Annotated in this window: 103 protein-coding genes (2 of these 103 running past the window's edge); 55 read left to right on the top strand and 48 right to left on the bottom strand. The window is 35.0% G+C overall.

The features are described 5' to 3' along the window. The 17 genes from EV197_RS13330 to EV197_RS13250 all read left to right on the top strand — a co-directional run. Positions 1-494, top strand: the 3' portion of a protein-coding gene (locus EV197_RS13330; protein ID WP_130287288.1) for a lysoplasmalogenase family protein. It extends 205 nt beyond the left edge of the window; 494 of the gene's 699 nt are visible here — the last part of the coding sequence; the start codon falls outside the window, past its left edge; it ends in the stop codon at positions 492-494. A 925-nt stretch (positions 495-1419) separates the two neighbouring features. Continuing rightward, a complete protein-coding gene (locus EV197_RS13325) occupies positions 1420-2058 on the top strand; it encodes a hypothetical protein (RefSeq protein WP_130287287.1) in 639 nt (212 codons plus the stop codon). 21 nt (positions 2059-2079) lie between these two features. After that, complete coding sequence (locus EV197_RS13320) at positions 2080-4794, top strand: DEAD/DEAH box helicase (RefSeq protein WP_130287286.1); 2715 nt, start codon at positions 2080-2082, stop codon at positions 4792-4794. Positions 4795-4861: 67 nt separating this feature from the next. Further along, positions 4862-5386, top strand: a complete 525-nt coding sequence (locus EV197_RS13315) for a DUF6913 domain-containing protein (RefSeq protein WP_242610738.1) — start codon at positions 4862-4864, stop codon at positions 5384-5386. A gap of 4 nt (positions 5387-5390) precedes the next feature. After that, the gene (dapA, locus tag EV197_RS13310) at positions 5391-6272 is read left to right on the top strand and encodes a 4-hydroxy-tetrahydrodipicolinate synthase (protein ID WP_130287285.1); all 882 of its coding nucleotides are present in this window, start codon (positions 5391-5393) and stop codon (positions 6270-6272) included. Positions 6273-6276: 4 nt separating this feature from the next. Beyond that, the gene (locus EV197_RS13305) at positions 6277-7197 is read left to right on the top strand and encodes an ion channel (protein ID WP_130287284.1); all 921 of its coding nucleotides are present in this window, start codon (positions 6277-6279) and stop codon (positions 7195-7197) included. A 134-nt stretch (positions 7198-7331) separates the two neighbouring features. Further along, positions 7332-8123, top strand: coding sequence for an outer membrane protein assembly factor BamD (locus EV197_RS13300; RefSeq protein WP_130287283.1), 792 nt, complete (start codon positions 7332-7334; stop codon positions 8121-8123). 23 nt (positions 8124-8146) lie between these two features. After that, on the top strand, positions 8147-8479 hold the full coding sequence (locus EV197_RS13295) for a DNA-directed RNA polymerase subunit omega (protein WP_130287282.1): 333 nt from the start codon (positions 8147-8149) through the stop codon (positions 8477-8479). Between the two features lie 2 nt (positions 8480-8481). Then, positions 8482-9690, top strand: coding sequence for a bifunctional phosphopantothenoylcysteine decarboxylase/phosphopantothenate--cysteine ligase CoaBC (gene coaBC, locus EV197_RS13290; RefSeq protein WP_130287281.1), 1209 nt, complete (start codon positions 8482-8484; stop codon positions 9688-9690). Further along, on the top strand, positions 9683-10570 hold the full coding sequence (porD, locus tag EV197_RS13285) for a type IX secretion system protein PorD (RefSeq protein ID WP_130287280.1): 888 nt from the start codon (positions 9683-9685) through the stop codon (positions 10568-10570). Before coaBC ends, porD begins: the two co-directional genes overlap by 8 nt. Positions 10571-10640: 70 nt before the next feature. Continuing rightward, entirely contained in the window at positions 10641-12296 is a 1656-nt protein-coding gene (gene recN / locus EV197_RS13280) for a DNA repair protein RecN (RefSeq protein WP_130287279.1), read from the top strand. A 71-nt stretch (positions 12297-12367) separates the two neighbouring features. Continuing rightward, positions 12368-13186 (top strand): enoyl-ACP reductase FabI, encoded by an 819-nt coding sequence (locus EV197_RS13275; RefSeq protein ID WP_130287278.1) that lies wholly within the window; start codon positions 12368-12370, stop codon positions 13184-13186. Positions 13187-13265: 79 nt separating this feature from the next. Next, positions 13266-14264, top strand: coding sequence for a glycosyltransferase family 2 protein (locus tag EV197_RS13270; RefSeq protein ID WP_130287277.1), 999 nt, complete (start codon positions 13266-13268; stop codon positions 14262-14264). A gap of 10 nt (positions 14265-14274) precedes the next feature. Next, positions 14275-15231, top strand: coding sequence for a CdaR family protein (locus tag EV197_RS13265; protein WP_130287276.1), 957 nt, complete (start codon positions 14275-14277; stop codon positions 15229-15231). Positions 15232-15237: 6 nt separating this feature from the next. After that, on the top strand, positions 15238-15828 hold the full coding sequence (gene coaE / locus EV197_RS13260; protein WP_130287275.1) for a dephospho-CoA kinase: 591 nt from the start codon (positions 15238-15240) through the stop codon (positions 15826-15828). 78 nt (positions 15829-15906) lie between these two features. After that, positions 15907-17460 carry a sensor histidine kinase gene (locus EV197_RS13255; RefSeq protein WP_130287274.1) on the top strand — a complete coding sequence of 518 codons (1554 nt, stop codon included), beginning with the start codon at positions 15907-15909 and terminating at the stop codon, positions 17458-17460. 4 nt (positions 17461-17464) lie between these two features. Beyond that, the gene (locus EV197_RS13250) at positions 17465-18178 is read left to right on the top strand and encodes a response regulator transcription factor (RefSeq protein ID WP_130287273.1); all 714 of its coding nucleotides are present in this window, start codon (positions 17465-17467) and stop codon (positions 18176-18178) included. 51 nt (positions 18179-18229) lie between these two features. On the opposite strand, the gene miaA is transcribed toward EV197_RS13250, so the two are convergent. The 9 genes from miaA to EV197_RS13205 form a co-directional block, all read right to left on the bottom strand. Continuing rightward, positions 18230-19135, bottom strand: a complete 906-nt coding sequence (miaA, locus tag EV197_RS13245; RefSeq protein ID WP_130287272.1) for a tRNA (adenosine(37)-N6)-dimethylallyltransferase MiaA — start codon at positions 19133-19135, stop codon at positions 18230-18232. Continuing rightward, entirely contained in the window at positions 19128-19961 is an 834-nt protein-coding gene (locus EV197_RS13240; protein ID WP_130287271.1) for an ion transporter, read from the bottom strand. The genes miaA and EV197_RS13240 overlap by 8 nt, the downstream gene beginning before the upstream one ends. Positions 19962-19994: 33 nt before the next feature. Then, positions 19995-21362 carry an exonuclease domain-containing protein gene (locus tag EV197_RS13235; protein WP_130287326.1) on the bottom strand — a complete coding sequence of 456 codons (1368 nt, stop codon included), beginning with the start codon at positions 21360-21362 and terminating at the stop codon, positions 19995-19997. A gap of 21 nt (positions 21363-21383) precedes the next feature. Continuing rightward, positions 21384-22046 carry a YggS family pyridoxal phosphate-dependent enzyme gene (locus tag EV197_RS13230; protein WP_130287270.1) on the bottom strand — a complete coding sequence of 221 codons (663 nt, stop codon included), beginning with the start codon at positions 22044-22046 and terminating at the stop codon, positions 21384-21386. 76 nt (positions 22047-22122) lie between these two features. Beyond that, positions 22123-23361 (bottom strand): DUF1015 domain-containing protein, encoded by a 1239-nt coding sequence (locus EV197_RS13225; RefSeq protein WP_130287269.1) that lies wholly within the window; start codon positions 23359-23361, stop codon positions 22123-22125. Between the two features lie 15 nt (positions 23362-23376). After that, positions 23377-24504: a TlpA disulfide reductase family protein gene (locus EV197_RS13220; RefSeq protein WP_130287268.1), complete on the bottom strand. Its 1128-nt coding sequence runs from the start codon at positions 24502-24504 to the stop codon at positions 23377-23379. 75 nt (positions 24505-24579) lie between these two features. Further along, positions 24580-25467: a 3-hydroxyacyl-CoA dehydrogenase family protein gene (locus tag EV197_RS13215; RefSeq protein WP_130287267.1), complete on the bottom strand. Its 888-nt coding sequence runs from the start codon at positions 25465-25467 to the stop codon at positions 24580-24582. Between the two features lie 48 nt (positions 25468-25515). Beyond that, on the bottom strand, positions 25516-25887 hold the full coding sequence (locus EV197_RS13210; protein WP_130287266.1) for a four helix bundle protein: 372 nt from the start codon (positions 25885-25887) through the stop codon (positions 25516-25518). Between the two features lie 39 nt (positions 25888-25926). Beyond that, positions 25927-26886, bottom strand: coding sequence for a Gfo/Idh/MocA family protein (locus EV197_RS13205; protein ID WP_130287265.1), 960 nt, complete (start codon positions 26884-26886; stop codon positions 25927-25929). A gap of 152 nt (positions 26887-27038) precedes the next feature. Here EV197_RS13205 and EV197_RS13200 point away from each other — a divergent pair, with 152 nt between their 5' ends. Beyond that, on the top strand, positions 27039-27680 hold the full coding sequence (locus EV197_RS13200; protein WP_130287264.1) for a protein-L-isoaspartate(D-aspartate) O-methyltransferase: 642 nt from the start codon (positions 27039-27041) through the stop codon (positions 27678-27680). Between the two features lie 7 nt (positions 27681-27687). Here EV197_RS13200 and smpB read toward each other — a convergent pair whose 3' ends face one another. Both smpB and EV197_RS13190 read right to left on the bottom strand, forming a co-directional pair. Further along, positions 27688-28149 (bottom strand): SsrA-binding protein SmpB, encoded by a 462-nt coding sequence (gene smpB, locus EV197_RS13195; RefSeq protein WP_130287263.1) that lies wholly within the window; start codon positions 28147-28149, stop codon positions 27688-27690. Between the two features lie 183 nt (positions 28150-28332). Further along, entirely contained in the window at positions 28333-28689 is a 357-nt protein-coding gene (locus EV197_RS13190; RefSeq protein WP_130287262.1) for a DUF3887 domain-containing protein, read from the bottom strand. 119 nt (positions 28690-28808) lie between these two features. Between EV197_RS13190 and EV197_RS13185 the strand changes: the two genes are divergently transcribed. Further along, entirely contained in the window at positions 28809-29573 is a 765-nt protein-coding gene (locus EV197_RS13185; RefSeq protein WP_130287261.1) for a DUF6503 family protein, read from the top strand. On the opposite strand, the gene EV197_RS13180 is transcribed toward EV197_RS13185, so the two are convergent. From EV197_RS13180 to clpB, 4 genes are all read right to left on the bottom strand, one after another. Continuing rightward, a complete protein-coding gene (locus tag EV197_RS13180; RefSeq protein ID WP_130287260.1) occupies positions 29570-30076 on the bottom strand; it encodes a SixA phosphatase family protein in 507 nt (168 codons plus the stop codon). The genes EV197_RS13185 and EV197_RS13180 overlap by 4 nt on opposite strands. 252 nt (positions 30077-30328) lie before the next feature. After that, positions 30329-30811: an acyl-CoA thioesterase gene (locus EV197_RS13175; RefSeq protein WP_130287259.1), complete on the bottom strand. Its 483-nt coding sequence runs from the start codon at positions 30809-30811 to the stop codon at positions 30329-30331. A gap of 46 nt (positions 30812-30857) precedes the next feature. Further along, positions 30858-31418 (bottom strand): TetR/AcrR family transcriptional regulator, encoded by a 561-nt coding sequence (locus EV197_RS13170; protein WP_242610737.1) that lies wholly within the window; start codon positions 31416-31418, stop codon positions 30858-30860. Between the two features lie 174 nt (positions 31419-31592). Beyond that, a complete protein-coding gene (clpB, locus tag EV197_RS13165) occupies positions 31593-34193 on the bottom strand; it encodes an ATP-dependent chaperone ClpB (protein ID WP_130287257.1) in 2601 nt (866 codons plus the stop codon). A gap of 195 nt (positions 34194-34388) precedes the next feature. Between clpB and ytxJ the strand changes: the two genes are divergently transcribed. Continuing rightward, a complete protein-coding gene (ytxJ, locus tag EV197_RS13160; RefSeq protein WP_130287256.1) occupies positions 34389-34787 on the top strand; it encodes a bacillithiol system redox-active protein YtxJ in 399 nt (132 codons plus the stop codon). A gap of 55 nt (positions 34788-34842) precedes the next feature. Here the strand turns inward: ytxJ and EV197_RS13155 are convergent, their stop codons facing one another. Beyond that, a complete protein-coding gene (locus EV197_RS13155) occupies positions 34843-36027 on the bottom strand; it encodes a hypothetical protein (RefSeq protein WP_130287255.1) in 1185 nt (394 codons plus the stop codon). Between the two features lie 103 nt (positions 36028-36130). Next, complete coding sequence (gene fahA, locus EV197_RS13150) at positions 36131-37411, bottom strand: fumarylacetoacetase (RefSeq protein WP_130287254.1); 1281 nt, start codon at positions 37409-37411, stop codon at positions 36131-36133. Between the two features lie 440 nt (positions 37412-37851). Here fahA and EV197_RS13145 point away from each other — a divergent pair, with 440 nt between their 5' ends. Further along, the gene (locus EV197_RS13145) at positions 37852-39126 is read left to right on the top strand and encodes a serine hydroxymethyltransferase (protein ID WP_130287253.1); all 1275 of its coding nucleotides are present in this window, start codon (positions 37852-37854) and stop codon (positions 39124-39126) included. Between the two features lie 110 nt (positions 39127-39236). Here EV197_RS13145 and EV197_RS13140 read toward each other — a convergent pair whose 3' ends face one another. Then, positions 39237-40799 (bottom strand): hypothetical protein, encoded by a 1563-nt coding sequence (locus tag EV197_RS13140; RefSeq protein ID WP_130287252.1) that lies wholly within the window; start codon positions 40797-40799, stop codon positions 39237-39239. A gap of 194 nt (positions 40800-40993) precedes the next feature. On the opposite strand from EV197_RS13140, the gene lpdA reads away from it, so the two are divergent. Beyond that, complete coding sequence (gene lpdA / locus EV197_RS13135) at positions 40994-42400, top strand: dihydrolipoyl dehydrogenase (RefSeq protein ID WP_130287251.1); 1407 nt, start codon at positions 40994-40996, stop codon at positions 42398-42400. Positions 42401-42479: 79 nt separating this feature from the next. Here lpdA and EV197_RS13130 read toward each other — a convergent pair whose 3' ends face one another. From EV197_RS13130 to EV197_RS13120, 3 genes are all read right to left on the bottom strand, one after another. After that, positions 42480-42929 (bottom strand): CHRD domain-containing protein, encoded by a 450-nt coding sequence (locus tag EV197_RS13130; protein ID WP_130287250.1) that lies wholly within the window; start codon positions 42927-42929, stop codon positions 42480-42482. 108 nt (positions 42930-43037) lie between these two features. Continuing rightward, the gene (locus tag EV197_RS13125) at positions 43038-43751 is read right to left on the bottom strand and encodes a LytR/AlgR family response regulator transcription factor (RefSeq protein ID WP_130287249.1); all 714 of its coding nucleotides are present in this window, start codon (positions 43749-43751) and stop codon (positions 43038-43040) included. A gap of 6 nt (positions 43752-43757) precedes the next feature. Further along, positions 43758-44663, bottom strand: a complete 906-nt coding sequence (locus EV197_RS13120; RefSeq protein ID WP_242610736.1) for a sensor histidine kinase — start codon at positions 44661-44663, stop codon at positions 43758-43760. 361 nt (positions 44664-45024) lie between these two features. On the opposite strand from EV197_RS13120, the gene EV197_RS13115 reads away from it, so the two are divergent. Next, positions 45025-45444 (top strand): MotA/TolQ/ExbB proton channel family protein, encoded by a 420-nt coding sequence (locus EV197_RS13115; RefSeq protein ID WP_130287247.1) that lies wholly within the window; start codon positions 45025-45027, stop codon positions 45442-45444. 61 nt (positions 45445-45505) lie between these two features. On the opposite strand, the gene EV197_RS13110 is transcribed toward EV197_RS13115, so the two are convergent. The 6 genes from EV197_RS13110 to EV197_RS13085 all read right to left on the bottom strand — a co-directional run bounded on the left by EV197_RS13110 (position 45506) and on the right by EV197_RS13085 (position 51027). After that, complete coding sequence (locus tag EV197_RS13110; RefSeq protein WP_130287246.1) at positions 45506-45742, bottom strand: CDGSH iron-sulfur domain-containing protein; 237 nt, start codon at positions 45740-45742, stop codon at positions 45506-45508. A gap of 68 nt (positions 45743-45810) precedes the next feature. Then, positions 45811-47565, bottom strand: coding sequence for an ABC transporter ATP-binding protein (locus EV197_RS13105; RefSeq protein ID WP_130287245.1), 1755 nt, complete (start codon positions 47563-47565; stop codon positions 45811-45813). Next, entirely contained in the window at positions 47555-48313 is a 759-nt protein-coding gene (gene bla, locus EV197_RS13100) for a subclass B1 metallo-beta-lactamase (protein WP_130287244.1), read from the bottom strand. Before bla ends, EV197_RS13105 begins: the two co-directional genes overlap by 11 nt. Then, a complete protein-coding gene (locus EV197_RS13095; protein ID WP_130287243.1) occupies positions 48313-48858 on the bottom strand; it encodes a metal-dependent hydrolase in 546 nt (181 codons plus the stop codon). Before EV197_RS13095 ends, bla begins: the two co-directional genes overlap by 1 nt. An 11-nt stretch (positions 48859-48869) precedes the next feature. Next, positions 48870-49646 carry an NYN domain-containing protein gene (locus EV197_RS13090; protein ID WP_130287242.1) on the bottom strand — a complete coding sequence of 259 codons (777 nt, stop codon included), beginning with the start codon at positions 49644-49646 and terminating at the stop codon, positions 48870-48872. Positions 49647-49677: 31 nt separating this feature from the next. Then, positions 49678-51027 carry a DEAD/DEAH box helicase gene (locus EV197_RS13085; protein ID WP_130287241.1) on the bottom strand — a complete coding sequence of 450 codons (1350 nt, stop codon included), beginning with the start codon at positions 51025-51027 and terminating at the stop codon, positions 49678-49680. A 90-nt stretch (positions 51028-51117) separates the two neighbouring features. On the opposite strand from EV197_RS13085, the gene EV197_RS13080 reads away from it, so the two are divergent. After that, positions 51118-51657: an NADPH-dependent FMN reductase gene (locus EV197_RS13080; protein WP_130287240.1), complete on the top strand. Its 540-nt coding sequence runs from the start codon at positions 51118-51120 to the stop codon at positions 51655-51657. Further along, a complete protein-coding gene (pabB, locus tag EV197_RS13075) occupies positions 51657-52961 on the top strand; it encodes an aminodeoxychorismate synthase component I (protein WP_130287239.1) in 1305 nt (434 codons plus the stop codon). Before EV197_RS13080 ends, pabB begins: the two co-directional genes overlap by 1 nt. A gap of 11 nt (positions 52962-52972) precedes the next feature. Here the strand turns inward: pabB and EV197_RS13070 are convergent, their stop codons facing one another. Next, complete coding sequence (locus tag EV197_RS13070) at positions 52973-53671, bottom strand: hypothetical protein (protein ID WP_130287238.1); 699 nt, start codon at positions 53669-53671, stop codon at positions 52973-52975. Between the two features lie 150 nt (positions 53672-53821). Here EV197_RS13070 and tilS point away from each other — a divergent pair, with 150 nt between their 5' ends. The 6 genes from tilS (at position 53822) to EV197_RS13040 (ending at position 64119) form a co-directional block, all read left to right on the top strand. Beyond that, complete coding sequence (gene tilS / locus EV197_RS13065; RefSeq protein WP_130287237.1) at positions 53822-55144, top strand: tRNA lysidine(34) synthetase TilS; 1323 nt, start codon at positions 53822-53824, stop codon at positions 55142-55144. Then, positions 55141-57162 (top strand): protein-disulfide reductase DsbD family protein, encoded by a 2022-nt coding sequence (locus EV197_RS13060; protein WP_130287236.1) that lies wholly within the window; start codon positions 55141-55143, stop codon positions 57160-57162. The genes tilS and EV197_RS13060 overlap by 4 nt, the downstream gene beginning before the upstream one ends. Further along, on the top strand, positions 57162-57935 hold the full coding sequence (locus EV197_RS13055; protein WP_130287235.1) for an SDR family NAD(P)-dependent oxidoreductase: 774 nt from the start codon (positions 57162-57164) through the stop codon (positions 57933-57935). The genes EV197_RS13060 and EV197_RS13055 overlap by 1 nt, the downstream gene beginning before the upstream one ends. A 98-nt stretch (positions 57936-58033) precedes the next feature. Then, on the top strand, positions 58034-59884 hold the full coding sequence (locus EV197_RS13050) for a CocE/NonD family hydrolase (RefSeq protein ID WP_130287234.1): 1851 nt from the start codon (positions 58034-58036) through the stop codon (positions 59882-59884). Between the two features lie 249 nt (positions 59885-60133). Further along, positions 60134-62104, top strand: a complete 1971-nt coding sequence (locus EV197_RS13045) for a tetratricopeptide repeat-containing sensor histidine kinase (protein ID WP_130287233.1) — start codon at positions 60134-60136, stop codon at positions 62102-62104. A 35-nt stretch (positions 62105-62139) separates the two neighbouring features. After that, positions 62140-64119, top strand: coding sequence for a tetratricopeptide repeat-containing sensor histidine kinase (locus tag EV197_RS13040; protein WP_130287232.1), 1980 nt, complete (start codon positions 62140-62142; stop codon positions 64117-64119). Between the two features lie 33 nt (positions 64120-64152). Here EV197_RS13040 and EV197_RS13035 read toward each other — a convergent pair whose 3' ends face one another. From EV197_RS13035 to EV197_RS13010, 6 genes are all read right to left on the bottom strand, one after another. Then, complete coding sequence (locus EV197_RS13035) at positions 64153-65451, bottom strand: HlyD family secretion protein (RefSeq protein ID WP_130287231.1); 1299 nt, start codon at positions 65449-65451, stop codon at positions 64153-64155. A gap of 42 nt (positions 65452-65493) precedes the next feature. Next, on the bottom strand, positions 65494-67698 hold the full coding sequence (locus tag EV197_RS13030) for a peptidase domain-containing ABC transporter (protein WP_130287230.1): 2205 nt from the start codon (positions 67696-67698) through the stop codon (positions 65494-65496). A 186-nt stretch (positions 67699-67884) separates the two neighbouring features. Further along, on the bottom strand, positions 67885-69309 hold the full coding sequence (locus tag EV197_RS13025; RefSeq protein WP_130287229.1) for an alpha-amylase: 1425 nt from the start codon (positions 69307-69309) through the stop codon (positions 67885-67887). Between the two features lie 22 nt (positions 69310-69331). Further along, a complete protein-coding gene (locus EV197_RS13020; RefSeq protein ID WP_130287228.1) occupies positions 69332-70441 on the bottom strand; it encodes a SusE domain-containing protein in 1110 nt (369 codons plus the stop codon). Positions 70442-70462: 21 nt separating this feature from the next. After that, positions 70463-72139 (bottom strand): RagB/SusD family nutrient uptake outer membrane protein, encoded by a 1677-nt coding sequence (locus EV197_RS13015; RefSeq protein ID WP_130287227.1) that lies wholly within the window; start codon positions 72137-72139, stop codon positions 70463-70465. An 11-nt stretch (positions 72140-72150) separates the two neighbouring features. Next, on the bottom strand, positions 72151-75078 hold the full coding sequence (locus tag EV197_RS13010; RefSeq protein ID WP_130287226.1) for a SusC/RagA family TonB-linked outer membrane protein: 2928 nt from the start codon (positions 75076-75078) through the stop codon (positions 72151-72153). Positions 75079-75395: 317 nt separating this feature from the next. On the opposite strand from EV197_RS13010, the gene EV197_RS13005 reads away from it, so the two are divergent. The 9 genes from EV197_RS13005 to EV197_RS12965 all read left to right on the top strand — a co-directional run bounded on the left by EV197_RS13005 (position 75396) and on the right by EV197_RS12965 (position 87701). Further along, the gene (locus EV197_RS13005; RefSeq protein WP_130287225.1) at positions 75396-76418 is read left to right on the top strand and encodes a LacI family DNA-binding transcriptional regulator; all 1023 of its coding nucleotides are present in this window, start codon (positions 75396-75398) and stop codon (positions 76416-76418) included. A gap of 131 nt (positions 76419-76549) precedes the next feature. Next, a complete protein-coding gene (locus EV197_RS13000; protein WP_130287224.1) occupies positions 76550-78064 on the top strand; it encodes an MFS transporter in 1515 nt (504 codons plus the stop codon). Beyond that, entirely contained in the window at positions 78064-78720 is a 657-nt protein-coding gene (gene pgmB, locus EV197_RS12995) for a beta-phosphoglucomutase (RefSeq protein WP_130287223.1), read from the top strand. Before EV197_RS13000 ends, pgmB begins: the two co-directional genes overlap by 1 nt. Positions 78721-78790: 70 nt before the next feature. Next, a complete protein-coding gene (locus EV197_RS12990; protein ID WP_130287222.1) occupies positions 78791-81097 on the top strand; it encodes a glycoside hydrolase family 65 protein in 2307 nt (768 codons plus the stop codon). Between the two features lie 126 nt (positions 81098-81223). Continuing rightward, positions 81224-83086, top strand: coding sequence for a glycoside hydrolase family 13 protein (locus EV197_RS12985; RefSeq protein WP_130287221.1), 1863 nt, complete (start codon positions 81224-81226; stop codon positions 83084-83086). A gap of 26 nt (positions 83087-83112) precedes the next feature. After that, complete coding sequence (locus EV197_RS12980; RefSeq protein ID WP_130287220.1) at positions 83113-84495, top strand: alpha-amylase family glycosyl hydrolase; 1383 nt, start codon at positions 83113-83115, stop codon at positions 84493-84495. Positions 84496-84750: 255 nt separating this feature from the next. Then, complete coding sequence (gene pfkA / locus EV197_RS12975; protein ID WP_130287219.1) at positions 84751-85737, top strand: 6-phosphofructokinase; 987 nt, start codon at positions 84751-84753, stop codon at positions 85735-85737. 33 nt (positions 85738-85770) lie between these two features. Next, positions 85771-86772: a type I glyceraldehyde-3-phosphate dehydrogenase gene (gene gap / locus EV197_RS12970; RefSeq protein ID WP_130287218.1), complete on the top strand. Its 1002-nt coding sequence runs from the start codon at positions 85771-85773 to the stop codon at positions 86770-86772. A 62-nt stretch (positions 86773-86834) separates the two neighbouring features. Further along, positions 86835-87701 carry a BadF/BadG/BcrA/BcrD ATPase family protein gene (locus tag EV197_RS12965; RefSeq protein WP_130287217.1) on the top strand — a complete coding sequence of 289 codons (867 nt, stop codon included), beginning with the start codon at positions 86835-86837 and terminating at the stop codon, positions 87699-87701. Positions 87702-87708: 7 nt separating this feature from the next. Here the strand turns inward: EV197_RS12965 and EV197_RS12960 are convergent, their stop codons facing one another. Further along, positions 87709-88554 carry a type IV pili methyl-accepting chemotaxis transducer N-terminal domain-containing protein gene (locus EV197_RS12960; protein WP_130287216.1) on the bottom strand — a complete coding sequence of 282 codons (846 nt, stop codon included), beginning with the start codon at positions 88552-88554 and terminating at the stop codon, positions 87709-87711. A 124-nt stretch (positions 88555-88678) separates the two neighbouring features. Beyond that, positions 88679-89272, bottom strand: coding sequence for a DUF4202 domain-containing protein (locus EV197_RS12955; RefSeq protein WP_130287215.1), 594 nt, complete (start codon positions 89270-89272; stop codon positions 88679-88681). A 450-nt stretch (positions 89273-89722) separates the two neighbouring features. Between EV197_RS12955 and EV197_RS12950 the strand changes: the two genes are divergently transcribed. Beyond that, positions 89723-90055 carry a hypothetical protein gene (locus EV197_RS12950; RefSeq protein ID WP_130287214.1) on the top strand — a complete coding sequence of 111 codons (333 nt, stop codon included), beginning with the start codon at positions 89723-89725 and terminating at the stop codon, positions 90053-90055. 215 nt (positions 90056-90270) lie between these two features. Then, positions 90271-90489: a hypothetical protein gene (locus EV197_RS12945; protein ID WP_242610735.1), complete on the top strand. Its 219-nt coding sequence runs from the start codon at positions 90271-90273 to the stop codon at positions 90487-90489. On the opposite strand, the gene EV197_RS12940 is transcribed toward EV197_RS12945, so the two are convergent. The 11 genes from EV197_RS12940 to EV197_RS12890 form a co-directional block, all read right to left on the bottom strand. Beyond that, entirely contained in the window at positions 90486-91961 is a 1476-nt protein-coding gene (locus EV197_RS12940) for a S41 family peptidase (RefSeq protein ID WP_130287213.1), read from the bottom strand. The two genes, EV197_RS12945 and EV197_RS12940, sit on opposite strands and share 4 nt — an antisense overlap. Positions 91962-92096: 135 nt before the next feature. After that, on the bottom strand, positions 92097-93371 hold the full coding sequence (locus EV197_RS12935; RefSeq protein WP_130287212.1) for a carboxypeptidase-like regulatory domain-containing protein: 1275 nt from the start codon (positions 93369-93371) through the stop codon (positions 92097-92099). A gap of 81 nt (positions 93372-93452) precedes the next feature. Next, positions 93453-94856: an ATP-binding protein gene (locus EV197_RS12930; RefSeq protein WP_130287211.1), complete on the bottom strand. Its 1404-nt coding sequence runs from the start codon at positions 94854-94856 to the stop codon at positions 93453-93455. Between the two features lie 102 nt (positions 94857-94958). Further along, on the bottom strand, positions 94959-95963 hold the full coding sequence (moaA, locus tag EV197_RS12925; protein ID WP_242610734.1) for a GTP 3',8-cyclase MoaA: 1005 nt from the start codon (positions 95961-95963) through the stop codon (positions 94959-94961). Between the two features lie 7 nt (positions 95964-95970). After that, a complete protein-coding gene (gene moaCB, locus EV197_RS12920) occupies positions 95971-96888 on the bottom strand; it encodes a bifunctional molybdenum cofactor biosynthesis protein MoaC/MoaB (protein WP_130287209.1) in 918 nt (305 codons plus the stop codon). Next, a complete protein-coding gene (locus tag EV197_RS12915) occupies positions 96889-97326 on the bottom strand; it encodes a molybdenum cofactor biosynthesis protein MoaE (RefSeq protein ID WP_207224214.1) in 438 nt (145 codons plus the stop codon). A 44-nt stretch (positions 97327-97370) separates the two neighbouring features. After that, positions 97371-97622 (bottom strand): MoaD/ThiS family protein, encoded by a 252-nt coding sequence (locus EV197_RS12910; protein WP_130287208.1) that lies wholly within the window; start codon positions 97620-97622, stop codon positions 97371-97373. Next, the gene (gene mobA, locus EV197_RS12905) at positions 97603-98169 is read right to left on the bottom strand and encodes a molybdenum cofactor guanylyltransferase (protein ID WP_130287207.1); all 567 of its coding nucleotides are present in this window, start codon (positions 98167-98169) and stop codon (positions 97603-97605) included. Before mobA ends, EV197_RS12910 begins: the two co-directional genes overlap by 20 nt. Then, positions 98159-98503, bottom strand: coding sequence for a winged helix-turn-helix domain-containing protein (locus EV197_RS12900; RefSeq protein ID WP_130287206.1), 345 nt, complete (start codon positions 98501-98503; stop codon positions 98159-98161). Before EV197_RS12900 ends, mobA begins: the two co-directional genes overlap by 11 nt. A gap of 108 nt (positions 98504-98611) precedes the next feature. Further along, a complete protein-coding gene (locus EV197_RS12895; protein ID WP_130287205.1) occupies positions 98612-99784 on the bottom strand; it encodes a molybdopterin molybdotransferase MoeA in 1173 nt (390 codons plus the stop codon). Positions 99785-99864: 80 nt separating this feature from the next. Beyond that, positions 99865-100398 carry a hypothetical protein gene (locus tag EV197_RS12890; protein WP_130287204.1) on the bottom strand — a complete coding sequence of 178 codons (534 nt, stop codon included), beginning with the start codon at positions 100396-100398 and terminating at the stop codon, positions 99865-99867. 339 nt (positions 100399-100737) lie between these two features. Between EV197_RS12890 and parS the strand changes: the two genes are divergently transcribed. The 3 genes from parS to EV197_RS12875 all read left to right on the top strand — a co-directional run bounded on the left by parS (position 100738) and on the right by EV197_RS12875 (position 103838). Continuing rightward, positions 100738-101190: a type II RES/Xre toxin-antitoxin system antitoxin gene (gene parS, locus EV197_RS12885; protein WP_130287203.1), complete on the top strand. Its 453-nt coding sequence runs from the start codon at positions 100738-100740 to the stop codon at positions 101188-101190. Beyond that, complete coding sequence (locus tag EV197_RS12880) at positions 101190-101645, top strand: RES family NAD+ phosphorylase (RefSeq protein ID WP_130287202.1); 456 nt, start codon at positions 101190-101192, stop codon at positions 101643-101645. Before parS ends, EV197_RS12880 begins: the two co-directional genes overlap by 1 nt. A 123-nt stretch (positions 101646-101768) precedes the next feature. Beyond that, positions 101769-103838, top strand: a complete 2070-nt coding sequence (locus tag EV197_RS12875; protein WP_130287201.1) for a M13 family metallopeptidase — start codon at positions 101769-101771, stop codon at positions 103836-103838. 69 nt (positions 103839-103907) lie between these two features. Here EV197_RS12875 and EV197_RS12870 read toward each other — a convergent pair whose 3' ends face one another. Next, positions 103908-104552 (bottom strand): hypothetical protein, encoded by a 645-nt coding sequence (locus EV197_RS12870; RefSeq protein ID WP_130287200.1) that lies wholly within the window; start codon positions 104550-104552, stop codon positions 103908-103910. Between the two features lie 107 nt (positions 104553-104659). Here EV197_RS12870 and EV197_RS12865 point away from each other — a divergent pair, with 107 nt between their 5' ends. The 10 genes from EV197_RS12865 to vgrG form a co-directional block, all read left to right on the top strand. Beyond that, positions 104660-105988 carry an aspartate kinase gene (locus EV197_RS12865; protein WP_130287199.1) on the top strand — a complete coding sequence of 443 codons (1329 nt, stop codon included), beginning with the start codon at positions 104660-104662 and terminating at the stop codon, positions 105986-105988. Between the two features lie 190 nt (positions 105989-106178). Further along, positions 106179-107717, top strand: a complete 1539-nt coding sequence (locus EV197_RS12860) for a YifB family Mg chelatase-like AAA ATPase (RefSeq protein ID WP_130287198.1) — start codon at positions 106179-106181, stop codon at positions 107715-107717. A 478-nt stretch (positions 107718-108195) separates the two neighbouring features. Then, on the top strand, positions 108196-108783 hold the full coding sequence (locus tag EV197_RS12855) for a Pvc16 family protein (protein WP_130287197.1): 588 nt from the start codon (positions 108196-108198) through the stop codon (positions 108781-108783). Next, positions 108783-109793, top strand: a complete 1011-nt coding sequence (locus EV197_RS12850; protein ID WP_130287196.1) for a hypothetical protein — start codon at positions 108783-108785, stop codon at positions 109791-109793. The genes EV197_RS12855 and EV197_RS12850 overlap by 1 nt, the downstream gene beginning before the upstream one ends. A gap of 15 nt (positions 109794-109808) precedes the next feature. Then, the gene (locus tag EV197_RS12845) at positions 109809-111740 is read left to right on the top strand and encodes a phage tail sheath family protein (protein ID WP_130287195.1); all 1932 of its coding nucleotides are present in this window, start codon (positions 109809-109811) and stop codon (positions 111738-111740) included. Between the two features lie 99 nt (positions 111741-111839). Continuing rightward, positions 111840-112286, top strand: a complete 447-nt coding sequence (locus EV197_RS12840; RefSeq protein WP_130287194.1) for a phage tail protein — start codon at positions 111840-111842, stop codon at positions 112284-112286. After that, entirely contained in the window at positions 112286-112729 is a 444-nt protein-coding gene (locus EV197_RS12835; RefSeq protein ID WP_130287193.1) for a phage tail protein, read from the top strand. The genes EV197_RS12840 and EV197_RS12835 overlap by 1 nt, the downstream gene beginning before the upstream one ends. A 3-nt stretch (positions 112730-112732) precedes the next feature. Then, a complete protein-coding gene (locus EV197_RS17100) occupies positions 112733-112894 on the top strand; it encodes a DUF5908 family protein (protein WP_165389060.1) in 162 nt (53 codons plus the stop codon). A gap of 4 nt (positions 112895-112898) precedes the next feature. Continuing rightward, entirely contained in the window at positions 112899-113624 is a 726-nt protein-coding gene (locus EV197_RS12830) for a CIS tube protein (protein ID WP_130287192.1), read from the top strand. 2 nt (positions 113625-113626) lie between these two features. Continuing rightward, positions 113627-115343, top strand: partial view of a type VI secretion system tip protein VgrG gene (gene vgrG / locus EV197_RS12825; RefSeq protein WP_130287191.1) — the 5' portion only. 29 nt of this gene lie beyond the right edge of the window; only the first 1717 of its 1746 coding nucleotides appear in the window; it begins with the start codon at positions 113627-113629; its stop codon lies off the right edge, out of view.

Genomic DNA, 115343 nt, shown 5'->3' with positions numbered 1-115343 from the left:
TTGTGCTCTTGGAGATCGAAAAAAGTTTTGTTTACGTTCTGCTGAGTTATACCATAGCTTATATCTTACTGTATTTCTATGTATTTGTATTTATAAAAAACCTAAGGCTGAGTAAAACAAAAATGGTGTTGTTTTTTGTTTTTTTAGCAGTATGGACATATATAATTTTAGAGGTATATTATGCGATTGAGGGGAATATTGGTGATCTAAAAAACTTTTCAATTATTTATTGTTTAAACGTTTACATTCTTTTTGCTGTTGCTGTTTTACAATATTTAATAACTAGCAATACCTTTTCACGATGGTTTTTCTTTTCCATTTTGGCCTTTGTATTATGCGATATCGCTACAGCCTTACATAAATTTCATCATCCACGGATATATTGGGAGTTAATGAATGCCATATTTCAATTATTGGCGGTTTATTGTTTGGTTAGATTTAGATTAGCACTGAATCGTAGCAGTAGCGTGTATCAAGAATTTAAATTAAAATAAGAACCATTACGGTTTAATTATTATCTTAGTTTTAAGCTATGCGAACGCTTAGCTTACTGCAAAAGATCAAGGCGTACTACTAAAGGGAAAACAGCATGCCAACATTTTAAATTAGTTGTAAAATTCTAATGTTCTAATGAATAGAGAAAAAATAGTTCTTTATATATTTTACTTGTTCAGTTTTCTGACAATTATATTGGCTGTTGTAGACCAGTTTCTAGTGATTTTTGTAAAACCAGTTGTGCTTGTCGCTCTTTGCTTTTTTTACCTCATCAGAAAAGAAAGCATAAATTATCTTGTTCCTCTTGTTTTATTAATAATGGGAGTTGCTGAAGTGTTATCAGCAACCAATTTCGAAAAATTTTTTAAATTTTCTACACTATTACTTTCCATTAATTATCTTATAAATTTAGTTTTACTTCGAAAGAGTTTATTGAAGATAAAAATACAGTTAAAGAAAGTGTTTACCGGGCAATTGGTAATCACCATGATCTTAATTATTTATGTGCTCTATGCAGTTACTAGCCTTATCCTTCCATTAGATTCGCAGCTTTCCAGGATTTTCTTATACCTATTGCTGTTTTGTTTTACAATTTTTCTAGGAGCCTGTTTTTATATTTATTTAAATAGTAAAACAGTGGTAAGTTCTTCATTAATGGTAGCAGCATCGTGTTTCTTAATAGTTAATATTACGATGGCACTTAATGAAATGTATATTTATCTTAGAATTTTTCCGTTTATTATTAATTCATTACAAATTGTTGGTCAATTTTTCTTGATTAAGTTTTATATTGACCAGCATAAGTTGAAGCCAAATAGTGACTTTTTTCTGTATTAGAATTATAATAACTTTATGAGCATAGATCGATTAGTATCTACTTTACTTTACCTAGCAATTACGATTTTGGCTATAACAATTCTGTTTATGGATCGAAAGCTTATTATTTATCCTAAACTAATTGCTTTGCTTCTCATATTAGGTGTTTACTTTGTCAAAGTAAAAAACAGAAAACTTAACTATTATTATATAGTTAGTATGTTAATAATGGTTGCTAATGACGCTTTGATTTTGACAGGTTTTGATACTTATTTTACCATAATTACTTTACTTGGATCTGCTTATTTCATATTAAGTACGTTTGCCATCTCAAATTATATTAAAAAAGAAGATGTGAAAATTTCTAAATTTTATAGTTTTCCGATCTTAATAGGGATAATTTTATTGGGGTATCTAATCTATGCGATAACTGATCTGGTGTTACCTTATGTGTTAGGATCATTATGGAGTTTATCTATTTTTGTTGTTTCTATGGTCGCTTTTACAATTTGTTGTTTTTTTATTTTTGTGGGAGATCGTTATACAGGCACTTTTAAATTGTTTATAGCAGCGAGCTGTTGCCTGGTCGTTAATGCATTAATACCTGTTAATTATTTTGTATACTATACTAAAGTATTTACGTTATTAATCAACCTATTTGAACTTGTAGGGTTCTTTTTGTTTACTTTGTTTTTAGTCTCTGCCACCGCTAAATTGCCTTCTAAAACAACAAATCAATTTATTTGATTAATCATAAGTGTTATAAATTTGAAATTAAAACGACTTCTTCATTACCTTTCGGATTGCTATGAATCAGATAATAGAGAGTTTAAAATAGAAAATTTTTTCTCTACTAAATTTGAAAACCAGTACTTGCAACCCTTGCAAGAAGACTTAATTACTGGAGCTTATAATGAACAATATATAACTGATAAGGAAGGTAATGATATACTTACTAATTTAAATCTTTATGAGAAGGATAAGGAGCTTTTCTATTGCTCTTTATTTTTTGTTGGAAAACGAAAACTATTTACAACTAGGGCAACTAAAATATGTGCACCCTTACTATTTTATCCAGCTGAGATCGTAGAACTGGATCAAGAATATTATATCCGTATTAACCGATCAGAACAACGGATTAACCAAGGTTTTCTGAGAGGACTGGAATATAAAACTTCATTTGAACTTTTTTATCAAGAGCTTGAAAAGAAACTAAACGTTACCAATATTGATTATTCGTTTGTCGCTGGGTTAAGTACGTTGGTAGAAAAGCATATGCATCAGGTTACTATTGCTGATGAAATGTTGTTTTTTCCTAAGTTGTGTGACCCAGCTAAGTTTAAAAACTATTTCAAACAACATAAACAAATTGATAGCTTTGTGTTATATCCAGTTAGTGGATTAATAGTTTCAAGTAAAGCAAATAATATTCAAAATGTTGTTGTAGAGTTAAATCGACTCAAGAAAGTTGATGAATTCTCTGAGGCATTATGTGCGTATTTAGGTCAGGTAGAAAAAAAAGAAATAAAAAACTATGTACCTAAACTTGCTCCTTTCATACTCAATGCTGCACAAGAAAAGAGTGTGGTCGCGGCTAATCAATATGCAGAATCTGTAATTATTGGTCCTCCCGGAACCGGAAAATCATATACGGTATCAGCTATAGCAATAGATCATCTAAGTCAAGGAAAAAGTGTTTTAATCGCTACAAGAACAGATGAAGCTTTACAAGTTATCAGTGATAAGATTGCTTCATTTCCTGTAGGTCGCTATAGTGTTAAAGCCGGTGGGCCACGTTACTTAATTTCCCTTATCGCTATACTAGAGCGCATCTTATATAGATTTGATAACCTTCCATTTCAAAAAGAAATGTATGGCAGTTGGGAGTATTTGAACAAAATCCAAAAACGAGTTCAAGCTATTGAAGCGGATTTTGCAACGATTGATACCGAAAGTTCAAAGCTTACCAGAACTTTGCTTTATGATACGGGTGTTTTAAAGTCGCTCAAGCTAGGGTTTGTTAAACTTTTCAGGTCTTGGGAAAAGAAAGAATGGAAATTAATTGAAGAATATAAATTCAGAATTCAAGAGGAGATTGATGAGTGCAATAAGAGACTTATGGGACAAGTGCTCTTAAACATTAAAAAGAGTAGAGAAAAGCATTTTAAAGAATTACAAGGATTAATAAATACCTTGAAAAATGATAATCTGTCCAAAAAAGCAGAACAATTATCTGCTGTAAATTTTTCGGCTGTTACGGAAACCCTTCCTTTATGGCTTACAAAGATAGAATCCGTTTCTGAGGTAATCCCGCTTAAAAAGGAATTGTTTGATTTATTGATCATCGATGAGGCGACTCAATGTGACATTGCCAGTATTTTACCGCTCTTGCAAAGAGCAAAAAAAGTTGTGATTACTGGAGATACCAAACAATTAAGACACCTAAGCTTTTTGTCCAAGGATAAAATGAAAGCTTTGGCGCTGGATAATGGAATTCAATATGAAGAAAAATACAACTACAGAAAGAAAAGTGTACTGGATTTTGTTTTAGAAAGCGTTGATAATTCTAATCAGATCAGTGTTTTGAATGAACACTACAGGTCGCTGCCTGAAATCATAAAATTTAGCAATCAGGAGTTTTATGATAATGATTTACTTATTATGAATGACTTGCCTAAATATAGAGATCAGTCTTCAGTTTTTCTTACTCAGTTAGCAGGCAAAAGAAATAAAAAGGGAGCCAATGAAGTGGAGGCAGAAACTATAGTAGCGCAGGTATTAGAGGTTATTTATAATGAACGAGAGATTAGGAGAAAAGAATGCTCAAGTTTAGGAATCATATCGCCATTTAAGGATCAAGTAACCCATATCGGTAAATTATTAAAATCCAAAGTTGATCTTTCGGATATCAAAAAACATAATATAAGAATTGGGACTCCATATTCTTTTCAAGGAGATGAAAAGGATATCGTATTTCTTTCCTTTGTAGTGGATGATCAGACACATCATAGTGCCTTTAATCATATGAATAAGGATGATGTTTTTAATGTGATGATAACACGAGCACGAATTGAGCAACGGGTTTTCTATTCTTGTGATCCTAAAAAGTTAAAGACAGATTCATTATTACGATTGTATTTAGAAAAAGCTTTAAACAAGAAGGTAGCTGCTCAAAACACTTATTTCGATAAATTCACTGAAGAAGTCTGTGCATTTATTAATGGGTTAGGTCAAAATGACATACAATGTCGTGTAGGGTATAAGCTTTCTGGACTGACTATAGATATTTTAATTGACAAGAAAGATCGGTACTTGGGAATTGATCTCATTGGTTATCCAGGGGATTATGAGTCTTCTTTTTCATTAGAAAGGTACAGAGTCCTTTACAGGGTTGGTATTTCTATTATTCCACTAAGTTATTTAACGTGGTATTTTGACGAGAATATCAAAAATAGAATAGCTGAAAAAATACAATTATTATGATATTCTTAAAACCGCTGAATATAAAACACAAAATAGTTACATTTGTTTCCAAATCTCTAACTCTTTAATGATTTTTAAAAGTCTTAAACGAAGCGCCATCAAAAAAAGGATAGAAGCTCATTTACAGAAAAGGGTTTCTAATCCTGGAGCGGTATCAAAGTTAACGGATATTGCAGTATTAATAGATGCATCGGAGACTATTGATATTATATCTATTCTTAAATTGGCTGGTGAGCTTGGTGTAAATCCAGATCGGGTGAAAGTGATGGGATTTGTTGAAGAGAAAAAAGAATTAGAAGATAAACCAGAAGCTTCTTATTACAATAACAAGTCTTTTTCCCTTAATGGATCTGTTAAGAGAGATTCATTACAACATTTCATAGATAAAGACTTTGATATTCTTATCAATTTCTATTCAGAAAATAAATTGGAATTAAACTATGTCGCAACCCTATCCAAGGCAAAGCTTAAAGTTGGTTTTGCTGAAGTTGATCATAGAATAAATGATTTAATCATTGGTGGGTCTAGCGAACAACAAGGTTTGTTTATTTCAGAATTAAAAAAATATTTAAAAATTTTACAGATTATTTAATACCATGAGTAATTTTCTTAAAGGTACCGGAGTTGCCTTAGCCACTCCATTTTCAGCTGACAATTCAATAGATTTTAATGGTCTTACTAATTTAATCGAACATTGTATAAATGGAGGTGTGGAGTATTTGGTAGTACTTGGTACTACTGCTGAATCTGCAACGCTATCTAAAGAAGAAAAAATACAATTGATCGCACACGTAATTAAGGTTAATAATGATAGATTACCTTTGGTTTTAGGTATTGGTGGTAATAATACTGCAGCTGTGATTGAAGAAATGCAAAATACGGACTTGTCTTCGTTCTCTGCTATATTGTCCGTAGTTCCAATGTATAACCGTCCTACTCAAGAGGGGATTTTAGCTCACTACAAAGAGATAAATGCTGCTACTTCATTACCTATATTGTTATACAATGTTCCATCGCGTACTGGAGTGAATATGACAGCAGAAACTACCTTAAAATTGGCAAACCTTGATAATATTATTGGGATAAAAGAGGCGGTTGGTGATTTTACACAAGTATTAAAAATTATAAAGGATAAACCAAAAGACTTTTTAGTTATTTCTGGAGATGATACGCTTGCCTTACCTGCCGTTGCTGCTGGTGGAGCCGGTGTAATTAGTGTTGTAGGGCAAGGTATACCCAAAGAATTCTCTAATACGATCCGTCTTGGGTTAGCTGGTAAAACAGATCAAGCCTTCTCGGAGCTTTATAAAATCATGCCATTGATTGACTACGCCTTTGCAGAAGGAAATCCTGCTGGTATTAAGAGTATCTTAAAACAACAAGGGGTATGTGACGATCATGTAAGGTTACCCTTAGTAGCTGCATCTGATAAGCTATCCAAGACTATACAGAATTTTATGACTACTTTATCCATTTAATTGCATGGCAGTGGAGGTTAAAGATCCAGGTATAGGGAAATCATCCAACAAGAAAGCAAAACGCTTTATCAATCCAAATGGGTCCTTTAATGTCAAACACATTAATAGAAAAGAATCTTTTGCTAACAGTTATGATTATCTTATTCATATCAGTTGGACAAAGTTTTTTTTGTGGGTTTTATTAGGCTATATCATTGTTAATTCCTTTTTCGCTATAATTTATATTTTGTTTGGAATAGCAGAAATTACTAATCCTTCAGGCAATGTTTTCGAGGACTTTTTAAATGCATTTTTCTTTTCAGCACAGACTATTACTACTGTGGGTTATGGAGCAATGGCACCAAAAGGAATTTTGTTTGGTATTATCTCATCTATTGAAGCTTTAATAGGACTATTAAGCTTTTCATTTATTACGGGGCTGTTGTATGGGCGTTTCTCAAAGCCTAGAGCTAATATTAAATTTAGTACCTATTTGATTTCCAAAGAGCACAACGGAAAAAATAGCCTAATGTTTCGTTTGATGAGTAAAAACGGAAATGTGATGATCAAACCCAAGATTGAGGCGACCCTGGCGCTCTCATTACCTGATCAACAAGGTGGCTACAGCAATAACTTTTATAAATTAAAATTAGAAAGAAGTGCTATTACCTACCTGCCAACTACCTGGACTGTAGTGCACGCTATTGATGATTTAAGCCCACTAGCGGCCTACTCACTAAAGGATATTAAGAAGGTTCACGGCGAGATATTGATTTTGGCAAGTTATTATGATGAGTCTTTTGCTCAGGAGGTGCATCAAGCACACTCATTTATTTTAAAAGATATTAAAACAGCGCATCAATTTAAACCAGCTTTCTTTTATGATGAAGAAGGTTACACAGTATTAGATCACGATCGCCTGGATGATATAGAGCAGATAAATTAGTGCTGTTTGTTTGTGAAATTTGAAACTTCCCAAAAATACTTGTAACATCAGCAAATTCTATGCGTATTTATGTATGGAATAAAGTTTTTGTAATACAATAGAATTATCTATTTTTGCCTGATGTTTTTTAAACTATGAAGAGAATATTTTTAGTACTTAGTGCCGTTTTAATTTTTGGATCTTGTAGCGAATATCAAAAAGTCTTAAAAGACGAGGAGGTCGCACCAAAATATAAGATGGCTGAGGAACTATATAAAGCTGGTAAATATAAAAAGGCATTGCGGTTATTTGAACAAATAGTACCTCAATACCGTGGTAAACCTCAAGCAGAACGTGTAATGTATTATTATGCGGATACCTACTATAATTTGGAAGATTACTACTTGTCTGGCTATCAATTTGAAAGATTTGCCAAGTCTTACCCAACCAGCGAAAAGAGAGAAGAAGCTTTTTACAAAGGGGCTAAGAGCTACTATTACTTATCTCCTCGCTTTAGCTTGGATCAAACGGATACGGAAAAAGCAATTGGTAAATTACAAGAGTATATCAATACCTATCCTGAAAGTGAAAATCTTAAAGAAGCCAATGCGCTGGTTGCAGAATTAAGAACAAAACGAGAGAAGAAGGCTTTTGAAATTGCTAAGCAATATCATCACCGCGAAGATTATAAGGTGGCTATAGAGTCTTTCGATAATTTTTTAGTAGATTATCCAGGGTCCACATTTAGAGAAAAAGCCCTATATTACAGGTTCGAATCACAATATCTATTAGCTGTTGGTAGTTATGAAGTATTAGTAGAAGAGCGACTTAATTTAGCGCTGGACTATTATAAAGATTACATTCGATATTATAATAATGGTGAATTAAGTGCGCAAGCTAAAGAGCTTTTAGCGGACATTAATAATAGACTTGAACAATACAATTAGAAACAATTTAAGGAGAAGAAGCGATGGATTTGAAAAAAAGCGATGCGCCGGTAAATACGGTAACGTACAATAGAAATGAGATAGATGAAAGAACTGGAAATATTTATGAAGCTATTTCTATTATTTCAAAAAGAGCCACACAGATTAATACTGACATAAAAAAGGAATTAATCGAAAAACTAGACGAATTTGCAACTTATAATGATAGTCTAGAGGAGATTTTTGAAAATAAAGAACAGATAGAAGTTTCTAAATTCTATGAAAGATTACCGAAGCCACATGCACTTGCTGTGCAAGAATGGTTAGAGGATAAGATTTACCACAGAAATACAAAAACTGACTCTGATTCTCTATAAATATGTCAGTTCTAAGCGGTAAAAAAATCTTGTTAGGTGTAACCGCTGGTATTGCTGCATATAAATCAGCCTATCTTATCAGGCTTTTTGTTAAAGCAGGAGCAGAAGTTAAAGTAATAATGACAGAGGCGGCAAAGGAATTTGTTACGCCTCTTACACTTTCTACCTTATCCAAAAACCCTGTAGTTTCCTCTTTTACAAAAGAAGAAGATCAGGGCTTATGGAATAATCACGTGGAGCTAGGACTATGGGCGGATCTTTTCATAATCGCACCGGCAACGGCGAATACCTTGTCCAAAATGGCTTCAGGAGAGAGTGACAATTTATTATTGGCAACTTACCTCTCTGCAAAGTGCCCGGTATACTTTGCGCCAGCAATGGATTTGGATATGTATAAACATCCAAGTTCTTCCCATACGTTTACTACATTACAAGGTTTTGGAAATATTATGATCCCGGCAGAATCCGGGGAGTTAGCAAGTGGTTTGGAAGGACAAGGAAGATTGGCAGAACCAGAGCATATAGTCGCCTTTATAGAGCAGGATATATTGGGTAAGCTTCCGTTAAAAGGAAAAGAAGTACTCATAACAGCTGGTCCAACCTATGAAGCTATTGATCCAGTGCGGTTTATCGGTAATCATTCTACAGGTCTTATGGGGATCGAATTGGCTAAGTGTGCTGCAGCGTTAGGAGCAAAAGTTAATTTAATACTAGGCCCTACTTCATTGCAAGTATCACATAGCCTAATTACGGTACATCGAGTATTTAGCGCTAAAGATATGTTTCAAAAAGTAGAAGAGCTTTTTCCTACCTGTAATATTGGTATTGCCTCAGCTGCGGTTGCTGACTACAGACCCAAAACTATAGCCACTCAAAAATTGAAGAAATCCGAAGCTGATTTTACCATTGAACTTGAGCGCACTACCGATATCCTAAAATGGATGGGTGAGCAAAAGAAGGATCAGGTGTTGGTAGGTTTTGCCTTAGAAACGCAAAACGAAGAAGAGAATGCCAAACAAAAACTAATCAAAAAGAATTTAGACCTTATTGTACTTAATTCCCTTAATGACCCGGGAGCTGGTTTTAAGAGTAAAACAAATAAAGTATCTTTAATCAATCATAAATTAGAGATAAAATCGTTTGAATTAAAGTCCAAAACCGAAGTGGCACAAGATATTTTTGATGCTATTAACTTGATAAAACATGATTAGGAGCTTAATATTAATATTCAGTTTTTCTTTTTTAGCCATTCAAGGTCAAGAGTTTAATGCAAAAGTAGTTGTTAGTGCTGAGCAAACCGGTAACCCAAATCTTCAGGTCTTTAAGACTTTAGAGCGCTCGCTAACGGAGTTTATCAATAATACGAAATGGACCGACGTAGATTATAGAACTGAAGAACGTATTGATTGTAGCTTTTTTATTAATGTTTTAGGATTGAATAATGATTCTTTTACGGCCAATATTCAAGTTCAGGCATCAAGACCGGTTTTTGGATCAAGTTATACTACAACAACTTTCAATGTTAACGACAAACAATTTAATTTTAACTATTTGGAGTTTCAGCCGTTGAATTACAACCCAAATAATTTTGAATCTAATCTGATTTCTGTACTTGCTTTTTATGTGTATACCATTTTAGGTGTAGATTCAGATACGTTTGAGCTTAACGGAGGAACCAAATACTATCAAGAAGCCAGAAACATTATAGGGAATGCACAGAGTAGTGGAGCTGTAGGATGGAGCGCTCAAGATGGTACTCAATCTCGATTTAGATTAAACGATGATATCTTGTCAGGAACTTTTGATGGCTACCGTACAGCATTGTATCAGTATCATCGAGAAGGTCTCGATGTAATGCATAATAATGTGAAACAAGGGAAAGAAACAATAGTAGAAACCTTAGCGGTTTTAAAAACTATGCACAACACCCGGCCTAACTCTTATATTATGCGGGTATTTTTTGATGCGAAAGCTGATGAGGTGGCTAGTATTCTTTCTGGTGGACCTCCGGTAAATCTTGCTGCCGCTGTTCAGACACTCAACACCATAGCTCCTACCTATTCAGAAAATTGGAAAGCTATTAAGTTTTAATACTCTTTTTGAAATCTGAAGGGAAGAATAGTATCTTTACGCATCAAAAACAAAATTTAATTTTTATCTATTGCTAAAAGGACTATCCATACAGAATTTTGCACTTATCGATAACCTGAAGGTTAGTTTCGATACAGGCTTGATTACCATAACAGGAGAAACAGGAGCGGGTAAATCTTTACTGTTAGGAGCGTTAGGTTTATTGTTAGGGAAAAGAGCGGACCCTAGTAGCGTAAAAGACAGTTCAAAAAAATGTATAATTGAGGGTAGTTTTGATGTCCAGTACTATGAACTACAAAGTTTTTTTGAAGATGAAGATTTAGATTATGAATCACAAACCATTATTAGAAGGGAAATATTACCGTCTGGTAAGTCAAGAGCTTTTATTAATGATACACCGGTAACCCTGCAGTCGCTTTCTGCCCTGGGCGATAAATTGATTGATATTCATAGTCAACACCAAACTTTACAAGTGGCTTCTACTGAATTTCAATTTGAAGTCTTGGATGCATTATCTGCTACAGAACGCGAAATACAATCCTACAAAAGAGGATTGTCTCTTTTAAAGCGCAAAGAAAAAGAGTTAGCGACTTTACAGCATAATAAAGAACAGTTCAAGAAAGAATACGATTATAATTTTCATTTACTGCAAGAGCTTCAAGAAGCTAAACTCAAAGAAGGTGAATTAGAAGAACTAGAAGAGACCTTTGAACAATTAAATAATGTGGAAGAGATTCAGGAAAAATTATCTGAAGCGTTGGCTGTTATTACCGCAGAACAATTAGGAGCCTTGGAACAGCTTAATATATCAAAGTTGAATTTAGCGAAAATAAGTGGTTTTTCTTCTACCATTAGTGCATTGTCAGAAAGGATGCATAGTGTTTATATTGAGTTAGATGATATTTCTACCTCTTTGCAAAATGAATTAGAAAATGTAGAAGCAGATCCAGAATTACTACAAAAAACAGAAGACCGCTTAAATTTATTGAATAACCTATTGGCTAAGCATAGTGCAGCAACAATAGCAGAGCTTATACCAATTAGGGAGGAACTCCAAGACAAAGTCGCTAAAACGGAATCCGTTTCTGAGGATATTGAACAACTAGTAAATGAGGTTAATGAAATTAAATCTCAACTGGATGCCCTGTCATTAAAAATTCACGAAAAAAGGAAAACAGCTTTGCCTAAACTAACTAAGGAGTTGGAAGAAATTTTAGGTTCTTTAGGGATGGTCAATGCTACTTTCAAAGCCGATTTATATTTAAAAGAACAGTACTTATCCAATGGAAAGGATGAACTGGAGTTTTTATTTTCTGCCAATAAAGGTACTGCCTATGGTCCTTTGAAAAAGGTAGCTTCAGGAGGTGAGTTGTCTAGAATTATGTTAGGTATTAAAGCGATCCTTAGTGATTATGCCAAATTGCCAACTTTGATTTTTGATGAAATTGATACAGGTGTTTCTGGAGAAATAGCCCAGAAAATGGCAGATTTAATGAAACGGATGAGTAAAAACTTACAGGTAGTAAGTATTACACACCTACCACAGATTGCAGCCAATGGCGAAAGCCATTTTAAGGTGTATAAAGAGGATGTTGATAATCAAACTACCACCAGATTACGGCTTTTAAATAACGAAGAGCGCATACGCGAAATTGCAGAAATGATTGATGGTAAAAATGTTTCGGATTCTGCTTTAGTGCACGCCAGATCACTTTTGCATATTTAATATAAAAAGTAGGTGAGGTTAAAAGTTTTTTTATCTTTACCTGCTGTATAACATACTTTAAGATACAACGAATGTCACACAATTTATTAAAAGGTAAAAAAGGAATTATTTTTGGAGCTCTTGATGAAAATTCAATAGCTTGGAAAACCGCCGAGCGTGTATTTGAAGAAGGCGGAAGTTTTGTACTTACCAATGCACCAGTTGCTATGCGCATGGGAGCAATTAATACACTTGCCGAAAAAACAAACTCTCAAGTGATACCAGCAGATGCTACATCTCTTGAAGATCTTGAAAATTTAGTGGATAAAGCTCAGGAAATTTTAGGAGGTAAATTAGACTTTGTATTGCATTCTATTGGGATGTCGGTAAACGTTCGAAAAGGAAGACATTACACTGATTTGAATTATGACTGGAGTCAAAAGGGTTGGGATGTTTCGGCACTTTCTTTCCACAAGACGATGCAAACTTTATATAAAAAGGATGCCATGAATTCTTGGGGTAGTATCGTTGCACTTACCTATATGGCTGCACAGCGTGTTTTTCCTGATTACAATGATATGGCAGATAATAAGGCCTATCTTGAATCTATAGCCCGTAGTTTTGGGTATTTCTTTGGAAGAGATAAGAAAGTAAGAGTTAATACAATCTCACAATCTCCAACTCCAACAACAGCAGGTAAAGGAGTTAAAGGGTTTGATGGATTTATAGAGTACGCAGATAAAATGTCTCCATTAGGAAATGCTAGTGCAGATGAATGTGCAGATTATACGGTGACATTGTTTTCTGACTTAACAAAAAAAGTTACACTACAAAACTTATATCACGATGGCGGTTTCTCTAATGTAGGAGTAAGCGATCTAGTGATGGATAAGTTCACTGAAGATGAATAATAAAGTGTCACTTATAAAGGACAATTTTAAATCCTGTCGTTGGTAACGGTAGGATTTTTTTTATGATATTAAGTGTTTGATGAAATTACATTTTTCTTTTATTATTCCTGTTTTTAATCGGCCACAAGAAGTAGAGGAACTTTTGGATAGTATGTTGGCGATGAACTATCAAAAAGAATACGAAATAGTAATTATAGAAGATGGCTCTACAGCAGATTCTAGATCAGTTGTTGAACGCTATCGGGGCCAACTGAATATCAGTTATTATTATAAAGAAAATACAGGCCCAGGGGATTCGCGGAACTACGGAATGACTAAGGCTAAAGGGAATTACTTTTTAATTCTGGATAGTGATGTTTTGTTGCCAAAGAATTATTTGGTTGAAGTAGAAAAATTTCTTGAGCAGGCTTTTGTACATTGCTTTGGTGGGCCTGATGATGCGCATGCCTCTTTCACTGATTTGCAAAAAGCAATTAGCTATAGTATGACCTCTTACCTTACTACGGGTGGGATACGTGGCAAAAAAAATACTTTAGGTAAGTTTCAACCTAGGAGTTTTAATATGGGACTTTCAAAAGAGGCATTTTATGCATCCGGAGGCTTTGGTGATATTCACCCTGGGGAAGATCCTGATCTGGCAATTCGATTGTGGAAGCTAGGGTATGATACGGCGTTTCTGCCGGGTGCAAAAGTATTTCATAAGCGAAGAATTTCTTGGCAAAAGTTTTATCAACAGGTGCATAAGTTTGGTTTGGTTAGACCCATTCTCAATGCCTGGCACCCCCATACCGCTAAAGTTACTTACTGGTTTCCATCGTTATTCTTGATTTCTTTTCTCTTTGCTCTTGTATTTGCTGGTTTAGGGTTTTGGTATGTTTTACCTATTTATGGAATATATTTGCTAATACTTTTGGTGGGCGGAGCCTTAAAATACAATTCCATAGGTATTGGTTATATGGTAGTAATAGCTGTTCTTGTTCAATTTTATGGTTATGGTACGGGTTTCTTAAAATCTAATTATTATATTCAACTATTAAAACGAGATCCTAAGTCTCAGTTTCCAAAACTGTTTTTTTAAATTGTAATTTATGTCAGCATTAAAAAGAAAGTTTTCTTTTAAAAGAAACAGTGTAAAGACATTTCTTTTCTTTTTAGTATTTACTTCATTTTTGTGGCTATTCATTCAGTTTTCAAAAAATTACACAAAAGTTATAGAGGCAGAAATAAGCTATGTTAATATTCCAGAAGATCGCTTGGTAAATGAAAATAGTGATTTAAGCCTTCGAATGAAACTAAATGGTAATGGTTTTAGACTTGTAAATCAATCGTGGATTAAACCAAAACTGAAACTTAATATTGAAGACGCTGTTAGGGTAGAGGACAACATCTATTTTTTTAAGATAAATAAAGAAGATGGATTCTTAAGAGATCAACTGGATTTTAAAGGCAGAATCTTATCGGTTCGTAAAGATACTTTAATGCTACATTTAGACTTTTTAAAAGGTAAAAAGGTAGTGGTACAACCCAATGCCTCCATAAAATTTATGGCAGGATATGGAAGTGATGAAGGGTTACAATTGATACCGGATTCAGTTTATGTCACAGGTCCTGATAAAATTATCGATAGTATCAAAGCGATAACAACAGAAAAGATTGAGCTAAGTGAAATAAATGAGAATGTGAACGATGAAGTGCACTTAGCAATTGATAGTTTGCCCAAAAATATTGGTATTGAGCCTCAAAAGGTGTCTGTCAAATTGCGTGTTAGCAAGTTTACTGAAGGGAGTAGGGAAATACCGATAAGCCTTGTAAATGTGCCAGATAATAGTGCAGTAACAATTTTTCCTAAAAATGCAACAGTTATCTATCGTGTAGCATTGGATAAATTTGAATCTATTACTTCTCAGGATTTTAGGGTAGTAGCTGATTATAATAAGGTATCACCAGATAGCCCCTATCTAATCTTAGAAATTGAAAATGCTCCTGATTTTGTACACGATTTACGTTTACGAGAAAAACAGGTGCAATTTGTAATTCTTAAATAAAACGTAGTGAGAGTTGTCGGATTAACAGGTGGTATTGGCAGCGGTAAATCAACCGTAGCAAAAATGTTTGAGTCACTCGGTGTGCCAGTTTACATCGCAGATGAACGTGCCAAAAAATTAATGAATACTCAGCCGAACCTTATTAAACAGCTTAAAGAATTACTAGGAGAAAAGGCGTATGACGCTAACGGTTTAAATCGAGCTTATATAGCTCAAAAAGTATTTACCGATAAGGCTTTATTACAACAATTAAATAATATAGTTCATCCTGCGGTCGCAGACGATTTTAAAGTCTGGGTAGAAAATCAAAAGACATCAACTCCTTACGTAATTAAAGAAGCGGCAATATTATTTGAAAATGGAGGATACAAGAATTTCGATTTTACGATTTTAGTTACTGCACCAGAAGAATCGCGAATTACACGTGTAATGAAGCGCGATGGTGTTACTCGTCAATCTGTTTTGGATAGAATTGAAAACCAATGGAGTGATTCAGAAAAGGTTGTTTTAGCCGACATAGTGATTAGTAATAGGGATTTGGAAAAAACTTTGCCAATTGTAAAAAAAATCCACAATAAAATCCTCTTTAAGCGTTAATTTTTTTGAAAATATTCATTTTGTTAACATTTGGTTAAACCCTAAAGGCACTAAATGTTAAAGTCTTACTTTTGGGCTATGAACAAAAGGTTATTCGTATTACTGATAATCTTGATGAGCCTTTCGTTGATTGGGATTATTTTCGTACAGGGATATTGGATAGATAAAACGGTAGAGAATAATGAAGAACAGTTTTCATTCCATGCGAAACAAATCTTGATAGCAGTTGCAAATCAAATTCAATATGGTGAGTTTGAGGAAATGTATGATCCATTGAGAAGGATGCTTGATAGTATTGATGGCCTGGATAATGAGACATTACAAGAATCTTTGGATATAAATTATAATAAATCTTCTAAAAATTTTGAATATGCTAATGTATTTATAGAAGAAGATCAAAAGTTGTTTTCTGCTTTTAATTTGGATACAATACGTTTAAAAAATATTCTTGATAGAGAGGCAGAGATTAAAGAGGAAAAAAAGGGGGTTTCGGATAAAGATGATGCTACTTCTAAACTAGAAAGGTTACGTGATCTTACCAATTCCCAAAGAAAGGATTTTGAATCGGTTATCAGTGATTTAGCTAGTTTTAAACCGATTCATAGAAGGGTTAGCCCTGGGGAGATCGAACGATTGGTAAGGAAAGAATTGAATGAACGTGATATCAATGTTGATTTTGAATATGCGGTGTATAGCAAGTCCTTAGCAACAAAAGTGAAATCTGAGGATTTTACTATTGACCCATCAAAAACATATGCGATTCCATTGTTTATAGATGACGAAGGGGTAAGTAACTATCAGTTATATGTAAATTTTACAGGAAAAAAGAAGTATTTGCTCTCTACAATTAAGGGAATGGCATTACTTTCTATAATCTTTACATTAATTATTGTGGTAGCGTATTCTAGTGCCTTATCGCAACTGATGCAGCAACGACAAATTTCGCAGATAAAAACTGATTTTATAAATAATATGACGCACGAGTTAAAAACTCCAATTGCAACTATAAATCTGGCATTAGATTCAATTAAAAACCCAAAAATTGCTGAAGATCCAGAAAAAGTCAAGCGTTATTTAGGAATGATAAAAGAAGAGAATAAACGAATGCATGCACAAGTAGAAAATGTACTTCGTATTTCTCAGCTTGAAAAGAATGAACTAAATATAAAGAAAGATAAACAAGAGTTACATGAGTTGATAGAAGAAGCTATAACTCATGTCTCCTTGATCGTAGAAGATAGTGGAGGATATATTAAATCGCATTTAGGAGCGCTAAAGTCAACGGTTTTGGCTAATGATAACCACTTTGTTAATGTTATCGTTAATATCTTAGATAACGCGATTAAATATTCTGAAGCACCTCCAAAAATAGATATATACACTGAAAACATTAAGGATAGCATAGTGATGAAGATTAGGGATCAGGGTATTGGGATTAGTAAAGTAGCACAGAAAAAAATATTTGAAAAATTTTTTAGAGAACATACCGGAGATTTGCATAATGTAAAAGGTCATGGACTGGGTCTTACTTATGTAAGGCGAATTGTAGATGATCACCACGGACAGATTTGGGTAGAAAGCGATCGAGGTAAAGGTTCTACATTTATAATTAAATTACCGTTAATATCTTAAAAATATGGAAACAGAAAACAAAAAGATTTTGTTAGTAGAAGATGATCCTAACTTTGGGACAGTACTTAAGGATTACTTAGCTATGAATGATTATGAAGTCACTCATGCTAAAAATGGAATGGAAGGATTTGAAAAGTTCAAAAAAGATGATTTTGATATGTGTATCCTTGACGTAATGATGCCTTATAAAGATGGATTTACGCTGGCAAAAGAAATACGCGATAAAAATGAAGATGTACCAATTATCTTCTTGACCGCAAAGGCTATGAAAGAAGATGTGCTTAAAGGTTATAAAGTAGGTGCAGACGATTATCTTAATAAACCTTTTGACAGCGAAGTGCTGTTGATGAAAATACAAGCTATCATGCAGCGAAAGAATACCGAATCAGTTGCAGATAGTAAACAATTTGAGTTTGAAATTGGTGGCTTTCACCTTAATTCCAAGTTACGATTTTTGACCTATAAAGAAGAGGAACCGATTAAGTTATCTCCAAAAGAGAATGAACTCCTTCGATTATTAGCGTTACATCTTAATGATCTAATGCCAAGAGAACTGGCGCTTACTAAGATATGGAGAGATGATAATTATTTTACCTCAAGAAGTATGGATGTATATATCGCTAAATTGAGAAAATATCTCAAAAAGGATGAGAATGTAGAGATTTTAAATATCCACGGAGAAGGCTTTAGATTGGTAGTCAGAAGCGAAGAGTCTTAATAAGAATTACGGTAACATTACAAAAACTCATAACAAGATGAAGCCCATCTGTTATGAGTTTTTTTTGATATACGACACGATTTCTTTTGGGGCTGTTTTATAATCAAACCAAGTTATGCTATCGTCTTTTCTAAACCAGGTTAGTTGACGTTTTGCGAATCTTCGTGTATTCTTTTTAATTTCGGAAACAGCAAAATCTAAATCCCACGCTCCATCCAAATAGTTAAACAGTTCTTTATACCCAACGGTATTGAGTGCATTGAGGTTGCGATATTTTTCAAGGGTTTTAACTTCCTCTAATAATCCTTCTTTCATCATCATATCCACACGTTTATTGATTCGGTCATAGATAAGCTGTCGATCTGCGGATAAACCTATTTTTGTTACGTTGAAGGATCGTTTTTTTTTAGGATTAGATAAAAATGATGTGTAGGTCTTACCAGTGCCGATACAGATTTCAAGTGCCCGTATGACTCTATGTGTATTATTCAAATCTACTTTTTGGTAATGTTCAGGATCCAATTCTTTAAGTTTGGATTGCAATGCACTGATCCCTTCTTGTTCTAATAAGGATTGTAAGTGTTCTCTAATGGATGGGTCTACATCAGGAAAGTGGTCAAGCCCTTTGGTTATTGCATCTACATATAACCCAGAGCCACCAACAATAATTACATAGTCATTAGTTGTAAAAAGGGATTCAATTAGTGCCACTCCATCTCTTTCAAAATCACCAACGCTATAGGTATCTGTTATCGAAAGATGTTGAATAAAATGGTGTTTGGCTTCAGCTAGTTCTTCTTCAGTAGGTACTGCTGTACCAATATTCATTTCGGCAAAAAATTGACGACTATCAGCGGATACAATTTCGCAATTAAAAGCCTTAGCTAATGCAATACTTAAGGCTGTCTTACCAATCGCAGTAGGCCCTACTATAACAATTAGATGCTTCTTAGTCATAATGTAAGGTTTCTCCACAGTTATAACAGTGTTTGGCACCATCTCTGTGTCTTTGAGCATTGCAATTGGAACATACTTGTGTATTTAAAGGTACAACTGGTTTTTTACCCCCAGCAGCGTACTCTGCGGTTACAATACCTGTCGGTACAGCTATAATACCATATCCCATAATCATAATTAGTGCCGCTAAAAACTGACCTAAAGGTGTTACTGGGGCAATATCTCCAAATCCAACTGTGGTTAAGGTAACAATGCACCAATAGACACTAACAGGTATGCTTTTAAACCCACTCTCTTCTCCTTCGACCAAATACATCACAGTTCCCATAATAATACAAACTACAAGCACAGCAAAGAGAAAGACTAAAATTTTAGCCCCACTATCCTTAATGGCTTTTCCTAGCTTATTGGCTTCACTAATGTATCTTGATATTTTCAAAATCCGAAAAACACGGAGTAATCTCAAGGCTCTTACTGTCAGTAAAGCGTGAGAGCCTGTAAAAAAGAAGGATAAGTAAAGCGGTAAGGTAGAAAGTAAATCTATAATCCCATAAAAGCTAAAAATATATCTTGCAGGACGTTTGATACTTATGATTCTTGCTATGTACTCCAGCGTAAAAAATATGGTGATCACCCATTCCCCATAATATAAGTAGTCATAAAACCGATCACTAAAGCCTTTGACGCTTTCTACCATTACTAAAATGATGCTTAGCCCTATAAGTATTAATAGTACAATATCAAATAGCTTTCCTAGCGGCGTATCCGCCTCATAAATTACTTCGTGAAGTTTGTTTTTCCAGTTTTTTGTATTTGAAGTATCCAATTTTTAATTTTTAAGATAAGAAATAGGAAAAAATTAATGTTCTAGGTTATGAATTTTAACTTTTTTGTTTTTTCGAATGTAGGCTTGTATGATATTGATCGCATCTTTGGTACTATCCATTTTTGTAAGTATATTTTGTAATACTTCCTTGTTGTGCAATTGATAATTTAAATTAATATAAGCAATACCTTTAAACTTGCCTTGCTCGATTACAATTACACTCTGCTCATCAATGGTGCGGCCCTTATCCAAAATCAACAAACTTTTGGCTCTAAAGGAATGGTTATCTACGAGTTCTTCAACTCTAGTGTTATATGCTGTATGATCTTCCTCTAAAATACAAGCACCATTACATTCCTTTATGGTGTAATAAAAACAATTTCCATTACTCTTATCGAGGTTAGTCAGCTTTTGGCATAACCGGTACTCTTCTATCCATTTTAGGAGGTTGGCTTTTGCTTGTTGTCGATTAGTAAATACGGTGACAGCCTCTTTCCGTTTGTCTATTTTATTTATCGTAAGATTGAGATAACCATTTTTATCTTTAAACTGATATAGGGCTTGCGTAAAACTGTTTCTCTTTAGCGCTTTATTATAGATCGGGTTTATTTTTTTTATTTCTTCACTTTCTTTAAGCAAAGCGACCAATTCACTACCAGTAATATCGTAGGTCACCTCTACTACTTCTTGCTGAATTTTTTTTGATTTTTTGTTATCGTTGGTAAAATGCTGATTTAATCGTTTTTTAATATTTCTACTTTTACCTATATAAATGATATCTCCATCTTCATTATACATATAATATACCCCAGTGGTAGCAGGAGCATTTTCGATAATCATCAGTAGTTTATTATCTAATTGCCGTTTAGGATCCAGGCGTACTGTATCACTGATGATTTGTTTATCTCCATCTTTCACTAGTAGTAGCTTAAACAGCTTTACGGTAGCTTGGGCATCGCCATCAGCACGGTGTCGATCAGACAACGGAATACCGAGACCTCTTACCAGTTTGCCTAAACTATAAGAATTTTGATCTGGTATTAATTTTTTAGAAAGTTCAACCGTACACAAAGAACGTCTTTCGTATTCATACCCTAGTCTTGCAAATTCTGTCCGTAATATTCGATAATCGAAGCTTGCATTGTGTGCTACGATGACACAATCTTTCGTGATTTCAACAATGCGTTTCGCAACCTCGTAAAATTTGGGAGCGTTTCTAAGCATTTCACTCTTGATCCCGGTAAGGTTAGCTACAAAAGGCTGTATAGGCCGCTCAGGATTGATAAGACTCACAAATTTATCGACTACCTGATGGCCATCAAACCTGTAGATAGCAATCTCCGTAATACCTTCTTCATTGTATTTACCTCCAGTAGTTTCTATGTCAACAACAGCGTACATCAATCCTCCGTATCTCAACTATTAATGATAGTCTCTTTCTCCAAAAATAGAGCTACCAATCCGGACCATGGTACTGCCGTGTTTCATAGCTATTTTGTAGTCTCCACTCATCCCTATGGATAAGGTGTCAAATCCAGAAACCTCTTCTTGTAACTTCTTAAAAAGTTTTTCGATGGTATTAAATTCTTTTTGAAGTTGTTCTTCATTGTCTGTAAATGTAGCCATTCCCATCAGACCTTTGATTCTTACATTAGGGTATTTAGCTAATTCAGGATTGAGAATTAGTTTTTCTGCATCTTCTGGTGATAAGCCAAACTTACTGTCTTCTTGTGCAATTTTAACCTGAATGAGACAATCGATTACTCTATCATTTTTTTTAGCCTGCTTATTGACTTCTTTTAAAAGTTTCATTTTATCCACGGCATGGATCAAATGAACGTAAGGGGCCATATATTTTACTTTATTTGTTTGTACGTGACCAATCATATGCCATTTGATATCTTTGGGCAACTCTTCCCATTTGGCCGTCATTTCCTGGATTTTGTTTTCGCCAAAATCTCTATGCCCGGCCTCATATCCTTCCTTGATATCGGATGCGGGTTTCGTTTTTGAAACTGCCACTAAAGTAACATGCTGAGGAAGTGAATCCTTAATTTGTTGAAGATTTGAAACTAGTTTACTCATAATTAGCAAAGATATTTAATTTCTTTTCTTTAAGAAGAAGATTAGTGTATCAAATGGTTAGTCATATGGATGACATTCAAAACTCATAAATCGTTACTCCGCTTCGTAATTTTGGAGCGATAAAAGTACTCTTTGGCGGCATGACTAAATTTTGATCTGCAATTTTTTTCAATTGAGAAGTTGAGGCAGGAAAAAGACCAAAACCTACAGTAAAAGCTCCACTATCCACTTCGCTTTTTACATAAGCAATATCTTTTTTGCCATCGGAATAGGCAATTCTGGTATCCGTTCTTAAATCTTTTATACCCAAAATAGGTTCCAATACGGTTTCATATAACAATTGGGCGTCGAGCTCATCCAATGCGTTTTCAAAATTATATTTTGTTTTGCGCAGATAGAGCGAATAAAACTCCCCATCTAGGTACATACTAAAGTGATGAGGTTTTGAAGGCTTGTAATATTCTTGTCCTCGATTTTCTATTCGGTACCATTCGTCCAACTGGATTAAAAACTCTTCTTTACCAAGGCCGTTTAGATCTTTAATCAGTCTATTGAATTCGTAAATCTTTAAGTCTGACTCTGGTATTAGATAACTCATAAAAAAATTATACGCCTCTTTGCCCGTATGATTCGATGATTCGGCTTTTAGGTCTTTAGCTAACAAGCAAGATGATGACGAGCGATGATGACCGTCGGCTATATATATACAATCCATCGCTTCAAATTCTTTTTGTAGGGTTTGGATTAATTCTTGATCATCAATTTTCCAAAGGTAATGGGTGTCTCTATAGGTAGTAGTAAATTCATATTCTGCACGTTCCTTAGAGACTTGTAGTAATATTTCTTTAATTACTGGATTGTCTGGGTAGGTAAGGAGTACTGGCTCCGCATTGAACCCTACCGTTTTAAGGTATTCCTTAAAGGTTTCTTCTCTGTCTTTAAGCGTGTCTTCGTGTTTTTTGATACAGTTATTTTCATAATCTTCAGCACTGGCTGCGGCAATTATGCCTAAAAACTCTTCTTCCTCTCTATTTATAATTTTATAAACGTAGTAGGTGGGTTTTTGATCCTGAATAAAAATTTCATCTTCTTTAAACTCCAAATATCGATTGCGAACTAATTTATAGCGTTCCGTTCCGGTAATTTCCTTTTGGTATTTATATCCTGGATTAACGATATGCAAAAATGAATAGGGATTATGGTCCAAGCGCGATTCTCGCTCTGCCGGGGTATAACTCTGATAAGGGCGAGAGGCCACCAGACTCACCTTGTCCCGTGTAGGTCGAACTGCTTTAAAAGGAATGATTTTAGCCATGAGGTCTATTGATTTTTAGCTACCTAGTAGTTCAGTGAGTTTTTTATCTAATCGTTCTCCTCTAAGGTTCTGTCCTACTATAATTCCATTTTCATCAATTAAGAAGTTATAGGGAATATAATTGATACTATAAACCAGTGCAGGGTAAGATTCAAACTCCTTAAAATCAGATAACTGAGTCCAGGGTAATTTGTCTTGCTCTATTGCTTTTAACCAGTCTTCTTTTCTTTTATCTAATGAAACTCCCACAATCTCGAAACCTTTATTTTTATAGTTTTTATAAGCTTCTATTAAGTTAGGATTTTCTTGTCGGCAAGGAGCACACCAAGAAGCCCAGAATTCAACTAGTGTGTATTTTGATTTTAAATCTGAGATCTTTTTCTGGTCTCCATTCGTGTTAGGAAGCTCAAAATCTACATAGGCTTCTCCTATTTGTGGTTTGTCTGGTAAGGATAGATAGTTATCTATGATTTGGCCGTAAGAAGATTCTTTTATGTTCTTATTGAGGTTTGCAAACCATAAGTTAACTGAATCCTTTTCCCACTCCATTTTATTCATATTTAAAAGGTAAACACTTAAGAAGGAATTAGGATGTTTCTTTATAAAGTTTTTGGAATTCTCTCTAAGCTTTGAATAAGTAGGCATTTGTAACCTTCCTAAAGAGTCTAGTTTTTCTACTTCTATATCAGGATTGTTAAATGCGTTTTGTATTTCATCTAGTGTTTTGATAAGCGGAGCATTAAGAATGTCCAACTGGTTAGCGCTTTTTTGTATAGGGCCACCATTGATTTTCAGATCTTTAAAGTCACTTTTTTTGCCTGTAATTGATATTTCTTCGTTCTCTAACCAAAATGAGGTGTAGAAGTCTTGTGTTTGTTTAACATGTAAATAAACTAAGTCAGGTTCATTAATCGTTCCTTTAAATTGAAAGCTTTCATTTTTAACCTTTGTGGAGTCTATCAACTCATTATTTCGGTTTAGATAAATTTTAGTTCCATCCTTTAAGCCTTCTATTTCGGCGTTAATGACATATTGATCAGTATTTTCTGTTATTGTGTTTTGATTTCGTTTTCCTTCTTTCTTACACGATAGTATGGTACATAGGAGTACAATAGGTAGAGTTAATAAAAGATTCTTTTTCATAATTATAAATAAAAATGGGATTTTGAATTTTGTAAGATACAAAATATCAAAACCCCATCTAGAATTAGTAGTATTTTATTGAAATTGCTTTGCTACGTTTTCAGCTTTTCTACTTTCTGAATAATCGTAGAATCCTTCACCGCTTTTTACCCCTAATTTACCGGCCATAACCATATTTACTAATAATGGACAAGGCGCGTATTTTGGATTTTTAAAGCCGTCGTACATTACATTGAGTATCGAAAGACACACGTCCAAACCTATAAAATCAGCTAATTGTAATGGTCCCATAGGATGTGCCATCCCCAGCTTCATAACGGTATCAATTTCCTGAACACCTGCCACCCCATTATACAAGGTTTCTATAGATTCATTGATCATAGGCATTAAAATTCTATTAGCTACAAATCCAGGATAATCGTTTACTTCGGTAGGTATTTTGCCTAATTGTTTAGATATATCCATGATCGTTTTTGTCACCTCATCTGAAGTGTTGTAACCTCTAATAATTTCAACCAGCTTCATAATAGGAACAGGGTTCATAAAGTGCATACCGATCACTCTTTCTGGGCGTACAGTTACTGCCGCAATTTGAGTAATAGAGATGGAAGATGTATTGGTTGCCAAAATAGTTTCTTCGGAACACAGCTCACTAAGGTCCTCAAAGATTTTCAGTTTTAAGTCGATATTTTCAGTAGCTGCTTCCACAACCAACTCTGCATATTCCACACCTTCTTTAAGTGAAGTAGCTGTAGTAATATTTTCTAAAGTACTGTTTTTATCTGCTTCAGTAATTTTCTCTTTAGCCACCATTCTATCCAGGTTTTTGCCAATAGTAGCTAACCCTTTATCCAGCGCTTGTTGTGATATGTCAATTAATTGAACTTTAAACCCTTTTTGTGCAAAGGTATGAGCAATTCCATTACCCATAGTCCCTGCACCAATTACTGCTATGTTTTTCATTTAAGTATATAGATTTTAGTGAATAGTTTTTAGTTTTTACTATTTGAATTAATGATTTGTTTTTTTTAAACTTTTTTGAAGTCCGGTTATCATTTTACAAATTTCTTCCAATTGCTGTCTAGCGTTTTGATCCATATTACTACTAATATAATCTCTTCTCATTGCTAATGTAGAACAGACCACACACTCTTTGGCAGAGTTAAGTGCAATTTGTAAATACCTATTAAATTGGGCATCTGATGCTCCAGCACCTTCTGCTATATTCAGAGGTATAGAATTAGCAGCCCGTAAATATTGATTTGCTAGAATATACTTTTCGCTAGAAGGAAATGAATCACATATCTTATAAACAAAATCTACATAATCAAGTGCTCTTTGATATACGATAAGATCTTCAAAATTAAATTTTATTTCTTTCATTTCAAGAACTTATAAGTTCTATTGACTAACAGCTAAAAGCTAAAAACAATTTATGACCTGCAATGCCACTTCTAACGCCTTTTTACCATGTGTAAGCGTTACTATAGGATCTGTATTATGTTGTATAGCTTCCGCAAATGTATTTAGCTCATCGAGGATGGCATTATTCGCCGCAATATCAGGATTGTCAAAGTAAATTTGCTTTTTTATGCCTTCTGCATTTTGTAATATCATAGCGAAATCATCTGGTTCTTCGGGTGCGTCTTTCATTTTTACAACTTCGCATTTCTTTTCGTAAAAATCAACAGAAATATAAGCGTCTCGCTGAAAAAATCGTGCCTTGCGCATATTTTTTAAGGAAATTCTACTAGCGGTTAAGTTAGCAACGCAACCATTTTCGAATTCAATACGGGCATTAGCGATATCAGGTGTTTCGCTAATCACAGATACCCCACTAGCGCTTATTTGTTTAACATCGGAGTGTACTACATTAAGGATTGCATCAATATCGTGAATCATCAAATCAAGCACTACAGGAACATCTGTTCCTCTTGGGTTGAACTCTGCCAATCGATGTGCCTCAATAAACATCGGGTTTTCAATTTTATCGACAACGGCAGTGTAAGCGGGATTAAAACGTTCTACATGCCCCACTTGCCCTTTAACCTTATATTCAGCGGCTAATTTGATAAGTTCCTCGGCTTCATCAACCGTATTGGTAATTGGTTTTTCGATAAAGACGTGTTTACCCGCTTTGATAGCTTGTTTAGCGGTTTCAAAATGTGCAAACGTTGGAGTGACAATATCAACCATATCTACCGATTCGATTAACGCTTCGGCAGAATTGAAAAGCTTGTAACCAAATTCTTTAACTATCGCATTGGCTTGCTCCTCACTAGCGTCATAAAAACCAACCAGTTCATATTTTTCAGATTGTTCAAGAAGTCTTAAATGGATTTTTCCAAGGTGACCGGCACCTAGCACTCCGGCTTTGAGCATAATTCAAAGTTTTACACAAAAATAGTATTATTTATAAATTTAGAATCCTAAATTGGTGTGAAATACTAAAATTTACCTTTACCTGGTAGTTTAGTAAATATTCTCAAAATACTTTCCTTAATTTTGTACCTCTAAACAACGAACCTATTGAAGTGAAAGATACCCTTAGACACGCAGGAAAACGGAAACAATTGGTAGATGTACTGATACAAAAAGGAATAAAAGATAAAGCGGTTTTATCTGCTATCAATACCATTCCCAGACATCTTTTTATGGACTCAAGTTTTGAGGATCATGCCTATCAAGACAAGGCGTTTCCGATCGCTGCAGATCAAACCATCTCTCAACCGTACACTGTAGCTTTTCAGACTGAATTGTTAGAAGTCGAAAAAAATTACAAAGTTTTGGAGATTGGAACTGGATCCGGGTATCAAACGGCTGTATTATGTGAATTAGGGGTTAAGGTATATAGTATAGAGCGACAGCGCGAATTGTATAAAAAAACTAAAGCATTTCTGAGTAAATTGGGCTATCGCCCTAAATATTTAAGTTTTGGAGATGGATATAAGGGGCTAGAGGAATACGCTCCATATGATGGTATTATTGTAACTGCAGGTGCGCCTTATGTGCCCAATCCATTACTGAGTCAATTAAAAGTAGGAGGTAGATTAGTAATTCCTGTAGGAACGGATCAACAAATAATGACGCTGTTTATTCGTAAAAGCGAAAAAGAGTTCGAAAAACACGAATTTGGAGAGTTCAGATTTGTGCCTTTATTAGAAGATAAGAATTAAGTGTTATTTAATTATAACTCTTTTTAATACGATCTAAAGCTCTTTTGTTGTCTCTGTTTTTGATGGTTTCGCGTTTATCGTATAGCTTCTTACCTTTTGCTAGCGCAATATTTAATTTAGCAAAACCTCGATCATTGATAAATAAACGAGTAGGGATAATGGTCAGTCCAGTATTTTTTACTTCTTTTTCAAGTTTTTTAAGTTCTTTTTTATTCAAAAGAAGCTTACGCTCACTTTTCGGGTCGTGATTGAAATAGGTAGCGTGTGAGTATTCCTGGATATGCATATTAATGACAAATAGTTCTCCCTGATCATTGAACTCACAAAAACTTTCTGCAATACTGGCTTTTCCTTCGCGTATGGCTTTAATCTCTGTACCTACCAATTTGATCCCGGCAGTATATTTATCCAAAAATTCGTATTGAAATTTTGCTTTTCGATTTAATATGTTGATTTTATTCTTACTCACGAGTTGTATGATTATTCTTATTGCTCAGTATACATTAACAATTTAAAAAATACCAATGCTTTCACATTTATTTATGGTATTGCAATTTGATAGCGCTTAGTCAATACTATGGTATTGCCTACAAAAATACAAAGCTTTCCGTAAAGAAAGCTTTGTGATTAAATTTTATATAGAAATTGACCTTCATAACTCCTGAAACTGAATTTCACCTATCTTTCCATCGTCGGTAAGCATCAGTTCCATAATCAATGTTACATTATCAAATTCTGCATTGTATCTATGAACACCCTCTGTTGTTTCTTTGAACATTATGGTTTTTAAATTACCAAACTGTTCGTAACAGCCTTTTACAAAACGTTCTACGCCTTCTTTGGTCATAGCGTTTTGCATATCTGCAGAATACATCTCAAAAATAGCATCTACATTTTGAGCGTTAAAGTTTTCTTGAAAAGCTTTGGTTGTCTTTTTGTAAGTTTCGCCCTCTTGTGCGACTACTGCAAAAGAGCAGAGAAAAAATAAAAGTAGTATTTTATATTTCATGGTTTAATAGATTTAGGTATCGCAAAGTATTAATCTTTTCTAAAAATTGAAAACATCAAATGCTAAAAATTCAACTATTTGTCTTTTTTTCTCTACGAATTTAATTCTACTTTAGCCTTATGAAGACTATACTAAAAAGCCACTGTTATTTTACTATTATCTTGTTGCTGAGTTTTTGTAAAATTCAAAGTCAAGAAACCGCTGAACAAATTGTAAATAAGGCAATTGAAGTCGCAGGAGGAGAGTTGTTTGATCAAGCTACGATTCGCTTTACTTTTAGAGATAAGGAATATGTAAGCCGAAGAAACACTAAAGGTGTTTTTTCGTTAGAGCGTATTACGTATAAAGAAAATAAGACCATACGAGATGTACTCAATAACAGAGGATTTCAAAGGACGATAAACAATTGTCCGGTTAACACCCCAGATTCTTTATTAACCAAGATGAGTGATGGCGTTAATTCTGTGCATTACTTTGCGTACTTACCTTATGGACTTAATGCTGCAGCAGTGATAAAGAAAAAAATCGGGGAGGACTTAATAAAAGATGAACCCTATCATAAAATACAAGTAACTTTTAAAAAAGAAGGTGGGGGAACTGATTATGAAGATGAATTTGTGTACTGGATTCATAAAGAAAAGTATACAATAGATTACTTAGCCTATAAATATGCTGTAAATGGAGGAGGTATTCGGTTTAGAGAAGCCTATAACCCGAGAGTAATTAATGGTATTCGTTTTGTAGACTACCATAACTTTAAAGTAGACGAGTTGAGTACGCCGTTAAAAGACTTGGGCAAGTTATTTGAGCGTAAACAATTGAAAAAAGTATCTACCATAGACTTGGAGAATATCTATGTGTATTTCAACCTGGACTGCTGCTAATATTTCAACAGCGTGTCGTTAACAACGGAATTGGTAATGCTTATTTTAAAAAGATTATTGTATACAGACTCGTGAATTGAGGGATACTTTTCTTTACCAATAATTGTGTTAACTAATGAAGGTGTAGAGTTACTATGACCTACCAGTAAGATAGTTTTTCCTTTAGTTTTCTCTTTAAATGACTCATCGTAGATGGTCTTAGGGTTGTATAAAATTACTTCGAGGTTTTCGTTTTCGGCAGTAGGTTTAGCCGTTTCTCTGGTTCTTATATAGTCCGTACTGTAAACAAAGTCAATATCATATTCCTTAAAAATCTTAGCCCATTCTTTTGCTCTTTCTTTACCTTGATCGGTTAGAGCTGGGTCTCGCTCGGCAGGATTAGAAAGATCTTTTTCAGCATGTCTGATTAAGAGATATACCGTTTGCTCTTCTTCTTTTTGGTTATTAACAGTAGTATTGCAGGCTAGAAATAATAAGCTAAGTAGAAAAATGAAATGCTTCATGGTATTTTATTTTTAATAAAAATACGATATTAAAGGGTATTACAATAAAGTAGGATAACTAAGCAATTAACCCTCCAATAAACCGGTTTGCCAAATTACGATTAAAGATGCAATACAGGCGATCATAAAAAAAGCTACAAAGATCAATGAAGCCTTCTTTAGATATTGCAGCTTTAAGTTACTAAAACCTTTCATCTTTGCTATTGGTTTAAACTGTTAAGATAATATTAAGACGATCAAAATCGTAAAATGTTACACTTTCTGCAATTTTAATTGTTGGATTCGGTCTTCAAAATTCGAAGCATCAACTGGCGCTTCTACTTGTTTGAAGACGGACATCAACTCCTCACTATGTACCCATTTTTGCTGTTTTAGTAAATTAAAATGTACAAACGTACTCCATTGTACCGCTTTGAGTTGTTTTTTGCTTTCATCTAACATTCGAATTTCAACCCACAATTTATGCTGATCACAATGAATCAATTGGGATTCGATAACCACCGTTTCCATGACTAAAGCAGGCTTTAAATAGGCGATTTGATTAGTGCCTACTACCCAGCTTACACCTTCGTTTTTTGCCAAAGAAAAGATATCAATATTATAAAATTCATCGATTTGATCCTCTCTTGCATTGATCATATAATTAAGATAAGAAGCATTATTAAGATGATTGAAAGGATCACAATCCTGAAATCTGATTTTTGTTTTGCTTTCTAATATTTTTGGTAACTCCATATTCATTTCATTTTTATACCAATCGGTATATTTTATATTAAAAAAATTATTTTTTAAGCTCAGTGATGATCGTTTGATCCACTAAATCCATAGTTTCTAATAAGTATGAATTATTATCCATGGTATAGGTCATAAAAATAGCTCCTTGGATTACAGCATATAATTTCTTGGCAAAGGCAGCTGCATCAACTGATGCTTTGATTTCTCCACATGCTTTACCAGCATCTACTAATTTAATAACGTTATTTTCAATGCGCTCTATAGTAAATTGCACGTGCTGTAGCAATACTTCGTTTTGATTGACGGCATCCACACCAACGTTTAAAACGGGGCAACCTCCTAACTCCTGACTGTAATCGTAGTACTTTCTGTAAAAATCGGTGACCAAAAACAGTTTTTCTAATGGTGAGTCACTCAACATCTGGTGATCCGTAATTCGTCTAAGCAAACTTTTTACGTTGAGGTTAAAACAGGCAATTGCTAATTCCTCTTTGTTTTTAAAGTTACCATAGATAGCACCTTTGGTTAGCCCAGTTGCTTTGGTGATGTCACTTAATGAAGTAGCCACATATCCATTTTTTGTGAAAATAGGAGCTGCCTTTTTCACAATAAATTCTTTAGTCTGTTTGGCTTTTGTTTGCATCAGAGTGTAAATATATTAAAAAAAATACCAATCGGTATATTTTTTACTTGAAATTGGGATAATTGCGTTTGGCTTATTCTTACAACAATAAAGCCCGTCAACTAGTTGACGGGCTTTTAATTAATAATCTATTGTTTCTTAGGACACCAAATCTTCCTGATTTCTAAATACTAGGTTGTTGTCAAATTCATCTAAAAGAATAATACTCTCGGTTGATATTTTTCCAGCTAAAATTTCTTTAGACAACTGATTCAACACTTCTTTCTGTATCGTTCGTTTTACCGGTCTTGCACCAAACTCAGGTTGAAAGCCTTTAGCAGCAAGATAGGATATAGCTTCTTCCGTAGCATCTAGTGTAATATGTTGTTTGCTTAACATTTTAGTTACATTCTTAAGTTGGATTCTTACAATATCTTTGATGTTAGACTCGCTCAATGGAGAGAACATAATGATATCATCAATCCTATTTAAAAACTCAGGTCGTACACTTTGTTTTAATAATCCTAACACTTCAACTTTAGCAGCCTCCATTGCGGTTTCCACATCAGGGATGGCTTCATATTTATCCTGGATGATATGACTACCCATATTACTGGTCATGATAATAATGGTGTTTCTAAAATCTGCAGTTCTTCCTTTATTATCGGTTAACCTACCTTCATCTAATACCTGTAAAAGGATATTAAAGGTGTCTGGGTGTGCTTTTTCAATTTCATCAAGTAATACTACAGAATAAGGTTTTCTTCGAACCGCTTCGGTTAATTGTCCGCCTTCATCATAACCTACATATCCTGGAGGTGCGCCTACCAATCGACTTACTGCGTGTCGTTCTTGATATTCACTCATATCAATGCGTGTCATTGCGTTTTCATCATTAAAGAGGTATTCCGCCAGTGCTTTAGCTAGTTCTGTTTTACCAACTCCCGTAGTACCAAGAAATAGAAAAGATCCTATCGGTTTTTTCTGATCCTGGAGTCCTGCTCGGCTTCTACGAACGGCATCACTTACAGCTTGTATTGCTTCGCGCTGACCTACTACTCGCTTCTGCAATTCTTGTTCTAAAACCAAGAGCTTCTCACGTTCACTCTTAAGCATTTTGGTTACTGGGATACCTGTCCATTTAGCTACCACTTCAGCGATGTCTTCATTCGTAACTTCTTCTTTAATCAACGAAGATTTACTTTGTTGTTGACTTAACTGTTCTTGTAACTTTTCAAGAGTTTCTTGTGCTTCTTTGATTTTGCCGTAGCGAAGCTCTGCTACACGTCCATAGTCTCCATTGCGCTCCGCACGTTCAGCTTCTAATTTAAACTCTTCGATGTCGGTTTTTGTATTCTGGATGGTATCTACGATTTCTTTTTCGCTTTTCCATTTAGAAAACAAATCATTGCGCTCATCTTTTAGATTAGCCAGTTCTGCATTTAATGTTTTGAGTTTGGTTTCATCATTTTCGCGCTTTATAGCTTCTATTTCTATCTCTAGCTGCATGATTCTTCTGTCTAAAACATCTAAATCCTCGGGCTTAGAATTTATTTCCATTCTAAGTTTAGATGCAGCTTCATCCATAAGGTCAATCGCTTTATCGGGCAAAAACCTATTGGTAATATACCGTTGAGAAAGTTCTACGGCGGCTATAATAGCTTCATCTTTGATTCTAACTTTATGATGCGCTTCGTACTTTTCCTTAATACCTCGTAGAATCGAAATTGCACTTTCGGTATCTGGTTCAGCAACGGTAACTTTTTGAAACCTTCGCTCTAGTGCTTTGTCTTTTTCAAAATACTTTTGATATTCATCGAGTGTTGTGGCACCAATAGCTCTCAATTCACCTCGGGCTAAGGCTGGTTTCAAGATATTTGCAGCATCCATTGCGCCTTGGCCTCCACCAGCTCCTACCAGGGTGTGGATCTCGTCGATGAATAAAACAATATCTCCTTCTGCTGAGGTAACTTCTTTAACTACAGCTTTTAAACGCTCTTCGAACTCCCCTTTGAATTTGGCCCCAGCAATCAGGGCTCCCATATCCAGTGAGTATATTTGCTTGTCTTTTAAATTTTCTGGTACATCACCAGCAATGATTCTATGTGCTAAACCCTCGGCAATAGCAGTTTTACCTACCCCAGGTTCACCAACTAACATAGGGTTGTTTTTTGTTCTTCGAGATAAAATTTGAAGTACTCTGCGAATTTCTTCATCTCGTCCAATTACAGGATCTAACTTTCCATTTTCTGCCAATTGATTGAGGTTTTTGGCATATTTATTTAGAGATTGATAGGTGTCCTCTGCACTTTGGGAGGTTACACGCTCTCCATTACGAATTTCATTTATGGCTTCTAATAAGTGTTTTTCTGTTACTCCTTGATCTTTAAGAATCTGGGCAATTTTACTTTTAGATTTAAAGATGGCAATTATCAAGTGTTCGATAGAAACGAATTCATCTTTCATGTTTTTAGCAGTAATACTTGCTTCATTCAGCATTTTACCTGCTTCTCTTGATAATTGTATGTCTCCTCCTGTAACTTTAGGGAAACTCTGTAAGGTACTGCTTAAGATTTGCTCCAAGAGCTGTACGTTGACATTTAATTTCTTTAAGATAAAGGGTAACACATTTTCATCAACTGTGGATATAGCTTTAAAAATGTGCTCATTTTCTATTTGTTGATGTCCCATACTCTGAGCAAGCTGCTGCGCCTGCTGTATGGCCTCTTGTGATTTTATGGTGAAATTATTAAAGTTCATGATTTTCTAAGTTTTATAGTTATGAGCAGTAAATCAAAAGATATTCCATCTTAAAAAAATGTCAAAATGTCTTAATAAAAAGCAAAACAACTGACTTTTTGTCTTAATACTAATTTATGTATTTTTGCTGACAATTAAAATGGTTTTAAGTATATTCTAATCCGGTTTATTCGGAAAGTAAATAAAAATATAGCTATGAATTTATTCAGTAAAATTTTTGGAAGCGGTGAGGCTAACAAGAATGAAGAGAAGAAAACAATCCCTTGGAAATCGCTTACCACTATGGAGCAATTAGATACCATCGAAAAAGAGTCTAAGACTCGTCCTCAGGTAATTTTTAAGCACTCAACCCGTTGCGGTATTAGTCGTATGGCGTTAAATGGATTTGAACGAGGATTTGGCTACCAAGATAATCAAGTGGATCTTTATTTTTTGGATTTATTAAATTATAGAGACCTTTCTCAAGAGATAGCTTCGCGATTCCAGGTGTGGCATGAGTCTCCACAAATGATTATTATCAAAAATGGTGAAACTGTAGCTCATCAATCGCATAGTGCTATAAATGCAGAACTGATTAATCCACATCTTGATTAAATAAAAAAGGGATTGATTAATTCAATCCCTTGCATTTTCTTAGTATAGATCAGTATTAATTGAATCTATATCTTGTAATAATACTTTTAATTTTATTTTTAAGATCCTCTCCAGAATCATAAACCATTTGTTCATTGGTAGGAAACGGAACCGCTCTACGACCAACAATGGTTAGTAAATTGTCCTCTAAAGCTCTTTTGTCTCCATTGTAGTTGGCATATACGTGCTGAAAAACATACTCACTAGCCAATGGAAATGCATCTAATAATTGTTTAGTTCTTAAGTTTCTATACTGCACATTTCCAACAACATTCACTGCTTTGAACTGGGTGAATTCGTAATATTCACATCGAACCGTTACGTTTTTATCAACTTTTACTTTTTCACCATCTTCATTAATAACAACATCGCCATTTTCATCTAGTAAATACTCCCAACCATCAACGACTACCTTTTCTTTCTCTAATTGTCTTTCTCTTACTTGTTCGGGTGATATGTTGATTTCTCTGAGTTCAATATTCATCTCATAATCATACTTGTTTCCGTTTTGTGGTTGGCTATGATATACCGTCCATAAATCATCTAATCCATAAGTGCTGAAATTCATAAGATCAGCTTCAAGTCGCTTAGGGATTATTACATCGGTATTGTTTTTCATAACTACCTTAACAAAGTCAGTACCTCTTAAATGAGCCTCTTCGATTAAGGATTTGGTGTTTTCGTATCCTGGACTTATTTTTTCAAGATAAACAAGATCATCATACACTTTTCTGTAGTCAGCTTTTTGTGAAGCTTGTTTGAATAGGGCAGTTGCTGAATCGTATAAAAAAGCAGATAAATCGTCCTTAGTGGTAATTATATTTCGATCATAATTTTCGAATGAAAACCGTGCATCTCTACCTTCTTCCATAATATATAAAGGCAACAAAGGTTTTATCCGTTCTTGTCTTTGTTTCATATTAAGATAGGTATTGTAAATTCTTTCCAGGTTAGCAGGATTCCCTTCTTTTTCTAAAAACGATACTGCATTTTTATCACGCTCAATAGATTTAGCAAAAGCCTCCTCAAGCATAATTATATAAGGCTGTTTACCTTTTTTATCTTTATTAGTTCTTAATTTTTCGATAGCAATATTTATCGCCTGATCGTAGTTTCCGGTATTCAGTGCTTTTTCAGTTTTTTTAACACTGCTACAGGATATGAATAAACCTATTAGGATTAGGGGTAAAAATTTTTTCATAATTGATTTTTTATAGATTTGGGTACTGAATATCAATTTTGGTGCCAAAAGGTACTAAAAACCCTTGATACTTTCATAATCAAGGGCTTATAAAATATTTTTTTTATTTTTTAAAGACGGGAAGTAGTTTGGTTTTTACCTCACCAAAACCAATTCTTACCTTTTTATTTTGGCAATAACCTCGCATAATTACCGTGTCGTTATCTTCGATAAATTTACGACTTCCTCCTTCTTTAAGCTGTACTGGTTTTTCGCCTCTCCAGCTTAGCTCTAACATCGATCCGTAAGACTCAGGTGTAGGACCAGAAATTGTTCCGCTACCCATCATATCTCCTGAGTTTACAGGACATCCATTAACCGTATGATGCGCTAATTGTTGCGCCATATTCCAATACATATATTTAAAATTGGTTTTAGCAACAACGGTCTCTACCGCGTTTTCAGGTTCTATAGAAACTTCTAAATTGATATCGTAACTCTTTTTACCTTTGTATTGTAAGTATGGAAATTGTTTTTTGACTGGTTTAGGTCCCTCAACTCTAAAAGGTTCTAAAGCGTCTAAAGTTACTATCCAAGGAGAAATTGAGGAAGCAAAGTTTTTACCTAAGAATGGGCCAAGTGGTACATATTCCCATTTTTGAAGATCTCTTGCACTCCAATCATTAAAAAGTACTAGACCAAAGATGTAGTCTTCTGCTTCTTCGATAGGAATTGGTTCACCCAAATGGTTTGCATCCGTAGTGATAAACGCCATTTCTAACTCAAAATCTACCAATCTCGAAGGTCCAAAAATTGGCTCCTTGGCTCCATTAATTAGTTTTTGCCCTTGTGGACGGTGAACAGGAATACCTGATGGAATTATTGAACTACTACGTCCGTGATACCCCACGGGCATATGTAGCCAGTTTGGTAATAAGGCGTTATCTGGATCTCTAAACATTTTACCAACATTGGTAGCGTGCTCTTTACTACTGTAGAAATCCGTGTAATCGCCTACAACCACGGGTAATTGCATTTCTATTTCATTTAATGCAAATAATACTATTTTACGGTGCTCTTCGTTATTTTTAAGCGTTTCATTTTCTACGTCAAAAATTTCTGCAATTCGGTTTCGTACTAATCTCCACGTTTTTTTTCCGTCAGAAATAAAATCATTTAACGAATCTTGTAAAAAAATATCGTCTGTTAGTGGAATACCCTCAAAATAGCCTAATTGGTGTAATGCCCCTAAATCAATAGCGGTATCTCCAATTCTAGTACCTATGGTAATAATATCATCTCGTGTCAGGAAGACTCCAAACGGAATGTTTTGAATAGGGAAATCAGTATTAGGACTGGTTTCAATCCAGGTTTTTCTGTTTGGGTCGTTAGCTGTTATGGACATTAAAATTAGTTTTTGTAATTCGTGTTTTATTTATTCTATCCGCTATAAAGCAAGCTGGAATTATGAAATACAAGTTATAAAAAACTTATAAAAAGGAATAGCTTTCTTTAGGTAAATAAATCCTAAATACTATACTCCATTACTTAACTTTAGAATTAATCTAGGACCAAATATATAATTTTACAGGATTTATTAATTTTTATTTCGATTAAAAATTGAAAAAAATCATAATAAACTGATAATGTACTAGATAGGTTTGCTTAAGTGATAAAGAACGGAATCGATTTTTGACCTTGTATAAGATCATTTACTAATGAGGATGTAACAGCCTTTCCATACCAATTCATAGCTCTAAAATATTCTTATTAATTATGAGTTGTTCATCGGGTTATCAGAAATGTATTTGTTATTTTTGCCGTTTTATTATCAAAATGAATACAATGCAACGCGACGAACAAATTTTTGAATTAATTCAGGACGAAAAAGAACGTCAATTAAATGGTTTAGAGCTAATAGCTTCTGAAAACTTTGTAAGTGATCAGGTTATGGAAGCGGCTGGTTCTGTATTAACCAATAAATATGCAGAAGGCTATCCAGGTAAACGCTATTATGGAGGGTGTGCAGTGGTAGATGAAGTTGAGCAAATTGCCATTGAGAGAGCAAAAACATTGTTCGGAGCCGAATATGCCAACGTTCAGCCACATTCTGGTTCACAAGCAAACACTGCAGTCTTTCACGCCTGTTTAACACCTGGAGATAAAATCTTAGGGTTTGACTTGTCTCACGGAGGACATTTAACTCACGGTTCGCCAGTTAATTTTTCGGGTAAATTATACAATCCTGTATTTTATGGAGTAGAAAAAGAAACTGGGTTGCTCAATTATGATAAAATTGAAGAAATTGCCATCAAGGAACAACCTAAGTTAATCATTGCTGGTGCTTCTGCTTATTCAAGAGAAATTGATTACAAAAGATTTAGAGAAATTGCAGATAAAGTTGGCGCTATGTTACTTGCAGATATTGCACATCCAGCTGGTTTGATCGCTAAAGGTGTAATTTCAGATCCCATTCCACATTGTCATATTGTGACAACCACTACACATAAAACTTTACGTGGTCCAAGAGGTGGTTTAATCTTAATGGGTAAGGATTTTGAAAATCCATTCGGTATCAAGCTTAAAAACGGAAACCTGCGAATGATGTCTTCCTTATTGGATAGTGGTGTTTTTCCAGGAAATCAAGGAGGTCCGTTAGAGCATATTATCGCGGCAAAGGCTATTGCTTTTGGTGAAGCATTGACAGATAAATTTTTACATTATATCGTACAGGTAAAAAAGAATGCGGCCGTAATGGCTCAGGCTTTTGTGGATAAGGGCTACGAAGTAATCTCAGGAGGTACAGACAATCATATGATGCTAATTGACTTACGTAATAAAGGTGTAACTGGTAAAGCTGCTGAAGAAGCGCTTGGCGTTGCTGATATTACGGTAAATAAGAATATGGTTCCATTTGATGATAAGTCTCCGTTTGTAACTTCGGGGATTCGTATTGGAGTAGCTGCGGTTACCACAAGAGGTCTTAAAGAAGCTGATATGAAAACTATCGTGGAATTGATCGATCGTGTTATTAGTAATGTAGAAAACGAAGAAGAATTACATAAGATCGCTGCTGATGTTAACGATATGATGTCAGATAGACCTTTATTTGTCGCTTAGTTCAAAATAAGCTAAACCTTCAAAATAAAAAAAGCGTGTAACTAAAGGTTACACGCTTTTCTTTTTTGAGTTCCGTTTTCTTAATGATTTTGGTAAACTAGTCCATATTATCAATTGCCATCGCCCTCAAAAATCACACTTTCATAAGCTCCCATATCTGGGTTTTCAACATTGCGCGAGGTGCCAAGAATGTCACTGCCTTCTCCTGGGGTGGAGCCGGTTCCATTGGCAGCCGAATTATCACCAATGTTTAATTCATTGCTTCTGGGTGCTTTAAAGTCTGGATCTTCATTGAAAATAATATTTTCATAAAGAGAAGTGTTTTCAAAATCGAATAAAGGATTATCATCAAATCTACCGTTAAAGTCTTCAAAGCGAATAAGACAGTTTGTAAATTTATAATTGAAAACAGTTTCGCCGACTTTACTTAAAATTAATTCTATTGGCTCATCTCCATATATGATGCAATCTGTAAAGTTGGCTTCGGTTAGATCTGCTACCAACACTTCTGTTTCGCTAATTTGTAGATTGTTATCAATAAGCACTGATGGAAATTGCCGTAATCCATTGGTATAATTAGCAAAAGTACAATGGCTGAAGTTATAGCGACCTCCCAGCGAACAGTTTAGTGATACTTGTCCTGAGTTATTGATGACTAGATTTTCACCTGATACGTGACCAGTTCTCGCTAATAATCCTACGTTTGCGCTATTGTATATTTGAGTGTTGTTTATCGTCAAAGTAGGATTTGCGGATCCATCATTGGATTCCATAAGCACCCCAACTGTTGCATTTTTGATAGTAGCGTGGTTGATTACATGGCCAGTACTACCTTCAGTTAACCATATGGTTCCCCATTGACCGGGTAATTCACTAAAACCAGGTTCTAGTCGATCACCCTCAAAAATCACTTCGTTTTCTAAACTTTCGGGATCACTGCTAAGTGCACCGTTAACCAAAAGGGTGGCATTATTAGCCACAATAAGGCCCGAATTGTCGTGAAAATGAATTCGTGCACCAGCCTCAATCGTTAAAGTTTGGTCAGGAGGGACCGCTGCATATCCATATATCACATATGGCTTTTCATTGGTAAAGGTAAGTTCTTCAGGCTCTAAAAAGAACCCTTCAATCCGTATTTCATTATTTTCTTCATCTACTCCTAGTAGTAAGGTCTCTACTTCACCAGTCATATCATCTCTAGATGGGAAGAGAAAAACAGCATCTTTAACCAGGGTGACTAAATCAACATCTTGCTGGTTACTGCCAGTGTCAAATAAAATTCGATCGGTATACAAAAATTCCGGACTTAAAGTTTGTTGAGTAATGTCTGTAGTGGTTTCTACAAAAACAAAAATACTATCCTTGGCAAAAACCTGAATATTTTGAAACGATTTACCTGGAATTCCATCAACATTGAGTCGGTAATCAGAATCTTCTCCTCTTTCGAGTTGTATGGAAGGTATGGTTAGGTCTTCATCCGTGCGATTATACACTTTAAAACTGTAGGTGCTAGAACTTATGTTAGAAAAGATAGTGTCTAGATACAAAGTGTCTACAGAAAATTCAAGATTACCACGGCTAGGTGGTGCTTCAAAATCTTTTCTACAAGAACTCCAAAAAATAACGAGTAGTAATAAAGCTATAAAAGTTAAATACCGTTTAGTAAATGACATAATCTTTTGCTATGAGATTGCAAAGTAGCAATATTTTTTTTCTTATGGTTTTGATGATTCTAAATATCGTAAATATTAATTCTTTTAAAATGCTTTTATGGGATTTATATAGATATAAAACATTTGTTACCTTTGCCTAGCTCTTTAACCAGAGCTTTTTAATTTTAGTTGTAAATAAAGATATACTTATCAATATGAATTCATATGATGTAGCCATTATAGGCTCAGGTCCCGGAGGTTATGTGGCAGCAATTCGATGTGCTCAATTAGGGATGAAAACTGCAATAATTGAAAAATACTCAACATTAGGAGGTACTTGTTTAAATGTAGGATGTATCCCAAGTAAAGCGCTGCTAGATTCTTCGCATCATTATGAGCATGCGGTTCAACATTTTGAGGATCACGGTATTGATATTCCTGGAGAGATCAAGGTAAATCTCGAAAAGATGATCGCTCGCAAGCAAGCCGTTGTTGACCAAACGTGTGATGGAGTAAGCTTTTTAATGAAGAAAAATAAAATCGATGTGTATGAAGGTTTAGGGTCTTTTAAAGACGCTACTCACTTGAGTATTGCAAAGAAAGACGGTGGAGCTGAAGAAATAGAGGCAAAAAATATCATAATTGCTACAGGGTCTAAACCCTCTACGCTACCTTTTATTACTATTGATAAGAAGCGAATTATAACCTCTACAGAGGCATTGAAATTAAAAGAAGTACCTAAACATATGGTCATCATTGGTGGCGGTGTTATTGGATTAGAACTTGGCCAGGTGTATAGAAGATTAGGAGCCGAAGTTTCGGTGATTGAATTTATGGATCGAATTATCCCTGGCATGGATAAAGCATTATCCAAAGAATTACAAAAGGTAATGAAGAAACAAGGGGTGAAATTTTACACTTCTCACAAAGTTACTGAGGTAAAAGGAACAGCCAAACAAGTGACCATAAAAGCTGAGGATAAAAAAGGAAATATTGTTGATTTTAAAGGTGATTATTGCTTAGTTTCTGTTGGACGTCGTCCTTATACCGATAATCTTAATGCAGAAGCTGCCGGAGTTAAAATAAACGATAAAGGACAAGTTGAGGTTAACGATCACTTACAAACCTCAGTTGAAAACATTTACGCGATTGGTGATGTGGTTAGAGGTGCAATGCTTGCACACAAGGCAGAAGAAGAAGGAATATTCGTTGCGGAAACCCTTGCAGGTCAAAAACCACATATAGATTATAATTTGATTCCTGGAGTGGTGTATACTTGGCCAGAAGTTGCTGCGGTTGGTAAAACCGAGGAGGAGCTTAAGGAAGCAGGTGTAAAATATAAATCAGGTCAATTTCCATTTAGAGCTTTAGGAAGAGCACGAGCTAGTTCTGATTTGGATGGCTTTGTAAAAATATTAGCTGATGAGGCTACTGATGAGGTACTGGGTGTACATATGATTGGTGCACGATGTGCAGATTTAATAGCTGAAGCAGTAACTGCGATGGAGTTTAGAGCCTCCGCTGAGGATATCTCGAGAATGTCACATCCACACCCAACTTTCACTGAAGCTGTAAAGGAAGCGGCGTTAGCAGCTACGGAAAACCGTGCCCTGCATGTGTAAAACAACTTTGAAGTATACATAAATAAAAAATGCTAAGAGAATCCTCTTAGCATTTTTTGTTGTTATATAGTTGTGCGCACTATGGCACGTTACTTCCTATGTTTCCTTGAGCAACAATTGTGGCTAGCTCATTCGCACTTAAATGTACATTGATATACCCATTGTAGTCGATTAAGCCCTCATAGGTAATGGCAGTGTCATCATCTAGTGCAGTAACCGTGGTAGTACTTAAACCAGTATCTCCATCTACATTAGTTAGTGTTATAGCGATTCCGCCTCCTGTGGCAGCATCATTCATATGAATGTGCATTGGATGATCGCCCCCAGCAGGAGTTCCTTCTAAAGCGACATCAATTCGAGTTGTTGTGGCATTTACCTTAGTAAACGTAGCAGTACCAGATACTCCGGAGCCTCCAACCTCTGCTAAGGTGTAAGCAGTTGCTTCAATCGTAGCTCCGTCATCATCATCACTACATCCGATAAACAATAATGGTACAATCAATAAAAATTTTAGAAAAACATTTTTCATAAGTTAATAGTTTTGTGTTATACATTATATAGATACCATATTACAAAAAAGGATGCCTAAGTAAAGCCTAATGTTTTGTGAAATGTTGTTAATTAAATGCTACAATTCTTAGCTATTGGCGTTTAAACGTAACAATACTACGTCTTTATAAGAGCGGCTTACCGGAATGGACTTGTTTTCGATTACGATTTCCTCATTAGTATAGGAATCAATATGTTTAATAGATATGATAAAAGATCGATGCGTACGGATAAAATCTTGTTGATTTAACTTGGCCTCTATTGTACTAATATTTTCTCTGGTAACTATGGTATTTTCTCTACAATGAATCTTTAAATAATCACTATAGCTTTCAATATATAAGATATCTTTAAAGTTGATTTTTTTCATTCTGCGCTCGGACCTAACAAAAATAAAATCAGAAGCTGTAGGTTCTTGCTCTGGGCTATTGAGCGCTTTTTGATTGGTTTCGAAATATGTATTCACCGCTTGTAATAAGCGTTCAAATGAAATCGGTTTTAACAAGTAATCTACAGCTTGTAAGTCAAAGCCTTCGATAGCGTATTCTCTATACGCAGTAGTAAATATGATTTTAATTGCTCTGTTAATCGATTTGGCAAAAGATATACCGGTAATACCTGGCATATTTATATCCAGAAAGATAAGGTCAATTTTTTTTTGATTTATGATATTGAAAGCTTCCACTGCGCTTGGACAACTGGCAACAACAGTCAACCGATCTATTTTTGCCAAATGGGTTTCCAGAATATCTCTTGCTGTGGGCTCATCATCCACGATGATACAATGTATGGCATTTTGCATTAGTTGTTAATTTTTTAGATGTAGGTTTACTTCAAACCAGTCTTTGGTTTGGTTTATGGATAATTGATGTTGATTTGGATATACTAATTCCAATCGCTTTCGAACATTCTTTAATCCAATACCAGCATTAGTTGTATCCATTTGTTTATCAATACTATTTTTAATTGAAAATAGAATAGAATTTTGGTGGCACTCCAGGTTCATTACAATGCTTAATTTACCGTTCACTAAACTGCCGTGTTTAAAGCTGTTCTCTATAAAAGGTATTAACAGCATAGGAGGAATTTCAATGCTATTGTTATCACAGAATGCATTTATTGTTACATCCAAAGTATCACGAAATCTCATTTTTTCAAGCGAAATATAATCTTTGATATGATGTAATTCTTGTTCTAAGGATACTAATGGTTTATCAACTTGATATAAAAGATAATCTAGTAAATTAGATAATTTTAAAATCATATCAGGAGCCTCCTCTGATTTCTGAAGCGCAAACCCATATAAGGTATTTAGCGTATTAAATAGAAAATGAGGATGAATTTGCATTTTTAAGTAGTTCAACTCCTGTTGTTTTACTTGTAATTGGGCTTCTAGGATTTTTGTCTGAAGCTTTTGATTTGCTTGATTAGTAATGTAGTTATATTGCAATAACCGTATTGCTGAAGCAATAAAAATAACAAAGTAAACAGCTATAAAAAGAAAGAACGGACTCCGGGTCATTGGCGCCATTTGCGCTACGCTAAAGGAAGACAAAAATACGACTCCGTAAAAAAAGAATAAGACAATAAAGAAGGCTGAAATGATAGCGGTATATACCGCGTACAATATAAACACGGTATATTTTTTTTGTAACAGATAGTTAGGGATCAGTTGATCGATAACATAGTAGGTAGTACCTACTGTGACTGGCATTAAAAATAGAGAGAAGTAAAATGCGTAGCTTTTATTATTGGTGTCGTACCCAAAAAAATAGGTGTAACACATTAGAATTAAAACCCAAAAAATGAGGTGAATACAAAAGACACCTATTTTCTTTAGTATAATTCCTTTGCTTACTTTCATAGTGCTACAATATCAATATTTTTATTGGATTGAAAGCGATAAAGCTACCAAATACAGATTTAATACCGTATTCAACAATTTTAGGAAAGTAAATTTTAATTTTGAACAAACGTTGTCAATTCCATCGCTAATTCCGTAGTTGAGCGCATTTATAAAAAAGGTAGAAGAACACGCCATACTTTTGGAACTGTTAACTATAAAAACATACATTATGATCAAAGTAACAATTGTTTCATTAGCGAGTACATTATTATTTATTCCTGTAGTAAGCCTATTAGAAGAAGGAGGGCTATTTTTTATGATTCCTTTACTTTTACTATTGGTGCTTTCCTTGTTTCTTATTGCAAGAGCTGGTTGGTTTATTGCCAAAAAAGACACTGTTCGGTCGGAAAAATACTCGAAATTGATTAATTCTATAGGGTTATTAGCTCTAGTTTGGGGGATGTTAGGGCAATTAATTGGGGTAATAGGAATGTTCGATAGCGTAGAAAAGATTGGGGAAATATCCACCCATATATTCGCTGCCGGTCTTAAAGTTTCTGCTTTACCACCAGTATTTGGTTTTGTAGTATTCATCGTAACAAGGATTGCTACGATTATCCTTACCTGGCTACAAAGCGAGAAAGCCTAAATTATACGAAGAATTATTTATCAAATAAAAAAAATATAAACCTCTATTTTAGGATAGGGGTTTACACTTTATGGGTGCCATCGCAATAAGGAGGTGTCTTGGTTAATTTACAGGTGCATAAGTATGCTTTCTTTTCTTCTACAACGGTAAAAACTATAGGTATACCACCTTCTTTTTTGTGCGCACCATTACAAAAAGGTTGATCTTCGCTATACCCACAACTACACCAGGCATATCTCTTGTCTTTTTCTAATTCTATTGCTATAGGTTCATTTCCTGCTCTCTTAGGTGTACTCATTGTATCTATTTTTGTTCTAAGTTACGTAGAAATCCATTTAGATTGAAAACAAATAAGTTGCTCCAGACTTAGATTTTAGCCTGATAGGTATACAAGTCAAAATAGCGCCCTTGTGCACTAATCAAATCATCGTGTGTACCTCGTTCTACAATTTTACCAGCTTCAATAACCAAAATTTGATCTGCCTTGCGAATGGTGCTTAATCTGTGAGCAATAACAAAAGTAGTTCTGCCTTGCATTAAGGCTCCTAAGCTTTTTTGAATCAAAGATTCACTTTCAGTATCCAAATTTGAAGTCGCTTCATCTAGTATGATGATTTTTGGATTAGCCAGTATCGCTCTGGCTATAGCGATACGTTGCCGTTGTCCACCAGAGAGTTTGACACCTCTTTCTCCGATAATGGTTTCCATACCGTTCTCAAATCGATCTGTAAACTCATTAACATAAGCTGCTTTAACTGCATATTGTAACTGCTCCTCGGTAGCATCAGGACGCGGGAAAAGGATATTTTCTCGTATTGTACCTTCAAATAAAAATTCGTCTTGTAATACTACACCGAGGTATTTTCTATAGCTATTGAGTTTTACTTTGGATAAATCATTACCATCAATGGTAATACGTCCTGTTTCTGGATTAAGAAAGGTGGCCGCCAAACCAGCAATTGTGGATTTTCCTGAACCTGAAGTTCCTACTAAAGCAGTAACCGTACCAGAGGAAGCTTCAAAGTTAATATCGTGTAAAACGCGTTTGTTTTCTTCATACGAAAAACATACATCATTGAACTTAATGTTTCCTTTTAGCTCTGCCAATTCAATTGTTCTTTGGGATTCATCTTCTTCAGGATCAAGGTTCATAAGTTCCTCCGTTCTATCCAGGCCAGCTAGTGCTTCCGTCAATTGGCTTCCGATGTTACTCATCTGTACAATAGGGGCAATCATAAAGGCCAAAACCATAGTGAAAAAGAGAAAGTCTCCAACTGTCATTTCATCGATCATCATATAATAACCACCAATCCCCATAATGCCTGTTGAGGCTACACCGGCAAGTAAAAAAGTAGAGGAACTGGTCATTAAGGCAGTAGCGGTAAGGCTTTTTTTAACGTTTTGAAATAAACGATCTACTCCTTTTTCAAAAGTTACGTTCTCTTGCGCTTCGGCATTAAAAGCTTTGATCACTCTAACACCGGCTAGAGATTCGGTAAGTCGTCCTTTGACTTCAGCATTGATTTGACCACGTTTTCTAAATATGGGTCTGATGTATTTAAATGCTTTTAGCGCTACTAAACCAAAAAGGCTAACAGGAACCAGTACAAAAAGAGTCATCCAGGGATTTATGTAAATTAAGATGATCAATGATACTACTGCGGTGAAAATACCGCCTATCATTTGTACTAATCCCGTGCCTATTAAATTGCGTACGCCTTCCACATCACTCATAATTCGAGATACTAAAGCTCCTGATTTGTTATTATCAAAAAACTTAATAGGTAGCGACAGTACTTTTTTCTGAACCTTAGCACGCAGTTCTGATATTAAATATTGTGCTTGCACACTGAGAATACGCGTAAGTAAAAACGAGGTAGTGGCCTGTACTAATATAGCTGCTCCTACGATTATTAATAAATCATAGAGCTGATCCATATCCTTACTTGGAATAACTTCATCTAATAAAGCTTTGCTTTTCCAAGGCAAGATCAATCCCGCTGTTCTATTGAATACAATAAGTAGTAATCCTATAAAAACCAGATTTCTCCTGGGCCAAATAATGGTTTTGAACGCCGATATTATATTGACTTTATTTTGTTTCTCTGTTTTATTTTTCATTATCAGATTGATTTTGAAATAGTTTTATGGTGTAATCTAATAATTCCACATCACCCCATTTTCCGTGTCCAGGAATTACGATGTTAACGTTTGGATATGTCTTTTTTATGTTGCTGACTGTGTTGGACCATTCGTTTACATTAGCATCACTTAGATTTCCTTTTTGAGCGCCTTGACTTTTGATCATACAGCCGCCAAATAATATGTTTTCTGCAGGGAAATAAGAGATGATATTGTCTGATGTATGTGCCTCACCCACAAATTGGTTGATAATTTGCTTTGACTTAAGATTCAGGCGGAGGTCATTCTCAAAGGTAATATCTGGTAGTGGCGAATTGTTTTTTTGCATCATATTGGCAGTTTTGGTAGAAGCAATGGTAGGTATGTTTAAAGATTGGTAAATCTCAATCCCCTCAGTACAATCTCTGTGAAAATGATTGAATACTACTCCTTTAATTGCTATGTTGTTTGATGTTAGGAGCTTAATAAGTTCTTGGACCGCTTCTTCGTTTGCAGGGGAATCAAAAATAAAAGCTTCCTTATCATCGATATAAATAAAACCATTACAAGGGTAAGTATTACCACTATCTAAGGTGATTGTAGAGATGTGTACATAACTGGATGCATTGATTTTATGTATTTCTAAATGTTTGGTAATTGACTTGGAAAGATCTTGAGCATTACCTGGTAAAGTACTGAGTAATAGTAATCCTAAGAAAACAATAGTAGTGAAATAGCTTTTAGTCATTAATTTTTTGATTTGAATGAATTGTGAACTAAATATGTAATCATAATATATCCCAGTGCCGGTATACCTACCCAAATGAGCTCACTAAGAATAACCTTAAGACCCCACTGGCTAAAGAATCTACTTGCTCCTATTGGGGATACTTGTATGGGTCTAAAAGGAAAGAAATATCGTGTAGTATCAAAAGGCGATAAAAAAGCAATCCCCAGTCCTCCCGTGGTCATCGCATCTAAGACACCGTGTGAGGCTGTACAACTAAAGAAATATATAAAAAGAAAAACACCTTGATATGCTTTCATTTTTTTCCTATAAAAAAGAAAGCATATAAGAAGACTTAAGATACAAGCAAATAGTAGTGAATGGGTAAATCCGCGATGCCCCCAGAAATCTCCGTAGGCAATACCAAACTTAAAACCAAGAACATCAACATCTGGAAGTATAGCGCAAATTACACCTAAACTCCATAGTTTTATAGAATAAAGATCGTTCTTGAAACTTTTGCTAAACGCAAATGCAGTAAGTCCGTGCGCAAATATGGAAGCCATAGGCAAAGGCTTTATTTTTTTCTTCTTGGAGCCCTTTTGGAGGAGTTAGTTTTCTTTTTATTTCTTACATAAATCAATTTTGATCTTCCGTTAGGAGCCTCGAACTGCTCAATTTCAAATGTATCGATAGATCTTATTAGAGGCGTTAACTTTTGAAAACCATAATTTCTAGAGTCAAAATTAGGTTGCTTCTTTTGCATCAGATTACCAACATCACCCAGAAAAGCCCATCCATCTTCATCTGCAAGATCATCAATGGTTGCTGATATGATTTTGATTTCTTTGGCAGTCATTTTTTCTACCGAACTTTTCTGATCTGTAGAATTTTCATTTGCATTGGCATCAGTATCAATTTGATGGTATTGCAAAATCTCTAGGTATATGAATTTGTCACAAGCTACAATAAACGGTTCTGGAGTTTTGCGTTCGCCAATTCCGTAAACTTTCATACCCGCTTCACGGAGTCGAGTTGCTAATCGTGTAAAATCACTATCGCTAGATACGATACAAAAGCCTTGGACTTTGCCAGAATATAAGATATCCATGGCGTCAATAATCATGGCAGAATCCGTGGCATTTTTACCTTTGGTATATCCATACTGTTGCATTGGAGAAATAGCATTTTCTAATAATACATTTTTCCACTTGCCTAGCGCAGGTTTTGTCCAGTCTCCGTATATTCTTTTGATGGTAGGATTGCCATATTTGGCAATTTCTTCCATCATTTCCTTAACATAGGCAGAAGGTATATTGTCTCCATCTATTAGGACTGCTAAATTTATTTCCATGATGTACTAAGATTTTGAGAGGCGATTATTTTTATTTCTTTTTCTTTCTGCGATTAAAATTCTTATCACCTTTGGTTTTGGGTTTTTTATATTTTTTTTTGATTTCTCTGTGATATTTACCACCCAAATTGTCCTTTTGGTTCTTCGCTTTTTTCTCGTGAAAAGCAGGTCCGACTTCGTCTTCGTTCCTTTTTAAAGGATTGTATACTTCTACAGGTTTAGGTTGTTCTTCAGGAATTAATTCGTTGGATATTTCAACTTCATCAGGAAAAGGAAGCTTCTCCACAGCAACTTCCATAAGGTTTTCAATATCCGTTAAATATAGTTCTTCTTTGGTTGTTGTAAGCACCAAAGCTACACCCTTTTTTTCTGCACGCCCAGTTCTACCAATACGATGCATATAGTTTTCAGGATATTCTGGGGTGTCTACATTGATCACGTGTGTAATATCATCAATATCGATACCTCTTGCCATAATATCCGTGGCAATTAGGATACGCTGCTCGCCCTTCTCAAAACGTTTAATACTTCTCAAACGATAGTTTTGCGTTTTATTTGAATGAATAACTGCGCATTCCTCAGGAAAAAATATATCTAGCTGTTCAAAAAGACGATCTGCGATTCTTTTGTTATTAACAAATAACAGCACTTTGATATAGGTTTCTGTATCGGTTAATAGGTGTACTAATAAATTGACTTTAGTATTAAAATTGGCAACTTTGTAGCCATATTGTTGAATGTTTTGTAGCGGCGTTCCACTTTTAGCTACAGAGATTTTTTTGGGTGCAATAAAAATAGTTTTAATGATACTTTCCACTTCTTCAGTCATCGTTGCGGAGAACATGATATTTTGTCGTTGACGTGGTAAAATATCAAAAATGTTCATCAATTGTGGTCTAAAGCCTAAGTCCATCATTACATCAACTTCATCGATAATTAATTTTTGAATAGACTTTAGCTGCAGCACCCTACTGGCTGCCAGGTCGAATAATCTTCCGGGCGTAGCGACCAGGACGTCAAGACCTTCTACCACAGCTTTCTTTTGGGTGTTAATATTAGTGCCTCCGTATACACCAAGAACACGGGTACCCATATATTTGGATAACTTTTCTGTCTCTTGAACCACCTGCAGTACCAGTTCTCTGGTGGGTACTAAGATGAGGACTCTTGGATTTATTTGCTCCGAATACTGTAGATTCCTTAATACAGGTAGCAAGTAAGCAAATGTTTTTCCTGTTCCTGTTTGTGCAATGCCAACAATATCCTTGCCCGACAATATGGGAGAAAAAGCTTGCTGTTGAATTGGGGTAGGTTGCTCAAAACCCAAATCATTGATGGCTTTGCGCAACGAAGCAGTTATGTTTAAATCAGTAAAATCCAAGGTGCTAATATTTATTGGTGCAAAGGTAGACTTATTTTGTGACTCTTTTGTTTTTAGCTACTTTTGATACTCATAAAGTAAGTAAAGCAGATGAAAAAAATTTTAGCTTTTGCAGGTTCTAACAGTTCCAATTCTATCAATCAAAAATTGGTGTCTTATGTAGCTTCTCGTTTTAAAGCACATACGGTTAAAGTATTACGATTGTCGGATTATAATTTCCCTATGTATAGTGAAGATGCAGAGCGCGAAGGATTTCCGGGTATGGGATTAGGACTAAAACAGGATATAAAAGACGCAGATGCTTTAATTATCGCTGTAAATGAGCATAATGGTAGTTGGAGCGCCTTTTTTAAAAATATAGTAGATTGGCTTTCGCGCATTGATCGTAATTTTCTTGAAGGGAAGAAAATATTACTGATGAGCACCTCTCCCGGCAAACGCGGGGGATTAAGTTCATTAGAATTTGCAAAACTTGTTTTGCCTAGATTTGGTGCAGAAATAGTAGAAAGTTTTAGTTTTCCCTCTTTTTACGAAAATTATGACGAAAAAGCACAACAAATAACCAATGAAACACTATTACTAGGGCTTAATGAAGTCTTGAGCACATTTGAACACCAAATAAACACCTAGTGCGAACGGAGAAGCAATTTACGATCACCAACATAGAATCTTTTAAACAAAAGTCTTTGTACTGGGCTCAGCGTTTTGACGATATCCTATTTTTAGACAGTAATACGCATCATGATATACATGGTGCATTTGATTTTATAATTGCTGTCGACGCATTTACTGCACTAAAAACGGATTATAAGGATGCATTTAAAAAGTTGGAAGAGTACCAATCATTGACCAATGATTGGTTATTTGGATATATCTCTTATGACCTTAAAAATGATACAGAACATTTAGTATCTGAAAATTACGACGGTTTAGGGTTTGCCGATCTGTATTTTTTTCAACCGAAAAAAATTATTTTTGTAAAGGGAAACAAAGTGACCTTTGCGTATTTAAAAATGGTGGACGATGAAGCAGAGGCGGATTATAAAGAAATTTTGGCAACTGAATTTAACCAGGAGGTAAAACAAAAATCAGACTGCGAGCGGGTGAAAATTAGTGTGAGAATGACTAAGGATGTTTACAAGGAAAAAGTAAACAGTATGTTAGCACACATCCATAGAGGAGATATTTATGAAGCTAATTTTTGTCAAGAATTTTATGCAGAGAATAGCTGTATTGATCCGTATTTAACCTATCAACACCTTAATTCAATTTCAACTCCACCGTTTGCTGCTTTTTTTAAGAATAATGATGCCTATGTGCTATCGGCTTCTCCTGAGCGGTATTTAAGAAAAAAAGGTACTAAAGTAATATCCCAACCGATCAAAGGAACTGCAAAAAGAGCCAGTTCTAGACTAGAGGATGATCATCTGCGCAGTAGTTTGGCAAATGATTCAAAAGAACGATCAGAAAATATTATGATTGTGGATTTGGTTCGTAATGATCTTTCAAAAACCGCATTAAAGGGATCGGTAAAAGTAGAGGAGCTGTGTAAGGTCTATACATTTAAGCAAGTGCATCAAATGATTTCTACGGTTTCATCAGAGGTAGCTGTGGATTGTTCTCCAGTTAAAATCATTGAAAGTACTTTTCCAATGGGCAGTATGACAGGCGCTCCTAAAGTATCTGCTATGAAAATTATAGAAGAACTGGAAGATACCAAACGAGGAGTCTATAGTGGAGCTATCGGTTATTTTAACCCTAAGGGTGACTTCGACTTTAATGTTGTTATCAGAAGCATTTTGTACAACAGTACTAAAAAATATATTTCCTATTCTGTTGGTGGTGCCATAACCGCTAAATCAAATCCTGATAAAGAATATGAGGAGTGTTTAGTAAAGGCAAAAGCTATGCGAGAGGTTTTGGAACAGCAATAGAGCAGCTTTATTTACACCAAATTACGCCTAAAACTTTTTCTAACAGTAATAATGGTTTCTTTAACCTCTTGTGATGTGGCACCCACAACAGTCGCGATTTCATCAAAATTCAGCTTACCAAAAACAAAAAGATCGATGATTTTAGAGGTGTTGATAGGTAACCAACTATAAAATTTCCCTAAAAGGCGCTGCTTGTTTCGGTTTTCAGGTTCGGTTTTAGCTACAATCTTTAAGATTTCAGAATCCGTATCATCATAGATAAAAGGTGCTTTACGTTCCTTGTTTTGATGATAGCAAATATCATTTAGCTCTTCATTCATAATATATTCATTATCCGCATCAACGCTATAAGATTCTTCCAGCTGTTTCATTTCTGCTTTTAGAATACCATTAGTACTCACACTCTGTTGATGCCAGCCTTCCTTAGCATATAAGTCGTCAATGATTTTATCTGTAATACTAAAAAGCTTTAATTCTAGGCTACACAAGTTATCTTCTATAAGCTCATTACTATCATACAATTGTACAATCGCATCGTCTATAATTCCATTAGAACAATACATGTTTCGAGGTAGTATCCCAGTGTGTTCCGCGATGTATAATCGATGTTTAATGTAGGGGTGTAGGTGAGGTACGACGGAGAGTAATCTTTTGTTGAAGTCTTTTTGCCCCACTCTAAAGTACTTCTGTAAATCATTAATCCTTTTCATACGATGGAAGTTTAAGAGTTTACTAAAAATAAACAAAACAAATCTATTTTCGTGTTAAAAACTTGATTTTCAGCACTAAAAAATAAAATATAGCCATTTTACGGGGTGGTATAATAAACGTATCTTTGACAATGTAGTAATCCTTGATGATTGGAAACACAATTTGCAAATCACATAAAGAATTCTTTTGCCTTCATCAAAAATAGAAAGGTCCTAATCGCGTGTAGTGGTGGTCTGGATAGTGTAGTGTTAACCAGGCTATTGCATCAACATTGCAAGGCAATTGGCATAGCGCATTGTAATTTTAAGTTAAGGGATAGCGAGAGTGATGGCGATGAATCGTTTGTGCATAAATTGGCACATCAACTTTCCGTTCCTTTTTTTGCCAAAGACTTCGATACCATTAGTTACGCTGATAATAATCAAATATCCATACAAATGGCCGCAAGAGAACTTCGGTACAATTGGTTCAGGGCATTGTCAGAACAATACGATTACGATTATATAGCGACGGCGCATCATTTAGATGATGATTTAGAGACTTTTTTAATAAACCTATCGCGCGGAACGGGTTTAGAGGGATTAACAGGAATTCCCATTATTAACGAGCAAGTAATACGACCACTTTTACTATTCTCCAAAGATGAAATTAAAGCCTTGGCAACTGCAAAGGGTTGGATGTGGAGAGAAGATAGTAGTAACCAGTCGAATAAATATTTAAGAAATAAACTGCGGTTAGAAGTCATACCTAAGCTAAAAGAAACGACGCCTTCATTTCTAAAAAACTTTGGTCAGACCCTTCAAAACCTTCAAAACGCTGAGAATTTTATTAAAAATAGAGCTGCTGAATTACAACATAGCTTATTTGACAAACAAGACAATGGGGTTCTTAAAATCAAGATTTCTGCAATAGAAGCAGAAGGTAATCCCAAAGATATATTGTTTTATGTCTTAAAAGATTTTGGATTTACCGCTTGGAATGATGTATTTGATTTGGTCACGGCGCAACCCGGAAAACAGATTGTATCAGATACCCATCGATTGATTAAAGACCGGGATTTTCTTTTGTTAGACAGCTTTGAAAAGGTTCATCATACTGGCGGCAGTTCTTATTTGATCACTGAAGATGAAGACTTAGTGATGATCCAACCAGGTACTTTGAAATTTGAAGTAGTTTCTCAAATTCAAGATAGAAACCGTTCCGTTGCTTATTTTGATAAGAAAAAGTTAAAGTACCCTTTGCTTGTAAGAAAATGGAAAGAAGGAGACTATTTTTATCCATTAGGAATGAAAGGGAAGAAAAAGCTGAGTAAGTATTTTAAGGACGAAAAGCTATCCGTTTTGGATAAGGAAAAAATTTGGTTATTATGCGCTGGCGATGACATTATTTGGGTGATTGGACATAGGCCTGATGATCGTTATAAAGTTACCTCAAATACAACAGAAATAGTAAAAGTTACAGTAAACAAATGATGAAATATATTACCACATTTTTAATCTCAGTACTATTTAGTTTGACCACCTACGCTCAGGTATTTAATCCCATATCCTGGACAAATTCATTTGAAAAAATTGATGACAGTACCTATGTACTAAAATTTGAAGCTACCCTTGAAAAGGGATGGCATCTCTATTCTCAAGAAGAAGCAGCAACAGATGAAATTGCACCAACACCGACTGAATTTACGTATTATAATGATAATGGCGCTTTTGAACTCATCGGCAAAACCATAGAACCCGAAGGAATCCAGAAATTTGATAAGGTCTTTGAAATGGATATCAAATATTTTGAAGATCACGCGCTTTTTACTCAAAAAATTAAAGTATTAGATCCATCCCTTCAATCTATTAAAGCCTCAGTTGAATTTGGGGTATGTGATGATGAAAAATGTTTACCACCAGATCAAGTAGAGTTTATTTTTAGTCTTAGTGGTGATCAGGAGTCTATTATTCCTGCAGAAACTGAGGTGTCCGATAGAGACAAACAGAAGTCTGAAGCTTTACTAATTGATATACAGGGTAAAGAGAAGTATCTCACCGAAGAGGTTGCGGATCAAAGTTATCTTACAATTTTCTTACTGGGGTTTGTTGGGGGCTTAATTGCACTTTTAACACCATGTGTATTCCCAATGATACCATTAACAGTTTCCTTTTTTACTAAAGGGGCTAAGAATAAAAGAAAAGGAACCATAAACGCTATCTTATATGGATTTTTTATTTTTGCAATTTATGTACTGTTAAGTCTACCTTTCCACTTGTTGGATTCTGTTGATCCAGAAATTCTAAATAATATTTCAACCAATGTTACCTTAAACATTATATTTTTCGTCATTTTTATCGCTTTTGCATTTTCCTTTTTTGGATATTATGAAATTACATTGCCTTCATCCTGGAGTAATGCACTAGACAGTAAGGCGAATGCAGTAGGTGGTGTGATTGGTATCTTCTTTATGGCACTAGTACTGGCTTTGGTTTCATTTTCATGCACCGGTCCTATATTAGGATCGCTTTTAGGAGGATCCTTAAGTACAGATGGAGGTGCTATTCAGCTAAGTTTTGGTATGGGTGGTTTTGGACTTGCCTTGGCCTTACCTTTTGCTTTATTTGCCCTGTTTCCTAATTGGCTGAATTCCTTACCAAAAAGTGGTGGTTGGTTAAATACCGTAAAGGTGGTTTTAGGCTTTATAGAGCTGGGACTTGCTTTCAAGTTTTTGTCCAATGCAGATTTGGTGGAACACTGGGGTATTTTGAAAAGAGAAATTTTTATTGGGATTTGGATACTCGTTGGTATTGCTTTAGCCCTTTACCTTTTTGGTGTTATACGTTTTCCGCACGATGGTCCGAAGGGTAAATTGAGTACTGGGAGAAAATCCTTTGGAGTGATATCTTTATTATTTGTCTTGTATTTAATACCAGGTTTAACGAATACAGCATACGCCAACTTAAAATTACTAAGTGGTTTTCCACCTCCTTTGTTTTATAGTATTTATGACAAAGAAACGCACGGACCTTTAGGTCTAAATGCTTATATGGATTTTGAAAAGGGTTTACAAGCGGCCAAAGCTCAAAACAAGCCGATTATGATTGATTTTACGGGTTGGGCGTGTGTTAATTGTCGAAAGATGGAAGAGCAGGTTTGGAGTTATCCAGAGGTGATGCAAACCCTCAAAGAAGACTATGTGTTAATTTCACTTTATGTAGACGATAGAGAAAAACTCAGTAAAGAGGAACAATTTAACTATGTAAAACAAGACGGTAGTATTAAAAAAATTAGAACGGTAGGGGATAAGTGGGCTACTTTCCAAACGCTGAATTTCAAGAATAATTCTCAACCGTTTTATGTCTTAATAGATAGCCAGTTTAATCTTTTAAACACAACTACAGCTTATACACCTGAGGCTACGGAATATTTGGATTGGCTACAACAAGGGCTTAAAAGATTTAAGGAAAAGCAACCTTCGCCGTTATTCAATTTTCAATCAGCCAACTGATGAACACAGCGTTAATTACAGGGGCTTCAAGCGGAATTGGATTAGAGTTGGCAATAGTTTTTGCGCGGCACAACATAAATTTGGTCCTTGTAGCCAGGAGTGAAGAAAAACTACAAAAAATCAAAGCAACCTTAGAATCGGAGTACCCAATTGCAGTGTTTTTGATTATTAAGGATCTCACCAAACCCGATGCAGCTAAAGAAGTTTTTGAAACAACGACATCTAATGAAATTACCGTGGATTATTTAGTGAATAATGCTGGATTTGGTGACTTTGGAAAGTTTAGCGAAAATGATTGGGAAAAGGAAAAGGCAATGATTGATCTTAATATTATTGCCCTTACACAACTAACCAAGTTATATTTACCGTCTATGCTGAGTCACAATAACGGCAAAATCTTAAATGTTGCCTCAGTAGCTGCTTTTATGCCAGGTCCATTAATGGCTATATACTATGCTACAAAGGCTTTTGTACTTCATTTTTCTGAAGCTATAGCCAATGAGTTGAACGATACAAATATTACAGTTACCGCGCTATGCCCAGGAGCAACGAAAAGCTCATTTTCAGAAGTCGCTAATATGAAAGATAGTAAGCTTTTTAAGAGTTCGAACTTACCTTCTTCAAAAACGGTAGCAGAATACGGCTACAAAGCAATGATGAAAGGTAAAACAGTGGCCGTACACGGATGGAAAAACAAATTATTACTATTTACAACACGATTTATTCCCCGCACTATTGTAACAAAGTTAACTCGTTTGATACAATCAAAATAAGACCGCTATTCCTTGTACTTTCCTGTTAAAATCTCCTTAATTGAAAAAGAGCAGCTAAGGCATTTTTATATCTTATGCCTTTAATTAAAATAAATTTCATGCGATCAAATAAATCATTAGTCATTACCCTACTTTTTATATCGTGGGTATTGACTGCCTGTGCTCAAGACATAACAGATTACCAGGTACAGGATTATTATACCAAGACAGAAGTTAATATCGAAATGCGAGATGGAGTAAAACTGCATACTACAATATACTCTCCAAAGGATACTTCCAAGCAGTATCCGATATTGATGCAGCGAACTCCTTATAGTTCCAGACCTTATGGCAAAGATCAATTCAGATCAAAAATTGGTCCTAATGAATTTTTAATGAAAGAAGGAAATATCATTGTATATCAGGACGTAAGAGGCCGTTGGATGAGTGAGGGTACCTATGATAATATGAGAGCCTATATCCCCAATAAAAAAGGAAAAGAAGTGGATGAGGCCAGTGATACTTATGATACGATAGATTGGTTGGTTAACAATGTGAATAACAACAATGGAAAAGTGGGGATCTGGGGAATATCTTATCCAGGATTTTATGCTACTTATAGTTTGTTAGATGCGCATCCGGCTTTAAAGGCGGTTTCGCCACAAGCTTGTATCGGGGATTTTTTCTTTGATGATTTTCATCATAATGGAGCCTATTTATTAAGCTACTGGAGAGCGACAGCTGTATTTGGTTATGAAAAAACACAACCTACTGCAGAGAGTTGGTATACTTTTCCGGAATTAAAAACCAAGGACCAATATCAGTTTTTCTTAGATGCCGGACCGTTAAGTAATTTAGACGCCTATTATAAAGAGGATAATGTTTTTTGGACACAATTAAAGGAGCACCCCAATTATGATGAGTTTTGGCAGAAAAGAGGGATCATTCAGCATTTAAAGGATATTAAGCCTGCAGTTATGGTAGTGGGAGGTTTGTTTGATGCTGAGGATTTATATGGTCCTTTTGAAACCTATGAGAAAATTGAAGAAAATAGTGATACGTATAACACTATGGTTTTTGGACCTTGGAGTCACGGTGATTGGGCACGTACTAAAAAACGACAAGCGATAGGTAATATCTATTTTGGAGATGATATTTCATTAGATTTTCAGAAAAATATCGAAACATCATTTTTCAATCATTTTCTTAAAGGACCAGCCAATGGCGAAACCGGTCTTCCGGAAGTGAAAATTTTTAACACTGGTACCATGCAATGGGATAGCTTTAGTGAGTGGCCTCCAAAAAAAGCAGCTAAAAAAACAATGTACCTCTCCAATTCAAATTTAACAGACAAGCCTGGAGCAGGATCTACTGAATTTATCAGTGATCCTAAAAAGCCAGTGCCTTACTCAGAAGATATTAAAATGGTATTTACTCCACGAAAGTATATGACCGATGACCAGCGATTTGCAGCCAGGAGACCTGATGTTTTAGTATTTGAGACTCCTGTGTTAGATGAAGATATAACCTTATCTGGAGAAATCTTGGCCAAACTAAAGGTAGCAACCACAGGCACAGCTGCTGATTGGGTAGTAAAAGTAATAGATGTTTACCCACCGGATGCGGAAGACTTCGAAGAAACTCAAGAATATCTTAAGATGTCTAATTATCATATGATGGTAAGAAGCGAAGTACTTAGAGGTCGTTTTAGAAATGACTTTAGCAAACCAGAACCATTTGTGCCTAATCAAAAAACTGATGTTACTATAAAACTACAGGATGTATATCATACCTTTAAAAAGGGTCACAAGATACAAGTACAGGTACAAAGCACCTGGTTTCCTTATATTGACCTTAATCCACAGACCTATGTGGACAACATTTTTAAAGCAAAGGCATCTGATTTTAAAAAACAGACGCATTCGGTCTATGAAGATTCAGCAATTGAAGTATTTGTGTTAGAAAAATAGTTGGTACAAAACTATTTTTTAAATGTACAGAATGATCGAACGTATTTTAGCTTTAAATGAAGATATCCTTTAGAATGTACATTCGACAATAATGAAGCAAGGTAAAAAACCGAATCATTGAATTCGGTTTTTTTATATTATCGATTTTTTTTGTAAGATTAATACTACTCTATTTGTTTTTGTTTAATTTTTTTAGGTAATATGGAGGGTAAATATTGTTTTTTATCTATTTTTTAGTAAATTTCAGGTATGAAGAAATCTTTACTTACCATCAGCGCTTTTTTTCTCTTTTTTTTGGTCGCAGTGGCAAAGCCTATTGCTGTAAATCAATTAAATTTTAAGAACATCAAAGATACTATACAATTTAGTCAGGCGATTGATTCGCTAAGAATTCTTATAAAGGCCAACGAGTTGGTCAAAGCAGAAAAACTTTCGCTTAGCTTAATAGCACAAGGCAAAAAAATGGAGTATCACAAAGGTTTGGGAGAAGCATACCTTTATCAAGGTCGTATACTTAAAAAGTCTAAAAAGTACCTAAAAGCAATCAGGAGTTTTGATCAATCCGAGGAGAGTTTTAAAAAAGCTAACGACCTACAGGGGTTAGCCTATGTATATAACGATAGATTTGTCTTGGAGTTTGAAAGAGGTAACGTAGAGCGAAGTTCAGATTATTTACTAGAGGCTAAAATGTATTACGAAAAGTTGAAGGATAGCTCTGGTCTTGTTATTGTTTATAATAACCTAGGAAATGTATATGCTGGTTTACAAGATCTTGATGCTTCCGCCGAATATTTTAAGAAAGCCATCGATATGCGCAAAAAGACTGGGTTTACAAAAAATATTGGGATGGTCATGAATAATTTGGCGTATATCTATTTACAAAATAATCAACCTAAAAAAGCAAAGGCAATTTTACCAGAGGCCTTAGCCATAAATAAAAAAGACAGTATTGATGCTTCCATTGCGCACAGTTATAATATCATGGCAGAAGTAGCACTATATGAAGAAGATTATGATTTAGCTAAGAAATATTATGAAACATCCTTAGATATCGCTAAAGAAAGTTATGAGATGTTAGCTGTAGATAATAAACAACAACTGGGTTATTTAGCAATGAAATCTGGTAAGTATAAAAAAGCTGAACGCTTGCTTGCTGCAGCAAGAAAGGAATTTACAGATTTTGGAGCCATTCAATCCTTGCTCAAGAATTATCAGTTTACTTCTAAGTTGGATTCTGCAAGAGGTAATCTTGCAGGAGCGTTGGAATGGCAAAAGAAATACCAAAAACTTTCTGATAAACGGATGGCAGATTTATCTTCTGATAAGATGGAACGCGCGGAAGCAAGATACAAGGCTGAATTAGAACAATTGAAACGATTAGATGAGCAAGAAAAACAAGAACAAAAGACAAAAAATGAATTGTTCAAGTATAGGATATATACGTATTCTGCACTTGGAGTTCTTTTGATAATCGCAGTGTTTTCCATATTTATTATTCGTTCCAGAAGAGAACGTAAACGATTAATTAAGGAGCTACACGAGTCTAATCTTGTTAAAAATAAGCTCTTTTCTATAATCTCTCACGACCTTAAAAATGAAATATCAGGCTTAGATGGTACTTTAAAATTGCTAAAAGAGAATACCATCTCTGTAGAGGAATTTAATGAAATCATTCCATTATTAGCCAATCGTACCAATCAAACCTGGATTATGTTAAATAATTTATTGAACTGGTCAAAATCTCAAATGAATGAATTAAATGCCAATCCTGTAAGCTTTGATATCAATGATTTAATTGCCAGTAAATTTGAATTTTTTAAACCAAAAGCAGATCAAAAGGATATTAAGTTAATTAATGAATTAAAAAATGCAACGATCTATGCCGATAAGGATATGGTTTCTATCGTTGCTCAAAATTTACTTGCCAATGCTATTAAATTCTGTAACCCAGGCGATACTATTGCCTTACAGTCAATAGAAAGAGAGGATCATTATGATATATGTTTCAAGGATTCAGGTGTAGGTATTGATCCCTCAAACCTTCATAAGTTATTTGCAGAAGATACCTTTACCACCACCGGAACTCAGAACGAATCAGGTACGGGATTAGGTTTAAAAATTTGTAAAGAATTGGTAGAGTTAAATAACGGAAAAATTAAGGTTGAAAGCGAGTTAGGAAAAGGAAGTACATTCTATATTTCACTGCCTAAAGCTGCGTAATAAATTATTGTTTAAATGGATTTCAACCCCAAACTATGAAGAAAACGTTCTTTTTATATTTTTTACTATTCATTACTGTTTTTATTGCTACAGCACAAAATAAAGCGGAAATCGTAGATCAAATAGCCAGCAAGACCATTAAGGATACTACGCAATTTGCGGAAGCACTTTCTGAAGTTGATAAATTCATTGATGATAAGGAATTTATTATTGCAGCTATATTTTTGGATAATTTAATTGAGCAAGGAAAGCGGTTAAACTATTTAAAAGGCTTGGGAGATGTTTATTTTAAGAAAAGCTTGGTGTTAAAAGGTCAAAAAAACTATCTGGAAGCAATCAGTAATTATGAAAAAGCAGAGGATTTCTATAGAAAGGCAAATAGCCTTGAAGGCTTAGCAAAACTTTATAACGGAAGGTTTGTTTTAGAGTATGAACGAGGAAATATTGAAAGAGGAGCAGATTATTTGTTAGAGTCCAAAATGTATTATGAAAAACTGAATGATAGTTCAGGTTTGGCCATAAATTACAATAATCTTGGTATGGTATACTCTGAGATGGATGATTTAGATGCCTCAGAAAAATTCTTTAGAAAATCTATTGAAATACGGAAAAAAATCGGCGTGCTCAAAAATGTAGGTTTGGTAATGAATAATTTAGGTTTCATTTATCTACAAAATAACAAACCTAACAAGGCTAAGGAAATACTAAAAGAGGCGTTAGCGATAAACAAAAAAAATAAAAGTGATCGATACATAGGACATACCTATAATATCATGGCAGAGACGGCTTTATCTGAAAAAGATTATCAACAAGCAAAAAACTATTACAAGACATCACTTACCTTTTCAAATAAAGCGAATTATTATATGCTATCCGGCGATAATAAACAGCAGTTGGGTTATGTAGCAATGCAATTAGGGCGATATAAGACAGCTGAAGAATTATTAGCTAAGGCCAGAAAAGAGTTTACAGATCTTGGCGCATCACAGTTAGTCTTGAAAAATTATAAATATTCTGCAAAATTAGACTCGGCAAGAGGGAATTTATCCGGAGCATTGGCATGGCAAAAGAAATATCAAAAACTATCAGATAAAAGAATGGCTGATTTGTCTTCAAAAAAGCTAGAAAGAGCTGAAGATAGATATAAAGCTGAATTAGAACAATTAAGAAGGATAGATGAACAAGAAAAAAGAGAGCGAAAAAATCAAACAGCACTTTTTAAATACAAGATTTTAACTTTTTCTGCACTGGGTGTGTTGGTAGTGGTCGCGATATTTTCAGTATTTATTATTAAATCCAGAAGGGAGCGAAAGCGACTTATTGTAGAACTTAATGAGTCTAATTTAGTAAAGAACAAATTATTCTCCATAATATCTCATGATTTAAAAAATGAAATTTCAGGTTTAGATGGTACGCTGAAATTACTTAAAGAGAACTCCATATCTACTGATGAGTTCCAAGAAATCATTCCCTTATTAGCAAATCGAACGCATCAAACTTCAATTATGCTAAACAACCTATTGAATTGGTCAAAATCCCAAATGAACGAATTAAATCCGAAACCTGTTATCTTTGATATCCACGATTTGATTGCAAATAAGTTTGAATTTTTTAAACCAAAAGCAGATCAAAAAGATATCAAACTCATTAATGATTTGCAAAAATTGAAAATCTATGCAGACAAAGATATGATCTCCATTGTTGCTCAGAATTTACTTGCTAATGCTATTAAGTTCTGTAATCCAGGTGACATAATTGTATTAAAGTCAATAGAAAGAGAGGATCATTACGATATTTGTTTTAAGGATTCTGGAGTGGGGATAGACGCTTCAAACCTTAACAAGCTATTTGCAGAAGATACATTTACCACCACTGGAACTCAAAACGAATCTGGAACAGGATTAGGTTTAAAAATATGTAAAGAACTGGTAGAATTGAACAAAGGAAAAATCAATGTAGAAAGCAAAATAGGTAAGGGGAGTACATTTTATGTTTCCTTACCTAAAGCAGCATAGAAAAATTGGAATCCTTAGCAGATAATTATGAGATTAAGATCTGCCTGTTATTGCTCTGAATTGATATAAAAAGCGTTCTATAAGCCTTAAATCTTCGGTAATAATTTCTACAACACCTCTCATCTCTTGTTTAAAAGGGATTTCTTTGTCATAGGATGTGATCAGTTTGTCCGGTAGGGCCACATCGATAAGATATAGTCCATCTTTGTCTGGTAATAATGAGATGTTTTTTACCTTGCCAGTGATAGTTCCAAATTCATTATCAGGGTAGTTTTCTAATTTAACAAGCGCGGTTTGACCTACTTTGATTTTACCGGAGTTTTGAGATGGAGCTTTTATTTTTGCGATGTAAGAGGAGTCTTCTGATGGAATAACGATACAAACCAAATCGCCAGCATTTACATTTTGTCCTTCGGTCCAGAAATTTAAAAATGATACACGCCCTTCAATATCTGATTGCAAAACATACTGGAGCTCCCAGTCTTTAATGGCTTTTTTTAGCTGGTCGAATGATTGTAGCACTTTTTTGAATAGATTGATTTCTTCCTTTCTGCGGTTAATTTGAGTTCCTTTTGAGGTTTTATTGGCAGTACTAATACTTTCCTTAATTTGAGAAAGTTGCACATTGTTGTTTTGATAGTTTCTTTTGGATTGTAGATAATCTAATTCCTTGTTTTCATATTCTTGTGCAGAGATCACCCCTCTTTTATACAGGCTTTTTTGTCGTTCAAGCTCTTTTTCTTTGAACTCTAACTCCGCTTGCGCAATTTTCTTTTGGGCCTTTAGGGTTTCATATCTTCTATACAATTCTGAAAGTGAAATCTGATTAGCCAGTTCTTCGTTAGAATAGGGTTGAAGCTCTTTATTAAGGATGTATTCGGAATAACTATTTTCAAAGAGTGCAAAACTGGTTTCGACCTCACCTAAAAAAAGAACAGGAAGTTGATTTATTGGAAACGTAAAACTGCGATTGTTAACCACCTGTATGGTGTCAATTATAGATTGGAGTAAAAAGATATCTTTATAATTAGCGGTGTTTTGCATAATGGCCAACGGCGTATTGGCGGGTACTATTTGATTGTCTTCAACCAAAATAGCTTCGATTTTTCCTGTAACTTTTGCATACTCTTTTTGAGGTGGTATTTCAGTTGTAATTATAGCCTCTGCCGGTATTACATCTGGATACTTTATTAACCAAGAAAGAAACAGGATTAAAAGGGTAAGAAATAATATTAATCCGTTTCCCCATCTAATCATCCAATGCGGAACTTTAGTAAGTATTTCCTGAACTTCCTCACTTCTTAGTTCAATATCATTTAAATTATCTGGCATGTTTTAATCGTTGATTTGTGTGTAATGATGATTTTATACTCCTTATTTGCCTAGTTCTAATTGGTTTTTTACTAGATTGTAATAGTTTCCTTTTTTAGCCACCAAAGCTTTATGATCCCCAACTTCAACAATCATACCTTGATCAAGTACCACTATTTGATGCGCATTTTTTACTGTACTTAAACGATGTGCAATGATCATTACGGTTTTATCTTTAAAAAAGATATTAAGATTTTCCATAATGGTTTTTTCATTGTTGGCGTCTAAAGCAGAAGTGGCCTCATCAAAAAACAAAAACTTTGGGTTTTTATAAACAGCTCTAGCAATAAAAAGGCGTTGTTTTTGTCCGGTACTTAACCCAACTCCTTCCATACCTATTTTTGTGTTGTAAGAGAGCGGTAAGGATTCAATAAACTCTTTAATATTTGCTACTTCTACGGCGTGTGCCAATTTCTTTTTATCCACATAGTCATCACCTACTGCAATGTTATTTGCGATGGTATCATTAAAAATATATCCTTCTTGCATTACTACGCCAAAATGGTCTCGCCAAGCTTTCTGCGAAACGTTTTTTAAGTCATGATTTCCAATAAAGATTTGACCTTGATCTGGTTCATAGAATTTTAGCAATAACTTCATTAATGTAGTCTTTCCACTACCACTTACACCAACCACCGCAGTTATCTTATTGGCAGGTATGGTTAAGTTTAGGTTTTTTAAAACAGGTTTTTCAGAACCGACATAGCGAAAGCTGAGTTCTTTTATCTCAAAACCTACATCGTCTGAAATATCTTTGAGTTTATCATCACCTGGTTTTTCTTCATCTTCTTTATTGTGTATTTCACCCAAACGTTCTAATGAAATTTGAGCGTCTTGCAATTCTCTTAAGAAGCTTATCAGTTGTGTGATAGGTGAATTTAATTGACCTACTATCGAGGTTATGGCAAGCATCATACCTAGTGTGATATCCCCATCTATAACTAAGGTGGCAGAAATCACAGTGATGAATATATTTTTAAGTTCATTAATAAAAGAGGAACCAACACTTTGATATTGCTCCAGCGCTAAACTTTCGATTGAAATTCGAAATAATTTAGCTTGAAGAAATTCCCAATTCCAACGTTTTCTTTTTTCGGCATTATGCAATTTAATTTCTTGCATTCCATTGACCAATTCTATTACTTTGCTTTGCTCTTCACTTATTTGAGAAAATCGTTTGTAATCCAGCTTTTTACGTTTCTTAAAAAAGATCAAGATCCAGGCAAAATAAAAGAAACTACCAACTGCAAAAATCCCAAAAATAGTAAGGCTATAGTAGATCAAAACTATGCTAAAAACAACCAAGTTAACCATAGAGAATAACACGTTTAAAGACGACATGGTTAGGATTTGTTCGATCCGTTTATGGTCATTAATACGTTGTAGTAAGTCTCCTGTCATTTTTACATCAAAATAGGAGATAGGTAGATTCATTAACTTGATAAAAAAGTCAGAAATAAGCGAAATATTAATTCGTGTACTAAGATGTAATAAGATCCAACTTCTCAATACATCAATAAGTGTTCTACCGATAAAAAGAGAAAGCATAGCTATCAACACCAGGTATACAAAATTAAGGTCTTGATTCTTTATACCTACATCGACGATACTTTGGGTTAAGAAAGGAGTGATAAGTTGTAAGATACTTCCTGCAGTTAACCCTAAAATGAGTTGGATGAGAAATTTTTTGTATTTAAAAACATATTTGGATATAAACTTAAACCCAAACTTTTGATCTTCTTCATCGAGGTTATCACTATAAAATTTGGGAGAAGGTTCCAGTAACAGTGCAACACCTTCTTCAGTAGTTTCTGAAGCATTATTGCCAATCCAAGCACTTAAAAACTCCTCTTTGCTATAGGTGATCAGACCGTGAGCAGGATCAGAAACGTAAAGTTTCCAATTTCCTTTTCTATCTTTTTTTACGTTATATAAAACGACATAGTGTACTTTATTCCAATGAATGATACAGGGTAGAGGAACTTCTTGTAGTTTTTCTAAAGACAATTTAACGCCTAGTGATCGAAATCCGATGGATTCTACAGCATCACTCAATCCTAGTAAAGAACTACCTTCTCTTGTTGTTTCGCTAAGTGATCTAAGTTTTTCAGTATTTAAAACTTTACCGTAGTGTTTGGCAATAATTTTAATACAGGTTGGCCCACAATCTTTTGCTTCCGCCTGTTTATAAAATGGAAATTTAGGCATTAAAGGTTTTTATTTAGAGTAAAAATGATGATTACAAAGAAAAGTAATTCTTTTTGATTTTACTACCCCGTTACTTGTATTAGGTGATGCATTGATTTTTATATCTGATATTCAATTTTTTATAATAAAATAAAGCGTGCTTTTATTTAAAAAAACACGCTTTTGAAATACCTACTTGATTTATACCTATTTCCCTAACGACCAAATGGTATAACTTTTTCCAGGTGCATATATGGTTACGTTACCATTGGCATCTGTAGTTGGGGTAAACCTTGAATTGTCTGCGTAGTCCACAATCTTAGCATTGACCCAATTGGTACTTATATCATATTGTGTTGCTTTATCACTAATATTCATATACAAAATTAACCCTGGATTGTCACCATTTCCAGCTCGCTTCATGATGTACTCATTTTCATTAGCTTCAATGATTTCAATAGCACCTGTTGCAATCGAATTATAGATTTGAATTAATTTTTTGAGTTGAGGTTTAAAAGCCTCGTTTTCGTAATCGCTATAAAATATAGTCGGATAACCATCGTGAGTAAGCATGTAAGCATACGCTAGTAATTTATTAGCATAGCTAATTCGGTTATCTGGATTTTCATCTTTTTCTGTATCGTGGTTAGCTACGAATGTTACAGCATTAGCAGGGTCTAGTTTGCGTAGCATATTTCCTTCATTACCTAATGCAGATAGATCTTTGGCGCGATCTAATGTTTCATCCAGTCTATAGAACATAGCAAAGTCAAAAGCTGGTGAACCTGATGCGTCTACCCAGTCTTTAAGAACTTGCTCATTTCCGTCAAAATTCTCTCCGACAGAAAAGCCACCGATTTTATCATTCCATGCTTTTACCCATTTAGGATCAAAGCTTTTAACATAATCAAATCGCCATCCGTCAAATCCTAGAGATTTATAAAATTCACCTACAGAATCGTCCCTTTCCCATAACCAGTCTTGTACATAAGGTTGATCATGGCATAGGTCTGTTTCTGCAAAAAACAGTGCCTGCGGATCAGCGTTATGAATTTCATTAGGGTGAAAATGATTGAAATTTCGATTAAATTTACCTGATGCATTTCCATTATTTTCATCAAAAAGCGAGTATACTTCTTCACCTCCTCTAAAAGGATTAGCCTGTAAACCGCCGCCAGAATTATGCCCCATCACAATGTCGGCAATGACTTCTATATTATTGGCATGAAAGTTTTGAATTAAGTTTTCTAATTCTGCTCTCGATCCAAATCTGGTTTTAATCGTACCTTGTTGATCAAATTCTCCTACATCAAAATAATCAGAAGGGTCATACCCCATAGAAAAGCCCCCTGAGGCACCTTTACCAGGAGCTGGCAACCAAACTCTATTAATGCCGGAATTCGCCCAATCTGCAACTTTTGTATTAAGTACATTGTACCATTCACCTCTAGGTTCTACATCCCAATAAAATCCTTGCATCATTACTCCAGCATCCGCTCGAGTGTATTGGGTAAGATCCAATTTAGGATTTTCTGGAGCAGCAGGTAATGCTACGCTATCATCTTCAACACAAGAACTTAACAGTAAGGTAAACCCTCCGAAAAGGAGGATTACCTTTTTAATTGTTTTCATATTAATAGTTATCATCTGGTATTTAGTTTTTAAGGATAAAAACATAACTTCCATCTAGGTCGTTGAACCATACGTCATAAGTGCCCGCAGTTACAGGAATGTTAGGTCCGTCCTGATTTCCATACCCAGTTAGTGCAGTATCTGCACCCCAATTGGTACTCCAATCGCTATTTGTTCTAAATTTTGCTTCTCCATCAATCAATACGATGTCATTGATATACCATAGGTGCGAGTCAAATGTGGATTGAGTCATATCGGTGTCATCATCCCATCCATTTGGTGTAGCGCTACCGATAATACCAATTCCTATTGCCGTATAGTCGGTTGCTCCACTAGCATCATAAGGCGATACGCTAAATGTTCTATCATCGATGTTTATATTAAATTCGTAATAGCCTTCTGCCGGTACGCTAAATACTCCAGGGTCAGACCCTGTACCATCATTTACCTCTACAGTAGTGCCGTCGTTTGTACCCCACTGTGGTTGCCATTGACCTCTAATCTCTAAAAGTTTAAATGCCAGGTCTCCACCACCTAAAAATCGTCCTTTGAAACTAAAATCATTTTCGTTAGCTGGATTTCTTACAATTGGTGGATTGTTATTATCATTATTCCAATCTGCAGCGGTTGCATTACCCACTAAAAATAAATCTTTTACAGGAATAATTGTCGAATAGGGTGTAAGTGTGATGACTAACACATTAGAGTCTGCAGGTACGCCATCATTAGTGCCTAAGGAAGAAACTACACGGATATTTAAATTCCCCTCCGTATCTGCTTCAAGTCCTGCAGCAATTGCTAAACTATTTAGCTCTCCCACTGTCCAGGAGTAATAACGTTCACTTGTTTGTGCTGCTTCTATTGGTGTATCAAATCCTTCACCTGCAGCTGTTACTTCGATATTGTAGGTAACAGGAGTTTCAAAATTATAATTAGCATCTTCCCATACTATAGTTAGTGCTTGTTGATCAGCACTTTCCTGATCTAAATTAACAGATGAGTTTGGAGTGACTAAAAGAGGTGCTTCGATAGCCTCTTCGTTAATCATAAATGTGGGTTCATCATCTTCAATGCACGAATTAAAACAAGTTACTATAACTAGTCCTAATAGTAGAATTAATATTTTTTTCATAATAGTATTTTTTTAATTTTTTTAATAACCAGTATTTTGACCTAAGTTTCTATTGGTAGCCCTACTTTGTTCCGGAACTGGATAAACCTCAAGATTTTCGGATATAGAAGAACCATTTTGTGGTCCACCTTTATAAGCCCATAAATATTGTCCGCCACTATACAAACCAAAACGTATTAGATCTTGTCTTCTGTGACTCTCCCAATGCAGCTCTCTTGCTCTTTCATCAATTAAGAAGTCCATAGTTAAGTCTGTTTCAGTAATGTTTGCTGAGGTATCACCAAAAGCTCTTTCTCGTAATAAATTAACGTAGTTTGTAGCAGTCGTTATATCACCTCCACCTCCTTGTAGGTGTGCTTCAGCATACATAAGATACACATCAGCCAACCTGAACATAGGAAAATCTGTATCTGTAAATACAGGGTCAGAACCAGCCATACCATTTGAGGTAAGGTTAGAATATTTGGCAATTAAATAGCCCGTAGAATTATCAGTTATATCATCAATTTCAATCGGTCTGTCTGTAGCAGAATCTACAGTGCCATCTTCATTCAATACAACATCTTGGGTTACAACCGTGTTACGGTTGTCATTGTCAAAAAGTGGATTACTTGTAAATAACTCAGCAAATTCTTTTCTGAGTCTAAACAGTCCACCAAAACCTCCACTTTGTACTCCTAAGGATTCTCCGGTAGGTAATGCTTCTGTATTACCATTGACCTGTCCTTGTATAAGAATAGTAGTACCACCAAAGTTTTGGGTTGTAGTACCATCGTGTACAATTGGAAAGATGATTTCATTTTGAGCTCCATTACTATCATTATCCGCTAAAAAGTTATAGCTATAATTGTCTACCAATGAATACCCACTATTAATAATCTCCTGACAAGTAGTTAAACAATCAGCATATCGATCATTTCCTTCTCCAAGATAGACCTCTGCGTTTAAGTAAATTTTAGCAAGAATCATTTTTGCAACCCCTTTATCAACTCGAGCGTATTCATTGGCAGCGCCCGCATTTACATCCAGTAAATCTTCTTGAACCTCTAAAAGTTCAGTTTCAATAAATTCAAAAAGCTCTGGTCTTAGGTATTCCGGACCTTCCACGAAACCAACAGGATCATTCTCAGTTAGAAAAGGAGCTCTTCCAAACATATCCATAAGGTGATAATAGGCTAAGGCTCTCAATACCCTGGCTTCGGCACGATACGTAGTTATTTCTTCTCGTAATTCTGCGCTAACTCCTCTTTCGTCCAATTTAGCTCCTGTGGTTTGTCTCAGAAATTCATTCGCTAAGGCCACTTGGAAAGTTGCCCGGGCAAATACTCCTAAGATTAAAACATTATTGGCATCCCAGCTATTTCTCTGAATACCTCGTAGTCCTGGATCATTTTCAAATGTCCATATGGCTTCGTCAGTAGCCAGATTCTGGAGATTGAATAAACCTCTCATATATTGCCCAGTTCCTGGATCAAGACCGGTAATATTAGAGTTTGTAGCGCCGTCTAAACTGGTCAAGGATAGATTGGCATAAACCCCTGCAATGGCTCTTTTATAGGCATCTGGACCGTCAAATAAGTCCGAAGCTAAAAGATCATCGTCATCTTCGAGTTCTACATTTAAATCATTTTCACAACCCACAAAGGAAAGCAAGCCAATGAAGAAAAATATATGTAGAAAATATTTATAATTTTTCATCCTTAATTTTTTTAATATTTATAGTTTAAACCGAATTGGAAGATTCTACCCCTGGGAAAGATAGTATTGTCAATCCCATTATTGCCTATCTCCGGATCTAAACCGGAATAATCAGTGATGACAAATGCGTTTTGTACTCCTCCCCAAAATCTAAGACTCGAAACGCCTTTCATTACATTTTTTAAGGTATAACCAAGAGTTATATTATCCATTCTTAGGAAAGTAGCATCCTCAACATATACATCAGAAAGTATCACATCTGGAGTGCGTTCAAATCCTGTTTGGAAATAAGAATTCGTAGGGATATTATTAAGTACCGTTCTAAACACATTGCCCAATTGTCCATTTGCGGAGTTTACATTATTGTAAATGTCATTTCCAAAACTTGCTCGCATATTGAAGCTGAAATCCCAGTTTTTATAATTTAAACTAGATTGTAGTCCCATAGTAAGATCTGCAGCAGGATTACCAGCCACATACCGATCATCATTGTTAATTACACCATCACCATTGAGATCTGCATAGGCACCTTCAATAGGTTGACCTTGACTGTCATAAACTTGTGCATAGGTAAAAAATGAATTTGGCGCTTCACCCTCGCGCTGAACCTGGATAGTGTTACCCGTACCTCCACTAATTCCTCCAACAAGGATATCTTGTCCAAATGCCAGGGTTTCTATTTCTCGGTCGATATAGGTGGTATTATAACTTAAATTCCACTTAATGTCTTTAGTTTTTATAATATCCGCACCGATAGAAAATTCTATACCTTCAGTTACGAACTTTCCGATATTTTGAAATCCTGAATTCGAAAAATTGGCACCGTCGGCAATAGGAGCTTGTGACAAAAGATCATCAGATTCTTTTCTAAAGACATCAATAGCTCCGTAAATTTTATCATTAAATAAACCGTAATCCAATCCTAAATTATATTCAGAAATTTTTTCCCATTCTATGGTTTCATTTCTAAATTGTGGTTGGGCGATATTAATGACTTCGCCTCCCAGGATGTATTGAGAATTGGGATTACTTCCTCTATACCGTTCTAAATAGTCAAAACCTGAAGGAATATCCTGTTGTCCTGTTATTCCGTATCCTAAGCGTAGTTTTAAATTACTTATGGTATTGGAGTTTTTCAGAAAATTTTCTTCACTGATTTGCCAACCAAAGGATGCAGCAGGAAAATACCCAAACCTATTCTCTTCAGAAAATCTTGAAGTTCCATCACGACGTATAGAAGCGGACAAAAAGTATTTATCCTGAAAACTTAAATTGGATCTAAGGAAATAAGCAATTAAAACAACATCTGGAGCGATTGTTCTTTCTGGTAAGGTGTTCGGATTTCGTTGATCACCGGTTTCAAATTTTTCCAATTCAAATTTTTGATAGGAATATCCACCGGTTGCTTCAATTTTTAGGTTACCTAATGTCTTGTTATACACAAGATAGGCATCTAATAATTCATTAGTAGTTTCCAAATCAGTATCTGATTTGAACCCTAAAAATTCTCCTTGGGATGCGTTAAAACCAGTTGCACTTTCGGTTGATCTTTCTTCAAATCGTTTGGTAGTACTATTATCTACTCCCAAATTAAGTACGGCACTTAGATCTGGAAAAAAGTGGAAGTTATAATCGAATTTCACATTACCATAATAGCGTCTCACATTGGCAATTTGTCTGGTTTGTAAGAGCTGTGCTACAGGATTTCGCTGTACGTTATTTAAAGCAAAACCACTACCATTTAGATATTCAAAGAAACCTCCATATGGCGAAGCGGGATCATTAATAGGTTGGGTAGGATCAAATGTAATCGCAGACCCTTCAACTCCAGGTGCAAAACGATTTTTTTCAAAAGCCAGGTTTCCATTAAGATCTATTTTTAAATGACCATCAAATAATCTCGGATTTAGCGATAACGATGTAGTAGTTCTTTCAAACTTTGATGTTTTACGTAAACCCTCAAGATCTGATCTACCAATAGATACTCTTGCCGGCATTATATCTGCAATAGATCCACTTACTGATAAATTATGATTAGCAGCAAAGGCATCTCTATAGATGGCTTCCTGCCAGTCAGTATTAGCATCACCTAATAAATCAACTCTATCTGGAAAGTTTTCCTGAACAAAAGCTCTAAATTCATTGGCAGAAAAGGTATCGACTTTATCCGTAAGCGTTGTTACGGTAGTATTGGTGTCTAAGGAAACCTGTAGTTTACTTTTACCTTTTTTGGTGGTAATAATAATAACTCCATTGGCACCTCTGTTACCGTAAATAGCAGCTGCAGACGCATCCTTTAAAACAGAGAAGGATTCAATATCATTTGGATTTATGGTTGATAAAATAGATCTGGACCCATTTGATAAGTCTCTTGGATCATTTAAGGGTAGTCCATCTACTACAATTAAAGGGTCATTGGACGCATTAAGTGAGGCTCCACCACGGATTCTGATTTCAGAATTTCCTGCTGGTCCACCTTGGGTATTAATTGTAACCCCAGCAACTCTACCATTTACAAGGTTTTCAGGGGTGATATTATTACCGGTATTAAAATCTTCGGCTGTTACCAAGGCGACTGACCCTGTTAAATCTTTTTTTCTGGTGGAACCATATCCAATTACGACGACTTGCTCTAATTCTGCTGCATCTTGTTTAAATACAACATCAATAGAAGCTTGCCCGGTATATTGGATATTTTGGGTAACAAAACCTACATAGGAGAAAACCAGGGTGTCTCCATTGTTTACATCTGTCAGGGAGAAATTTCCATTAAAATCTGTTGTCGTTCCTGTTTGTGTACCTTGGATAATGACATTTACCCCGGGGATTGGCTGCCCAGTTCCTTCTTCAGTTACTGTTCCCTGGACAGTATCCTGCGCAAAAAGATTTATGGGCACCAATCCTATTAAAAGCAATATGCTTTTGATTAGTGTTTTCATAGAAATCAAATTAGTTGTTTAAAAGTTTTTAAGCCTTATATTCTCACTTTCTTAAGCCAATGTAGTATAAAATCTGAGGTGTAGGATTTGGGATTCGCTACGAAAACGTTTGCGTGTGGATAACTTTTAAAATTTCATTAAAAAATTAAGGTTTAAAATGCGGTTATCGTATAATTTAGCAGTTAAATTCGTCTTTTTATTTATGAAGACCCGAAATAATGAGAAATCGATATTCCTTATTATTGGAAAAGTACATACTTAAAGATATTAATTTAAACACTTAAATAATAGTCTTTTAAGTAAAATATTTGCAAGCTATGAAACAAAAAGTAACCCTGAAGCAAATAGCCAAAGAACTTGATGTATCTATCTCAACTGTGTCCAAAGCATTAAAAGATAGTGTGGAAATAAGTTTGGATACCCGTCAAAAAGTCAAGGCGTTTGCGAAACTGTATAATTATAAACCTAACAATATTGCCTTAAGTCTTAAAAATAGAAAGACGAAAACTATAGGTGTAATTATACCTGAAATTGTACACCACTTTTTTACTACAGTCATCGGTGGGGTAGAGAAGGTAGCAAATGAGAAGGGCTACAATGTGATCATCTGTTCATCTAATAATTCTTTTGACAAAGAGGTGATCAATATGGAAATGTTAGCCAGTGGTAGTGCTGACGGGTTCATTTTATCGGTAGCTAAGGAAACACAGCTTAAGAAAGATTACCATCATATACAAGAAACTATGAATCAAGGCATGCCTGTAGTGATGTTCGACCGTATTATTGATGAAATCGTATGTGATAAGGTAATAATAGATGATACAAAAGGCGCACAAATGGCGACCAATCATTTACTTTCTTTAGGGTGTCGCCGTATCGCTATTTTAACTACCGTAGACTACATAAGCGTTGGTAAATTAAGGACAAATGGTTATCTCAATGCGTTGCGATCATATGATATTGTTCACGACGATTCCCTTATTTTAAAAATAGAAGATATCGATCATTGCGAAGAGGAGATTGAGGAATTTCTCAAGGATAAAGATATTGATGCGGTATTTGCAGTAAATGAATTATTTGCTGTAAATGCCATAAAGGTTCTGAGGAATAGTGGTAAAAATGTTCCAGAAGAGGTGCGTGTGGTTGGTTTTACGGATGGAATATTAGCTAAACATTTTATACCAAGTTTGACCGTGATAAGTCAGCATGGAGAGGAGATGGGAGAGCGCGCAGCGACTATTTTAATCGATAAACTTGAAGGATCGGATGATCTTACCGAAGAGTACAAAACAGTGATCATAGATACCAGTTTGGTAGAACGCCAATCCACTAAAAAATAAAATTTAACACCCAAAGCTTAAAAAAAATAATATCTTTGTATTCAATCAAGACTTATAATTCTCACTTTCTACACTAAAATAAGTTTTGATAAGACATGCGCTTATCTATTTAATTGTCAAAGATTTACTTGATGAAGAAGCGTAAATTAAGTTTCTGGGAAATCTGGAATATGAGTTTCGGTTTCTTAGGAATACAGTTCGGTTTTGCATTGCAAAATGCAAACACCTCCAGAATATTTGAAACCTTAGGAGCCAAAGTAGATGAGCTTGCCGTTTTTTGGTTGGCAGCACCCATCACAGGATTATTGGTACAACCTATTATTGGGTACCTGAGTGATCGAACATGGCATCCAAAATTAGGAAGAAGAAGGCCTTACTTTTTAGTAGGAGCCATACTTTCATCCATTGCATTATGTGTAATGCCTAATTCTCCTACACTTTGGGTAGCCATTGGTACTTTATGGATTATGGATTCTTCCATCAATATTTCTATGGAGCCCTTTCGAGCATTTGTGGGAGATAACCTGCCAGAATCTCAGCGTACCAAGGGTTTTGCTATGCAAAGTTTTTTTATTGGTTTGGGAGCTGTTATCGGTTCGGCCTTACCTTATATATTTTCTAAGTGGTTAGGTATTAGTAATACTGCGGCAGAAGGGGTAATCCCGGATTCTGTAAAATGGTCATTTTATATAGGAGCTTTCGTTTTTTTAACTGCTGTGTTATGGACTGTTTTTGCATCAAAAGAGTATTCACCTCAGGAAATTGAAAGTTTTGAAGACCATATCCCTGAGACCGCTGGAGAGCTAACACCACAGGAAAATTCCAATAGAATTTTAAAATTAAATAAGTCAGGTTTTATCATGACTATCTTTGGATTGATTAGTAACGGTTGGTTAATTTATCTTAATCTAGATAAGGAATTGTATATTTTAACAGGAGGGATCCTCCTGGTGGGTATTTTATTTCTCCTTGCAGCTTATATACGGCAGTCATCTGGTATAAACGGATTTGTTATTATCATGACGGATCTTCTGTATATGCCAAAAACGATGAAACAACTGGCTGTGGTACAATTTTTTTCCTGGTTCGCATTATTTTCGATGTGGATCTACACTACACAAGCAGTGACCAGTTATGTCTATGGTTCTACTGACCCTACCTCTCAACTTTATAATGATGGTGCCGACTGGGTTACAGTAATGTTTGCCGTGTATAATGGTGTGGCGGCTTTGGTTGCATTTTTATTACCGGTTTTGGCAAAGTTTACGAGTAGAAAGATTACACACCTGGTGAGTTTATGTTTAGGTGGATTAGGCTTATTATCCATTACCATTTTTAATACACCAGAACTTTTAATCATATCTATGATCGGTGTTGGGGTAGCGTGGGCAAGTATATTGTCGATGCCCTACGCGATGCTTGCGGGAGCATTGCCTCCTAAAAAGATGGGGTATTACATGGGTGTTTTTAACTTTTTCATTGTGATTCCTCAAATAGTAGCTGCTTCAATTCTGGGATTTTTGCTAAACACTTTTTTTGCAAATGAAACAATTTATGCCTTGATCATAGGCGGTATAAGTATGATTGTTTCTGGATTATTAACATTGATAGTTCACGATCGTGGCACTATCGTAATTAATGAATAATGAATAGAAAAGGATTCATATTTGATTTAGACGGAGTCATTGTAGATACTGCAAAGTACCACTTTTTGGCGTGGCAAAATTTAGCTAATGAATTAGGTATTCCCTTCACAGAAGAACAAAACGAGCAATTAAAAGGTGTAAGCAGAGTAAAATCATTAGAGAAAATTTTAGAATGGGGTAATACTTCAATTTCTGAAGATCAATTTCAGAAATTAATGAATGATAAAAACGAAGAATACTTGGCCTACATAGCTACGATGGATGAATCCGAGATATTACCAGATGTTCCCCGTGTATTAGATTTTTTATGTTCAAAAAATCAGCCGATCGCATTAGGTTCTGCAAGTAAAAATGCGCGCATAATTTTAGAAAAAGTAGGGTTATACTCTAAATTTGATACCATAGTTGACGGAACCAACGTAACTAAAGCAAAACCAGATCCCGAAGTTTTTATCCTGGGAGCTAGTCAATTAGGGGTGCCTAATAAGCAATGCATTGTCTTTGAAGACTCTCTTGCAGGAATACAAGCTGCTAATAATGCCGGTATGATAAGTATCGGTATTGGTGACAAAAATGTTTTGACCGAGGCGAATTATGTGTTTGCCGATTTCACCCAAATACATCAAGACTTTATTAATCAACTTATAAACTCCTGAATTACTGAGGGGTAAAACCTTTCAAATTTTAGGAGTAGAAAAGACTTAAAACAACTAAAGATATTTTAAAATGAATCAGGATTATATTAAACCAGACGACTGGTCGATTATTGAAGAAGGATTCGAAGCAGAAAGAGTAAAATCGTCAGAAAGCCTATTTAGTATAGGAAATGGTGCCATGGGGCAACGTGCTAATTTTGAAGAAACGTATACGGGTCCCACTTTTCAAGGGAGTTACATAGCTGGGGTATATTACCCGGATAAAACTAGAGTGGGTTGGTGGAAAAATGGGTACCCTGAGTATTTTGCAAAGGTGCTTAATGCGCCGAATTGGATTGGTATAGAGGTAACAATTAATGGAACTTTACTGGACCTTCATACCTGTAAGCAGGTACACAATTTTAAAAGAGAGTTGAACATTAAGGAAGGATGGTATCAAAGATCATTTACCGCTTTGATGCCTAATGATACTGAGGTTAAGGTAGTGTCAACTCGCTTTTTGAGTTTAGATTTTGATGAAGTAGGAGCGATTAAATATGAAATTACTCCTTTAAATACGAATGCAACAATCGAAGTTAAACCTTTTATTGATGCTGGGATTACTAATGAGGATTCCAATTGGGATGATCAATTTTGGGATAGTTATGATGTAGTAACTCATCAAGATTCTGCTCATATCCTGTCCAAAACCATGAAAACGGAATTCCATGTGTGTACAGGAATGCATAATCAGTTATTTATCAACAATACTCCACAACAATTAACCGGACAACTGCAAAAATCAGCGCATAAAGTAAGTATTGCCTACCAAAGTCAAATCAAGCAGGGAGATACCATGACACTATTAAAATATGGAGGCTATACCGTTGATTTAAACCATGACAAAGAGGATTTGATGTCCGCCAGTGAGAATATACTTAATCAAGCGGCTGACGCTGGCTTTGAAACTTTATTAGCGCTTCAAAAAAAGGCATGGTCAAAGATTTGGGAAAAAGCGGATATTACAATTAGTGGTGATGTAAAAGCACAGCAAGGTATTCGATTTAATATTTTTCAATTAAATCAAACTTATCTTGGAAAAGACGAACGATTAAATATTGGTCCAAAGGGATTTACAGGCGAAAAATATGGAGGAAGTACCTATTGGGATACTGAGGCGTATTGTATTCCATTTTATATGGCTACCAAGGACCATCAGGTAGCACGCAACCTATTGACGTATCGTTATCATCATTTACAAAAAGCAATAGAAAATGCTGAAAAACTTGGGTTTTCAGGAGGCGCAGCCTTGTATCCCATGGTTACTATGAATGGAGAGGAATGTCATAATGAGTGGGAAATAACTTTTGAAGAAATTCATCGTAATGGAGCCATGACCTTTGCGATTTATAATTATACCCGATATACTGGTGATTACAGTTATATACCGGAAAAAGGTCTGGAGGTAATGATTGGCGTAGCTAGATTTTGGCAGCAAAGAGCCACCTTCTCTACGCATAAGAACAAGTATGTTATTCTCGGTGTTACGGGCCCTAACGAATATGAAAACAACATCAACAACAACTGGTATACGAATTACCTAGCTAAATGGTCGATGGAGTATTGCATCGAAAATTTTGAAAAAGTAAAAAAAGAATACCCTGAAGATTATAAACGCATAATTAAATCAACAAAATTGTCAGATACGGAAATAGAAGCAATGAAAGATGTTGCCTCTGATATGTATTTTCCGTATTCCGAGGAATACCAAGTGTTTTTACAACAAGATGGGTTTTTGGACAAGGAATTGATCACTGTGGCAGACTTATATGCATCCCAAAGACCGATCAATCAACATTGGAGTTGGGATCGTATATTGAGGTCTCCTTACATTAAACAAGCAGATACGCTTCAAGGGTTTTATATGTTTGAGGATCATTTTACGAAGGATGAGCTTCAAAAACATTTTGATTTTTATGAACCTTTTACGGTGCATGAGTCATCCTTGTCTCCTTGTGTACATAGTATCCTTGCTGCTTCCTTGGACCGAATGGATCAGGCATATACGTTTTACTTAAGAACATCAAGGCTAGATTTAGACGATTATAATAAGGAAGTAGAAGAGGGACTGCATATAACAAGTATGGCGGGTACCTGGATGAGTATTGTTGAGGGTTTTGGAGGTATGAGAGTTAAGAATGATACGCTATCCTTTACACCTAAAATTCCGAAAGAATGGCAAGGGTATTCCTTCAAGGTAAACTTTAGAAATCAAATTCTTAAAGTAGATGTAACACAACAAGAGACAACTTTTACCTTGCAGGGTTCATCGGAGTTGCAAATTATGGTTGATGGGGCTCCATTGACTATTGCTCCAAATGGATTAGTTACCTCATAAATTGAATAACTAATAAATCAATAAACTCACCAAGGTTAACTACGGAAAAACTATTCTAGAAACAGAACGTTACTGTTTTTTGTTTGATCCAAAAAAAAATGAAGAGGTGGTTTAAAATTAATAGCAATGCATAGTATCAAAATCATAATTATATTTTCTGTATTCTTCTTTTCTTTGAATTCTTTTGGTCAGGTAGATCGCATGGAACCACCTTTTTGGTGGAGTGGTATGAATACCACTCAGGTTCAAATCTTATTTTATGGGCAAGATATAGCTGATTATGAAGTGTTGAGTGAGGATATATCGATTCTCGATATTTCACGTACAGAAAACTCAAACTATATTTTTGTGACCATAGATACCGCTAATAAAGAGCCAGGAGCATATACTTTACATTTTAAAAATGATGGTAAGACAGCATATTCCAAAGTATTTGAATTAAAAGAAAGAAAGTCGGGTTCGGCAAGCCGTTCTGGTTTTGATAGTAGTGATGTTATTTATCTTCTTATGCCAGACCGGTTTGCGAATGGTAATCCTGATAACGATACAACCAAAAACACTATAGAAAATGTAGACAGGTCAAATCCAGGAGGCCGACACGGTGGAGATATTCAAGGAATTATTGATCATTTAGATTATATCGAAGAGTTAGGAGCAACTGCGATTTGGAGTACGCCATTATTAGAGGATAATGAACCAGTATATTCCTATCATACCTATGCTCAAAGCGATTTATATAAAATTGATCCTAGATATGGAAGCAATGAAGATTACCAAAGGCTGTCTGCAGCTATGCATCAAAAAGGCTTGAGATTGATTATGGATTATGTAACCAATCATTGGGGTTCAAAACATTGGTTAATAGAAGACCTACCGTCTAAAGATTGGATACATCAATGGCCAGAGGGGTTTCGACGAAGCAACTATAGAATGACCACACAGTTTGATAACAATGCAGCTAAAGTTGATGCAAAAGGCTGTATGGACGGATGGTTCGATACAACTATGCCAGATATGAACCAAAGTAACCCTATGCTATTACAATATATCACTCAAAATGCGATTTGGTGGATTGAATATGCTGATCTAGATGGATTACGGGTAGATACTTATTCCTACAATGATAAAGAGGCAATAGCTCAATGGACCAAGTCAATTATGGATGAGTATCCTAACTTTAATATCGTAGGTGAAGTTTGGATGCACGATCAAGCACAAATATCCTACTGGCAAAAGAATAGTAAAATTGGCGCCATTACAGGTTATAATAGCCATTTACCGGCTGTGATGGATTTTACACTACATGACGCTTTGGGTACCATGTTTAATGAAGATAATAGCAACTGGAATGAAGGTATGATAAAGGCTTATGAAAATTTTGCAAATGATTTTCTATATCCAGATCCTAATAACCTTATGGTTTTTGTAGGGAATCATGATACTAATAGAGTTAATCATATTTTTCAAAGCGATTTTAATAAATATAAGTTGGCCTTGACGCTGATCCTAACCACAAGAGGCATACCACAATTGTATTACGGCGATGAAATAGGGATGCTGGGAGATAAGGATAATAAAGGGGATGGTGATATAAGAAGAGATTTTCCAGGTGGATGGGCTGGCGATAGTCAAAATGCCTTTTTATCCGCGGCAGTTGCTGGAGGAAGAACAAAAGATCAGCAAACTTACTTTGACTTTACAAAAAAAATACTGAATTGGAGAAAGGAAAATTCCGTGATTCATAGTGGTAAATTACTGCAGTATATCCCTCAAGACAACGTCTATGTATATTTTAGGTATAATGATGATCATCGGGTAATGGTAATCATCAATAATAGTTTAAAAAATCATACCATAAATACACAACGATATAAAGAAGGTTTACAGGATTTTAAAAAGGGTACAGATATCATAACCGATTCCAACATGGATCTTACCTCGCAGATTTTTATTCCTGCTAAAACACCTATGATCATAACACTTAAATAAGATAATGTAACACAAAAATTAAACACATGAATAGATTATTAATTTGGCTTGCTATATTCGCTATAGCCATCTCTTGCAAAGACGTAAAAAAAGAGGAGAAGCCGACTGAAAACGTTATAGATACTACAGCATCAACTTCCATTGCTCCGATGAATAATGAAGTTATGGAAACGGCCGTGATCTATGAAGCGAATATCAGACAATATTCAGAAGAAGGTACTTTTAATGAATTCACTAAAGATATACCACAACTGAAAAAACTTGGGGTCAAAATCTTGTGGATTATGCCGATCTATCCTATTTCAACAACAAAAAGTAAAGGGTCTTTGGGTAGTTATTATGCAGTTTCGGACTATACTAAGGTTAATTCAGAGTTTGGGACCATCGAAGATTTTAGAAAATTGGTAAAAACAGCGCACGAGAACGACATTTATGTAATTTTAGATTGGGTGGCAAATCACACCGGCTGGGATCATCATTGGATAAAGGAACATCCTGAGTATTATACCAAAAATGACAAAGGAGAAATAGTGCACACCGAAGGAACCGACTGGACAGATGTAGCTGACCTTAATTATGATAATATGGAAATGAGGGCTTCCATGCGCAATGCTATGAAATACTGGGTAGAACAGGAAGATGTGGATGGATTTAGATGTGATGTGGCTGGTATGGTACCTGTAGATTTTTTGAATAAAACGGTTGAAGCGTTAGAAGCTATTAAACCCGTGTTTATGTTAGCAGAAGGTTGGGAACCTGAATTGATGGAAGAAGCTTTTGATATGGGCTATGACTGGGATACCCATCATAAAATGAACGCTATTGCTCAGGGTAAGGCTACTGCACTGGATTGGGATAAGCGAATGGTTGAAATAGATTCAATGTATGCTGAGGATGATATTTTAATGAACTTTACCTCAAATCACGATGAAAACTCCTGGAATGGTACTGTAGAAGAACGGTTAGGTCCGGCAAAAGAATTGTTCGCTGCCTTAACCTACGTGGCGCCTGGAATGCCACTTATATATTCTGGTCAAGAGTATGATATGGATAAGCGACTTTTGTTTTTTGAAAAGGATACCATCATAAAAACGAAAGGCGTGTTTTTTCCATTATATGAAAAGTTAGGCACCCTTAAAAATGAAAACCCTGCTTTACATGGGGGTAAGAAGGCAGCAAAGTATCAAGACCTAAAAACCTCTAATGACAAAAGTGTATTAGCTTTTAAACGAGAAAAGGAAGGACAAATAGTATTGTTCATTGGTAATGTATCCAATGAGCCAATTTCTTTTAAGGTACAAGAGACTGGTAAGTATATAGACTATCTCAGTCAAGAAAAGTTGGAATTGAAACCAAACAGTACGTATAAGCTTGACGCCTGGCAGTATATGATCCTTATTGCGGAGTAAATAACAATACTTCTTTATAGTTAATAAAAGAACTCATATTTATGGGTTCTTTTTATTTTTTAGAACTTTTTTAGGAGTAATAAATCATGAAAACCTGTATTTTGAAATAAAGATTTATTATTAACTGTAATTTTAAAAATACTTCAAAAACAGACTGTGATAAACAAGAAAAAATGAATTTATTAACCGAAAACGTTTTAGTTTTTTAACAAATTAGGTTATTAGATACATTAACAATAGCTTTGAGTATAAAGAATGATAAAAAAGGTGAAAAATATCGCAGTTTTGACCTCTGGTGGGGATGCGCCAGGGATGAATGCAGCCATTCGATCAGTGGTGCGTGCTTGCAGTTACTACAATCTTAATTGTTTTGGTGTTTACAAAGGTTATGAAGGATTGATTAATGGAGAAATAGAGCCTCTTAATGCGCGTTCCGTAAGAAATATTATTAATAGAGGAGGTACTTTTTTAAAATCTGCCAGATCTAAAGCATTTAGAACGGTTGAAGGAAGACAAAAAGCCCACGATAATTTGAAGAAACATAATATCGATGCGTTAATAGTAATCGGTGGGGATGGAAGTTTTACAGGAGCATTAAAATTGTCTAAAGAATTTGATTTTCCTGTGGTAGGTATACCAGGTACCATAGATAATGATATTAATGGTACAGATTATACAATTGGCTACGACACTGCATTGAATACCGTTGTCGAAGCTATTGATAAAATAAGGGATACTGCCAGTTCTCATAACCGGCTATTTTTAATTGAAGTTATGGGTAGAGACGCTGGGGATATTGCTTTAAATGCAGGTATTGGCGCAGGAGCAGAAGAAATTTTAATCCCAGAAGAAGATCTTGGTGTAGAGCGTTTATTAGATTCTTTAAAAAGAAGTAAAGTTTCGGGTAAAACATCAAGTATAGTTGTAGTTGCAGAAGGAGATAAATCGGGTAAAAATATATTTGAACTAGGTGAATATATTGAAGAACACTTACAAGGATATGAAATTAGAGTTTCCGTTTTAGGTCATATTCAACGAGGTGGCGCTCCAAGCTGTTATGATAGAGTATTAGCAAGTAAATTAGGCGTGGGAGCAGTAGAGGCCCTTATGGATGGCAAGCGAGAAATTATGGTAGGTATAGTGCATAAAACCGTAACTCAGGTGCCACTAACCACTGCCTTAGAAAAAAGAATACATAAACATGATCAGCTCATTAAAGTAGCTGATATAACATCAGTATAAAAATATAATATACGAACCACTAAAAATAAAAATATGAGTACCTTAAAATTAGGAATTAACGGTTTTGGAAGAATAGGAAGAATTGCTTTTAGAATTGCAGCTAAAAGAGATAATGTTGAAATAGTTGGTATTAATGACCTCTTAGACGTTGAGCATTTGGCGTATTTATTACAATATGATTCTGTTCACGGAAGATTTGATGGTACAATTGAAGTGAAAAATGGAAATCTGGTAGTTAATGGTAAAGAAATAAGAGTTACTGCAGAGCGAAATCCAGAGGATTTGAAATGGGATGCTATAGGTGTAGATGTGGTAATGGACTGCACCGGGATTTTTACAACTTTAGATACTGCAAATGCACATCTCAAGGCTGGAGCAAAAAAAGTAGTCATTTCAGCACCCTCTAAGGACGCTCCTATGTTTGTTATGGGTGTAAATCACAAGGATGTTAAAAACACAGATACGATAGTTTCCAATGCGTCTTGTACAACTAATTGCTTAGCTCCATTAGCGAAGGTAATTGATGATAATTTTGGTATTGAAGAAGGTTTAATGACGACCGTACACGCTACAACAGCTACTCAAGCTACAGTAGATTCGCCTTCAAAGAAAAATTATAGATTAGGAAGGAGTGCGATGACTAATATCATACCTTCCACCACTGGTGCTGCTGTAGCTGTGACAAAAGTGATTCCTGCATTAAAAGGAAAGCTTACCGGAATGGCATTCAGAGTACCAACTGCTGATGTTTCTGTTGTAGATTTAACAGTAAGAACGAAGAAATCAGTATCTTATGATGATCTTAAGAAAGTGATCAAAAATGCATCAGAAAATGAACTAAAAGGAGTGCTTGGATATACGGAAGAGGATGTTGTTTCTCAAGATTTTGTCGGAGAATCTCATACCTCTGTTTTCGATGCTAACGCTGGTATAGCCTTGAATGATAATTTCTTTAAACTTATTGCCTGGTACGATAATGAATTTGGATATTCAACGAAGTTAGTTGACTTATCAACGCACGTAGGTAACTTATAATATTGATTACCCTGAGTCAAGCACTCAGGGTGTTCATTTGCTTAACTACAAATAATTTTAGAATGATTTTATTAGCTGATGGAGGTTCCACAAAATGTGATTGGATATTATTAGACCAGCAAGGTGAAATAGTCTTTAAAACAAGGACTGAAGGATTAAATCCTGCTGTTTTTGCACAATCACTTTTAGAAGAGCGTCTAGAAAAAAATGAAGAGCTCAGATCTCATAAAGATAAAGTACAAGCTGTACATTTCTATGGAGCTGGTTGTGGTACCGAAAAACCAAGAAAACTTTTAGAGCAGGTGTTTAAAGAATTTTTCACCAAAGCTGATATAATCGTCAAAGAAGATATGGTTGCCGCAGTGTATGCAGCTACTACAGAACCGGGTATTGTATGTATTTTAGGAACAGGCTCCAATAGTTGCTATTTTGATGGTGATAAAATTCACATGGCAGTAGATTCTTTAGGCTATGTGTTGATGGATGAGGCTAGTGGTAATTACTTTGGTAAACGATTAATCAGGGATTATTATTATAAACGAATGCCGCCTGAGGTTGCTGAAGATTTTGGGAAACGATTTGACCTTTCTTCGGATAGTATTAAAGAAAATTTATACAAAAAATCAAATCCTAACACGTATCTCGCTTCATTTGCAGAGTTTATTTTTACCAGTGAGCGAAATGGATATTTCTATAAAATAATTACTGAGGGTATCCAAGAGTTTGTAGAAAACCGAGTGCTTTGCTTTCCTGAGGCACAGAGTGTACCTATTCATTTTATTGGTTCTATAGCTCATTTTAGTGAGGATATCATCAGAGCTGCAGTATGGCCTTATCATTTAACGGTCGGTAATATTATTAGAAGACCAATCGATGGCATCATTGATTATTATCGCAAGGAGGTCATTGGAAAGCTAGAAAAGAAATAGTATCGCTTTATTGAACCTTAGTCTCATATATTTCTTGATAAATAGCAGTTATTTGTTCAAATACGCTGGTTAAATTATTAGTGATTTCATAGAGGTCTCCAATATCAAATTGTTTAGAAAATAGATTGCTTTCTTCTTCTTTGATTCCTTTCCAGTGAAATAAAAGTTGCGCAATATGCATTCTTGATTTGGAATTGTTGAAGTCACTTTCTAAAAGCTTAATGATACTCAATTCAAATTCTTCATACACTTCTTTAACATGGGTTATGTATCTGTCGTTTGCGTTATTAAAGTGTTTAGAAGCTAAATAGTACAAGCACATTCGCTGTGCTAGCATTCGCTGTCTGCCAGAAATGTCTACAATCTCAATCAAATTTTCTGTTGCAATTTGTCTAGAACTATCTGCCCTGGAAAATACCTTCTGCTGGTAATATTCACTTTCAATTTCTCGTACTATATTATTTGAGTGAGTTAAGAGAGAAGTGTTGTATTCTATGATATACCTGGCTGCTGTAGTGTCATTGGCGCGTTTTAATTGGCGATAAAAACTTTTCCACTCACGTCTTATTTCTTTAAAATGATGCGTGTAATTTTTTCCTTTAAAATTGTTGGATAAATAATCAAGTTGACTTAAAAATCGGGTAACAGAAGAATCTATTTCTTCTTGAATTACAAAGTTATCATAGCCTAACAATTTAAAAAAGTAAGCTTTGGATAACTTTTGAGTAAGCATTCGTTGCCTACCCGCAATATTAACCGCCTTACCATAACTTATCTTTTTATCTGTACTTTGTTGCCCCATACAAGATAAGCTAAAAAGTATCATAAAAAGTACTCCTAAGTATTGACGCATAGATAATTGCTTTACTTCTTTCAGCTAATTTAAGATACGCTTTTTTTTTGACTATAGGTTGTGTTATTCTAAAAAGGAAGAAACGCTATTTGCTATTTAGAAATTGAATAGCTGGGTTTTAATCTTATGAATTTTGTTCCAAAGCCTCCTTGAGCAATTGATTAAGGGGCGAAGAGTAGTTAAACTCTATTGCTTTTTTTCGGGCCTTTTCTGACATTTTTTTCCAGGTCTTTTTAAGAATAGATACAACTTTTTCGTCAGTATGTTTATGAATAAAATCCTCTGCATAATACCTAAGAAATACCAAGCAGGCTACGTCTTCTAATAACTGTACTTCCCAATCTTTTTTCAATTGTTTTTTTTGAAGCAAAAAAGACACTCGCTGTATCGTGTCTGCATCATAATCTAACTGATGTAGTAAGGATGAGGTTTTGTCAGCATGAAATTTTTTTAGATCTTCTCTCCATTGTAAATATCCTACTCGATCTTTTGGGTATCTACTTCTTGGAATTTGCCATCTACAAATATGCTGAGCTCTGGTGGCAATGAGCAAGGCAAGAGAAGGCGCTCTTACATAATCAATAAGCATTTGAGTCATACGTCTTCCATATATCAATTCCTTGGGTAAAGCTTTTGATTTGACCATTTCTTGATTAGGATCTTCCGCGTTGGCCTGATCTATTAGGTCATAAGTTTTATTTAATTTAGTAGTATTCATTAGCTTAATACCTAATCAACGGAAATTATCTATAAAAAAAGTGCGTACACTTCATATTGTTGAATGAATTTAGTTTAAAACGGCATAATAATCAAATAGATGACTACTAAAGTTATGCAAAACTTAGTGTTGAAGCCTTAAAGTCTTAGTGACTTTAAGTGTTTCTTGTGTTGCCGGCCACCTATTTGTGGCCGGTTTTTTTAGCTATAAGATTCGGATTTTAATGCTTTACTTGATCCTAATACCATAATATAGATAGCACTTTTTTTTGGAAATCATAATAATCCTTCGTTAAACGTAAATTTAATAAGGGTTCTTTTTGTGAGTTTTATATAATTCATAGTTTTACATATCAAAAAAACAGGGTGTTTCGATAATAAAACATAGCTTTTTAAAGTTACACCTTGAGATGTAAGGGGCTCCAGTTTATTAGTAACCAAATATTGTGATATGAAATTAGATGAAATTATTATGGCTTCAGTTACCGAGTTTCTAAATTTAGAAGTGCATAAGGAAACGGAAAATTTGGATTTGGGTTCAAAAATAGAAATTGTTCAAAAGCGAATAGAAGATATAATGAAAAATGGTCCAAATCCTGAAATTAATATGCCACCACCAAGTAAAGGGTTTGAATATGAAATGTTTTTTAGCAGTAATCCCAATGATTTAATAAAAATAGATGGGTGGATTCCTATCGAAACAAATAAGTTGGGAGACAAAGAACAAATCAAGCATTTTATTGAAATCGGATTGATTAGAAGAATAGAACCAGTTTTTGCCTAGATTATAGAGTATTATACAAACTCAATTTACTCAACAAAGAAGCCGATTTTATAATCGGTTTTTTTTGTGCTTAATTTGGTTCTTTTACTATTGGTATGGTTCAAAATTAATGTTTAATGTTAATAGTTATGTTTAAAACTATTTTTTAGTACCAACATTTTCAAGCGTATTTACTTTTAATTTTAACACCAGGTAGCTTTAATTGATTGTTGCTTATGATAGCAAAGGTAGAACCTATGAATATTACTACGGAATACGTCTTATTGACAGATGATCAAAATTATGTGGTTGAGTATCTTATTGGAGAATTGATACTTTCAACTAGTATTACTGAAGCAATGAAGTTTAATGATGAGAAGATAGCGTTAAAGTTTAAAGATAGATTAAAGCAAAGTTGTCAACTTACATTAAGTGTTAATACCTATATTGATTAATACTTATAATGAACAGGACTGATGAGTCTATATATATAATCTAAAATTGGGTCTGTTCCTTTTTTTAGATCTTCGACTGTTAGTTTAATATACTTGTCTGGTAAAATACCCTTATGCTTTGGCAAGGTATTATCTGTTACATAATGCATCACCTTTTGCATAAATAAAACAACAACAATTTTAGAATTAGGTAGCTCATAATATATAGGATAATCACCGATATGTTGATAGTATCCACCACCAGTTTCCTCGCCTAAAACTAAAATTTCAGGATTATTTTTGGCATTTAACACAAATTCAGTACCTGCCGAGAAGGTGACTCCACTTGTTAATACATAGATGTTTTTTCCTTTAAATTTATTTTTGTTAGGAACCATTATAGTTTCTAATTCGTCAAATTTTATCTCCCATCCATCAATAACAGGATGTTGATGAAACTTAGATCTCAGGTATACATCTCCATCTCCCGGTGCTCTAATAATATGATCCTTCTCCGGTATGGATAATGTGGCCACAAATTCGCTGATTCGCTGTTTAAAAATAGCATTTGTCAAAAAACTATAAAGGTGGATGGCATTAGGTCTGTACCCTCCATCATTGTTTCGTACATCAATGACTAAGTGTTCAATTTTTCTTTTATTTATTTCTTTAAAAATTTTCACCAATTTAGACTTAAAAGGCTTAATATCAACACTAAATGAGTTCACTACTAATATTGCTGTTTTTAGGGCGTCTTTATAAATTACGTAGGGATCTTTATTGCCTATGTATTTTTCGAAATACCTGATGTCATTTTTTTGTTGATGAAATGCAGCAAAGTACGAGCTTCGCTTAGCGTTTCTTAACCTCACCTTTATAAACGGTTCTGCAAGTATAACTTTGCTTTGTAATATGCTGTTATCTTGGCTTTCATAAGAAACTTTAAACTCTTTAACTATTCCAAACTCATAGGCGTAGAACAGTCCAAATTTAAGTTCTATTTCACGGTGCTTACGGGATAAATTATGTCCGTCAGTAGGGACATATTTCTTTAATCTAGCTAATATCGTGGGTGCGGGAATATCATTTATAGCGGTTATTTTTGTCCCTACAGGGAGTTCAAAATCATTGGTATCCGTATAGAATTCACCATCAATAATCTTAACTATAATAGGAAAATAGTAGGTTTGAATCTTTAATTTCTCTGGTGCGAATAATTGCAAATGACCATCTCCTATGGGGTCAGAGATTTTTAATAATTTCTTATATAATTCAATATCGGTGATGCTATCAGAAAGATTAGTTTTTTCTTTGGTAAGTAGTTGCGATAAGAGGTCCTTTGAGATATGATCATAAAGTCCAGGATGGGCTTGTAGTAAAATGTTTTCAAAAACAGTAAAATCTTCTTTTGCTTTTGAAGCTCCTAAAGTATACTGCCCTTCAGCTAATTGCGGCAAACATAGGAAGCAAAAACAGTAGATAATATATTTCAAAAATTAGGTCTTTAAAAGATTAACGATTATGTGTGTAAAATGTTATATGAGTTTAGGGGTTAAAAATAATTATAGCATATAAAAAAGGCACGATTATCGTGCCTTTTTTATAACTGAAAATATTTTCTACGCGTTCTAATTCATTCTTCTCAACTGTCTTTTTATTTTTTTGATTGCGGATTCAATTGATTTTTCAGGTTCAATAACGTTGTATTCTCCCCAAAACTCGGGATCCGAAAAACCTTCAGCTTCATCGGCAAGTACGACAGATGATTTTAATCGATCACGAGCTTTAAGCGTTTCATTTTCATTAGTACGCCAGTCTGTTATCGCCATTTCAACATCTAATTGATATTTAGAATTGAATAGTCTTTTATCCCAGTCAATTTTTACTTCGAGACCAATTCTCCCATAATTATAATACCACCTACCTTTATGTTCTCTATAATTGATATCATAATTAGCCTCTGTAATGTATACGTCAGCATTAGAAGGCTTTCTTCTCACAAACATTTCGCTTACTTCTTCTTCGTTTTCTGTGTTAAGCTTAAAAATAGCTCTTTTCAAAGCTAGCGATTCCGCATCGATATATAATTTTCCTTCATATAAGGGATCTATAACATTAGGCTTTTGCTTAAATTTCAGTACATAGATAAATTTGTCATCTAGTTTTGTAGTGGGGGCAAAGCTGAAGTCATAATATTCCAACATGTTTTGGGTAAAAACGTTATCTGGGTTTTTCATTAAATCAATATAAAGCGTACTACTAGGTCCTCCCTGAAGTTTTACAGCAACTGTATCTAACCTCTTATAATCTGCACTTTTTCTGGCTTTGAACAATTTTATCAAATCATTTTTACCGGACACATAAGGCCGTTTATAAATATCTACCACTGCCTCAGATAGGGATACATATGTTCTTCGTTTACGGATAGCTTCTCTGTAAAACGCAGTCATTATTGTGTTTTGATCAAAATAATTTTCACCTTTTTTGTCCATAACTGCTCTTATTAAAGCTTCAGGATCTTTAGGGTTGATATTAACTTCTGATAACTCCGTTATGGTTTTATCTACTTTTATTTCAAAATCATCTTTGGTAAAGTTGGCCAATGGCACCGCCTTATCTTGATAGCCTAAATACGAAATACGTATATAGCCAGATGCTATGTTTTTTGGGATTTTTAATAAAAATACCCCATCACTATTGGTTACTGTGGAAATATTGCTGTCATCTAAAGATACTGTAGCAGCAGTAAGTGGGTCATTGTTGTCGCTATCTACAACTGTACCTTTATATTCTTTAAAATCTTGTTTTATATCTGCTTCTTGAAAGGCAAATAAAAAGCTATTGGCCGTAATTGAAAGCCATAGTAGCAAAAGCCAATTGTAAATTTTTCTTTTTTTATTCATAATAAATAATCGTTTTCTTTTTCTATAGTAAAAGATACTAAATTCTAGCGAAGTATATTAAAGCTTCTTAGTTAAAAACTATTAATGATATCCTAAGTGATCGCCAAACCAATTTTTCAGTTTGATATCTAATATCTCAGTAGTAAATGGTTTTGTAATATAATCGTCTAGCCCTTGTTGGGTGTATTTCTCAGCATCCCCGGGCAAGGCATTAGAGGTAAGGGCAATTATAGGTGGAACATTTTTATAGTTCTTTCGAATAATTTTAGTGGTTTCAACTCCATTTAACTCTGGTAAATTGATATCCATTAGAATAACGTCGTATTTACCTTCTTCGAACATGTCTAAAGCTTGTTGGCCATTTTTAGCCACATCTGTAGTGCAACCCAAAAACTTTAATATTTGTTTAGATACCAAAATGTTTGTTTCAGAGTCTTCAACCAATAAAACATTGAGATTAAGCGGCTCTTTTTTTAGGGTTAAGCTTTTGTTTTTTTCTTTTTTAAGTTCAACATCGGTTTGTTCGGCGGTGTATGTAAACCAAAATGTGCTGCCACTACCTTCTTTACTAGTGACTCCAATCTGCCCCTTCATTAATTTAACCAGTTTTTTACTTATTGCAAGACCTAAGCCACTGCCAGTACCTGACAAGGTAACCTGATTATTGAATTGATTAAATCTACTAAAAAGGTTTTTTTGATCTTCGTGGCTTATTCCAATCCCAGTATCTATGATTTCAACAAGTATCGTAAGTACTTTACCTTTTTTAGCTTTAAGAGATGCTTTTATATGTACTTCGCCTTCATAGGTAAATTTGATGGCGTTACCAATAAGATTCGATAATATTTGAGAAAGTCGATTCTCGTCTGCCAAAATTATTTCGGGTAATTCATCTGCATAGCTTGCATTTAGTTGAAGCCCTTTGGCTTTGGAAGTAGCCAGGAATAGTCCAACATTTTGATCTATGAGATCTTTGAAGTTGATGATGGCAGGGATGAGACTAAATTTTCCGGATTCAATTTTAGATAGGTCTAAGATTTGATTGAGAATATTTAATAGGTTTAATGAAGACTCTTGTACTGTAGAGACATATTCTTTTTGGATATCTGTCAGTTCAGTGTTTTTTGATAATAAATCGATCATGCCTACAACACCAACCATAGGAGTTCTGATCTCATGGCTCATATTAGCTAAGAAATCTTGTCTTGCTTTGGCTGCTTTTTGTATTTGTAAATTTTTTTCATGGAGCTTGTCTAGGTTTTTACCTGCTATCCAGGCAAAGAATCCCAAAAATAGTGGGGCGGTGTCAATGATATAATGAATGGGATTTATTCTTTGAACATTGAGAAATGATCTTAATGCAAATGGTAATTCCAATCTATAGATATCTAAGGTTGTAGCTAAGAAAGGAAAAAGGAGTCCAAAAGCAGCACCATACAATGCGTATTTAACAGCTTCAGATTTCTGTCTGGAAGTACTACTCATAGTAATTTTTAATCATATAGGGATTACATTATTCTTAGTGACTAAGCTAACTTTATAGTGATCAGCGCTATATAAATATACCAATTTTATCGAAACAAAGTTTTATCCCCCTATAGAAATCATACTTCTATTGGCAGTATGTAATTCTGGGTTATCAATTTTTTCAGGGGTATCCATACCTGCTCTTGCAAATTTTTTATTGGCAATAGCTTTTTTGATAATAGGTACTATATTTTTACCATCTCTAAGAGGCTCAAGCAGGGATAATTCGTCACCAGAAAAAAGACAATTTTTAATCTTTCCATCAGCGGTTAAACGTATTCTATTGCACGTATCACAAAAGGGATTGGTTATGGAACTGATAAGCCCAAAACTACCTTTAAAGTCGGTTATGGTATAGTTTTTTGAGGTATCGTTTGGTGCATCAGTAAGTTTATTGACCTGCAAAGGATATGTTGCATAAATAATATCAAGTACTTGCTTATGTGGTACTAATTTTTCTCTGTTCCATTGATTACCGTCAAAAGGCATAAATTCTATAAACCGAACATTAATGGGTGTGTTTTTTGTTAAATTAATAAAATCAATGATTTCATCATCGTTGAAACCTTTGATGAGCACCACGTTTATTTTTACTTTAAAATTATATGCTAATAGTAAATCAATATTCTCTTTTACTTTTTGAAATTCATCCCTACGAGTGATTTGTTTAAATTTTTCTTGTTTCAAGGAATCAAGACTAATAGTAATGTTTTGCATATTAGCCTGCTGGAGATCTTTGATATATTTATCAATTAATACTCCATTTGTTGTTATGGATAAGGTTACTGGCAGGGTCGATAATTGATGTAAGATATCTTTGAAATCTTTGCGCACCAAAGGTTCTCCTCCGGTTAGTCGAATTTTATTGACGCCCAAATCAACGAAAGTTTTGGCGATAGTATATAATTCCTCACTATTCATCAAATGACGCATAGGTGTCAAAGGAATACCTGCTTCGGGCATACAATAGGTGCATCTTAAATTACACTTTTCAGTAAGTGATATTCTTAGATACGAGTGTTTTCGTTCAAATGTATCTTGTAATATGTCTTGTGATGATTTCAAATATGATTTAGTTTGTGTTAGTATCGTGTCGTTCTCCCTGAAGTACTTTAAAAATATGAAGTACCGAAGGAAATATGGCATCCATTGATTCTTTAGCTCCATTGGTTGATCCCGGTAAGGCAAGAACTAGACTTTTTCCGATAACCCCAGCAACGCTTCTAGAAAGCATAGCATAAGGCATTCTATCCTGTCCATAATTGCGGATAGCTTCTTCGATTCCCGGTATTCTTCGATCCAATAAGGGTAAAATTGCTTCAGGTGTTTGGTCCCTAGGTGAAAGTCCTGTCCCTCCAGTAAAAATGATGAGGTCAGAACGTGTTATTCCTCGATTAACTTCTGTTTGTATTGCAGATTTTTCATCTGGGATAATACAATATTCATCTATAGTAACATTACAACTTTTAAGTTTAGCAATGATTGCTTTTCCTGCCTTATCTTCTTTTTTACCTTGTGATATAGAGTCTGAACATACTACTACAGTGGCAGAGTATGATGCGCCTGAATCTTTGTAGGAGGATTTACCTCCTTTTTTTTCGAGTAGCTTTATGTTTTGAATTTGAACATTCTTATCCACCGGTTTGAGCATGTCATACATGGTTAGCGCAATAACAGATGCCCCGTGCATGGCTTCTACTTCAACACCAGTTTTATAAATCGTTTTGATGCTTAGCTCAATTATTATTTTTAGCCCCTCAATTTGATATTGAACTTCTGTGTGCTCTATAGGAATAGGGTGGCAGTCTGGTATGATGTCACTGGTTTTTTTAACTGCAAAAAGTCCAGCGGTCTTAGCCATTTCAAATACATTTCCTTTAGGGATTGTATTGTTTTTTATAGCTTCAATTGTAGCTTCTTTGCTTACGAAAACAGTTGCTTGAGCTATAGCCTGTCTTAGCGTCGTATTTTTGTGCGTGATATCAACCATTTATGTATTTACTTTCCATTGGTGAGACTCATCACTAAATATTTCTTTTCCATAAATCGGTGCTTCTTTTTTGATTCGCTCTACCAAATATTCGATAGCCTCAAAAGTAACTTTGCGGTGTGGTGCAGAAACAAAAACAAAGAGGCAGATTTCTCCTTGATAAACCGTACCCAAACTATGATAAATATGCATGCAGCTAAGGTCAAACTTCTCAAAGGTTTCTTCTCGTATGGTATACATTACTTCATTTGCCATATCCTCATAAGCAGTGTAATTTATGGCTTTGACCTCTTTATTATTTTGCTGATCTGCACGTATTTGTCCTAAAAAAATATTATGTGCTCCAATTGCTGTTTTAGACTGATGTTTTGCAATGGAATTGGCAATAAACTCAGGCGGTATCGGGCCGTTTACAAATACAGATTTTATTTTTTTCATGAATTAATTCAATTTAATTTTCACTGATAATTTAATGGTTTGTATTATCCTCCGGAAAAAGGGGGGAGTAATGCAATTTCTGCAGCTTCATCGATACTTTGATTAGTTTCAGAAACTATCGATTTATCTACAGCTACTTTAAAGGATTGGTCTTGTAATGCATTATAAGAATTACTCAAATGATCAAGTAAGTCTTTAACTGTTTGACCAGGTTTAATTTCGAGATGTTCATCACTTTTACCGGTAATCTCTGCTAATGGACCAAAATACAATATTTTAATAGTTCTTGAGGGCATTCGTAAATTGTTCAGGTGTGTTGATATTTTTTACATATTGATTTAAATGCTTATTATGAATTGTTTTCGTTTTTACTTGACTTAAGGCTTTTCTAACACTTAATTTATCTTCCACGATGGTTTGGTGAAGGAAGTTGCTTAGCTCCTTTTTATAGATTCCAATAAGCGGATTATTTTTATAGTGTATTACTTCATAGTTAGGATTGTTGTGAAGTAATAGCGATTCAAAAACCTTTTTGTTAATAAAGGGAGTATCACAACTTACGACAAAATTGACTTTGGTTTTGCTGTGGTACAAACCTGTATAAATACCACCCAAGGGGCCTTTATTTTTTATTAGGTCCGGGAGAACATACTCATATCGCTTATGATGATTTAAGTGATCAGATATAATCATTTGATGATCAGTTATTTCTTCAGATGCCTCAAGAATATGATCTATAAAAGTCTTTCCTTTTAAAAGTTTAAGTGCTTTATCTTCACCCATGCGTTCACTGTTGCCACCGGCAAGAAGAATTAAACTATATGTTGAGTTATCAGTGCTCATCTGTAGATGTTAAGGTCTCTATTTCATCTTTAAGAAAGGCCATACATTTCTTATTAATAGCTTCAAATTTGTTCATCATATCCAATCCATAGGGAGTAACAAATGTACCCCCGCCATTATTTCCCCCGGTTACAGTAATTACTACGGGTTCTTTTGCATTTTGATTCATAGAATCAATCAGACTCCAGGCTTTTTTATAAGATATTTGCATTTTCTTAGCAGCTTTGGATAACGAACCTTCGGTGTGTATGAAGCGTAAAAGTGAAACTCTACCGTAACCTAGAAAAACACCTGCTTCACCTTCAATCCATATTCGACTTTTAATAGTATACATCAAATAACCGTTATTTCCATAAAGATATAACGAAAAAGAAGTATAGAAAAATGACTTTTGATTTTTTATGACATTTTTAGCTTCCTAGTTTTGCTTATGTTACAGTAATTAAGGGAGTAGATAAACTTCAATATTTTCTCCAGCCTGTAAACTGGTTAGGTTTTCAGGTATATAGGCGAGTGCGTTAGCTACTGAGTACGTATGCAACATCGATGAATTTTGTCCTTCTAAAATATGACATTCGCCATCTTTTACCTGTGCCTTTAAAAATTGGGCTCTTGAACCGGGTTTTGATAACGCTTTTGATAGTTTAAAAACTGCTTTTTTAAGTCCGGTATGAGGATATCCTAAAAGTCTATGAAGCAAGGGTATTACATAAATGTAAAAGCAAGTAAGTGAAGAAGCTGGATTTCCTGGTAAGGCGAAGATATAGGTTTGGTCATGAGTGCCAAAATATAAGGGCTTACCAGGTTTTTGGTTTACCTTGTAAAAAGTTTGTTTTACAGCTAATTCCTGGAGCGCTTCTTTAACAAAGTCATAGTCGCCAACGGATATTCCACCGCTTATTAATATAAGGTCATTATTAGCCATAGCATTTGCAATGGTATTAACGGTACTGGGATAGTCATCCTGAACCTTATAAGTGGTTATGCCGTTTATACCTGCTTTACTTAAACAAGCTTGTAGCTGTATAGTATTACTTTCATAAATTTTGCCAGTTGGCAAAGGATTACCAGGTTCCACAAGTTCGTTTCCTGTAGTAATTATTCCTACTTTAGGTGCTGGTAGGATGGGTACTTTAGCAAAGCCAAGCCCAGCCAAAAAACCAATAGCAGCAGGTGTTAACATTGTCCCTTTTTTTAAAGCGATATCACCTTCTTTGATTTGTTCTCCAACAGGTCTAATATTTTGGTTTGCTGTATAGTTTTTGGTGGCAATAAAATAATCACCTTTTCTCTCTGTATGTTCTTGTATTATAATACAATTAGCAGTTTTTGGTACTGGCGCACCTGTAAAAATTCTTACGGCTTCTCCCTGAGCCAGCTCGATGTCTACAGCATCCCCAGCTTTTATTTCTCCAATGACCTTGTAGGCTGCAGAATTGTGTAATTGTACTGCATATCCGTCCATAGCAGATTGACGAAAAGGGGGCATGTTAATTTTAGAAACAGTGGTGCGCCCTAAGATCTTATACCCAGCATCGGACAAGGGAACTTCCTGTATTTTATGGCTAATTGGGATTTGTTGTATAAATGAAATGGCTTCGGGTACAGATATCATTACGTTGTATTTGACCCAAAAATAAAAAATCCGCAGTACAAACTGCGGATTAAATTTTTTCCTTTACTTCTTTGTTAAGATTATCCTTTAAAGACAATTTTCTTTAATTTGTAACCTTCTATTTTAATTAAATATGTTTTTGGATCAACATAATTATGAATATAATCGTCAACTTTTCCTTTATCTAATAGTCTTCCTGACATCGTATATAAACTATAGGTAAGACCTTGAGGAACTTCTTTGATATCTTTAAATGTTTTTTGTCCGGCGTCTTGCTGACACGTATTGTCTGCTAAAAATCTATTGATAAAACTAATTCGACCACTTTCACTTCCTTCTAAAGTAATAGTAGCAGAGCTATCTACATCGATAACTCCTTTACCTGTTAGATCTCCTAAGATAATTAAACAAGCATTTCTAATTTTTAATCTTGCGCCTGCTTCTAGGTGCAAGCTTTCGGTTATAAAAATAACGCCTTCATCGGTGTTTTCATCAAGTCCATCAATCACCGTATCTTCGGTCACAGACATCAACTTACTGGTTATGTCAATTTTTACATTGGCAAACGCCACGAACGTCATCATCATTAATAGTAGGGGTAGTGCTTTTTTCATAGGTTCGGTTTTTAGGGTTAAACCATTGTTAAGTAAGAATTTTCTTATAAATATATAATTTAATTCGTTGTATAACTTAAAATCAACGACAAGATACGTAAAAACATTGTATCAGCCCAAGTAATTTTACTTTTTTTCAGAATTTACCCGGTGTAATACTTATAAGATAGCTAAAAAGCCTTTAAATACGGTGCTTAACATAATTTTAATAATTGTTTTGTTTTTTAAAATATGGGTTACAGATTACTGTTTTTGATTAAAAATAGGATAGTCTAAGTAAACTACGCTTATCGGTTGACAATTGTCGTTTATTTTTGTATTTTTGTCATAAAACATATCATGAGTGCAGTTACTCCATTAGAGCAAGACGGTTTTACAAATAAAGGATTGCTTCGTTACCTTAACATTGATATTCCGTTGAGGAATATTTATGATTTTATCGAATTATCCAGAAATGGTATTGATAAAAAGTCTTTGCTGCATTTGGCAAAAACTATTGGTTTTGAGCTAAAAGAATTAGCGCTTATATTACATATGTCAGAACGAACCTTACAGCGATATGCGCTTAGTAAAAATTTAGGTGTTGAGGCCAGTGCTAAAGTTCTTCAACTCGCCAAACTATACGCGAAAGGAGAAGCTGTGTTTGGTGATTTACCAAAATTTAAAAAATGGATGGAGCATCCCAATTATGCATTAGCCATGAAAAAACCAAAGGAGCTTTTGGATACCACATTTGGTTTTCAACTTTTAAATGAAGAATTAGTTCGAATTGAACACGGTATTTTTGCGTAATGCTGCTTTATAGAATATCAAAGCAAAAATATATTAGTGACCTATCTGGTATAGGCGCTAAAACAGTAGGTGGACGATGGAACCCCAAAGGATTATCAGTACTATATACCAGTACTACTATCGCATTAGCTACTCTTGAAGTTTTGGCACACATACCAATTGCTTACTTTCCAAATAATATGGCTTTGGCTACTATCAGCGTACCAGATGAATTAATAACTACAATCGATATTGAAAAGCTTCCGAAGGATTGGCATAAAGTTCCAGGACCAATAGCATTACATAAAATTGTAACAAAATGGGTTGAGGAAGATACTTCATTAGGGCTTAGAGTCCCTAGTACCATCGTGCCTCAGGAATATAATGTTATCCTTAATCCATTATCATCAAAATATTCAGCATTAGAACTTTTAAAAACTGAAGTTTTTAGCTTTGATTCCAGGATACTGAAGTAGAGATTTCAGTTTAATTTGTTGTTCTTAAAATACTTAACGGTTTTTAACAAAACATTGTGAGTAACGATTCTTACATTTACGCGTCAAACAAGAGATAATTAATTCATAACTTATTTTACTACAATGAATAAAATAATTAAAGGAGCTTGTTTTTTTGCTGCTGCTACCATGGTATTGGTGGGCTGTAAAGAAGAAGCTAAAAAAGAGGAAACTGCGGCTATTGATGCAAAGTTACCTGGAATAGTTTTAGAAAATATGGATACTTCTGTAAGTCCAAAAGATGATTTCTATAACTACGTAAATGGAAATTGGATGAAGAATACTGAGATACCTGAAGATAGAACCCGTTGGGGTGGTTTTGGTGTGCTCAGAAAATCAACTGACGAAGATGTCTTAGAAATTTTAAACAGTGCAAAAGAAAGTAAAAAATACGGTCCTGAAACAGATCAGGCTAAAGCTATCGCAATTTTTGACACTAAACTAGATACCGTAGCTCGAAATGAAGCCGGTATAAAGCCTTTGCAACCAGCACTTGAGGCTATTGCCGGGATTAAGAATCTAGAGGATTTACAAACAGTTTTAGCATCAAACCCTTCAGTGTCTTCGCCTTTCATTAGTTTAGGAGTACAAGGAGATTTGAATAATAGCGAAATGAATGCCGTATATCTTGGTGGCAATGGTTTAGGCCTCCCGGATAGAGATTATTATTTGGATCAAGATTCGAAATCTAAAGAAATACGTGAAGAGTATAAAAAGCATATTGTAAGAATGTTTAAAATGCTAGGGGATTCAGAAGCAGAGGCAGAAAAAAGTGCAGCTAAAATTTTGGCAATGGAAACGCAGTTGGCGGAACCAAGATTTACTAAAGAAGAGCGCAGAGATGCTCGTAATTATAATAATCCAAGAACTGTTGAAGAAGCGGATCAATTACTTTCTTCAATTGATCTTAAAAAGATGATTTCAGATCTAGGTATTACTAAAGAATTTGATACCTTATTTGTAACTCAAATAAAATACACCAAAGCTTTAGATGATTTCTTAAAATCAACTCCAATTGAAGATATCAAGACCTTAGTGAAATGGGACACTTTTAATAGTGCTACAAGTAGATTAACTACGGATATCGAAAGAGCAAATTGGGAATTTTACAGCAAATATTTAAGAGGGCAAAAGCAACAGCGACCTGCGGATGAAAGAGCCTTAGCGACTGTAAATGGTACAGTGGGAGAAGCGTTAGGTAAGTTATATGTAGATGAAAAATTTCCACCAGAAGCTAAGGAAAAGGCGGAGAAAATGATTGCGAATGTAATAAAGGCTTTTAAGGTAAGAATTGAAAAGTTAGATTGGATGACGGATACGACCAAATTAAAAGCTATTGAAAAACTTGACAAGTTTACTGTAAAAATAGGGTATCCAGACAATTGGGAAGATTACTCTAAGATGGAGGTTTCTATGGATAAGTCCTATTTTGACAATATGACTGCTGTGAGTAAGTGGGCTCAAGAAAAACAATTTGAAGAAATTGGAGAACCTGTTGATAAAACAGAATGGGGTATGTCACCACAAACAGTAAATGCATACTTTAACCCGCTATTTAATGAAATCGTTTTTCCCGCTGCTATTTTACAACCACCGTTCTATAATTATACTGCTGATGAAGCTGTTAATTATGGGGGAATTGGAGCGGTAATAGGTCATGAAATTTCACATGCCTTTGATGATTCCGGAGCACGTTTTGACGCTAAGGGTAATCTTGTAAATTGGTGGACAGATGAAGATCTTGAGCGATTTACTAAAAGAGGAGACGCCTTAGCAGAGCAATATAGTAGTATCGAAGTTATGGACAGTGTGTTTATCAATGGTAAATTTACGCTGGGAGAAAATATTGGGGATTTAGGCGGTGTATTAGCTGCGTATGATGGTCTACAAATGCATCTTGAAGAAAATGGAAGACCGGGCAAAATAGATGGATTTACACCAGAGGAAAGATTCTTTATGTCTTGGGCAACAGTTTGGAGAACCAAGATTAGAGAGGATGCATTAAGAACTCAGATTAAAACAGATCCACATTCTCCAGGACAGGTTAGAGCGATTCAACCCCTATTAAATGTGCCAGCATTTTATGAAACTTTTGATATTAAAGAAGGTGATAAAATGTACTTAGCTCCAGAAGAAAGAGTTACTATTTGGTAATTTAAAATATAGAGTAATTATAGTTAAAAACCCTGAATGTTATATTCAGGGTTTTGTTATTATTAGAAGTTAACCTTCCTTAATCTCATTTAATAATAAAAAAGCACTATTTACATATTCTTTTTCAAGAAATAGGGTAAAATAATTTGAGGTAGAAATTATTTCAAAAACGGGTATACCTTCATAGGCTAGTAACCTAAATATGTAAAAGTATAAACCGATACTTTTAGAACTGTCATCAGGTAAGGCGATTGACATAGAAGATAGCTCATCCATTACAGAAATACAGGTTTCTTGTTTAAAGTGCTCTTCTACGGTTTCTTTTAGGGTAGAAGACACTAAGATATTGCTTTCTTGAAAGTTACTCGAATACGTAAAATAGGTTTTACTTTTATCCTTAACGCTATTTAAGAGATTAGCTTGACTGTCTAAGATGGTATTGGAATTTAAAAAAGTATATTCCGTAATTCCAGACCGAACTACTATATCTCCTAAGTTTCTTAGATTTTCTAAATTTTTTATGCGTTTAGGATGATATCTTCGCAATGCCATAATGATAGAACCTGGTTTAACTGGTTTTCTCATAATCTTTTCTACCTGAGGTTGTAAATCTGTGGCAAGTGAACTAAAATTAATGATATCTCTGTGTAAGGCATCTTCTAAAAAAGGTTGGTGCTTTATGATATCGTGTACGCAATCCGTAATTGTTTTCATTGTTATTTATTTAACAAACTGTACAAATATATACTTTTTATATTAAAATATTTATTCCTCCTTCAATTTTAATTAATTATGCAGTGTATTCTAAGATAAGACACATTATGAAAATTTTAAAATTCGGAGGAACATCAGTAGGATCTGTCGAAAATTTAATTCGGGTAAAAGATATAATTACCAATGATGAGGAAAGAAAGATAGTAGTTTGCTCCGCGATGTCTGGAGTTACAAATCAATTGGTTCGTTTAGTAGATAATGTAAAATTTAACGATACCGAAGCCATTGCCAGAAATCTTCATAGTTTAGAAGATAAACATGTAGGAGTCATCGAACAGTTATTCGTAGACGGCAACCTAAAAGACAAACTGAAAGAGAAAATCTCAGCGCTCATAACCGACCTATATGGTAAGGCTAGTGCTCCATATGGTAGTCATACATACTCCAGTATCGTAACTTATGGTGAATTTTTATTGACAACTATCTTTTCTGAATACCTGTTATCTTTGGGCATTGAGAATACATTTTTAGATGCTAAGGATTTTATGCACGTTTCTTGTGTTGAAAATCCTGATATATCTAATGTCGGTACACAGCTTCAAAAACTACTTACCAATTCCTCTCAACTCTATATAACACAAGGTTTCGTATGTAGGGATCAAGAACTAAATATTAGTCACCTTAAAAGAGGAGGTAGTGATTATACGGCAACTATTATTGCTGCAGCTATTAATGCAGAAGAAGTAGAAATTTGGACGGATATCGATGGACTACACAACAATGATCCTCGTTATGTAGAAGAAACACATCCAATTTCGCATTTGACCTATAACGAAGCAGCGGAGTTAGCCTATTTTGGTGCTAAGATATTACATCCACAAACTGTTTCTCCGGTAGTAGCTTTAGATATTCCCGTTACTTTAAAAAATACTTTTCAACCCGATGCGCCTGGAACAATCATAAGTAATACCACCTACAAAAAAGGGCTAAAATCAATTTCTGCTAAGGACAATATAACAGCTATAAAAATAAAGTCCAATAGAATGCTGATGGCTCATGGGTATCTTCGAAGAATTTTTGAGGTTTTTGATAAGTTTCAAACATCGATCGATATGATTACCACCTCAGAGGTTGCCATTTCCATTACTATTGACGATACAGCAAATTTGGATCAAATTTTAGAAGAAATAGAACAATATGGAGAAGTTACAGTAGAAAGTAATCATAGTATTATTTGCATCGTGGGTGAGTCCGTAATTAATGATAAGCATACCCATAAGCTTTTTGAAATATTGAGATACATACCTGTGCGTATGATTTCCTATGGAGGTAGTAATAATAATATATCATTATTGGTAGATACCAAGGATAAGATTTCTTCTTTACGATTTTTAAACGAAAAACTGTTTCAAACTCATCGTGAGGCGGTAGTGTAGTTGTTTGTTATAATTTTAGATGAGACCATAAAAAACAGAGGTTGTACACGAACCTATCGGCATACGTATATTATCCTAATAGTGTGCAACTTCTGTTTTAATTTTGTACTCCCAGTGTTTTACAGATCTGGGATTATTTTTTTCTAGCCGATAGTTAACATTTTTTTTACTTTTATGGAAAATCTAACTCATGCTTATAAAAGTTTTTGGAAGCGCTGTCTTTGGGGTTGAAGCAACGACCATAACTGTAGAGGTTAATATTGATAAAGGAATAGGCTATCACTTAGTAGGACTACCTGATAATGCCATTAAAGAAAGTAGTTACAGGATAGCTGCGGCATTACAAAATAATGGATACAAACTTCCGGGTAAAAAGATAACTATAAATATGGCTCCTGCAGACCTTAGAAAAGAAGGTTCTGCTTATGATTTAACCCTAGCCATAGGTATCCTGTCCGCGAGTAATCAAATTAAACCTGAAAAGGTAAGTGATTATTTGATTATGGGAGAATTATCATTGGATGGAGGTCTACAGCCTATTAAAGGAGCATTACCCATAGCCATTAAAGCACGAGAAGAAGGATTTAAAGGATTTATTTTGCCTGAACAAAATGCGAAAGAAGCCGCAATAGTGGATAATCTAGAAGTTTATGGTGCTGAAAACATTAAACAAGTTATCGATTTTTTTGAAGGTAAAGAGGGTTTGGAAAGAACTACAGTAGACACGAGAGAAGAATTCTATAAAGAACTCAATAATCCTGAATTTGATTTTGCGGATGTAAAAGGGCAAGAAAGTATTAAACGTTGTATGGAAATTGCCGCTGCTGGTGGTCATAATATCATTCTTGTTGGTCCTCCAGGAAGCGGAAAAACCATGCTCAGCAAGCGATTACCTAGTATTCTTCCTCCGATGTCTTTGCATGAAGCTTTAGAAACTACCAAGATTCATAGTGTGGCAGGTCGCATCAAAGAAAATGCTGGCTTAATGGCTCAGCGTCCATTTCGAAGTCCACACCATACCATTTCAGATGTAGCATTAGTTGGAGGAGGTGCCTACCCACAACCCGGTGAAATTTCTTTATCACACAATGGGGTTTTGTTTTTAGACGAACTACCAGAATTTAAAAGAAGTGTTTTAGAGGTAATGCGACAACCTCTTGAAGATAGAGAAGTAACTATTTCTAGAGCGAGGTTTACGGTAACTTACCCGTCAAGTTTTATGCTAGTAGCTAGTATGAACCCTAGTCCGGGGGGCTATTTTAATGATCCTGATGCACCAGTTACATCTTCACCTGCTGAGATGCAGCGCTATTTAAGTAAAATTTCGGGACCCTTATTGGATAGAATCGATATCCATATTGAAGTTACCCCAGTACCTTTTGATAAACTTAGTGAAGAACGAAGAGGGGAACCTAGTGTGGAGATTAGGAAGCGAGTAACAGCAGCAAGAGATATTCAAACCAAGCGTTTTGAATCACATCCTAATATACATTATAATGCCCAGATGAGCGTAAAACAAATTCGTGAGTTTTGTGTTTTGGACCAAACTTCCAAAGACTTATTAAAAACAGCGATGGAGCGCTTAAATCTATCCGCAAGAGCCTATGATAGGATTCTTAAAGTAGCTCGAACAATTGCAGATCTTGATACTTCCGATGCAATTCAACCGAGTCATATCTCAGAAGCGATCCAATATCGAAGTTTGGATAGAGATGGTTGGTTAGGATAAGCAAAGAGCTAATTTTTTTATTTACAATATAAATATTCCTAGGAACCCTTAGGGATATTTTTTTATAGCTCCAACAGTTTAGGTCACTACTAATGCTCTATTATTATTTAAAACAAGTAATGCTAAAGTTCGTTTTAGCCGTATTCCTAAATATTAATTTCGGTTTAAAATTCAGTTAATCAAACGGTTATGCTTTGTAGCTTTTTGGTTTACTGTAAAACAGTAATTGCCAAGGGTTATTTAACCCATAGAAATAAAGTCTTTTACCTATTAAGATTAGGGGGTTTAACTAGGCTTATTTTTAACGTTTCATTATAGTTTTATATCAACCAAGTTTGCACAATCCCCCTGTGTAAATTAAACAAACAGTAACAACCACCCCAAATCTGTTTCGGAATACGGTAAAGTAATTAGTACCCGCGAATTAGCGTAAGGCAAATTCTTGGAAAATATAATGATTCTTAAAAAGTAGGGCTACATGATTTTTGAAGTATTGCAAATAGTAACCGAAGAGTTAAATACATTTTTTGATGCTGAAATTGATGAAAAACCAATTTCATTAGACAACATAGCATTTATTGAGTCCGAACAGGGCAATCAAGGCGATACAAACAATGTATTACTTACGCTTTTACATATACAAGAAGAGCCAACATTAAAAAATATTTCAAATCACCACATAGAAGGTACTAAGGTTGTGTATAAAAATCATAAAGTGAACCTTAACCTTTTTATCATGTTTGCTGCAAATAAAGACACCTACACCGAATCCTTAAAACATATCTCCAAAGTGATTGAATTTTTTCAATCCAAAAGAATATTTACCCAGGCTAACACCAATTTTGATAGAGATCTTGAAGGAATGGATCAAGTAAGCGATTTCAAATTTACGGTAGAACTTTTTACCCCCTCTTTTGAAGAAATGAATTTCATCTGGGGTACTCTTGGTGGCAAGCAATATCCCTCAGTTATTTATAAAGTGAGCGTATTACAAATTGAAAGAGATGTTACACAATCTGAAGGTAGCTTGATTACAGAAATTAATGGTAGTATAAATCGAAAATAATGGCTTTTAAAATACTATATAAAACTTTATTTAATGTGCACGTATTGCACTCTTATTTTCTTAATAATGGAGAGGAAATGTTTAGTAGTATGCCAGGTGATGAGCAAAAAAAACTACTTGCTACCTATAATTACCAAGAGTTTTTAAATATACTTCCAACCCCAGCTTGTAAAGAATCATTGCGAAATCATGGCTTAGTTTATAGACAGCAAAATGATCGCATTTTAGTATTGGCCAAAGTAGAAGAACAGGGCGATGATTATAAAACTGTAATACGACTTCCCGAAGACTTACAACTTAACTTTTATATCTATAAAAAGGATTATTTATTTGACAACTACACTTTTTTAAAAAGTAGAGAGAATAGATTCTTCTATTTTACCAATGCTAAACCAGCCGCTGAAAGTAATCCATACGCATATATACCAGCATTTACCGATACTGATTTAATTAGTGAAGATTTTTTGCTCACTGAAGCAGTAACGAGACAAGTGTGGTATGATATCCAAATAAACAATCAAAATACCACTACAGGATCCGAAGTACAATTGATGTTAGAATTAGGTCCATCAGATATAACAACGCCAGCGGGGCAGTTGATAATAAACCAGTCTATTGAGGGAGCAAAAAGTAAAGGGTTATTAGGAGTACTATCCTTAAAAATGATAGGTGATAATGCTATAGATCTTATCACAGTAGATGATACAGACCCTCAGGATATTAAAAGCCTGGTTATTGATCCTGTACCATCCTTTAAATTACATTTTGACAATCAAAAAACCATCTGGAAATTTATCAATAAAGCTGCGGCGGAAGAATTGGAGACTAGCTCATTGAAGCCACTGACCTTAAAAGGTTTTATAGAGATTGATCCTGATACGGATATCACACCCCCATTACCCTCGGATATTGAAAAGTATAAATTTCCAAATCCAACGGCAGATATCATAAAAAGTGTAACTGATGAAAACACAAATATAACAACAACATATTCTGAAATTTTTATTTAAAAACAATTTTTAATTATGGCTACTACGTACAAAACACCAGGGGTTTATATTGAGGAGATCGTTAAGTTTCCTCCTTCCATAGCCCAAGTAGAGACTGCAATTCCAGCTTTTATAGGATATACCGAAAAAGCAACAAAAAAGGCTGAAGGAGATTTAGCAAATATTCCTACAAGAATAACTTCTATGTTAGAGTATGAAACATTTTTTGGCGGAGCAAAACCCGAATCTGACATTACAGTAAATGTATTGGATGGCGTGATATCGGCAACACCACCAGCAGAGGCGAACAAGTCACCTTTTCTTATGTTTTATTCCCTTCAAATGTATTTTGCAAATGGAGGAGGGCCTTGTTATGTTGTTTCTGTCGATCAGTATGATAGCAATTTGGCAACACCAGCAACTTTAGTTGAGTTTGCTAAGCTAAATGATGGATTAACAAAAATCAGAAAAGTAGATGAACCCACCTTGCTAGTTTTTCCGGATGCAACTTCTTTGAACAGTGATACGGATTTCTATAGTTTATATAATAATGCTTTAACGCAATGTAACGAACTTCAGGACAGGTTTACTATTATCGATACGTATTCTGATGAAGAGTATACTAACGATAGTAACACTGATGTTAATCCGGATGCTGCGGTTCGAAACGGCATTAACCTTGAAAAGGATTATTTAAAATACGGAGCAGTATATTTCCCGTACATCCATACTATCTTAGATTATGCCTATGATGAAAGTCAAATAGATGTTACGCAAAGTGTTTCAGCACCTGTTGACGTACGTCAGTCTGTTCAAAATATTGCGGATGATATTGATACTTCGACTTTAGACACCTTAATCACAGATCTAAACAACCTAGAAACGGATGTAACTAATGCGGCTGGTGATCCCGAAGCAGTTGCTTTAATTCCTGATTTGAAAAGTAAAATAAATCAAATTATAAGTTATATCAACGGGCTATCTAATAACTTAAACTCTGCTCTAGATATTGCTCGTGCCGATGGAAGTGCGGATACGGAAGCCAATGCATTAGATACCTGGATAACAGATAATTTAGAGCAAACGGTACTAGATTTAAATAAAAGCATAGATCGATTAAATGCCGACGACACCCAGTCCAAAATTGAAAATGAAATTTCAATAAATCAACCAGGGCTTTATGATGCACTGGGTATTCATTCTACAGATGCGCCTGGTGATGCTTTAAAAGCCAGAATTGATGCAGTTATTGCCACAGATGAATTAGATCTCTTAATTAACGCTTTACCATCGTCAGGTAGTTCATCTACTACTGTAAAATTAAATACGCTGGCTACTTCTGATAATATATTATACAATAGAGTTAAAGCAGAAATAGGTTTAATTCCGATAAAACTACCGCCTAGTGCAACAATGGCAGGAGTGTATGCTCGAGTAGATAACGATCGCGGGGTATGGAAAGCGCCTGCTAATGTTGGTTTAAATTATGTTATCAAACCCTCAGTTCAGGTTTCACACGAAGAGCAGATGGATCTCAATGTACATACTACAGGTAAATCTATAAATGCTATACGAACTTTCACCGGAAAAGGAACATTAGTCTGGGGCGCCAGAACCTTAGCAGGTAACGATAAAGAATGGAGATACGTACCAGTGCGACGCTTTTTTAATATGGCAGAAGAGTCAATTAAAAAGGCTACCGAGCAATTCGTCTTTGAACCTAACGATAAAAATACATGGGTACGTGTAAAAGCAATGATCAATAACTTTCTAACCCTTCAGTGGCGGGCTGGGGCACTTGCCGGGCCTACTCCTGATAAGGCATTCTATGTTAATGTAGGACTAGGAGAAACGATGACTGCTAATGATATTCTAGATGGTAATATGATCATTGAAATAGGGATGGCTGTTGTAAGACCTGCAGAATTTATCATTCTTAAGTTCTCTCATAAAATGCAAGAGGCTTAATCACTTTTTAAATACTAAATAAACAAATAACATTAACAAATATCTTTTACGAGCCAATAAACAAGGTAGCGTATTGGGATTTATAAAAACACAGAAATCATGGCAGAATATCCATTACCAAAGTTTCATTTTAAGGTTACCATAGGTGGAGATACAGAACTAAACTGTACAGAAGTTTCAGGATTAGATTTTGAAACTGAAGTTATCGAATACCGTGGCGGTGCTGACAACGACTATTTCAAGAAAAAGCAACCTGGAATGACCAAATTTGCTAACGTTTCCATCAAAAGAGGAACTTTTGTTTCTACAAAAGGACAGTTTTTTGAAATGTGGAAAAAGAACGTATTCTTTCAAGAAGGCGAAGAAAAATACAGAAGTACACTTACCATTAGTTTATTAGACGAAAAACACGAACCTGTGGTTACTTGGGAAGCCGAGGATGCTTGGTTGCTTAAAATAAGCTCTACGGATCTCAAGGCTGATGGCAATGAGATCGCAATTGAATCAGCAGAGTTTGCAATCAATAGCCTTAAAATAGCATCCTAATGGCAGCATACTATCCTCCGGTAGGTTTTCATTTTAGTGTTGAATTTACGGGACTTTCTCCTAGTGAGTCAGATCATCAGTTTCAATCTGTTTCGGGGCTTTCTGTTGATATTGAAACAGAAGAGATTGCTGAAGGTGGTGAGAACCGGTTTAAGCATAAAATTCCAGTAAGGACAAAGTTCCCTAATCTAGTGCTAAAAAGAGGATTGTTGGTGGATTCTAAAGTTATCGATTGGTGCAAGGATGCAGTGGAGAATTTCAACTTTAAACCTATTGATTTGATGGTGAAATTATTGGACGAAAAGCATGAACCATTATTGTCTTGGAATGTGGTTCATGCTTATCCAGTAAAGTGGTCTGTAGCAGATTTTAGCGCTGAAGAAAGCAAAGTGGTGATCGAAACTATAGAGCTGGTATATAACTATTACAATACAATTTCATAATACATGGGAGCCATAGAAATTAAAGAACTGCATATCAGAATCAATGTAGATAACGATCAGGAAAAATCAGGAGCTGCTGCAAAACCTGGAGCTAATAAAGATGCGATAATCGCAGAATGTGTAGAACAGATTATGGAAATAATTGCAAAACAAACAGAACGCTAATTAGATGAGTAACGGAGAATTAAAAAAACTTAAAGTTGTAGCGTATAGCGATCCTCAATTTAATGATAAGGTAGGGGATGGTGAATTTACAACACTTGTTAATCCTGAAAAATATAAGTTTAATTATAAAATTGAGCAAAATGAGGATCAGGCTTCGGGTACAAGCGATTTAGCTCCTAAATTCAATAAAAAGCTACCCGAGGACCTCGAACTAGAGTTTTTATTTGATCGATCAGGTGTTATTGTTCATTATGGCACAGACCCTAACAGTAGTTCGGATGATAAAGTCTTCAAAGATGAGGGCGAAGGTATCATCGATGATATTGAAAAGTTCAAGAAAGTTATACTGGATTATAACGGCGAGGAGCATAAACCAAACTATTTAGTAATCTCTTGGGGCACCCTTTTATTCAAAGGAAGTCTTAAAGAGATGAGCATTGAGTTTAAACTTTTTAAACCTGATGGCACACCTATTAGAGCGGTTGCTAAGGCAAAATTCCAGGGCTTCGTAGAAGATGACTTAAGAGTAGCTAAAGAAAATAATCAGTCACCAGATTTGACTCATCTTAGAACGGTTAAAGAAGGAGATACACTTCCGCTTATGACTCATAGAGTGTATGGCGACTCCAAATACTACCTTGAAGTAGCTAAAGTTAATGACTTAACATCATTTCGCAACCTTGAAGTAGGATCGGAAATTTTCTTTCCGCCAATTGAAAAAATCTCTTAGTTATGGCCGAAGGAAGCGTAATACAAACCTCAAAGAGTGCAGATTTGGTAACCTTTAAGGTACTGGTAGATGGAAGTGAATTATCTAAAAAGTACCAGGTTAAATCGATAGCGATAGAAAAAGAGGTTAACAGAATACCCACTGCTAAATTGATTATGGTTGATGGAACGCCAGCAGACAGAGATTTTCAGCTAAGTAATGAATCAATTTTTGTTCCTGGAGCTGAAATAGAAATAACTGCGGGTTATCACTCCGATGAAGAAACTGTATTTAAAGGAATTGTCATAAAGCACAATATTAAAATTCGAAAAAATGGCTCTTATCTCATATTAGAATGTAAAGATAAATGTGTAAAACTTACTATAGGTCGTAAGAGTAAGTATTACTATGAAGTCAAAGATAGTGATATGATGGAAGAGATATTAGACAGCTATGGTTTGGATAAAGAGGTAGAAGCTACTAATAATGAACACAAAGAGCTAGTGCAATATCACATTTCGGACTGGGACTTCTTGGTAACTCGTGCACAAGCAAATGGAAAGCTTTGTTTTGCAGATGATGGCAAGATCACTATAGCTAAACCAGACTTTAGCACAGAAGCTGTGGAGACCGTAACATTTGGTGCTACCATTTTAGATTTGGATGCAGAAATTGATGCCAGAAATCAAATTGATAAAGTAACCTCTTATGGATGGAGCTCAGCAGATCAGGAGGTACTAGAAGCAGAAGGTGCAGATCCGTCAGTGACACTTAACGGCAATTTGTCCCCTTCAGACTTGGCTGCGGTGGTAGGCCTTGAAAACTTAGAATTGCGACACGGAGGTGCCTTGACATCTACAGAATTACAAGATTGGAGCGATGCAAAACTCTTGTTTCAACAGCTTTCTAAAATTAGAGGTAGGGTAAAATTTCAGGGAATACCTTCAGTGAAACCTGGGGTTTTATTAAATCTTGAAGGTGTAGGAGATCGGTTTAATGGAGCGACTTATATTACAGGAGTGAGTCACCAGATACAAGAAGGTAATTGGACAACAGATGCACAATTTGGCATTGATCCAAAATGGTTTTCAGAAACTTATGACATCAATCCACTACCAGCTTCAGGTTTGCTATCAGGGATATGTGGATTACAAGTAGGGATTGTTAGTCAATTAGAAGATGACCCTAATGGAGAAGAAAGAATCATGGTTCAGCTTCCTATTATTAATAACGAAGAACAAGGGATTTGGTGTAGAGTAGCCTCTCTTGATGCAGGAGACAACCGAGGAGCGATTTTTAGACCTGAAATTTCTGATGAGGTAATCGTAGGTTTTATAAATGATGACCCTAATGATGCTGTGGTTTTAGGGATGTTACATAGTAGTGCTAAAACTGCTCCTATTGTGGCTAGCGATGATAATCACGAAAAAGGGTTTGTAACAAGAAGCGAGATGAAATTGCTTTTTAACGATGATAAAAATTCAATAACTATTGAAACTCCCAACGGTAATAAGGTTGTATTGGATGAAGATCAGGGGTCAATAGTAATAGAAGATGAAAACGGTAATATCATAACTCTAAACAGTGATGGGGTATCGGTAGAAAGCGCTGCAGATATCAATTTGAAAGCGACGGGTGATGTTAATATTGAAGGTACAAATGTAAATATTACTGCCAACGCAGAATTTAAGGCTGAGGGTGCTGCAGGAGCTGAAGTTTCCACAAGTGCAATTGCTGTGC

It is taken from the genome of Aquimarina brevivitae (assembly GCF_004216895.1).
GTDB classification, from domain to species: domain Bacteria; phylum Bacteroidota; class Bacteroidia; order Flavobacteriales; family Flavobacteriaceae; genus Aquimarina; species Aquimarina brevivitae.
Note: the sequence above shows the minus strand (reverse complement) of the source record. Positions and strands in the feature narration are given on the sequence as shown.

Excerpts from the sequence above, each read along its gene's own strand:
- EV197_RS13325 (WP_130287287.1), top strand. The coding sequence starts at position 1,420 with ATGGATCGAAAGCTTATTATTTATCCTAAACTAATTGCTTTGCTTCTC.
- EV197_RS13315 (WP_242610738.1), top strand. The coding sequence starts at position 4,862 with ATGATTTTTAAAAGTCTTAAACGAAGCGCCATCAAAAAAAGGATAGAA.
- dapA (WP_130287285.1), top strand. The coding sequence starts at position 5,391 with ATGAGTAATTTTCTTAAAGGTACCGGAGTTGCCTTAGCCACTCCATTT.
- EV197_RS13305 (WP_130287284.1), top strand. The coding sequence starts at position 6,277 with ATGGCAGTGGAGGTTAAAGATCCAGGTATAGGGAAATCATCCAACAAG.
- EV197_RS13300 (WP_130287283.1), top strand. The coding sequence starts at position 7,332 with ATGAAGAGAATATTTTTAGTACTTAGTGCCGTTTTAATTTTTGGATCT.
- EV197_RS13295 (WP_130287282.1), top strand. The coding sequence starts at position 8,147 with ATGGATTTGAAAAAAAGCGATGCGCCGGTAAATACGGTAACGTACAAT.
- coaBC (WP_130287281.1), top strand. The coding sequence starts at position 8,482 with ATGTCAGTTCTAAGCGGTAAAAAAATCTTGTTAGGTGTAACCGCTGGT.
- porD (WP_130287280.1), top strand. The coding sequence starts at position 9,683 with ATGATTAGGAGCTTAATATTAATATTCAGTTTTTCTTTTTTAGCCATT.
- EV197_RS13275 (WP_130287278.1), top strand. The coding sequence starts at position 12,368 with ATGTCACACAATTTATTAAAAGGTAAAAAAGGAATTATTTTTGGAGCT.
- EV197_RS13270 (WP_130287277.1), top strand. The coding sequence starts at position 13,266 with ATGAAATTACATTTTTCTTTTATTATTCCTGTTTTTAATCGGCCACAA.
- EV197_RS13265 (WP_130287276.1), top strand. The coding sequence starts at position 14,275 with ATGTCAGCATTAAAAAGAAAGTTTTCTTTTAAAAGAAACAGTGTAAAG.
- EV197_RS13255 (WP_130287274.1), top strand. The coding sequence starts at position 15,907 with ATGAACAAAAGGTTATTCGTATTACTGATAATCTTGATGAGCCTTTCG.
- EV197_RS13250 (WP_130287273.1), top strand. The coding sequence starts at position 17,465 with ATGGAAACAGAAAACAAAAAGATTTTGTTAGTAGAAGATGATCCTAAC.
- miaA (WP_130287272.1), bottom strand. The coding sequence starts at position 19,135 with ATGACTAAGAAGCATCTAATTGTTATAGTAGGGCCTACTGCGATTGGT.
- EV197_RS13235 (WP_130287326.1), bottom strand. The coding sequence starts at position 21,362 with ATGTACGCTGTTGTTGACATAGAAACTACTGGAGGTAAATACAATGAA.
- EV197_RS13230 (WP_130287270.1), bottom strand. The coding sequence starts at position 22,046 with ATGAGTAAACTAGTTTCAAATCTTCAACAAATTAAGGATTCACTTCCT.
- EV197_RS13225 (WP_130287269.1), bottom strand. The coding sequence starts at position 23,361 with ATGGCTAAAATCATTCCTTTTAAAGCAGTTCGACCTACACGGGACAAG.
- EV197_RS13220 (WP_130287268.1), bottom strand. The coding sequence starts at position 24,504 with ATGAAAAAGAATCTTTTATTAACTCTACCTATTGTACTCCTATGTACC.
- EV197_RS13215 (WP_130287267.1), bottom strand. The coding sequence starts at position 25,467 with ATGAAAAACATAGCAGTAATTGGTGCAGGGACTATGGGTAATGGAATT.
- EV197_RS13210 (WP_130287266.1), bottom strand. The coding sequence starts at position 25,887 with ATGAAAGAAATAAAATTTAATTTTGAAGATCTTATCGTATATCAAAGA.
- EV197_RS13205 (WP_130287265.1), bottom strand. The coding sequence starts at position 26,886 with ATGCTCAAAGCCGGAGTGCTAGGTGCCGGTCACCTTGGAAAAATCCAT.
- EV197_RS13190 (WP_130287262.1), bottom strand. The coding sequence starts at position 28,689 with ATGAAATATAAAATACTACTTTTATTTTTTCTCTGCTCTTTTGCAGTA.
- EV197_RS13185 (WP_130287261.1), top strand. The coding sequence starts at position 28,809 with ATGAAGACTATACTAAAAAGCCACTGTTATTTTACTATTATCTTGTTG.
- EV197_RS13180 (WP_130287260.1), bottom strand. The coding sequence starts at position 30,076 with ATGAAGCATTTCATTTTTCTACTTAGCTTATTATTTCTAGCCTGCAAT.
- EV197_RS13175 (WP_130287259.1), bottom strand. The coding sequence starts at position 30,811 with ATGGAGTTACCAAAAATATTAGAAAGCAAAACAAAAATCAGATTTCAG.
- clpB (WP_130287257.1), bottom strand. The coding sequence starts at position 34,193 with ATGAACTTTAATAATTTCACCATAAAATCACAAGAGGCCATACAGCAG.
- ytxJ (WP_130287256.1), top strand. The coding sequence starts at position 34,389 with ATGAATTTATTCAGTAAAATTTTTGGAAGCGGTGAGGCTAACAAGAAT.
- EV197_RS13155 (WP_130287255.1), bottom strand. The coding sequence starts at position 36,027 with ATGAAAAAATTTTTACCCCTAATCCTAATAGGTTTATTCATATCCTGT.
- fahA (WP_130287254.1), bottom strand. The coding sequence starts at position 37,411 with ATGTCCATAACAGCTAACGACCCAAACAGAAAAACCTGGATTGAAACC.
- EV197_RS13145 (WP_130287253.1), top strand. The coding sequence starts at position 37,852 with ATGCAACGCGACGAACAAATTTTTGAATTAATTCAGGACGAAAAAGAA.
- EV197_RS13140 (WP_130287252.1), bottom strand. The coding sequence starts at position 40,799 with ATGTCATTTACTAAACGGTATTTAACTTTTATAGCTTTATTACTACTC.
- lpdA (WP_130287251.1), top strand. The coding sequence starts at position 40,994 with ATGAATTCATATGATGTAGCCATTATAGGCTCAGGTCCCGGAGGTTAT.
- EV197_RS13130 (WP_130287250.1), bottom strand. The coding sequence starts at position 42,929 with ATGAAAAATGTTTTTCTAAAATTTTTATTGATTGTACCATTATTGTTT.
- EV197_RS13125 (WP_130287249.1), bottom strand. The coding sequence starts at position 43,751 with ATGCAAAATGCCATACATTGTATCATCGTGGATGATGAGCCCACAGCA.
- EV197_RS13120 (WP_242610736.1), bottom strand. The coding sequence starts at position 44,663 with ATGCCAGTCACAGTAGGTACTACCTACTATGTTATCGATCAACTGATC.
- EV197_RS13115 (WP_130287247.1), top strand. The coding sequence starts at position 45,025 with ATGATCAAAGTAACAATTGTTTCATTAGCGAGTACATTATTATTTATT.
- EV197_RS13110 (WP_130287246.1), bottom strand. The coding sequence starts at position 45,742 with ATGAGTACACCTAAGAGAGCAGGAAATGAACCTATAGCAATAGAATTA.
- EV197_RS13105 (WP_130287245.1), bottom strand. The coding sequence starts at position 47,565 with ATGAAAAATAAAACAGAGAAACAAAATAAAGTCAATATAATATCGGCG.
- bla (WP_130287244.1), bottom strand. The coding sequence starts at position 48,313 with ATGACTAAAAGCTATTTCACTACTATTGTTTTCTTAGGATTACTATTA.
- EV197_RS13095 (WP_130287243.1), bottom strand. The coding sequence starts at position 48,858 with ATGGCTTCCATATTTGCGCACGGACTTACTGCATTTGCGTTTAGCAAA.
- EV197_RS13090 (WP_130287242.1), bottom strand. The coding sequence starts at position 49,646 with ATGGAAATAAATTTAGCAGTCCTAATAGATGGAGACAATATACCTTCT.
- EV197_RS13080 (WP_130287240.1), top strand. The coding sequence starts at position 51,118 with ATGAAAAAAATTTTAGCTTTTGCAGGTTCTAACAGTTCCAATTCTATC.
- EV197_RS13070 (WP_130287238.1), bottom strand. The coding sequence starts at position 53,671 with ATGAAAAGGATTAATGATTTACAGAAGTACTTTAGAGTGGGGCAAAAA.
- EV197_RS13060 (WP_130287236.1), top strand. The coding sequence starts at position 55,141 with ATGATGAAATATATTACCACATTTTTAATCTCAGTACTATTTAGTTTG.
- EV197_RS13055 (WP_130287235.1), top strand. The coding sequence starts at position 57,162 with ATGAACACAGCGTTAATTACAGGGGCTTCAAGCGGAATTGGATTAGAG.
- EV197_RS13050 (WP_130287234.1), top strand. The coding sequence starts at position 58,034 with ATGCGATCAAATAAATCATTAGTCATTACCCTACTTTTTATATCGTGG.
- EV197_RS13045 (WP_130287233.1), top strand. The coding sequence starts at position 60,134 with ATGAAGAAATCTTTACTTACCATCAGCGCTTTTTTTCTCTTTTTTTTG.
- EV197_RS13040 (WP_130287232.1), top strand. The coding sequence starts at position 62,140 with ATGAAGAAAACGTTCTTTTTATATTTTTTACTATTCATTACTGTTTTT.
- EV197_RS13035 (WP_130287231.1), bottom strand. The coding sequence starts at position 65,451 with ATGCCAGATAATTTAAATGATATTGAACTAAGAAGTGAGGAAGTTCAG.
- EV197_RS13030 (WP_130287230.1), bottom strand. The coding sequence starts at position 67,698 with ATGCCTAAATTTCCATTTTATAAACAGGCGGAAGCAAAAGATTGTGGG.
- EV197_RS13025 (WP_130287229.1), bottom strand. The coding sequence starts at position 69,309 with ATGAAAACAATTAAAAAGGTAATCCTCCTTTTCGGAGGGTTTACCTTA.
- EV197_RS13020 (WP_130287228.1), bottom strand. The coding sequence starts at position 70,441 with ATGAAAAAAATATTAATTCTACTATTAGGACTAGTTATAGTAACTTGT.
- EV197_RS13015 (WP_130287227.1), bottom strand. The coding sequence starts at position 72,139 with ATGAAAAATTATAAATATTTTCTACATATATTTTTCTTCATTGGCTTG.
- EV197_RS13010 (WP_130287226.1), bottom strand. The coding sequence starts at position 75,078 with ATGAAAACACTAATCAAAAGCATATTGCTTTTAATAGGATTGGTGCCC.
- EV197_RS13005 (WP_130287225.1), top strand. The coding sequence starts at position 75,396 with ATGAAACAAAAAGTAACCCTGAAGCAAATAGCCAAAGAACTTGATGTA.
- EV197_RS13000 (WP_130287224.1), top strand. The coding sequence starts at position 76,550 with ATGAAGAAGCGTAAATTAAGTTTCTGGGAAATCTGGAATATGAGTTTC.
- pgmB (WP_130287223.1), top strand. The coding sequence starts at position 78,064 with ATGAATAGAAAAGGATTCATATTTGATTTAGACGGAGTCATTGTAGAT.
- EV197_RS12990 (WP_130287222.1), top strand. The coding sequence starts at position 78,791 with ATGAATCAGGATTATATTAAACCAGACGACTGGTCGATTATTGAAGAA.
- EV197_RS12985 (WP_130287221.1), top strand. The coding sequence starts at position 81,224 with ATGCATAGTATCAAAATCATAATTATATTTTCTGTATTCTTCTTTTCT.
- EV197_RS12980 (WP_130287220.1), top strand. The coding sequence starts at position 83,113 with ATGAATAGATTATTAATTTGGCTTGCTATATTCGCTATAGCCATCTCT.
- pfkA (WP_130287219.1), top strand. The coding sequence starts at position 84,751 with ATGATAAAAAAGGTGAAAAATATCGCAGTTTTGACCTCTGGTGGGGAT.
- gap (WP_130287218.1), top strand. The coding sequence starts at position 85,771 with ATGAGTACCTTAAAATTAGGAATTAACGGTTTTGGAAGAATAGGAAGA.
- EV197_RS12965 (WP_130287217.1), top strand. The coding sequence starts at position 86,835 with ATGATTTTATTAGCTGATGGAGGTTCCACAAAATGTGATTGGATATTA.
- EV197_RS12960 (WP_130287216.1), bottom strand. The coding sequence starts at position 88,554 with ATGCGTCAATACTTAGGAGTACTTTTTATGATACTTTTTAGCTTATCT.
- EV197_RS12955 (WP_130287215.1), bottom strand. The coding sequence starts at position 89,272 with ATGAATACTACTAAATTAAATAAAACTTATGACCTAATAGATCAGGCC.
- EV197_RS12950 (WP_130287214.1), top strand. The coding sequence starts at position 89,723 with ATGAAATTAGATGAAATTATTATGGCTTCAGTTACCGAGTTTCTAAAT.
- EV197_RS12945 (WP_242610735.1), top strand. The coding sequence starts at position 90,271 with ATGATAGCAAAGGTAGAACCTATGAATATTACTACGGAATACGTCTTA.
- EV197_RS12935 (WP_130287212.1), bottom strand. The coding sequence starts at position 93,371 with ATGAATAAAAAAAGAAAAATTTACAATTGGCTTTTGCTACTATGGCTT.
- EV197_RS12930 (WP_130287211.1), bottom strand. The coding sequence starts at position 94,856 with ATGAGTAGTACTTCCAGACAGAAATCTGAAGCTGTTAAATACGCATTG.
- moaCB (WP_130287209.1), bottom strand. The coding sequence starts at position 96,888 with ATGGTTGATATCACGCACAAAAATACGACGCTAAGACAGGCTATAGCT.
- EV197_RS12915 (WP_207224214.1), bottom strand. The coding sequence starts at position 97,326 with ATGAAAAAAATAAAATCTGTATTTGTAAACGGCCCGATACCGCCTGAG.
- EV197_RS12910 (WP_130287208.1), bottom strand. The coding sequence starts at position 97,622 with ATGCCCTCAAGAACTATTAAAATATTGTATTTTGGTCCATTAGCAGAG.
- mobA (WP_130287207.1), bottom strand. The coding sequence starts at position 98,169 with ATGAGCACTGATAACTCAACATATAGTTTAATTCTTCTTGCCGGTGGC.
- EV197_RS12900 (WP_130287206.1), bottom strand. The coding sequence starts at position 98,503 with ATGTATACTATTAAAAGTCGAATATGGATTGAAGGTGAAGCAGGTGTT.
- EV197_RS12895 (WP_130287205.1), bottom strand. The coding sequence starts at position 99,784 with ATGATATCTGTACCCGAAGCCATTTCATTTATACAACAAATCCCAATT.
- EV197_RS12890 (WP_130287204.1), bottom strand. The coding sequence starts at position 100,398 with ATGAAAAAAGCACTACCCCTACTATTAATGATGATGACGTTCGTGGCG.
- parS (WP_130287203.1), top strand. The coding sequence starts at position 100,738 with ATGAGTGCAGTTACTCCATTAGAGCAAGACGGTTTTACAAATAAAGGA.
- EV197_RS12880 (WP_130287202.1), top strand. The coding sequence starts at position 101,190 with ATGCTGCTTTATAGAATATCAAAGCAAAAATATATTAGTGACCTATCT.
- EV197_RS12875 (WP_130287201.1), top strand. The coding sequence starts at position 101,769 with ATGAATAAAATAATTAAAGGAGCTTGTTTTTTTGCTGCTGCTACCATG.
- EV197_RS12870 (WP_130287200.1), bottom strand. The coding sequence starts at position 104,552 with ATGAAAACAATTACGGATTGCGTACACGATATCATAAAGCACCAACCT.
- EV197_RS12865 (WP_130287199.1), top strand. The coding sequence starts at position 104,660 with ATGAAAATTTTAAAATTCGGAGGAACATCAGTAGGATCTGTCGAAAAT.
- EV197_RS12860 (WP_130287198.1), top strand. The coding sequence starts at position 106,179 with ATGCTTATAAAAGTTTTTGGAAGCGCTGTCTTTGGGGTTGAAGCAACG.
- EV197_RS12855 (WP_130287197.1), top strand. The coding sequence starts at position 108,196 with ATGATTTTTGAAGTATTGCAAATAGTAACCGAAGAGTTAAATACATTT.
- EV197_RS12850 (WP_130287196.1), top strand. The coding sequence starts at position 108,783 with ATGGCTTTTAAAATACTATATAAAACTTTATTTAATGTGCACGTATTG.
- EV197_RS12845 (WP_130287195.1), top strand. The coding sequence starts at position 109,809 with ATGGCTACTACGTACAAAACACCAGGGGTTTATATTGAGGAGATCGTT.
- EV197_RS12840 (WP_130287194.1), top strand. The coding sequence starts at position 111,840 with ATGGCAGAATATCCATTACCAAAGTTTCATTTTAAGGTTACCATAGGT.
- EV197_RS12835 (WP_130287193.1), top strand. The coding sequence starts at position 112,286 with ATGGCAGCATACTATCCTCCGGTAGGTTTTCATTTTAGTGTTGAATTT.
- EV197_RS17100 (WP_165389060.1), top strand. The coding sequence starts at position 112,733 with ATGGGAGCCATAGAAATTAAAGAACTGCATATCAGAATCAATGTAGAT.
- EV197_RS12830 (WP_130287192.1), top strand. The coding sequence starts at position 112,899 with ATGAGTAACGGAGAATTAAAAAAACTTAAAGTTGTAGCGTATAGCGAT.